Origin of the sequence: Rhizobium sp. N731 (genome assembly GCF_001664145.1) — a bacterium.
GTDB classification, from domain to species: domain Bacteria; phylum Pseudomonadota; class Alphaproteobacteria; order Rhizobiales; family Rhizobiaceae; genus Rhizobium; species Rhizobium esperanzae.
In genome coordinates this window covers 2,487,018-2,597,610 of record NZ_CP013601.1, presented here as the reverse complement: position 1 = coordinate 2,597,610, position 110,593 = coordinate 2,487,018, and the positions used below count along the sequence as shown (strand labels likewise).

116 protein-coding genes, 2 pseudogenes and 1 riboswitch (2 of these 119 only partly in view) are annotated in these 110,593 nt (G+C 61.2%); of the genes and pseudogenes, 72 read left to right on the top strand and 46 right to left on the bottom strand.

Annotated elements, in window-relative coordinates:
- From AMK02_RS12815 to AMK02_RS12795, 5 genes are all read left to right on the top strand, one after another.
- Positions 1–1,026 carry the 3' portion of an MFS transporter gene (locus AMK02_RS12815; protein ID WP_064803273.1) on the top strand. 420 nt of this gene lie to the left of the window's left edge, so only the last 1,026 of its 1,446 coding nucleotides appear in the window; the start codon falls outside the window, past its left edge; its stop codon occupies positions 1,024–1,026.
- 128 nt (positions 1,027–1,154) lie between these two features.
- Positions 1,155–2,219 carry a sensor histidine kinase gene (locus AMK02_RS12810; RefSeq protein WP_064803271.1) on the top strand — a complete coding sequence of 355 codons (1,065 nt, stop codon included), beginning with the start codon at positions 1,155–1,157 and terminating at the stop codon, positions 2,217–2,219.
- A gap of 260 nt (positions 2,220–2,479) precedes the next feature.
- Entirely contained in the window at positions 2,480–3,031 is a 552-nt protein-coding gene (locus AMK02_RS12805) for a DUF924 family protein (RefSeq protein WP_064803269.1), read from the top strand.
- A gap of 135 nt (positions 3,032–3,166) precedes the next feature.
- Complete coding sequence (locus AMK02_RS12800; RefSeq protein WP_064803268.1) at positions 3,167–5,689, top strand: mechanosensitive ion channel family protein; 2,523 nt, start codon at positions 3,167–3,169, stop codon at positions 5,687–5,689.
- 112 nt (positions 5,690–5,801) lie between these two features.
- Positions 5,802–6,068, top strand: coding sequence for a hypothetical protein (locus AMK02_RS12795; RefSeq protein WP_064803267.1), 267 nt, complete (start codon positions 5,802–5,804; stop codon positions 6,066–6,068).
- Positions 6,069–6,095: 27 nt separating this feature from the next.
- On the opposite strand, the gene arsC is transcribed toward AMK02_RS12795, so the two are convergent.
- The 4 genes from arsC to AMK02_RS12775 are packed head-to-tail and all read right to left on the bottom strand — an operon-like array spanning position 6,096 to position 8,093.
- Entirely contained in the window at positions 6,096–6,518 is a 423-nt protein-coding gene (gene arsC, locus AMK02_RS12790; protein WP_064803266.1) for an arsenate reductase (glutaredoxin), read from the bottom strand.
- Complete coding sequence (locus AMK02_RS12785; protein WP_064803265.1) at positions 6,515–7,210, bottom strand: MIP/aquaporin family protein; 696 nt, start codon at positions 7,208–7,210, stop codon at positions 6,515–6,517. Before AMK02_RS12785 ends, arsC begins: the two co-directional genes overlap by 4 nt.
- Entirely contained in the window at positions 7,210–7,740 is a 531-nt protein-coding gene (locus tag AMK02_RS12780) for an arsenate reductase ArsC (RefSeq protein WP_064803264.1), read from the bottom strand. The genes AMK02_RS12785 and AMK02_RS12780 overlap by 1 nt, the downstream gene beginning before the upstream one ends.
- On the bottom strand, positions 7,737–8,093 hold the full coding sequence (locus AMK02_RS12775; RefSeq protein ID WP_064803263.1) for an ArsR/SmtB family transcription factor: 357 nt from the start codon (positions 8,091–8,093) through the stop codon (positions 7,737–7,739). Before AMK02_RS12775 ends, AMK02_RS12780 begins: the two co-directional genes overlap by 4 nt.
- Before the next feature lie 42 nt (positions 8,094–8,135).
- On the opposite strand from AMK02_RS12775, the gene AMK02_RS12770 reads away from it, so the two are divergent.
- The 3 genes from AMK02_RS12770 to AMK02_RS12755 all read left to right on the top strand — a co-directional run bounded on the left by AMK02_RS12770 (position 8,136) and on the right by AMK02_RS12755 (position 11,946).
- Positions 8,136–8,660 carry a DUF6428 family protein gene (locus tag AMK02_RS12770; RefSeq protein ID WP_064803262.1) on the top strand — a complete coding sequence of 175 codons (525 nt, stop codon included), beginning with the start codon at positions 8,136–8,138 and terminating at the stop codon, positions 8,658–8,660.
- Positions 8,661–9,597: 937 nt separating this feature from the next.
- A complete protein-coding gene (locus AMK02_RS12760) occupies positions 9,598–10,428 on the top strand; it encodes a response regulator (protein WP_064803260.1) in 831 nt (276 codons plus the stop codon).
- A gap of 186 nt (positions 10,429–10,614) precedes the next feature.
- Positions 10,615–11,946 carry a GGDEF domain-containing response regulator gene (locus tag AMK02_RS12755; RefSeq protein WP_064803258.1) on the top strand — a complete coding sequence of 444 codons (1,332 nt, stop codon included), beginning with the start codon at positions 10,615–10,617 and terminating at the stop codon, positions 11,944–11,946.
- Positions 11,947–12,210: 264 nt separating this feature from the next.
- Here AMK02_RS12755 and AMK02_RS12750 read toward each other — a convergent pair whose 3' ends face one another.
- From AMK02_RS12750 to AMK02_RS12730, 4 genes are all read right to left on the bottom strand, one after another.
- Entirely contained in the window at positions 12,211–13,230 is a 1,020-nt protein-coding gene (locus AMK02_RS12750; RefSeq protein ID WP_041678677.1) for a GlxA family transcriptional regulator, read from the bottom strand.
- A gap of 282 nt (positions 13,231–13,512) precedes the next feature.
- Positions 13,513–13,713, bottom strand: a complete 201-nt coding sequence (locus AMK02_RS12740; protein WP_064803254.1) for a hypothetical protein — start codon at positions 13,711–13,713, stop codon at positions 13,513–13,515.
- A gap of 160 nt (positions 13,714–13,873) precedes the next feature.
- Positions 13,874–14,200: a hypothetical protein gene (locus AMK02_RS12735; protein WP_064803253.1), complete on the bottom strand. Its 327-nt coding sequence runs from the start codon at positions 14,198–14,200 to the stop codon at positions 13,874–13,876.
- Positions 14,193–14,405, bottom strand: a complete 213-nt coding sequence (locus AMK02_RS12730) for a hypothetical protein (protein ID WP_064803251.1) — start codon at positions 14,403–14,405, stop codon at positions 14,193–14,195. Before AMK02_RS12730 ends, AMK02_RS12735 begins: the two co-directional genes overlap by 8 nt.
- On the opposite strand from AMK02_RS12730, the pseudogene AMK02_RS32685 reads away from it, so the two are divergent.
- Positions 14,389–15,025 (top strand): annotated as a pseudogene (locus AMK02_RS32685) (nucleotidyltransferase family protein). The gene AMK02_RS12730 and the pseudogene AMK02_RS32685 sit on opposite strands and share 17 nt — an antisense overlap.
- Here AMK02_RS32685 and AMK02_RS12720 read toward each other — a convergent pair.
- The 4 genes from AMK02_RS12720 to AMK02_RS12710 form a co-directional block, all read right to left on the bottom strand.
- A complete protein-coding gene (locus tag AMK02_RS12720) occupies positions 15,022–15,669 on the bottom strand; it encodes a MarC family protein (RefSeq protein ID WP_064803249.1) in 648 nt (215 codons plus the stop codon). The pseudogene AMK02_RS32685 and the gene AMK02_RS12720 sit on opposite strands and share 4 nt — an antisense overlap.
- Before the next feature lie 98 nt (positions 15,670–15,767).
- Positions 15,768–16,178 (bottom strand): hypothetical protein, encoded by a 411-nt coding sequence (locus tag AMK02_RS32130; protein ID WP_082929663.1) that lies wholly within the window; start codon positions 16,176–16,178, stop codon positions 15,768–15,770.
- 46 nt (positions 16,179–16,224) lie between these two features.
- Positions 16,225–18,381: a mechanosensitive ion channel family protein gene (locus AMK02_RS12715; RefSeq protein ID WP_064803247.1), complete on the bottom strand. Its 2,157-nt coding sequence runs from the start codon at positions 18,379–18,381 to the stop codon at positions 16,225–16,227.
- A 227-nt stretch (positions 18,382–18,608) separates the two neighbouring features.
- Entirely contained in the window at positions 18,609–20,432 is a 1,824-nt protein-coding gene (locus AMK02_RS12710) for a hypothetical protein (RefSeq protein ID WP_064803246.1), read from the bottom strand.
- A gap of 146 nt (positions 20,433–20,578) precedes the next feature.
- Between AMK02_RS12710 and AMK02_RS12705 the strand changes: the two genes are divergently transcribed.
- From AMK02_RS12705 to AMK02_RS12685, 5 genes are all read left to right on the top strand, one after another.
- Positions 20,579–20,839 carry a hypothetical protein gene (locus AMK02_RS12705; protein WP_064803244.1) on the top strand — a complete coding sequence of 87 codons (261 nt, stop codon included), beginning with the start codon at positions 20,579–20,581 and terminating at the stop codon, positions 20,837–20,839.
- A 143-nt stretch (positions 20,840–20,982) separates the two neighbouring features.
- A complete protein-coding gene (locus tag AMK02_RS12700) occupies positions 20,983–22,089 on the top strand; it encodes an HlyD family secretion protein (protein ID WP_064803242.1) in 1,107 nt (368 codons plus the stop codon).
- Positions 22,079–23,119, top strand: a complete 1,041-nt coding sequence (locus AMK02_RS12695) for a DUF2955 domain-containing protein (RefSeq protein WP_064803240.1) — start codon at positions 22,079–22,081, stop codon at positions 23,117–23,119. The genes AMK02_RS12700 and AMK02_RS12695 overlap by 11 nt, the downstream gene beginning before the upstream one ends.
- A 105-nt stretch (positions 23,120–23,224) precedes the next feature.
- Entirely contained in the window at positions 23,225–23,458 is a 234-nt protein-coding gene (locus AMK02_RS12690) for a DUF2171 domain-containing protein (RefSeq protein ID WP_064803238.1), read from the top strand.
- Between the two features lie 80 nt (positions 23,459–23,538).
- The gene (locus AMK02_RS12685) at positions 23,539–23,724 is read left to right on the top strand and encodes a DUF3008 family protein (RefSeq protein WP_020921551.1); all 186 of its coding nucleotides are present in this window, start codon (positions 23,539–23,541) and stop codon (positions 23,722–23,724) included.
- Positions 23,725–23,745: 21 nt separating this feature from the next.
- Here AMK02_RS12685 and AMK02_RS12680 read toward each other — a convergent pair whose 3' ends face one another.
- Complete coding sequence (locus tag AMK02_RS12680; protein WP_064803236.1) at positions 23,746–24,465, bottom strand: MgtC/SapB family protein; 720 nt, start codon at positions 24,463–24,465, stop codon at positions 23,746–23,748.
- A gap of 242 nt (positions 24,466–24,707) precedes the next feature.
- Between AMK02_RS12680 and greA the strand changes: the two genes are divergently transcribed.
- Both greA and AMK02_RS12670 read left to right on the top strand, forming a co-directional pair.
- Positions 24,708–25,190 (top strand): transcription elongation factor GreA, encoded by a 483-nt coding sequence (gene greA, locus AMK02_RS12675; RefSeq protein WP_064803234.1) that lies wholly within the window; start codon positions 24,708–24,710, stop codon positions 25,188–25,190.
- A gap of 129 nt (positions 25,191–25,319) precedes the next feature.
- Positions 25,320–25,679, top strand: a complete 360-nt coding sequence (locus tag AMK02_RS12670) for a hypothetical protein (protein ID WP_064803232.1) — start codon at positions 25,320–25,322, stop codon at positions 25,677–25,679.
- A gap of 65 nt (positions 25,680–25,744) precedes the next feature.
- On the opposite strand, the gene AMK02_RS12665 is transcribed toward AMK02_RS12670, so the two are convergent.
- Positions 25,745–26,638 carry a LysR family transcriptional regulator ArgP gene (locus AMK02_RS12665; protein WP_064803230.1) on the bottom strand — a complete coding sequence of 298 codons (894 nt, stop codon included), beginning with the start codon at positions 26,636–26,638 and terminating at the stop codon, positions 25,745–25,747.
- A 100-nt stretch (positions 26,639–26,738) separates the two neighbouring features.
- Here AMK02_RS12665 and AMK02_RS12660 point away from each other — a divergent pair, with 100 nt between their 5' ends.
- Positions 26,739–27,347, top strand: coding sequence for a LysE/ArgO family amino acid transporter (locus AMK02_RS12660; protein WP_064803228.1), 609 nt, complete (start codon positions 26,739–26,741; stop codon positions 27,345–27,347).
- A 102-nt stretch (positions 27,348–27,449) separates the two neighbouring features.
- Here the strand turns inward: AMK02_RS12660 and AMK02_RS32125 are convergent, their stop codons facing one another.
- Positions 27,450–27,662 carry a hypothetical protein gene (locus tag AMK02_RS32125; RefSeq protein WP_064814742.1) on the bottom strand — a complete coding sequence of 71 codons (213 nt, stop codon included), beginning with the start codon at positions 27,660–27,662 and terminating at the stop codon, positions 27,450–27,452.
- 834 nt (positions 27,663–28,496) lie between these two features.
- Between AMK02_RS32125 and AMK02_RS12655 the strand changes: the two genes are divergently transcribed.
- The gene (locus tag AMK02_RS12655) at positions 28,497–29,396 is read left to right on the top strand and encodes a LysR family transcriptional regulator (RefSeq protein ID WP_064803226.1); all 900 of its coding nucleotides are present in this window, start codon (positions 28,497–28,499) and stop codon (positions 29,394–29,396) included.
- Between the two features lie 99 nt (positions 29,397–29,495).
- A complete protein-coding gene (locus tag AMK02_RS12650) occupies positions 29,496–29,651 on the top strand; it encodes an entericidin A/B family lipoprotein (protein ID WP_011425752.1) in 156 nt (51 codons plus the stop codon).
- 45 nt (positions 29,652–29,696) lie between these two features.
- On the opposite strand, the gene AMK02_RS12645 is transcribed toward AMK02_RS12650, so the two are convergent.
- Positions 29,697–30,044, bottom strand: coding sequence for a hypothetical protein (locus AMK02_RS12645; protein WP_064803224.1), 348 nt, complete (start codon positions 30,042–30,044; stop codon positions 29,697–29,699).
- Positions 30,045–30,076: 32 nt separating this feature from the next.
- Positions 30,077–31,075: a glycine betaine ABC transporter substrate-binding protein gene (locus tag AMK02_RS12640; protein ID WP_064806191.1), complete on the bottom strand. Its 999-nt coding sequence runs from the start codon at positions 31,073–31,075 to the stop codon at positions 30,077–30,079.
- A 647-nt stretch (positions 31,076–31,722) separates the two neighbouring features.
- Between AMK02_RS12640 and AMK02_RS12635 the strand changes: the two genes are divergently transcribed.
- Complete coding sequence (locus AMK02_RS12635) at positions 31,723–33,192, top strand: cobyric acid synthase (RefSeq protein WP_064803222.1); 1,470 nt, start codon at positions 31,723–31,725, stop codon at positions 33,190–33,192.
- 379 nt (positions 33,193–33,571) lie between these two features.
- On the top strand, positions 33,572–34,762 hold the full coding sequence (locus AMK02_RS12630) for an adenylate/guanylate cyclase domain-containing protein (protein WP_237358310.1): 1,191 nt from the start codon (positions 33,572–33,574) through the stop codon (positions 34,760–34,762).
- Between the two features lie 7 nt (positions 34,763–34,769).
- Here the strand turns inward: AMK02_RS12630 and AMK02_RS12625 are convergent, their stop codons facing one another.
- Positions 34,770–36,560, bottom strand: coding sequence for a chloride channel protein (locus AMK02_RS12625; protein WP_064803221.1), 1,791 nt, complete (start codon positions 36,558–36,560; stop codon positions 34,770–34,772).
- 226 nt (positions 36,561–36,786) lie between these two features.
- Positions 36,787–36,935, top strand: a riboswitch (cobalamin riboswitch).
- 439 nt (positions 36,936–37,374) lie between these two features.
- Between AMK02_RS12625 and cobU the strand changes: the two genes are divergently transcribed.
- Genes cobU through cobO form a run of 4 tightly spaced genes read left to right on the top strand, consistent with a single transcriptional unit; the run spans position 37,375 to position 43,688 of the window.
- Entirely contained in the window at positions 37,375–37,884 is a 510-nt protein-coding gene (gene cobU / locus AMK02_RS12620; protein WP_064803219.1) for a bifunctional adenosylcobinamide kinase/adenosylcobinamide-phosphate guanylyltransferase, read from the top strand.
- A 6-nt stretch (positions 37,885–37,890) separates the two neighbouring features.
- Positions 37,891–38,946: a cobalamin biosynthesis protein CobW gene (gene cobW / locus AMK02_RS12615; RefSeq protein ID WP_064803217.1), complete on the top strand. Its 1,056-nt coding sequence runs from the start codon at positions 37,891–37,893 to the stop codon at positions 38,944–38,946.
- A gap of 3 nt (positions 38,947–38,949) precedes the next feature.
- Entirely contained in the window at positions 38,950–43,053 is a 4,104-nt protein-coding gene (gene cobN / locus AMK02_RS12610; protein ID WP_064803215.1) for a cobaltochelatase subunit CobN, read from the top strand.
- On the top strand, positions 43,053–43,688 hold the full coding sequence (gene cobO / locus AMK02_RS12605) for a cob(I)yrinic acid a,c-diamide adenosyltransferase (RefSeq protein ID WP_064803214.1): 636 nt from the start codon (positions 43,053–43,055) through the stop codon (positions 43,686–43,688). Before cobN ends, cobO begins: the two co-directional genes overlap by 1 nt.
- 6 nt (positions 43,689–43,694) lie before the next feature.
- Here the strand turns inward: cobO and AMK02_RS12600 are convergent, their stop codons facing one another.
- Positions 43,695–44,480, bottom strand: coding sequence for a TSUP family transporter (locus tag AMK02_RS12600; RefSeq protein WP_064803212.1), 786 nt, complete (start codon positions 44,478–44,480; stop codon positions 43,695–43,697).
- Positions 44,481–44,579: 99 nt separating this feature from the next.
- Here AMK02_RS12600 and AMK02_RS12595 point away from each other — a divergent pair, with 99 nt between their 5' ends.
- The 8 genes from AMK02_RS12595 to AMK02_RS12560 all read left to right on the top strand — a co-directional run bounded on the left by AMK02_RS12595 (position 44,580) and on the right by AMK02_RS12560 (position 51,252).
- Positions 44,580–44,999, top strand: coding sequence for a cobalamin biosynthesis protein (locus tag AMK02_RS12595; protein WP_064803210.1), 420 nt, complete (start codon positions 44,580–44,582; stop codon positions 44,997–44,999).
- 70 nt (positions 45,000–45,069) lie between these two features.
- On the top strand, positions 45,070–46,020 hold the full coding sequence (locus AMK02_RS12590; RefSeq protein WP_064803208.1) for a nucleoside hydrolase: 951 nt from the start codon (positions 45,070–45,072) through the stop codon (positions 46,018–46,020).
- A 235-nt stretch (positions 46,021–46,255) separates the two neighbouring features.
- Positions 46,256–47,095, top strand: coding sequence for a uroporphyrinogen-III C-methyltransferase (gene cobA / locus AMK02_RS12585; RefSeq protein ID WP_064803206.1), 840 nt, complete (start codon positions 46,256–46,258; stop codon positions 47,093–47,095).
- Positions 47,092–48,399, top strand: coding sequence for a cobyrinate a,c-diamide synthase (locus AMK02_RS12580; protein WP_064803205.1), 1,308 nt, complete (start codon positions 47,092–47,094; stop codon positions 48,397–48,399). Before cobA ends, AMK02_RS12580 begins: the two co-directional genes overlap by 4 nt.
- On the top strand, positions 48,396–49,403 hold the full coding sequence (cobD, locus tag AMK02_RS12575) for a threonine-phosphate decarboxylase CobD (protein ID WP_064803203.1): 1,008 nt from the start codon (positions 48,396–48,398) through the stop codon (positions 49,401–49,403). Before AMK02_RS12580 ends, cobD begins: the two co-directional genes overlap by 4 nt.
- Entirely contained in the window at positions 49,400–50,380 is a 981-nt protein-coding gene (gene cbiB / locus AMK02_RS12570; protein ID WP_064803201.1) for an adenosylcobinamide-phosphate synthase CbiB, read from the top strand. Before cobD ends, cbiB begins: the two co-directional genes overlap by 4 nt.
- Positions 50,381–50,472: 92 nt before the next feature.
- Positions 50,473–50,673: an ECs_2282 family putative zinc-binding protein gene (locus AMK02_RS12565; RefSeq protein ID WP_064803200.1), complete on the top strand. Its 201-nt coding sequence runs from the start codon at positions 50,473–50,475 to the stop codon at positions 50,671–50,673.
- Between the two features lie 150 nt (positions 50,674–50,823).
- Positions 50,824–51,252 (top strand): L,D-transpeptidase, encoded by a 429-nt coding sequence (locus AMK02_RS12560; RefSeq protein WP_064803198.1) that lies wholly within the window; start codon positions 50,824–50,826, stop codon positions 51,250–51,252.
- Here AMK02_RS12560 and AMK02_RS12555 read toward each other — a convergent pair.
- Positions 51,242–51,961 carry a Crp/Fnr family transcriptional regulator gene (locus AMK02_RS12555; protein ID WP_064803196.1) on the bottom strand — a complete coding sequence of 240 codons (720 nt, stop codon included), beginning with the start codon at positions 51,959–51,961 and terminating at the stop codon, positions 51,242–51,244. The two genes, AMK02_RS12560 and AMK02_RS12555, sit on opposite strands and share 11 nt — an antisense overlap.
- Before the next feature lie 288 nt (positions 51,962–52,249).
- Between AMK02_RS12555 and AMK02_RS12550 the strand changes: the two genes are divergently transcribed.
- The 7 genes from AMK02_RS12550 to AMK02_RS12520 all read left to right on the top strand — a co-directional run bounded on the left by AMK02_RS12550 (position 52,250) and on the right by AMK02_RS12520 (position 58,742).
- A complete protein-coding gene (locus AMK02_RS12550; RefSeq protein WP_003540486.1) occupies positions 52,250–52,528 on the top strand; it encodes an acyl carrier protein in 279 nt (92 codons plus the stop codon).
- 116 nt (positions 52,529–52,644) lie between these two features.
- Complete coding sequence (locus tag AMK02_RS12545) at positions 52,645–53,127, top strand: 3-hydroxyacyl-ACP dehydratase FabZ family protein (RefSeq protein WP_064803194.1); 483 nt, start codon at positions 52,645–52,647, stop codon at positions 53,125–53,127.
- Positions 53,124–54,329, top strand: a complete 1,206-nt coding sequence (locus AMK02_RS12540; RefSeq protein WP_064803190.1) for a beta-ketoacyl-ACP synthase — start codon at positions 53,124–53,126, stop codon at positions 54,327–54,329. The genes AMK02_RS12545 and AMK02_RS12540 overlap by 4 nt, the downstream gene beginning before the upstream one ends.
- A gap of 10 nt (positions 54,330–54,339) precedes the next feature.
- Positions 54,340–55,626, top strand: a complete 1,287-nt coding sequence (locus tag AMK02_RS12535) for a beta-ketoacyl-ACP synthase (protein WP_064803188.1) — start codon at positions 54,340–54,342, stop codon at positions 55,624–55,626.
- A gap of 151 nt (positions 55,627–55,777) precedes the next feature.
- The gene (locus AMK02_RS12530; RefSeq protein ID WP_064803187.1) at positions 55,778–56,806 is read left to right on the top strand and encodes a zinc-binding dehydrogenase; all 1,029 of its coding nucleotides are present in this window, start codon (positions 55,778–55,780) and stop codon (positions 56,804–56,806) included.
- 6 nt (positions 56,807–56,812) lie between these two features.
- Positions 56,813–57,745, top strand: a complete 933-nt coding sequence (locus AMK02_RS12525) for a lipid A biosynthesis lauroyl acyltransferase (protein WP_064803185.1) — start codon at positions 56,813–56,815, stop codon at positions 57,743–57,745.
- A 304-nt stretch (positions 57,746–58,049) separates the two neighbouring features.
- Entirely contained in the window at positions 58,050–58,742 is a 693-nt protein-coding gene (locus AMK02_RS12520; protein WP_189636966.1) for a PAS domain-containing protein, read from the top strand.
- A 6-nt stretch (positions 58,743–58,748) separates the two neighbouring features.
- On the opposite strand, the gene AMK02_RS12515 is transcribed toward AMK02_RS12520, so the two are convergent.
- The 3 genes from AMK02_RS12515 to AMK02_RS12505 form a co-directional block, all read right to left on the bottom strand.
- On the bottom strand, positions 58,749–59,108 hold the full coding sequence (locus AMK02_RS12515; RefSeq protein ID WP_004669769.1) for a VOC family protein: 360 nt from the start codon (positions 59,106–59,108) through the stop codon (positions 58,749–58,751).
- The gene (locus tag AMK02_RS12510; RefSeq protein ID WP_004669768.1) at positions 59,109–59,507 is read right to left on the bottom strand and encodes a polyketide cyclase; all 399 of its coding nucleotides are present in this window, start codon (positions 59,505–59,507) and stop codon (positions 59,109–59,111) included. It abuts the gene before it with no gap.
- A 69-nt stretch (positions 59,508–59,576) separates the two neighbouring features.
- A complete protein-coding gene (locus AMK02_RS12505) occupies positions 59,577–60,368 on the bottom strand; it encodes a helix-turn-helix domain-containing protein (RefSeq protein WP_064803181.1) in 792 nt (263 codons plus the stop codon).
- A 209-nt stretch (positions 60,369–60,577) separates the two neighbouring features.
- On the opposite strand from AMK02_RS12505, the gene gndA reads away from it, so the two are divergent.
- Positions 60,578–62,029: an NADP-dependent phosphogluconate dehydrogenase gene (gene gndA / locus AMK02_RS12500; protein WP_189636965.1), complete on the top strand. Its 1,452-nt coding sequence runs from the start codon at positions 60,578–60,580 to the stop codon at positions 62,027–62,029.
- Between the two features lie 58 nt (positions 62,030–62,087).
- Here the strand turns inward: gndA and AMK02_RS12495 are convergent, their stop codons facing one another.
- Positions 62,088–63,467, bottom strand: coding sequence for an FAD-binding oxidoreductase (locus AMK02_RS12495; RefSeq protein WP_064803176.1), 1,380 nt, complete (start codon positions 63,465–63,467; stop codon positions 62,088–62,090).
- A 160-nt stretch (positions 63,468–63,627) separates the two neighbouring features.
- On the opposite strand from AMK02_RS12495, the gene AMK02_RS12490 reads away from it, so the two are divergent.
- Entirely contained in the window at positions 63,628–64,245 is a 618-nt protein-coding gene (locus AMK02_RS12490) for a class I SAM-dependent methyltransferase (protein WP_064803174.1), read from the top strand.
- An 18-nt stretch (positions 64,246–64,263) separates the two neighbouring features.
- On the opposite strand, the gene AMK02_RS12485 is transcribed toward AMK02_RS12490, so the two are convergent.
- The 4 genes from AMK02_RS12485 to AMK02_RS12470 form a co-directional block, all read right to left on the bottom strand.
- Positions 64,264–64,803, bottom strand: coding sequence for an AAA family ATPase (locus AMK02_RS12485; RefSeq protein WP_064803172.1), 540 nt, complete (start codon positions 64,801–64,803; stop codon positions 64,264–64,266).
- Positions 64,804–64,806: 3 nt separating this feature from the next.
- Positions 64,807–65,883: a D-alanine--D-alanine ligase family protein gene (locus tag AMK02_RS12480; protein ID WP_064803170.1), complete on the bottom strand. Its 1,077-nt coding sequence runs from the start codon at positions 65,881–65,883 to the stop codon at positions 64,807–64,809.
- 32 nt (positions 65,884–65,915) lie between these two features.
- On the bottom strand, positions 65,916–66,530 hold the full coding sequence (locus AMK02_RS12475) for a C39 family peptidase (protein WP_064803168.1): 615 nt from the start codon (positions 66,528–66,530) through the stop codon (positions 65,916–65,918).
- A gap of 359 nt (positions 66,531–66,889) precedes the next feature.
- Positions 66,890–67,933, bottom strand: a complete 1,044-nt coding sequence (locus AMK02_RS12470; RefSeq protein WP_020921520.1) for a LacI family transcriptional regulator — start codon at positions 67,931–67,933, stop codon at positions 66,890–66,892.
- A 455-nt stretch (positions 67,934–68,388) separates the two neighbouring features.
- Here AMK02_RS12470 and AMK02_RS12465 point away from each other — a divergent pair, with 455 nt between their 5' ends.
- From AMK02_RS12465 to AMK02_RS12405, 12 genes are all read left to right on the top strand, one after another.
- A complete protein-coding gene (locus AMK02_RS12465) occupies positions 68,389–69,621 on the top strand; it encodes an ABC transporter substrate-binding protein (protein ID WP_064803166.1) in 1,233 nt (410 codons plus the stop codon).
- Positions 69,622–69,773: 152 nt separating this feature from the next.
- Positions 69,774–70,679, top strand: a complete 906-nt coding sequence (locus tag AMK02_RS12460; RefSeq protein ID WP_011425716.1) for a carbohydrate ABC transporter permease — start codon at positions 69,774–69,776, stop codon at positions 70,677–70,679.
- A complete protein-coding gene (locus AMK02_RS12455) occupies positions 70,672–71,616 on the top strand; it encodes a carbohydrate ABC transporter permease (RefSeq protein ID WP_020921516.1) in 945 nt (314 codons plus the stop codon). Before AMK02_RS12460 ends, AMK02_RS12455 begins: the two co-directional genes overlap by 8 nt.
- 4 nt (positions 71,617–71,620) lie before the next feature.
- On the top strand, positions 71,621–72,727 hold the full coding sequence (locus AMK02_RS12450; RefSeq protein ID WP_037139833.1) for an ABC transporter ATP-binding protein: 1,107 nt from the start codon (positions 71,621–71,623) through the stop codon (positions 72,725–72,727).
- A 279-nt stretch (positions 72,728–73,006) separates the two neighbouring features.
- Positions 73,007–75,466 carry a beta-mannosidase gene (locus AMK02_RS12445; RefSeq protein ID WP_064803165.1) on the top strand — a complete coding sequence of 820 codons (2,460 nt, stop codon included), beginning with the start codon at positions 73,007–73,009 and terminating at the stop codon, positions 75,464–75,466.
- A 38-nt stretch (positions 75,467–75,504) separates the two neighbouring features.
- On the top strand, positions 75,505–76,266 hold the full coding sequence (locus AMK02_RS12440; RefSeq protein WP_010009560.1) for a sugar phosphate isomerase/epimerase family protein: 762 nt from the start codon (positions 75,505–75,507) through the stop codon (positions 76,264–76,266).
- An 8-nt stretch (positions 76,267–76,274) separates the two neighbouring features.
- Positions 76,275–77,408: a Gfo/Idh/MocA family protein gene (locus tag AMK02_RS12435; RefSeq protein WP_064803163.1), complete on the top strand. Its 1,134-nt coding sequence runs from the start codon at positions 76,275–76,277 to the stop codon at positions 77,406–77,408.
- A 287-nt stretch (positions 77,409–77,695) separates the two neighbouring features.
- Positions 77,696–78,727, top strand: a complete 1,032-nt coding sequence (gene mgrA / locus AMK02_RS12430; protein WP_064803161.1) for an L-glyceraldehyde 3-phosphate reductase — start codon at positions 77,696–77,698, stop codon at positions 78,725–78,727.
- A gap of 224 nt (positions 78,728–78,951) precedes the next feature.
- Positions 78,952–80,565, top strand: a complete 1,614-nt coding sequence (locus tag AMK02_RS12425; protein WP_064803159.1) for a glycoside hydrolase family 43 protein — start codon at positions 78,952–78,954, stop codon at positions 80,563–80,565.
- Positions 80,566–81,276: 711 nt separating this feature from the next.
- Positions 81,277–82,203 (top strand): ABC transporter ATP-binding protein, encoded by a 927-nt coding sequence (locus AMK02_RS12415; protein ID WP_064803155.1) that lies wholly within the window; start codon positions 81,277–81,279, stop codon positions 82,201–82,203.
- Entirely contained in the window at positions 82,200–82,961 is a 762-nt protein-coding gene (locus AMK02_RS12410) for an ABC transporter permease (RefSeq protein WP_064803152.1), read from the top strand. The genes AMK02_RS12415 and AMK02_RS12410 overlap by 4 nt, the downstream gene beginning before the upstream one ends.
- 117 nt (positions 82,962–83,078) lie before the next feature.
- Positions 83,079–83,807 carry an SDR family oxidoreductase gene (locus AMK02_RS12405; RefSeq protein ID WP_064803150.1) on the top strand — a complete coding sequence of 243 codons (729 nt, stop codon included), beginning with the start codon at positions 83,079–83,081 and terminating at the stop codon, positions 83,805–83,807.
- Here AMK02_RS12405 and AMK02_RS12400 read toward each other — a convergent pair.
- The gene (locus tag AMK02_RS12400; RefSeq protein WP_064806186.1) at positions 83,770–84,693 is read right to left on the bottom strand and encodes a LysR family transcriptional regulator; all 924 of its coding nucleotides are present in this window, start codon (positions 84,691–84,693) and stop codon (positions 83,770–83,772) included. The two genes, AMK02_RS12405 and AMK02_RS12400, sit on opposite strands and share 38 nt — an antisense overlap.
- 68 nt (positions 84,694–84,761) lie before the next feature.
- Positions 84,762–85,169 (bottom strand): hypothetical protein, encoded by a 408-nt coding sequence (locus AMK02_RS32120; RefSeq protein WP_237358359.1) that lies wholly within the window; start codon positions 85,167–85,169, stop codon positions 84,762–84,764.
- On the opposite strand from AMK02_RS32120, the gene AMK02_RS12395 reads away from it, so the two are divergent.
- Positions 85,168–86,451 (top strand): MFS transporter, encoded by a 1,284-nt coding sequence (locus AMK02_RS12395; protein ID WP_064803148.1) that lies wholly within the window; start codon positions 85,168–85,170, stop codon positions 86,449–86,451. The genes AMK02_RS32120 and AMK02_RS12395 overlap by 2 nt on opposite strands.
- 13 nt (positions 86,452–86,464) lie before the next feature.
- Here the strand turns inward: AMK02_RS12395 and AMK02_RS12390 are convergent, their stop codons facing one another.
- The 3 genes from AMK02_RS12390 to AMK02_RS12380 are packed head-to-tail and all read right to left on the bottom strand — an operon-like array spanning position 86,465 to position 88,173.
- On the bottom strand, positions 86,465–87,160 hold the full coding sequence (locus AMK02_RS12390; RefSeq protein ID WP_064803147.1) for a TIGR02281 family clan AA aspartic protease: 696 nt from the start codon (positions 87,158–87,160) through the stop codon (positions 86,465–86,467).
- Positions 87,157–87,372: a DUF1289 domain-containing protein gene (locus AMK02_RS12385; RefSeq protein WP_064803145.1), complete on the bottom strand. Its 216-nt coding sequence runs from the start codon at positions 87,370–87,372 to the stop codon at positions 87,157–87,159. The genes AMK02_RS12390 and AMK02_RS12385 overlap by 4 nt, the downstream gene beginning before the upstream one ends.
- Before the next feature lie 18 nt (positions 87,373–87,390).
- Positions 87,391–88,173: an adenosylcobinamide-GDP ribazoletransferase gene (locus tag AMK02_RS12380; RefSeq protein WP_064803143.1), complete on the bottom strand. Its 783-nt coding sequence runs from the start codon at positions 88,171–88,173 to the stop codon at positions 87,391–87,393.
- Between the two features lie 157 nt (positions 88,174–88,330).
- Between AMK02_RS12380 and cobT the strand changes: the two genes are divergently transcribed.
- Positions 88,331–89,347, top strand: coding sequence for a nicotinate-nucleotide--dimethylbenzimidazole phosphoribosyltransferase (gene cobT, locus AMK02_RS12375; RefSeq protein ID WP_064803141.1), 1,017 nt, complete (start codon positions 88,331–88,333; stop codon positions 89,345–89,347).
- Positions 89,348–89,462: 115 nt separating this feature from the next.
- The gene (locus AMK02_RS12370; RefSeq protein WP_064803139.1) at positions 89,463–89,846 is read left to right on the top strand and encodes a diacylglycerol kinase; all 384 of its coding nucleotides are present in this window, start codon (positions 89,463–89,465) and stop codon (positions 89,844–89,846) included.
- A gap of 103 nt (positions 89,847–89,949) precedes the next feature.
- On the opposite strand, the gene AMK02_RS12365 is transcribed toward AMK02_RS12370, so the two are convergent.
- On the bottom strand, positions 89,950–91,485 hold the full coding sequence (locus tag AMK02_RS12365) for a sensor histidine kinase (protein WP_064803138.1): 1,536 nt from the start codon (positions 91,483–91,485) through the stop codon (positions 89,950–89,952).
- Between the two features lie 106 nt (positions 91,486–91,591).
- Between AMK02_RS12365 and AMK02_RS12360 the strand changes: the two genes are divergently transcribed.
- The 6 genes from AMK02_RS12360 to AMK02_RS31155 all read left to right on the top strand — a co-directional run bounded on the left by AMK02_RS12360 (position 91,592) and on the right by AMK02_RS31155 (position 96,825).
- Positions 91,592–92,149 carry a thermonuclease family protein gene (locus tag AMK02_RS12360; RefSeq protein WP_064803136.1) on the top strand — a complete coding sequence of 186 codons (558 nt, stop codon included), beginning with the start codon at positions 91,592–91,594 and terminating at the stop codon, positions 92,147–92,149.
- 4 nt (positions 92,150–92,153) lie between these two features.
- Entirely contained in the window at positions 92,154–92,786 is a 633-nt protein-coding gene (locus tag AMK02_RS12355; protein WP_064803134.1) for a uracil-DNA glycosylase family protein, read from the top strand.
- 69 nt (positions 92,787–92,855) lie between these two features.
- Positions 92,856–93,344 (top strand): Lrp/AsnC family transcriptional regulator, encoded by a 489-nt coding sequence (locus tag AMK02_RS12350; RefSeq protein WP_004678404.1) that lies wholly within the window; start codon positions 92,856–92,858, stop codon positions 93,342–93,344.
- A gap of 723 nt (positions 93,345–94,067) precedes the next feature.
- Entirely contained in the window at positions 94,068–95,090 is a 1,023-nt protein-coding gene (locus AMK02_RS12345) for a porin (RefSeq protein ID WP_064803132.1), read from the top strand.
- Positions 95,091–95,489: 399 nt separating this feature from the next.
- A complete protein-coding gene (locus AMK02_RS12340; protein WP_064803130.1) occupies positions 95,490–96,386 on the top strand; it encodes a LysR substrate-binding domain-containing protein in 897 nt (298 codons plus the stop codon).
- Positions 96,387–96,609: 223 nt separating this feature from the next.
- Positions 96,610–96,825, top strand: coding sequence for a hypothetical protein (locus AMK02_RS31155; protein WP_123876201.1), 216 nt, complete (start codon positions 96,610–96,612; stop codon positions 96,823–96,825).
- A gap of 175 nt (positions 96,826–97,000) precedes the next feature.
- Here AMK02_RS31155 and AMK02_RS12335 read toward each other — a convergent pair whose 3' ends face one another.
- From AMK02_RS12335 to AMK02_RS12315, 4 genes are all read right to left on the bottom strand, one after another.
- Positions 97,001–97,438, bottom strand: a complete 438-nt coding sequence (locus AMK02_RS12335) for a CBS domain-containing protein (RefSeq protein WP_064803128.1) — start codon at positions 97,436–97,438, stop codon at positions 97,001–97,003.
- Positions 97,439–98,013: 575 nt separating this feature from the next.
- Positions 98,014–98,298, bottom strand: coding sequence for a hypothetical protein (locus AMK02_RS12330; protein WP_237358309.1), 285 nt, complete (start codon positions 98,296–98,298; stop codon positions 98,014–98,016).
- Positions 98,299–98,588: 290 nt separating this feature from the next.
- Positions 98,589–99,272 carry a DNA alkylation repair protein gene (locus AMK02_RS12320; protein WP_064803124.1) on the bottom strand — a complete coding sequence of 228 codons (684 nt, stop codon included), beginning with the start codon at positions 99,270–99,272 and terminating at the stop codon, positions 98,589–98,591.
- Positions 99,269–100,138: an NAD(P)-dependent oxidoreductase gene (locus tag AMK02_RS12315; RefSeq protein ID WP_064803122.1), complete on the bottom strand. Its 870-nt coding sequence runs from the start codon at positions 100,136–100,138 to the stop codon at positions 99,269–99,271. Before AMK02_RS12315 ends, AMK02_RS12320 begins: the two co-directional genes overlap by 4 nt.
- A 161-nt stretch (positions 100,139–100,299) precedes the next feature.
- On the opposite strand from AMK02_RS12315, the gene AMK02_RS12310 reads away from it, so the two are divergent.
- The 7 genes and pseudogenes from AMK02_RS12310 (at position 100,300) to AMK02_RS12280 (ending at position 103,103) form a co-directional block, all read left to right on the top strand.
- Entirely contained in the window at positions 100,300–100,671 is a 372-nt protein-coding gene (locus AMK02_RS12310) for a hypothetical protein (protein ID WP_064803120.1), read from the top strand.
- 6 nt (positions 100,672–100,677) lie between these two features.
- Positions 100,678–100,875, top strand: a pseudogene (locus AMK02_RS12305) (alkanesulfonate monooxygenase); the annotation flags it as partial.
- A gap of 264 nt (positions 100,876–101,139) precedes the next feature.
- Positions 101,140–101,463: an ArsR/SmtB family transcription factor gene (locus AMK02_RS12300; protein WP_011425688.1), complete on the top strand. Its 324-nt coding sequence runs from the start codon at positions 101,140–101,142 to the stop codon at positions 101,461–101,463.
- Entirely contained in the window at positions 101,460–101,870 is a 411-nt protein-coding gene (locus AMK02_RS12295; protein WP_064803116.1) for an SRPBCC family protein, read from the top strand. The genes AMK02_RS12300 and AMK02_RS12295 overlap by 4 nt, the downstream gene beginning before the upstream one ends.
- A gap of 39 nt (positions 101,871–101,909) precedes the next feature.
- Positions 101,910–102,131, top strand: a complete 222-nt coding sequence (locus AMK02_RS12290; RefSeq protein WP_064803114.1) for a hypothetical protein — start codon at positions 101,910–101,912, stop codon at positions 102,129–102,131.
- A 10-nt stretch (positions 102,132–102,141) separates the two neighbouring features.
- On the top strand, positions 102,142–102,612 hold the full coding sequence (locus AMK02_RS12285) for a DUF1801 domain-containing protein (protein ID WP_064803112.1): 471 nt from the start codon (positions 102,142–102,144) through the stop codon (positions 102,610–102,612).
- Between the two features lie 35 nt (positions 102,613–102,647).
- On the top strand, positions 102,648–103,103 hold the full coding sequence (locus AMK02_RS12280; RefSeq protein WP_064803109.1) for a DUF1801 domain-containing protein: 456 nt from the start codon (positions 102,648–102,650) through the stop codon (positions 103,101–103,103).
- Positions 103,104–103,120: 17 nt separating this feature from the next.
- On the opposite strand, the gene AMK02_RS12275 is transcribed toward AMK02_RS12280, so the two are convergent.
- From AMK02_RS12275 to AMK02_RS12260, 4 genes are all read right to left on the bottom strand, one after another.
- Positions 103,121–103,597 carry an SRPBCC family protein gene (locus tag AMK02_RS12275; protein WP_064803107.1) on the bottom strand — a complete coding sequence of 159 codons (477 nt, stop codon included), beginning with the start codon at positions 103,595–103,597 and terminating at the stop codon, positions 103,121–103,123.
- Positions 103,594–103,935: an ArsR/SmtB family transcription factor gene (locus AMK02_RS12270; RefSeq protein ID WP_064803105.1), complete on the bottom strand. Its 342-nt coding sequence runs from the start codon at positions 103,933–103,935 to the stop codon at positions 103,594–103,596. The genes AMK02_RS12275 and AMK02_RS12270 overlap by 4 nt, the downstream gene beginning before the upstream one ends.
- Positions 103,932–104,618: a glutathione S-transferase family protein gene (locus AMK02_RS12265; RefSeq protein WP_064803104.1), complete on the bottom strand. Its 687-nt coding sequence runs from the start codon at positions 104,616–104,618 to the stop codon at positions 103,932–103,934. The genes AMK02_RS12270 and AMK02_RS12265 overlap by 4 nt, the downstream gene beginning before the upstream one ends.
- 102 nt (positions 104,619–104,720) lie before the next feature.
- Positions 104,721–105,539 (bottom strand): methyltransferase, encoded by an 819-nt coding sequence (locus tag AMK02_RS12260; protein WP_064803102.1) that lies wholly within the window; start codon positions 105,537–105,539, stop codon positions 104,721–104,723.
- A gap of 113 nt (positions 105,540–105,652) precedes the next feature.
- Between AMK02_RS12260 and AMK02_RS12255 the strand changes: the two genes are divergently transcribed.
- Complete coding sequence (locus tag AMK02_RS12255; protein ID WP_064803101.1) at positions 105,653–106,378, top strand: DUF2270 domain-containing protein; 726 nt, start codon at positions 105,653–105,655, stop codon at positions 106,376–106,378.
- On the opposite strand, the gene AMK02_RS12250 is transcribed toward AMK02_RS12255, so the two are convergent.
- From AMK02_RS12250 to AMK02_RS12235, 4 genes are all read right to left on the bottom strand, one after another.
- Positions 106,379–106,645, bottom strand: a complete 267-nt coding sequence (locus AMK02_RS12250) for an usg protein (protein WP_064803099.1) — start codon at positions 106,643–106,645, stop codon at positions 106,379–106,381.
- A gap of 190 nt (positions 106,646–106,835) precedes the next feature.
- Complete coding sequence (locus tag AMK02_RS12245) at positions 106,836–107,666, bottom strand: ABC transporter permease (RefSeq protein ID WP_064803097.1); 831 nt, start codon at positions 107,664–107,666, stop codon at positions 106,836–106,838.
- Positions 107,663–108,469: an ABC transporter permease gene (locus tag AMK02_RS12240; protein WP_064803095.1), complete on the bottom strand. Its 807-nt coding sequence runs from the start codon at positions 108,467–108,469 to the stop codon at positions 107,663–107,665. The genes AMK02_RS12245 and AMK02_RS12240 overlap by 4 nt, the downstream gene beginning before the upstream one ends.
- 113 nt (positions 108,470–108,582) lie before the next feature.
- On the bottom strand, positions 108,583–109,356 hold the full coding sequence (locus AMK02_RS12235; protein ID WP_011425675.1) for a transporter substrate-binding domain-containing protein: 774 nt from the start codon (positions 109,354–109,356) through the stop codon (positions 108,583–108,585).
- A gap of 332 nt (positions 109,357–109,688) precedes the next feature.
- Between AMK02_RS12235 and AMK02_RS12230 the strand changes: the two genes are divergently transcribed.
- Positions 109,689–110,593: the 5' portion of an OmpA family protein gene (locus AMK02_RS12230; protein WP_064803093.1), read on the top strand. It continues 1,276 nt past the right edge of the window; 905 of the gene's 2,181 nt are visible here — the first part of the coding sequence; its start codon is at positions 109,689–109,691; its stop codon lies beyond the right edge, outside the window.

Sequence of the window (110,593 nt, the reverse complement as noted above, 5' to 3'; positions counted from 1 at the left end):
TCCGAACTCGTCCAGGCGATTGCGCTCATCACCTGGCCGGCGCTGACGGCGCCCGTGGTCGGCCCTGTGCTCGGCGGTTTCATCACCACCTATGCCAGCTGGCATTGGAACTTCCTGATCAACATTCCGATCGGCATCGTCGGCATGGGGCTGGTGCTGCGTTTTGTGCCCGAACAGCGCGAGGCTGATCCCGGTCGGCTGGATATTCGCGGCTTTATCCTGAGCGCGGCCGGATTGACCCTGCTGCTCGCGGCCTTGGAGCTTTCAGCCAAATGGGAGGGCGGGCTTTGGCCGGTCATCTCAATGCTCGCGGCCGGCATCGTCCTATCGGTCATGGCGACGCGGCATTTCCTTGCCGCCGACAATCCGCTGCTGGATCTTTCGGCTTTCCGCGTCCAGACATTTTCGATGTCGACGCTCTCGGCGGGCACGGCTTGCCGAACGGCCATCAACGCGACGCCTTTCCTTCTGCCTCTCTTGTTCCAGCTCGGCTTCGGGCTGAGCTCGATTGCCGCAGGCACCTATCTGCTCGTCTATTTTCTCGGCAATTTCAGCATGAAGGCGGTGACGACGCCGCTCTTACGCTTCTTCGGCTTCCGTACCGTTCTCGGGCTCAACGGGCTGATTGCAGCCCTGTCGATCGTTGCCTGCGGTTTCCTGACGCCTGACACGCCGCCGTTTTTCATCCATGCGCTGCTCTTTCTCGCCGGCCTGTCGCGATCGATGGAGTTCACGGCGCTGAACACGCTCGCCTTTGCCGATATCGGCCCGGCGCAGCGAAGCTCGGCCTCGACGCTGTCGAGCATGTTGCAGCAGATGTCCATGCTGCTCGGCGTTGCGGTGGCCGCCGCCGCGCTCAACATTTCCTCGGCTCTCAGAGGCGCCGACAATCCCGTTCTGGCCGACTTCCGATGGGCCTTCGTCGTGGTCGGAGCGATCGGCATCGTCTCGTCGCTGCGCTTCCTGCAATTGCCGAAGGAGGCGGGCGCCGAAGTCTCCGGCCATCGGAAATTCCAGAAGAGCTAGCGTCGCCTGCGACAAGAGCGAGGGACGAGCGATGTTTACCTCAGGCGGGCAATGCAATACGACAGTGCCCATGCTGACGACTCGGACCTTGCGGCCGTCGTTGCTTAGAGAGAACGCCGGGAGACGGAATGAGCAATTCTAGCGGCGATGCGGATGCCTTGATCCACATCCTCTATATCGACGACGACGAGGGGCTCGCTCTCCTGATGCAGAAGAACCTTGCGCGGCGCGGCTTTTCGGTCGAGTGGGCGCAGAATGGTTCTGCCGGCCTTGCGCGGATCGCCGAGGGCGGCATCGACGCCGTCGTGCTCGATCATCTCCTGAGCGGCGAGACTGGACTCGATATTCTGCCCTGCATCACGTCCGTGCCGGATCATCCGCCGGTCATTTATGCAACGGGGTCGGACGACACTAGCATCGCGGTCGCGGCGCTAAAGGCGGGTGCCGATGACTACATGCTGAAGGGGATTTCGGCCGATTATTTCGACCTGCTCGCCGCCGCTCTCGAACAGGCGCTGGAGCGGGCGCGCTTCCGCCGCGAGACGGCGCAGGCGCAGGAGGTGATCCGTCAGCAGCGCGATCATGCCGAGTTGCTGCTGGCCGAAGTCAATCACCGCATCGCCAACAGCCTCGGCCTTGTCGGCGCGCTGATCCGCATGCAATCTTCCATGACCAAGGACCAGGTGGCGATCGACGCGCTGCACGAGACGCAGATGCGTATCAACGCGATCGCGAGCGTGCATCGCCGGCTCTACACCAACCGGCAGATCGGTTCGGTGCAGGTCGATGAATATCTGAACAGTCTGCTAACCGAGCTTGAAGCTTCGATGCGCGACGACAAGCGGCCGCACCGTATCGTGCTGACCGCAAAGCCGGTCAATCTGGCGACCGACAAGGTGATCACGCTCGGGCTGATCGTCAGCGAGCTCGTCACCAATGCTTTCAAATATGCCTATCCCGACAGCGTCTCGGGCGAGATCCGCGTTTTTGTCGACCAGACGGACGGGCAATTGCGCGTCATCGTCGAGGATGATGGAGCGGGGTTTGATCCAGAGGGCGCGGCCAGGGGGACGGGGCTCGGCACACGGATTTTGACGGCGATGGCCGCGAGCTTGAAGTCGGATTTCGCTTATGATCCCGGGCATGACGGGACGAGGGCGATGCTGGTATTTTCGTTGCATGAGGACAAATAGGTAGAGGCGAGGACATCATGAAGGGAGTGGCCCCCTCATCCGGCTGCCGCCACCGACCGGGGTCGAGCCACGGTCTCGACCCGTCCTTCGGACCCCCGCTGGGGAGAAGGGATTCGCGGCAATGTCTCGATCCCCTCTTCTCCCCGGCGGGGAGAAGGTGCCCGTAGGGCGGATGAGGAGGCCACACGGCACACCTTGTCCTATTTCTACAAGAGCTTGCCGGCACAACATCATCAAACCTAACGCTACGGGAGGAAGGCATGACGGCGATCCGCACACCCCGGGAGGTCTACGATTTCTGGTTCGTTCGATGCGGCCGCGAGCTATGGTTTCGTCCGCCGCCGGAACTCGATGCCGAGATCCGTGATGTTTTCCGCGATACGCATCTGGCGCTTGCCGCGGGCGTCGGCGATGAATGGCGGGCCGATCCGGTGAGCCGGCTGGCGGCCGTCATCGTGCTCGATCAGTTTCCCCGCAACATCTATCGCGGCACGGGGCTTGCCGTTGCTACCGACGGGCTGGCGCTTCGGGAAGCCAAGCTCGCGCTCGCGGCCGGCGCCGACCAGGCGGTGGAACATGCTTGCCGAACCTTCTTCTACCTGCCGTTCGAACACGCCGAGAACCTCGACGAGCAGGACCGTTCGGTGGCCCTGTTCACCGCGCTCGGCGACGAGGAATATCTCGATTATGCGATCCGACACCGTGAGATAATCGCCGCCTACGGGCGCTTTCCTCACCGCAATGCCATGCTCGGGCGGGAATCGACGGCAGCAGAACTCGACTATCTCTCCAAGCCCGGCGCGGGGTTCTGAGCTGTTTGGACGAACGTGCGCTGCATGGACAAGCTCGGTGCAGGGCGCTTTAGGCATCTCCCGCCTTTCTGTCGCCTTTCTTTGCGATGAAAAGCGAGCATTCAATTTCGATGACAACCTTTCCGGAGGCCTTTTTTGCGGCTGAGATCCATCCTGCTTCGCACCATTTTTCTTGTGACGCTGGCGCTCGCCGGTGCGCATTTCGAGAGCGCAGCAGCCTTCGCGCAGGAACCGCAGCCGCAGGCGGCAGCAGAGGCGCCGCTTGTCGATACGCCTTCGGCCCAGGCGGCGAAGGAGATCGAGAAGGCGAAGGTCCAGCTTGGCTCGCTTCAGGACAGCGTCAAGGAGAACGCCGATAATGACGATGCGCTGGTCGGGCTTGCGACCAAGGCCGATGAGCTCAGCCGCGCCGTCATCACCATATCGGTCAACCTGAGACCGCGTTTCGACCAGATCAAGAACCGGCTGACCGAGATCGGCGAGCCGCCGAAGGATGGGCAGCCGCCCGAGGCGCAGATCGTCACCGACGAGCGTAACGCGCTTGCCGCCGAGCGCGCGCAGATCAATGCGGTGACCGGTGACGCCGAAAACCTGTCGATCGCCGTGACGAAGCTCATGAACGAGATCATCGAGATGCGGCGGCAGCTTTTCGCCGATACGCTTTTCAGGCGCACGGAAATCTCCATCTCGGTGCTTGACGATGCCGCGAGCGCCTTCGTGCACGAGATCAGCGAATTCTCACAGGCTTTGGCGAGCTGGGCCTCATTCGTCTGGAAGTTCAAGCGATTCCCACTGTTCGCCGCCATCTTCCTGTCGCTCGCCTCAGCACTCATCCTGCTTTCCGGCAGCTACCGGCTGTTCGGCTCCTATTTGCGCCGCGATGAGGCGGTCGAGAACCCCTCCTATATCGGCAGGCTGTCGATCGCCTTCTGGTCGACGCTGATCCGAACGCTGGCGCTGGCGGTCCTGCTTGTTACCTCCTTTTTCTTCCTTAACAGTTTCAATGTTTTGCGGCCGGATATTGCGCCTGTTATCGGCGCGCTGTTCGGCACGATCGGTCTCGTCTATTTCGTCGGCCGCTTCGTCAACGCCATTTTCGCGCCGAGCGAACCGCACTGGCGGCTGGTGAAGCTTTCCAATCTCGGCGCCCGCTCGATCGGCTACTGTCTCTCGGCGATGGCTGTCGTCAACGGGCTCGACTACCTCTTCGGCACGGTCAGCGAGGCGATGGGCTCACCGCTGGTGCTGACCGTCGTTCGGAGCCTGATCGCTGCCCTGATCATCGGCATCATCCTGATCGCCGTCTCCTTCAGCAAGCCGATGCTGGCGAGAAGCGGCGATCCCGACGCGCCTGGCAGACATTGGCCGCGGGGCATGGCAATCATCCTGCGTGTCGTCGGTGCCGCTTTGATCGTTACGGCGCTTGCCGGCTATGTCGGACTTGCCCGCTTTGTCGCTACGCAGCTCATCATCACCGGCGCGGTCGTCGCCACCATGTATGTCGGCCTGCTCTCGGGCAAGGCGATCTCGCGGCAGGAGAGCTTCGGCGATACCTTCTTCGCCCGCTTCCTGGCGCGGCGCTTCAACCTCGGGCCGGTGGCGATAGACCAGGTCGGCCTGCTCGTTGGCCTTGCCATGTATGCGGTGGCGCTGCTCGTCGGCATTCCGTTGATCCTGCTGCTCTGGGGCTTCCATGTACAGGATCTGCAGCTTATCGCCTTCCGGCTGTTCACCGAGGTCAAGCTCGGCGGCATCAGCATCTCGCTGCTCGGAATCTGCACCGGCATCCTGCTCTTTGCCGGCGTCTATCTGCTGACGCGCTGGCTGCAGCGCTGGCTCGACGGCAATGTCATGGCGCGAAGCCATGTCGATCTCGGCGTGCGAAACTCGGTCAAGACGGGCATCGGCTATCTCGGCGTCGGCATCGCCGCGATCATCGGCGTCTCCGCCGCCGGCATCGATCTGTCGAGCTTCGCGCTTGTCGCCTCGGCGCTTTCGGTCGGTATCGGTTTCGGCCTGCAGAACATCGTCTCCAACTTCGTGTCAGGCCTGATCCTGCTGGTCGAGCGGCCGTTCAAGGTCGGCGATCACGTCGTCTCCGGCACGGCCGAAGGTATCGTCAAGCGGATCTCGGTGCGCGCTACCGAGATCGAGACTTTCCGCAAGCAGGCGATCATCGTGCCGAATTCGGAACTGATCAACGGCCTCGTCGGCAACTGGACGCATCGCAACAAGATCGGTCGCTCGGAAATCCCGGTTTCCGTCAGCTACGACGCCGATCCGCAACAGGTGATGGATATTCTCTTGGAGTTGACGGCGAAGATACCGCTCGTCATGCGCAATCCCGAGCCGCATGTCGAATTCCTGCGCTTCGGCCCCTATTCGCTCGATTTCGAGCTTCGCTTCTTCCTCGCCGACATGGGCGACGGTCTGACGGTGCGCAACAATTTGAGGATCGAGATCCTCAAGCGCTTCAAGGCGGAAGGCATAGAAATCCCGCTGCCACAGAGCGACCTTACCATCCATCGAGAGGCTGCCCTCGTCCTTCCCAATGCGGTTAAGGAGCATGCTGACGGCCATGAGAATTCCAAGGATAGACCGGTGGAGGAAGAAGAGCGGCCGGTGCGCCAGCTGCGCGGGCGGGCAGCGGAGAGCTGAACAGCGTATTCAGCCATCATTCACAGGTCTATGTGCATGATCCCTTCCATCGGGATCGCTGCCGAGGGCAGCACCGATCTTTCGAGGGGAGGGCGCGTCAGCGCCGCCGCACATGATGGCAAGATTTGCCGCCTTTTTGCTTGTCCCGCTGCTTGCTGCGCCGGCGGTCAACGCCGCATCCATCACCAACACCGATCCCGCAGCCGTGGTGCTCGTCATCACCGAGGGCGCACAGCGCGTCGAAGTTGTGGTCGATGCCGGCGCTTCCGAAAGCCTCTGCTCCTCCGGCTGCTTCATGACGACACCCGACGGCGACCGGATCGGGCTCGATGGCGGCGAGACGATCGACATCGTCAAAGGCTCGGCGGTCGTCAAGTAGGATTGCGGACCTGTCAGGCTGGGCGGTTCAGATGATGCGCTTGCCTCCCGCATCCAGTACCTTCTCGCCGTCTTCCTTGGTGAAGGCGCCCTTATGCGTTTCCGGCAGGATTTCCAGGACCACCTCGGAAGGCCGCGACAGGCGGGTGCCGAGCGGTGTGACGACGAAGGGCCGGTTGATCAGGATCGGCTGCGCCAGCATGGCGTCGAGAAGCTGATCGTCGGTCAGATCAGGACTGTCGAGGCCGAGCTCGGCATAGGGCGTATCTTTATCGCGAAGTGCCTGGCGCACGGTAAGACCGGCGTCGGCGATCATTCTCGCCAGCTCCTTACGCGATGGCGGGTTCTTCACATAGTCGATGATATCAGGCTCGATGCCGGCGTTGCGGATCATCGCCAGCGTATTGCGCGACGTGCCGCATGCCGGATTGTGGTAGATGGTGACGTTCATAGTTTTGCCTCTGACGATAGCGTTGACGAAGTGCCGGGCTGTAACAGCCAGGTGAACAGGAGAAGGGCTGCGACAGCACCGGATATTTCAGCAAGCCAGAAACCCGGAAGGTCGACCGGACGAATGCCGGAGAAAGTGTCGGTCAGGGAGCGGGCGAAAGCCACGGCCGGATTGGCGAACGAGGTCGATGCGGTGAACCAATAGGCGGCGGTGATATAGAGCCCGACCAGCCAAGGGACGGCCTTTTGTTCGAAGCGGATGCCGGCGAGAATGACCGCTACGAGGCCGAAGGTCGCGATACCCTCGGAAAACCATTGCGCGCCGCCGGTGCGGATCTTGCTCGACAGGTCCAGGAGCGGCAGGTTGAACATCAGATGGGCGCAGATCGTTCCGGCTACGCCACCGGCAAACTGCGCCAGCACATAGAAACCGAGATCGCGTTTGGGCAGTGAACCCGACATTGCGAAGATCAACGAGACGGCCGGGTTGAAATGGGCGCCGGAAATCGGCCCCAGCACGGTGATCAGCACGACGAGGATTGCGCCGGTCGCGAGTGTATTGCCGAGCAGGGCAAGACCGACATCCCCGGTGAGCGATGCCGCCATGATGCCCGAACCGACCACGGTTGCGACCAGCATGGCGGTGCCGAGGGTCTCTGCGACCAGTCGGCGCGATAGATCGTAGGAAGCCATCAGCCGGCACCTGCCGGTTTTGCGGTCGTGCCTTCCATCGCGCCGATCTGGCGCAGGTGCTGCTCCAGGGCCAGTTTGTCGATCGAGGATAAAGGCAGGCTTAGGAAGGCCATAATCCTGTTTTTCAGAAAACGGGCGGCCTGTGCGAACGCACGGCCTTTCTCGACCTCGCTGCCCTCGACGGCGGCCGGATCCTCGACGCCCCAGTGGGCGGTCATCGGGTGACCGATCCAGACCGGGCAGGCTTCGCCATGGGCGGTATCGCAGACGGTGAAGATGAAATCCATCTCCGGCGCGTCGGGCTTGGCGAACTCGTCCCAGCTCTTCGAGCGAAAGCCGGTTGCGGGATAACCGAGCGCCTGCAACTCCTTCAGCGCCAGAGGATTGACCTCGCCCTTCGGCTGGCTGCCGGCGGAGTAGGCCTTGAACCGGCCCTTGCCCTCGGTCTCGAGGATCGATTCCGCCAGGATCGAGCGCGAAGAATTGGCGGTGCAGAGAAAGAGAACATTGTAAACGCGGTCCGTGGTCATTGCAGTTCCTCCTTGGTTGCAGGTGCACAGCATGCGGCAACGGCGGCGGCGGGGGCGCAGATCTCGGCATTCCCGCCGCCGCAATCCTCCATCAGGAAACGGATCAGGCCGCCAAGCGCTTCGTAATTAGCCGTGTAGATGATCGAGCGGGATTCTCGCTGCTGAGTGATTAGCCCAGCTCGTTCCAGCTCCTTCAGATGAAAAGAGACGTTAGAAGGGGAAACCTCCGCCTTGTCGGCAATGGAGCCCGCCGCCATTCCGTCAGGACCCGAGACGACAAGCATGCGGATGATGTGAAGGCGCGTTTCCTGCGATAGTGCGCCGAATGCGGCGAGGGCTTGACGTTGATCCATATTTCAATAATCCTTGAATCGTTGAAACGAGGATTAGCGCAGATGAATGCGATCGACAACAATAAAATTCAGGCGGAGGAGATCAGCCTCGGCCTGCTGTTTGATGCGCTCTCCGGCGACAAGGACGCGCCGCTGGTTTTCCACTATGACGGCCGGCCGGTGAAGCCGGGCTATCATATCACCGAGGTCAAGGCGGCCCAGTTCTCGGCGCTTGATTGCGGTGCCAATCCGGAAGCATGGACGGAGATATTCATCCAGCTCTGGGACATCGAGGAGGGCGAGCGCACGCATATGGCGGCCGGAAAATTCCATGCGATCATCCGCAAGGTGACGGAGCATGTGCAGCTCGACGGTTCGGCCAAACTTACCTTCGAAGTGAGCGACGGCGTGCGGCCGATGCAGCTTTATTGTGCCGCGGCGCCGGTTCTGCGCGCCGGCGCAGTGCATGTCGAGCTGTCGCCACGGCCGGCAAGCTGTAAGCCGCGCGATCGCTGGCTGGCGGAAGAAAGCAAGAAAGCGGCAGCTTGCTGCGGACCGGCGGCGGCAAGGAGCGGTTGCTGCGCGTAGAATGCATGAGGCTACGTGAGTGCTATGTGAAGATCATTGACTGACCGCCGGTCGTGTAGATGGAACATCGCCGAGCTAATGTCGGCGCCGTCCGCTTCACCGTCTGATGCGTGCGGAATTGCTGCACAAGATCGAGGCGCATTTCCGGCGCTCGCTGAGTTTGCCGTCAGTGTCTGATTAATGCCTGCGTATCCCACCATCTGAGCACCCGCATCGCCCGCAGCGTGACGGCAACCAGTTTGGACCACGCTCGTTTAGCGACGCTCGGCGGGCCTAAATCGCCGCCCATCGAATTCAACTAAGACGACGCCACGGAAGGGAAGCCCAGCCACCACCAACTTGGAGGTTAGGCCATTGTCACAAACTGCCAATTTTCGCTGATCATCAAAATCGCAAGACACTTCGGTTTGACCAGGAACCCGGTACCTAAACTTTTCACCCTTGAATGAAATTGTTGCGCCATCATCTGAAAATACCGGCGGCATTCTGGCGCAACCAGATAGCAGTCCCGCTGCCAAGACTGGCAGCACGCTAAGCAGGCCTCGGGTTCTGACAACAGCATAGGCTATTGATCTGGTTTCCAGCATCGGACGTCTCATGTGGTATTCGTCAACGACGCATAACATGAATGTCTGGAAATTACTCTAGTGCGACAAACGCGGAGAGATCGAATGATCTGGACACCCGCTACCAGGCGTCAACATAGAAGCAGCATGCGATACGTTCATCCAGGCTGCAATGATCAAGCTCATGACACGAAGGCTGGTCCGCTATCTCGCTTTCTCAATCAGACTCTTAATCATATCTGCAAAGAAATCGCAGGCGCACCATTGCGCCGCGTGTTCATTTCGCAGCGGCAGATGCTGATTAATAATTATTCAAATCAATTGATGTATCGAATTGGCTCGGGGAAAGAATTTACATCAAAGGTTTGCTTATGGCGTTTCTAGGTATTTCGGGGATGCAATATTCCGGGGAAATGTTTGCCGGTGCGCGGATTATTGTCGCGGAAGATTCGAACGTATTCACCTCCATGATCAGCAAACGCCTGAAGGAGCTGTTCGACATCGATGTCGAGATCTGCCGGAGCTTCGAGGATCTGCAGTTTTCCTACGACAAGTCTTCCGATCCGATCACGCTGGCGATCTCGAACATCAACCTGCCCGGCGCCGAAAACGGCGAGGCGCTGGAATATCTGGTCGATCTCTCCATACCGACCATCGTCTTTACCGGCACCTTTCACGAAGGCATGCGCGACAAGCTGATCGCTAAGGACATCGTCGACTATATCCTCAAGGACAATATTTTCGCCGTCGACCTTCTGGCGGAATCGATCTGCCGGTTCCTGACCAATCATCGCCATCACGTGCTGATCGTCGACGACAGCGCGACGGCGCGCGCGCTGCTGTCGAGCCGGCTGAAGCGCTATAATTTCCGAGTGAGCACCGCCGAAAACGGCGCCAAGGCGCTGGAGACCCTGAAGGTCAATCGCGATATCGGCCTGATGATTACCGATTACAATATGCCCGATATCGACGGATTTGAACTGACGCGGCGCATCCGGGCCCATATCGGCTCGCACGAATTGCGCATCATCGGTGTTTCCTCGTCCTCGAACCGGCTGCTTTCGGCGCGGTTTCTGAAGGCCGGCGGCAACGATTTCATGCTGCGTCCCTTCATCGACGAGGAGTTCTACTGCCGCGTCAACCAGAATCTCGACACGCTGCTGCAGATCCAGTCCATGCGCAAGGAGCGGGCGGTTGCCTGACGGCTCTTCCGGGATCTTGATCGCGAGGAAGCCGGGGGCGATCGGCGCTGCCGAGCGCTGGATTTTTGCAATTACAGGTAATCTGAATATTTGTCCCCTTCACGCGGATGAGCCTCTCGGTTATCGTCCGCCGCGCCGGGGGGAGGGCCGAGTCGAGCCCGTAAGGCGCAGGGGGGAATAGCGGCTGTGGCTTTTCAGGCGGATTTTCAGCGGGATGGGCTCGGGCTGCGTTCCGGCGGGCTCAAGATACTTCTGGTTGAAGATTCCCGAATGTTTTCCGCCGTGCTTTGCCATCGGTTCCAGACGGAACTTGGCCTTGCCGTCAAATCCTGCTCGTCGCTGAAAGCGCTTCGCAGGGAACTTGCCGAAGATGGTCACGGCTACACCATGGCAGTCGTCGATCTCAACCTGCCGGATTCGCCTTATGGCGAGGCGCTCGACTGCACGATCGAGCACGATATTCCAGCAATCGTCTTCACCGCCACGTTCGATCTCAATACGCGCAACAAGATCATGGAGCGCAATGTCATCGATTACGTGCTGAAGGACAATGAGTTCGCGCTCGACAATCTGGTCGCCACCGTCCGCCGGGCGATCTCCAACCGCAAGACGCGGGTGCTCGTCGTCGATGATGTCGTCTCGGTACGCCAGGTTCTCGTCGATCTCCTGAAGGCACAGCAATATCTGGTCGTCGAGGCAAGCTCCGGGCTCGAGGCGCTGGCGGCGCTCGAAGCCTATAGCGATATCGAACTCGTCGTCACCGATCATCACATGCCCGATATGAGCGGCTACGAGCTGACGCGGCGCATCCGCCATCGCTTCGGTTCGGACCGGTTGCGCGTCATCGGCGTCTCCTCCTCCAACGATCGTATGCTGTCCGCGAGTTTCCTCAAAGCCGGCGCCAGCGACTTCGTCTATCGGCCCTTCGTCGCCGAGGAGCTGCAATGCCGCATCGCCAACAATGCGGAAACACTGGCGCAGATGCGCCAGTTGAGGGCCGCTGCAGCCTGCGACTATCTCACCGGCCTCTATAACCGCCGCTATTTCTACGACAATGGCCCGAAGCTGGTGAACGAGTGCTTGCGGTTGAAAGTGCCGAGCTCGGTCGCCATTCTCGATATTGACCACTTCAAGCGGCTGAACGACACATACGGCCACGAGATCGGCGACAAGGTGTTGAAGGCGGTTGCAAACAGGCTGTTCACGATCTTCGAGGGCAGTGACAACCTGCTCTCCCGCCTCGGCGGCGAGGAGTTCGCTATCCTCTTCCCGCAGATGGATTCGGCCGCCGCCACCAAGCTCTGCGACGAGATCCGCTCGGATATTTCGCGGCTGAAGGTAACGGCCGACGACGAGGAACTCGGCGTCACCATCTCGATCGGGATTGCCGAAATCGGCAGTTACGAAACCTTCGAGAATTATCTCAACGCCGCCGACCAGTTTCTCTATATGGCCAAACACCGCGGCCGTAACCAGGTCTATTCCGACGCCAGGATGACGGAGGAGGTGGCGCAGTAGGGCTGCTTTCAGTCTCTCGCCACCGCCGTCCGGTTTGCGCCAATGGCCGCCCCTCACACTAACCCTCTCCCCGTTTAAACGGGGCGAAGGGACATTCCAAATGCAACGTTGAGGTTGAGGAAGCCGGTGCGGCATATCCCCTTTGCCCCGCAAGCGGGGGTCCGAAGGACGGGTCGAGACCAGTGGCTCGACCCCGGTCGGTGCCGGCAGGCGGATGCAAGGGGGCGGCACCCCCTTAGTATCATTCGGCGACCTTCCGATGCCTCAAGCCGCAACCGCCTGCCTTGCCGTCGCCATGGTCATCTTGCGCTCGGCGCGTTCCTGCTGCGGCGAGCGATGGTAGAGTTCGCGATAACACTTGGAGAAATGCGAGGCCGAGACGAAGCCGCAGGCGACGGCGACCTCGACGACGGGCATCGAGGACTGAACCAGCAGGTGGCGCGCGCGGTCAAGGCGAATTTCCAGATAGTAGCGGGCCGGCGAACGGCCCATCTCCTGGCGGAACAGCCGTTCGATCTGGCGGCGGGAGAGGCCGGCGCCATCGGCGATCTCGATCAGCGACAGCGGCTCGGCGAGATTGCCTTCCATCAGCTCGATGATCGACAGAACCTTGGCGTTCTGCACGCCGAGGCGAGCGCGCAGCGGCAGGCGTTGGCGGTCGTGCGGATTGCGCACGCGGTCAGTCAGGTGCTGTTCGCAGATACGGTTGACGAGGCTTTCGCCGAAATCCTCGCCGATCAGGTTCAGCATCATATCGAGTGAGGCGGTGCCGCCAGCGCAGGTATAGAGGTTGCCGTCAACCTCGTAGAGATCGGCATAGACCTCCGCCTGCGGGAAGGCTTCGGAAAAGCCGGGCAGGTTCTCCCAGTGGATGGCGCAGCGCTTGCCGTTCAGAAGACCGGCCTGCGCAAGCACATGCGCGCCCGTACAGAGGCTGCCGACGGCGACGCCGCGATTGTAGCATTCACGCAGCCAGGCATTGACGGATTTGTTGTTGAACTCCTCGATATCGATGCCGGAACAGACGAGCACCATGCCGGGACGGTTTTCGCCGCCGAGATGCCGGCGCTCCTCGGCGAGCGAGGAATTCGCCTCGATGCCGATGCCGCAGGAGGAATAGACCTTCTCTCCGTCGACCGAGGCGAGCCGCCAGGTATAGGCCTGATAGCCGAGCATGCGGTTGGCGATGCGCAAGGTGTCCACCGCTGCCGAAAAGGGCAGCATGGTGAATTGCGGTACCATAAAGAAGACCAGTGAGCGCTTCTTGATCTGCATCCTGTTCATAGCGAAATCCATGCTCGAGGGGCGATGACATATTCGTTGCGCGGAATGCGTCGCGCCGATGTCCTAAAAGCGACAGTGGCATGGAAAAATGCGGCCGAGAAGAGCAAATATGCGACATTGATCGGAATTTGACCGGTCATATCGCCGGTTGGGGCAGAAAACAGGCTTATAGGCGGCTGAAATTCGGGACTGAAGACGGCTGGGAACGGCACGGCGGGCACGAAAAAGGCGGCGTTGCGCGAGGCAGACGCCGCCCTCATCTCAGGAGGAATGTCGCATTCATTACATGGTCCGGTGTTTGCTGTCGTCGGTGCTCGGCCAGCCGATATCCTTGCGGACGTCAAACGGCATGGCTTCAATTTCACGGGCGGTCCGCCAGCGCGTCCAAGCAAGCACGAGCTTATGGGCGTAGTGGCCCAGATCGAAGCGGCCTTCGCCGGAGGTGAGGGTCTTGCCACCACCCCGATAGGTGAGCGTGGTCATTATCCAGTTCCTTTCCTGGGTCAGGGGCATGGTCGTCGATGGGAGCTCGTCCATGTCCACGCTGTTAATATGGGCGTCGCAAACCCATCATTCAAACGAATAGAGCTTATGGATAGCATCAACGATATTGAACGATCTCAGCGGGTCCCGATAGTGAGCGCTAGTCAAAAGTGGCGAACTGCTGATCGCCCCTGCTGAATGCGAATGCAGCATGGATGTCGCTCTCTACCACGCGTCCGCGTGACAAGTCTGGAAGCTTGTCAGGCGGAAAGAAACCAACGTCAGTTGTTTCCAGGCCCGCCTGCCGAGCCATCTCGTCCTGGCGCTTGCAAAGAAAAAACAGCTTGTAAAAATCCCTTGCATCCGGATCGTACGGTTGCTTCGCCTTGTGTCGGACGCTGTAAAGGCCGGTAGCGGATACCCGGATACCCATGACGGCATCGTAGACCATTGTGCTTGGTATGGCCGACCCACCCTGATCAACCATTCGCCAACACCTGTTTGATCTGCAATATTGCAGCGCGATCCGTATCAGTTAGACGCGGCAGCAGAGTTTTCAGGTGAGCAAGGATAAAAGCGCCCATCGGCTTTTTCGGGCCGACGAGGGATGCAAAGTTCGCTGGCCCTGTCGGTGCTTGCCGATGTCGCTGCCAGCCGCTTGTCGGCATACGGCTGATGGCTACCGGGATCATTCCAGTTTTCCAGGTTGCCGTCGTTATCCTGGCGGCAGGGAGATCAAGTCGAATGGGCAAAGGAGAGGATCACAAACTCCTTGCGACTTTCGACGGCGTCCCTCTGGTTCGAAAGTCGGTCCTCAACGCGTTGGCCTGCCAGTGTTCCCACGGTTACGTCGTCACCGGCTACAGGCATGACGACGTGCTTCAGGCGATCGGTGATCTGCCGGTCGAGGTGGTACGCAACGAGGACTACGCATCGGGCATGGCGGCATCCTTGCGGCTCGGAGCGGCGCGGGCGCAAAAGGATAGGCCCGACGGCATCATGATAATGCTTGCCGACATGCCTGCGATAAGCAATCGACATGCTCATCGAGGCTTTTCGTAAGAGCGGCGGCGCTCATGTGGTGCGCGCCGTTGCGAATGGATCGCCGGGCAACCCGGTGATCCTTCCCCGTCTTTTGCTGGATGCCATTCAGGGTCTCGAAGGTGATGTCGGCGCGCGCCGCTTGATTGACGGTCATGACGTACCCCGCGTCGAGGTGGAAATCGGCGAGGCGGCTCTCATCGACGTCGACACCGTCGAGGAGTTGCATGCCGCGGGAGGGGTTCTCCCGATCTGGACCGTCTGCATCTAATGCGCTGCCGGCGGGTTGATGATGCCGAGGTTGCCGAGCCCAACGACGATCAGTTGGACGGCGACTGCGGTCAGCAGAATACCGAAGACGACCTCTGAGACGATCATGCTGGCCGGCTTCATGTGCTTGGCGAGCTTTTCGGTGTTGGTGAATACCAGATAGTCGAACGCACCGACGATCAGGATCAGAGCGGTGACGAGCATGGCGCTGGCGATCGAGATGACTTCGCCCGAGGCGATGACGATAATCGTGATGCCGACAGGATTGAGCAGGTAAGGGACCGCGAGCGGAAATACGGCGAGTTTGTCCGGGTCGACGGGGGCTGCAACGTCGTCGTGCGGCTTATCCGTTGGTCCCGACGCCATCTTGATCGCGATCAGCGCGAGGATGATGCCGCCGGCGACCGCGACGGCTCCGCCCGTAATGTGGAGAAGCCGCATCAGCAAAGCGCCGGTCGCGAACAGGATCAGGGCCGTGACAACGGCGATCAGAACCATCCGGCGGCCGATGCGTACCTTGGTCTCGGTGTCGAAGGTGTGGGTCTTTTCCAGGAACGGCACCAGGGCGATCTTCGGCCCCAAACCGATCAGAAGCAGCAGGAGAAGTTTTCCAACAAGTGCGGCGTCGATGACTGTGAAGTCCATGAACCTTCCCTCTAAAATTTATGACGCGAAAGTAGGGTCTCCCCCATGAGGGAGGGCCAGCAGGGAGCAGAAGACTTGCGGGTCCTTTTTGAGCTCGTTCAGCGGGGACATACGTCCCAGAACCCTGTGGTTTTGGCGGGTGTGGTGTAGTACCAGCATTGTCCGGATTGAGGTGGCGTACCCGCCAATGAAACGGCGGCAGCGCCCGCAACGAAACCGATGGCGGCGCCTGCGGCGACGGCCGCACCAGGACGCCAGTAGCGGCGAGGGGTGATGACCACGACGCCGCGACGCACGGGCGGTCGAACCGCGGGACGATAGGCCGGGCGGGTGCGTCCGACCGCAGCGCATCCGCGCGGACCGCAGGCGGCCGCACCGCAGCCTCTCGGACCGCATGCCGCCACGCCTCGACGAGCTTCGGCAGTCGCCGGAACGAGGAGGGGCGTGCAAACCATCATAAGCACGGCCAGCGTGGAAAGCATGTGTGTCAGGATGACCAGGAGCTTCATTTCGTTTCCTCCTATTGGTTCCGTTTGGTTCCGTGTTCGCGCCCGTTCAGGCCGGCCCCGCGGCGATCGCCGCATTGTGCGCCGCGATCGTCTGTTGGGCGGCGGCGCCGACGGCGTCGTCGTTTCCACCGGAGACCTGAACGGTCGGCACGGCGAGCTTGATGCCGTTCTCGTGGAACGCCTCATGGATCATTCGGAGTGCCCGCCGCTTCAGCGTGAACTGCTGGCCCGGAAGGGTCATGACCTTCATCCGCAGGAGCAGACCGGAGTCACCGAGGCTGTCGATCCCCTGCATTTTCAGCGGCTCGATGGTGGTGGCTTTGAACTCCGGATCCTCGAACAGTTCGAGGCCGATCTTCTTGATGATCTTGCGGGCCTTCTCGATGTCGGAATCGTAGGTGACGGTGATCGTCATCTTCTCGATCACCCAATCGCGGCTCAGGTTCTGAATCGCTCCGAGCTCGCTGAAAGGGACGATGAAGACTGCGCCGCGGTGGTGCCGGAGCTTGACGGATCGCAAGCTGAACGACTCGACAGTGCCCTTGTAGCTGCCGCTCTGGATGTATTCGCCCACCCTGAAGGCATCATCGAGCAGGTAGAACACCCCGCTGATGACGTCCTTGACCACGGTCTGCGCCCCGAAGCCGACTGCGACACCGACCACGCCTGCGCCTGCGATCAACGGACCGATTTCAACGCCGAGCGATGACAAGGCCATCATGATCGCGATTGCGACGAAGAGGATCATCAGGAAATTGCGCAGGATCGGCAGAAGGGTCCTGATGCGCATACGCCGCCGTTCCCGATCGCTTCCGGCTTCAAGGACCGCCTCGGTGGCGCCGAGCTTGCGATCGATCAGGACTCTCACGAGGTTCCACGCCAAATCGACGACCATGAGAATGATCCCGGCGCTGAGGAGGCCACGCACGAGTCGCAGGAGCGGGGAATCCTGCATCGTCATCTCAGTCAACCGAACGTCGAGCGCCTGTGCAAGCAGGATGATGGCTGCGACGATCAGTGCGGCCCTGATCCCGCGTTCGACGATCACCGAGACGACGGTGCTTCGCTTGTGACCGTCCTCCTCGGCTGCGGAAGACCGCAGGATATTGTCGACCGAGGCCTTGGTCAGGGCGATGGCGGCAGGCAGGACGGCACCGACCACGACAATCCAGAACAGCCGCATGGCGCCGACCACCCACAGCAGCCAGACGGCAAAGAAATAGGCTGTCCAGAGCCAGTTGCGCGCCCGCATGCCGATGCGGCTGGTTTGGCTGGACGATGATCGGGACGGACGTCTCCACACGGCTTCAATGCCGATCAAGAGAAGTATGAGGCCAAGGCAATAGGCGGCGAGCTGCCGAGCCGGGAGGGAAAAACCTAACGTGCCGAACAGGCGGATGGTGACCCATCCGAAGGCATACCAGCCGACGAGATAACCCAGCCGTTTCGCCCAGTGGCGCGCGGCATCCCCAGCGAGCGGAACGACTCGAAACCCGCCCTCTTCTTCGGCCCGCGGCAGCAGGAAAACATCAAGAAGTGCGTTCCCCAGACGGAAGATGACGATTGCCAGGAGATATCCGACGACGATCTCCCTTATGACGGGCGGCCATTGGAACAGCAGGAAAAAGCCGATGCTGCCCAAGCCGAAGGAAAGAACGTAACATCCCGCCCACAGAAGCCTTGCCGCCAATGCGACAACTCTCCCCGATACCGTCGCATACGATGCGTGCGACATCCATGTGCGCCAGCCGGCGCTGACCCACCAGAACAGCCATTGTGCGGCCAGCCCGGCGGCAACGAAGGCGGCGATCAGGAAGATCGGCCGCGTCCCGCCGTTTGCTTCGATGTCCGTTTCGACCATGGCCCAGGCCCGGGTCGCCTCCAGGGGGAAGGAATTCACCGCGCCGAGAAGGCCGGAACCGTGGGCGCGGAACCGCATCGCGAATTCGGAGAAAGAGGGGTCGCGGTTCGGCGCTTCCGGCGTCGGTTCCGGCACATGCCTGGCGGCCTGCGACTGCTGCTGCAGGAAGTGCTGGACGTCAGGATCCGAGAACATTCCGATGAAGCGCTGGACGCTTTCAGGCTGCGGGTCCGCAGGCGTCGCGCTCTGCGCCATTGCAATCGAGGCGCAGAGTAGCAGAGAAGCCAGAGCGGCCCCTGCGGAAAACGGCACTATCGTGCGGATGCTAGACAGCACAACCATCGTCCATCCCGATTTGGCGAACCGTTTCCAAGCCGTTGGCGGAAGGGATCAGGCTCGCCGCGTCACCTGCCGCCGCCACTTGCCTGTGCCGGTCAGGAGCTTGTTCCCAAAGCCCGTGCAGGTCGCCCCAATGGGCCGCGGCGGTCACCGCGGCCCTTAGGTCAGACTATGCGAAGATGAGATGGCTTTCCCGTATGATCTGGTAGGTTACAGTCCAGGAGACAGTATCAGCGGGGCTGCAGCTCGGAGATGCCGGCGGCGGTCGATGCCAATTTGTCGGGATCGGGGACCGCCAGCCCTGCCTTGCGAAGTCCGCGGATCAGACGGTCCCGGTCTTCAGGCTGGATGTTGCGCATCGCAAGTTCCGTTGCAATGTTCGGCAGGAAGTCAGGCCGCATCCTGACGAAAACCTCTCCCTCCCGCCGCGCTTCCTCCATCATGCCGGCCTCGGCATAGATGATGGCAGCCACGGCATGGAAGAGCGGGAACTTCTGCATGTTCGCCTGTCTGATTTCCAGCACGGCGGTATGGTTGTCGCGGAGCATGTATGCGGCCAGTGCCCGTGTTCCGTGGTAGAAGCCGCCGCCACCGGGATTGAGTGCGATGGCCTCATCGAGCAGGGCTGCTCCGCGCCGCCATTGGCCACCCATTGCCAACCGCGTTCCGAACTCGCCCATCAATTCGGTGTCGTTGGGGTTCGTGGCGAGGGCCTGTTCTCCCACGCGCAATGACTCGGCGAGCTGTCCGTCGAAGAACAGCGTCGTCATCAGCGCCTGAAGGCCTCGCGTATTGCTCGGATCGATCTGTGTCGCGCGCCTGGCAGCATCGAGCGCATGCTCTACGGCTGCCTCCTTGTTTCGCGTCGGATTGAATCTGTACCTGTCCTCGTCGAGGTAGACGATCGACAGCATCGCCCAGGCGGTCGCATAGTTGGGAAATCGAGCTATCGCGCTCTCAAGGCAATTGCGCACGCGCGAATGCGCCTCGGCGCTGAGCTCCGAACGGTAGGCATAGAAGCGCAGCGTGCACTCATACGCACCGATGTCGTCCGGCGGCGGACTGGCGGCGTCGACCTGTGCCATGACCCCATACGGCTGGGCGATGGCGGTCGCGACCTTTCTGGCGACGTCCGTCTGGATCGCAAACAGGTCTCCCGACGCAAGGTCCTTGTCGTAGTTTTCCGACCAGAGGATCTCGCCGTCCGATGTGTCGAGCAACCTGGCCGTTACGCGAAGACGCTGGCCCGAAGTCCGTACACCGCCGGTCAGCAGATAGCGCGCGCCGAATTCCGCCCGGATTTCCGATGCCCGCACATCCGCTGGAAGAGATCGGGAGGTCTCGCGGCCGAAGACTTTGATCTCCTTGAACCGCGGCAGGACGGTCATCAGTTCCTCCGTCAGACCGGCACTGTAGAGCCGCGCCTCGGGCCCTTCGCCGAGATTGGCAAAGGGGGCCACCACCAAGGCCGGACGATCGGGCGACAGGCTTGCAGCCCTTTGGAGCGAATGTGCTGCAGGCAGTGCTGCCAGCCAATAGAGCGAAACAGCAAGCAGGGCGAAGGCAACAGCGCCGGGCAACACAATCCGCCCTGTCCGCCACCAGTGTTCAGGGCGGGCCGGAGGGGGCAGCGCTTCCACAGTCTTTTCGTTGCGCGTGTCAGCCGAGGCTGGGCAGGACCAGGTGAAGGTCGGGATATAGCCTCCTTTGGGAATGTCGATCCGGATCGGATCATCCTGGCCGGCAACCAGATAATAGCGCTCGAGCGATCGTCGCAAGCGTCCTGCCTCGATCCTGACCACCGGATCGTCCTGGGTGAAGCCGGCATCCCGGCCAAATACTTCGACCGCAATGGAATAGGCTTTGATCCGGTTGCCTCGACCGGCGAGGGTCTCGGAGACGACATAGCGGAGAAAAGCTGCGGCGCGGCCAACGCCAGGAAATTCGGGACTGGATATAACGCGTTCCAGTTGTGTCGTGATATCGTGCGCTTGAGGTCCCGACTCCGAAGGAAAGGACGCCGCGGACCCTTCTGGCGGCATAGACGTCAGCATGTCTGTCCCCAATCCCCCGTTGAGTCACATCACTGCCAGACTGTATGTAACAGTAACATACTCCTCGAACCGGTCGCCGTCCATGAAGATCGGGAGCTGGCACACGCTGCAGTGGCGGCGTCAGCTATGCCGTCAGGGAGCAAACCATGGAGGAGGGCGTGACAGCAGTCCGTCGGCATTTTCCGGCCAGAGCCAGGACGATCGATGATCTTGTCGCCCGCAGTGAAGACTTTCGGGAAATCTGCAGGGACTTTGCCGACGCCGGACTGGCGATGGAAAGATGGAGCGTCTCGGCCGATCCGAAGCGTGCCGAACGCGTTGCCGAATACCGGGAACTGATCGCGGAGCTTCTCAAGGAGATAGAGGGCGCGCTCGACAAGGCTTCGGCGCCGCCTTCCGCTGACTGATCGATGCGGTCGATACGGGGGCCAGCCACCGCAAGGCGTATGTTACGGTTACTTACTTGCGCTCTACCCTTTCGGCCACGACCATCGCGAGAGACAGCCGGCGCTGAAACTCCGGGCTTCACAACGCTTTCGAGGGTACTGTCGTGGTTTCCGAAAATTTGGACGAACCTGTCATTTCCTCGACACCCCGGAATCCATTGCGCAACATAGCTCTCACGGTCGTCCTGCTGGCGCTGGCTCTGTTCGTCCTCTCCATTTTTATGGAGCGGCGCACGCCGTCGACCTCTCAAGCGCAGGTCCAGGCCTATATTGTCGGCATCGCGCCCGAGGTCACCGGCCGGGTCGTGGAGGTCGGGGTCGCTGACAATTCGCGCGTCGAGGCTGACCAGGTTCTCTTCCGGATCGATCCGGAGCGTTATCAGCTCGCGGTCAATGAGGCCGAAGCCGCGCTTGCAAGCGTCGGCCAGTCGATCGGGGCATCGACCGCGGCCGTCGATGCGGCACAGGCCAAGCTCGTTCAGATCGAGGCTGACCGGGACAATCTGCGCGACCAGTATGCCCGGGCGACCGAGCTGGTGAAGCGTGGGGTCTTTTCCAGGGCCCGGTTCGATGCGGCCAAGTCTGCCTATGATCAGGCCGAGGCTTCCGTGTCGGGGGCGCAAGCCGACCTCGCCAAGGCCAAGGAGCAACTCGGCCCGTCCGGCAACGACAATCCGCAGCTGCGTGCAGCCCTTGCCGGATTGGAAAAGGCCCGGCTCGATCTGGTGCGGACGACCGTTCTGGCACCGTCAGACGGTGTCGTCACCAATCTTCAACTCACCATCGGCAAGGTCGTTTCGGCCGGCCAGCCGGCGATGACCTTCATCGATGCCGGCACCATCTGGATCAACGCGGCATTCAAGGAAAACAGCCTGGAAAAGGTCGCCGTCGGCAACAGAGCGGACATCCTCTTCGACGCGCTTCCCGGCCGGCTGTTTCCTGCAACGGTCGAGAGCGTCGGGTTCGGCGTATCGCAAGGCAGCACCGACCCGAGTACCGGGTTGCCGACGATTCGCAATGATAGTGGCTGGGTCCAGGAGCCGCAGCGGTTTCCTGTCCGGCTGAATATCGAGGAGGGGCAGCGGCCGAAAGGCGGGGTACGCTACGGCTCTCAGGCGACCGTCGTCATCTATACGGGTGACAACCCGGTCACCAATGCCTGGGGATCGCTGTGGATCCGCATCATGTCGGTGCTGACCTATGTCAGCTGACGGGGAGCAGAAACGCAAAGGGTTGCGGGTCGCCTTCGCCGTCTCGACAGGCTTCACCCTGGCAGTCCATGCCGGTGCTGTCCTGCCCTTCCTCGGTCCGCTCTTTGCCTCGCAGTTTCTCCTTGGAAGTTCGCGGCCCATGCCGCCTGGCAAGACCATCGGTGCGGCGATGATCATTCTCTTTGCCGGTATGGCGATGATGGCCTTGACCGACCTGCTCGGCGAGCGTCCGGTACCTTTCCTGCTGATCCTTGGGCTCACCTATTTTGCGTGCTTCGCGCTACAGTCGGCGGGACAGGGAGGGCCAGCTGTTTTCCTCGTGCTCGTCGTATCGATCATCGTGCCTCTCCTCGGCATCCTGAACAAGGAACTCGCGAGTTCGATCCTGTCGATCCTGGTTGTAGGGGTTTTGTCGGGCACGGTTCTGATGTGGCTCGCCTATGCGATCTTTCCCGAACCGGTCTCTCCGGGGAGCGAAGCGGCCGCGGTCGAAGAGCGGCCGCCGGCCTTGCTTCGGGCTCTGGCAAACGCTTTCATCCTTCTGACGTCCGTCGTCATCTGTCTGACGAGCGACAATCTGAGCGCTGCGGCAGTCATTCCCATAACCGTGGCGTCGCTGCTCGGGCAGCTCAACGTTGCCGCAAGCGCGCGGGCGGCGATCGGAATGGTGTTCGTCAATTTCCTCGGCGGCGTGCTGGCCTCCGTTGCTTATGCCGCGCTATCGCTGCGCCCAAGCCTTCTCTCGATTTTCCTGATCCTGCTGTTCGTCGCTCTGCTCATCGGAGGGCGCGCTGCCGCTCGCTCGAAGGATGCTCGCGTGTTCGCGGGCGTCCTGACGATATTCCTTATTCTGTTCGGTCTCGGGGTATCACCGCTGCCGGGCAGCGCCGCGGAATCCTTCGCGAGCCGTATTGCCTATGTCGCGGCAGCCTCGATCTATGCGCTGCTCCTGTCGGCGATTCTGTGGCCGCCGGCAGAAGGAAGCCGGCTGCATCAGGCCGCTCTTAAGCCGGATGTCGATGGCCCATAGCGAGCCGTCGTCATGTCCGTGAGCGTGCGGCAAAAAGCTTTGGAACCATGTCCCTCCCACGCCGTTGCCGCTTGGTAACTGGCAATGATGCAAAAGGAGGAAACGATGATTTCCGCAGATCAGATCCGTGAACATATGGAAGTGCGGGCTGCCGATGGCGCTCACGTCGGAACGGTGGATCAGCTTGACGGGCCGACCCGCATCAAGCTGACGAAAACCGACTCGGAGGACGGCAAACATCATCTGATTCCGCTCGATTGGGTCGATCACGTCGACGCCCATGTTCATCTGTCGAAGAGTGCCCGGGATGTCCGCAGCCAGTGGGCCACCATCAATTAAGGAGTGAGAGGCTGCGGCTCAGGCTGCGGCCTCGTCCTGCAAGGGGGCCTCATTCCTCGTCCGGACGAGAGGAGATCGAAATGCCAGCCAAATCCAAAGCCCAGCAGAAGGCGGCAGGTGCCGCACTTTCAGCCAAACGCGGAGAGACGCCCAAGAAGGAACTCAGAGGCGCTTCGAAGCAGATGGAAGAATCCATGAGCGAAAAACAGCTTGAGGAATTCGCGTCGACCAAGACCAAGGGCAAACCCGAGCATGTCTCGAAATGATCGTTCAAGAGCCCACGAGACCTATGTCGAGGTCGAAAGCATGGAAAATCCCGCGACATGATAGGCCTCTGAAAGGGCGTCGAAAATCGCGCGGGCGGAGCCGTCACGGTCTTTAGCCATCCAGCGCAGTTCGAACGTGACACCAGGGCGGCCCTCGCTGGTCTGCCCAAAAGAAACGAAGTGGGCAGTGCAACCCAGCGGTCCAAGCACCTCAGACAGTTCCGGCAACTCGGCTTCGGTGCCGTGAATGACGAGTGTTGCCTTCTGTTCGCAACGCAGCCATAGATCCAGCTGCTTCATCGGCGACAAGACGATGAAGGCGACGGCGGTCGCCACCGTCCCCGTCAGGATCTGGCCGCCGCCGAAGCAGAGACCGACGACGGTCATGAACCACATAGTCGCGGCCGTGGTGACGCCGGTCATCGTGTCGCCACGTCTCAGAATCGCGCCGCCGCCGATGAAGCCGACGCCCGTCAGCACGCCGAGGGGAAAGCGCAGCACGTCCATCTGCGTGAAATAACTAAAGGTCTTTCCGTAGGTCGATAGAAGGAGGTTTGCCTGGATCATCGCCAGGCAGGCGGCAAGAGCCACCAGGATCGTGGTCCTGAATCCCGCCGGGTGACCGCCGCGCTCGCGGTCGAGGCCGATGAGACCGCCCGCGACCACCGTCAGTACGATCCGTAAGGCGATCTCCCACCAGCTTGGCGTCAGCGGCATCGCATCTGTCAGGAATGAAGGCATGATCTGATCCTGACTGTGTTGCCGCTCTTTCGCTGCCGGCCGAGCATTCGTTCCTCCTGCGCTACAGTGCATCCGGATGAGATAAACGCAATGTCGGCCCGGACGTTCCGGAGCCTCGGGCTGCAGACGTTTGCAACAGGGCAAGATTGGCGGTTTGTCGGCGGTCGGTGTATGTATGGTTTCGGACTGGGACAATCCCCACTGACCATAAGAGCTCGTAGCGTCTAAAACGGAGTCATTGATTGGCCGTTGCCTTCACCAAGGAAGAGAGTTTCGAAACCGCTTCGGAAACCCTGTTGCCGGACCGGCCAATTTCGCCGCATCCCAACCTCGTCACGGAAGCGGGATTGAGGGCTCTCGAACTGCAGTTTCAGCAGGCGCGCGCGGCCTATGATGCGACGAGCACCATCGAAGACGTAAACGAACGGCGGCGCCAGGCTGCCAATCCTTTACGTGATCTCCGATACTTATCGGCCAGACTTCGCACGGCCCAGCTCATGCCTGACCCACCGTCAGCCGACGTGGTTGCCTTTGGTAATACGGTCACTTTCAGCCGCGACGACGGGCGCGTGCAGACTTATCGGCTCGTCGGAGAAGACGAAGCAGATCCCAAGGCGGGATCGATTTCCTACGTCTCTCCCGTGGCGCTGCTGCTGATGGGCAAGGCTGTCGGCGATGTGGTGGAGACAGGCGGCCAGGAGCTGGAGGTTATCGCCATTTCCTAGAGAAGATCGTCAAAATATGCCGAGTTCGGAACGCTGAGATTATTATCATGAAAATGGTACCGGATGGTACTTTATTTATCGGATGTTTACGCCCCTGGGCTAGACGGTGACATTCCGTCATCGAAGGTCATGTTCATGGTCAGCCCAATTTCCAGTTCTGCATCCACCATCTTGAGTTCAGCCGCTTCGACCTCGTCTTCCGGTTCATCTGATCAGCTTGTCTCTCTTGAGGCGCAACTTGCCGAAAAGCAGGCAGCCCTATCGCAGACGCAAGACCAGCAGGAAAAGGCGACGATCGAAAAATCGATCGAGACGCTGGAAGCCAAGATTGCCAAGCTCGAATCTCGCGAGAGCAGCCAAACTCAGTCGTCTGCCGCATCAAAGCCCGTCGGCGAAGCTCCGAAAGAGCTTTCGGGCGAAAGCCAGCGTATCGGCACCAAGAATTTTGACGAGACCAGCGGGTTCGGCAGCCGCACGGCCTATGTGTGATCGCTCCAACCGACTAAATCCGTCTGCCGGGGCGGAGCCTGGAGAAGCGGCATGCCTGACGGCAATTAAAGACGGCGCTTCGCCACGGCGACGACTTCGCGCGTCAACTCCGCTAGGCGCTCGGCGCCGAGGCGGTTTATCTGCCAGTAGAGTGGGACGTCCAGTGGCGTGTCGGCAACAAGTTCGACGAGCCGCCCCGATGCGAGATGAGCGCGGGTAAGCTGGGTCGGGTTCATTCCCCATCCCATGCCGGAAAGAGTGGCTTCGACGAAGCTTTGCGGCGAGGGCAGCCAATGTGTGGGGTAGTCCAGATCTTGGCCAAAGGTTTGCCTTACCCAACTGCTCTGAAGCCTGTCCTTTTGATTGAAGGTCAGGGCCGGAGCGTTGCGGATCGCCTCCGATGTCACGCCGTCCGGGAAGTGGCGGGCGACAAAATCGGGTGTCGCGGTGGCGTTGTAACGGAGAGTTCCAAGGGCGAAGCGCCGGCATCCCCGGATCGGCTTCTCCAGACTGGTGACGGCTGCGATCACCCGTCCGCGCTGCAGCCATTCGGCGGTGTGATCCTGGTCGTCGACGGCGACATTCAACAGATAGGACGAGGTTTTGGAGAAATTCGACATGGCCTCCACGAACCATGTGCCGAGGCTGTCGGCGTTGGTCGCGATCTGTAGCGTGACCCTTTGGCGTGGCTCGTCGGGATTGACGAGAGCCGGAAGCTGCCCGAAAAGCTCGGCCTCCAGCATGCCGACATTCTCGACGTGACGACAGAGCCATTCTCCCTTTTCGGTCGCCGTACAGGGGGTGCCTCTGGTGATCAGGATGACGCCGAGGCGTTCTTCGAGCTGCTTCACCCGTTGCGAGACAGCCGACGGTGTCACGTTCAACACGGTCGCCGCCCTTTCGAAGCTGCCGGTCTGGACGACGGTTGCAACGGCGCGCAGAGCGGGATAATCGAGCATGGATTAGTTTCGCTTAATCAAGATAAGACAGACTAATTAGACTAAGCCAATTTCAGGCGATACCGCAACTGCATCGAAGCTGAGAGCGGTTGCCGAAACGATGAATATTTCGATTTATGTCACGGGCCTGCTGATGGGCCTCAGCCTGATCGTCGCAATCGGCGCGCAGAACGCTTTCATCCTTCGCCAGGGCCTGCGCAATGAACACGTCCTCGCCGTCTGCCTCACCTGCGCCCTGTCCGATGCCGTACTGATTTTGCTCGGCGTGACCAGCCTCCGGCAGATTGCCGGATTGCTGCCTTGGCTCGATCCGGTCATGCGTTACGGGGGAGCCGCGTTTCTGGCCTGGTACGGAGCCAACAGCCTCTATTCCGCCTTACGGTCGTCCGCTGTGCTCACAGCAGCGGAAGCCGAAACGGCAAGCTTTTCCCGGACGCTTGCGACCTGCCTCGCGCTGACTTGGCTTAATCCGCATGTCTATCTCGACACGGTCGTGCTGCTCGGCACGATATCGACGCGCTATCCGGGACAGCAGGCTTCCTTTGCCGCAGGCGCCGTGACCGGCTCCTTCCTGTTCTTCTTTGCGCTCGGATATGGCGCAACATGGCTGCGGCCGATCTTTTCCAGGCCGGCCTCCTGGCGGATGCTCGAGACGCTCGTCGCGGCGACGATGTGGATTATCGCCTTCAAGCTGATAGGCGGGATGTGAGCCGATCGCCCGTATGAGGCCATCGGCCCGTGCCGTATCGCCGAGTTCGAGCGGCAATGTCTGCAGAGGGCCCAGTGTTCTGATCCGAGCCAAAGATCCGCGTTATGCACGCGATTCCACGATCCTCAGACCCCGCTTCGGTCGAGCGGCCGCGTTGAGGAGCGGCAACTCGATTTCACGCTGGCAATCAGCCAGCAGGTGCGACGGAAATCGCTTCAACTCCCGCAGCGCATGTTCGTGGTTCGCATCCCTGCGCCGACGCGATTTGAATGCGGAAAGGGCCTGTAGGATAGTCCAGGTGCTTTTGTGCGCCACGTCGAGTCTCCTTTGCTGTTTCCGATAAGAAGACTATGGGATGCGCTTGATGTTCAATCAAATGAAATGAAATGGCATTATAAATCAGAAAAATTGAATGGCGCGGAGAGGAGTGCGGTCAGACATTTTTTATTCCGGCGGATTTCCATCCGTCGTAAACGATCCTGTGAATAGGCGACCGTCCTCTGTTTTTCCCGAGCATCTTACACTGACGGGATGGGGGCTTCTGATATCTTCGTAGGTGCAATAGCCTTTGGCATGCGAGAGGCTCGCTATTGACCAGGAATATATCGATATTGGTCAGATACACCCCTCCGAGTGGAGTGGTGTGATGAATGCCAGAAAATGCGAAGGCTCTTTCGTCCTTTGTTTGAAAATAAAAACCACGCCTGCCGCTCGGGTAGGAAGTCATGACCAGGGTTTCTGTGCATAAACTTGTGAAATTCTCATCGCCAACAACCAGCGCGTCGCAATTGCCTGTTAAGACAGATGTTTCGATACCGTTGATCTCAATGGAAAATGCGTGCGCATAACAAACTAACATCAAGACGCCCGCAGACGCGGGCAATTTGAGAGTATTCATGGGGGACCGCAGCTATCCAGGCGTGAAGTAACATCGTTCTTCAGTCTGCTACAAAGACAGATCCGGTGCAAATTTGATATATGGGTTTAGCTGGCGATACTGCAAATTCGAGTCCGTCAGCCGACCGTTTTAATGGCGGATACGGGGACCGAGCATTATGCAGAGACCGCCGGGCCTTGGGCGGTTTGATTGACATTCAGCCAAATAAAATGATATGCGGTTAAAGATCAGAAAAATTGAAAGATGCGACGATGAGCCTTCCCTTTCGCCGTCCCATTCCTTTGCTTGACAACGATGTGCTGCGCACCTTCGTCGCCATTGCCGAGACGGGCAATTTTTCCACCGCCGCCGAAGCGGTGTTCCGCACGCCTTCGGCGGTTTCCATGCAGATCAAGAAGCTCGAGGAGCAGCTCGGCGCGACGCTGTTTTTACGCGATGCCCGCTCGGTGACGCTGACGCGCCATGGCGAAATGCTGCTTTCCTACGCCCGCAACATTCTGGCGCTGTCGAACGAGGCGGTGTCGCGCTTCATCATGCCGGAATTGACCGGTGTCGTCAGGCTCGGTGCGCCGGAGGATATCGGCGAGCGGCTGCTGCCGAGGATCCTCAAGAGCTTTGCCGAAAGCTACCCCGGCATCATGGTCGACGTGACGATCGACATGAGCGTCGGGCTGAAGAAGCGCATGGAGGAGCAGAGGCTCGACCTGGCGCTGATCAACTGCGCGACTCGGCCGTTTCCGACCGGTGGCGAAGTGGTGTTCCGCGAGCGGCTGGTCTGGGCCGGCGCAAGGTGCGGTTCGGCGCATCGGCGCGATCCCCTGCCGATTTCGATCTGGGAGGATGGCTGCATCTGGCGGCAGGAGGCACTTGCCCAGCTCGAACGCAACAAACGGCCTTATCGCGTCGCCTATCTCAGCGGCCATACGATGGCGCAACGCGCCGCCGTGCTCTCCGATCTCGCCGTCGCGCCGCTGCCGCTCTCCTATGTCAGCGAGGACATGACCATCCTCGGCCTGCAGGAAGGACTGCCGGAGCTCGGCTCCTTCGATATCCGCCTGCTGACCGCCTCGCAAATGTCCGGACCGATCGAGACGGTAGCCGACAGCATCCGCAGTGCTTTTGCCGAAAGAGCGAAGGCCGTCGCCGCTTGAGGACGTCTTTCTCCCGCTGAACCTTTTGTTCCCTTGTGCGTTATCGGCGCGGATGGCATGAGTGCCGTTCGGGGTTGATTTCAAACAAGGATATTCGAAATGACGACAACGGCCAAAATTGCCGCAGCCTTCATGGTTCTTCTTGCTCTTTCCTCCTGCGGCAACACAATCCGCGGCATGGGAAAAGACACGGCGAACGCCGTCAACGCCACCCAGGATGCCGGCCGCTCGGTCGACCGGGCTGCGAGGAAGTAATCGGCCGGCCGCTTTGCCGGATTGAACAGGCTATCCGAGGCCGGATCAAGGCACCGCAGGATATGCCTTTTCGAGACCGCCGGATCGGCTCAGACCGGTCCGGAAGGCTTGGTAGGCGGGATGCTGGCTCGATCGGGCGGTTTCCGTCAGCCGTATCTGCAGGCGATGCGGCGCTTGGGTCCCGAGCCACAGTCCGAGATTTTCGAGCTTCAGCGAGTTCAGGAAGCGCGATTCCGCGGCATGATCGAGATGGCGTCGCAGGCCGTCGAGCAGGTTGTCGTCCTGGGCGGCGTTCTCCATGAGCAAGGCCAGATATGACTTGTCCGCTTCCGACAGCGCGGCGAGCTTTTCCGCAACGGTATCGCGGTCGGGGAAGGGAACGTTGCCTGTCATTCGAATCGTCCGGTCGTTGGTATCATCTGCCGTTATAAGCTCGCTTTGACTTTTTCGGCTACATCGGCCGGCACCCATTTCATCCATAGGTTCTCGTAATTGCGAAGAAAATAGATAGCGGCATCCTCGTTGCTTTCGCGATTTTCATCCTGCCAGGCGAGCACCTGGTTGATCGTCTCATTGTCCCATTTTCGGGTCCTGAGATAGGTCGTGACAGGTCCGGCGCGGCTGGCGAAGGACCTGGTCATCAGCGTGAAGGCGCGCGAGACCGGATAGGAATTGAGCTCAGGCCTGATACAGCCGACAACCGCAGTGCAGCGGTCCCATTCGGCCTTGTTGTGACTGACGCCGAAGCTCAGCCGCGTCATGTCGTATTTGCCGAGGATAGCGGTCGGCGCCCAGTAATAACCGAGCCAGCCGATCTTGTTGTCGAAAGCCCGGGCGATCGAGGCGTCGAGCCGCTGGGGACTGCCGGTCTCGACGAGTTCGAAGCCTTTTTTGTCGGCGGCGAGGGCCTTGAAGAGGTTGGTGGTCGATACCTGGCAGCTCCAGTCGGCGGGACAGTTGTAAACCGCGCCTTTCGACGGATCATCCTCGGCTGGAAAGAGCTCGGGGTGCTTCAGCGCGTCCTCGACCGAGCGAATATCGGGATTGGCGTCGGCAATGAATTTCGGGATAAACCAACCCTCGACCGCGCCATCGGCGAGTATCTCGGCGCCCTGCACCAGGCGGCCGGTGTTGACGGCCTGATCGAGCAGCGCCCTGACGGAATTGATCCAGTATTCCGAAGCGATATCGGGGGTGCCTTTCTCATTCATCGAGGCGAAGGTCGGAAGGGTGTCACCGTCGACGATGGTGACGGAGCAGCCATAGCCCTTTTCTAGGATGATCTTGTCGAAGTTTGCGGCAATGCCGGCCGAGGCCCATTTCATCTCGGCGATCGAAGCTTTGCCGCATTCGGCGGCTTCGGCCGGCGCGGTCGCGCTAAAAAGAGCCGCGGCAAAGACGGCAGAAATCAAAAGCGTCTTCATCGTCTTCCCCGAATTGTTCTTAGGCAACGTGCTGCCGGGATTCACCTGGCGGCGATGCCGCAACTGGCTTTTCCCGTTCACGGGCGCCGTCCTACCGGCTCCGGCAACTCGTCGCAGACCAAATTTGGCAATGGCGTATTTTTTTGAAGCCTACGCGTTCGCTCGCAGAAATCAACCGTCTTCCGCTCGTGGTTGCGGTACTAAATTATTGAATTCGAAGAATATAGTTCGTAGCTGAAATTTCCCCGGATCGAAAATGGACGCTGTTTGCGAACGCCGGCGCAATGGTGGCGGAAATTCCGCCGGGCAGATCAAAAAAAGTCGAAATTAACATTTGCGTAAGCCTTCAATAACTCTCCGGTAAGAATGTGCCGTTATCTGTTGGGGCGTGGCGGCAATGACCGCTGCTTCTCCGGTTCAGGTAGTGCGTACCGGAGAAAGCGAGCTTCGCCGCGTAGGGGCGAAGACGCCTGAGTTTTCGGCAAACCGCGCAGAGCCAAGGCCATGCGCGGTTTTCGCGCTTTCACGAGAGTATCCGAAGTCTTGACCCGGGATCGGCGGCCATTGTAGGCCTCCGGCTAATGCATCGGCCCGAAAAATCCGAACCGATTTTCGGACGCGCGATGCCCTGAGGAAAGGCGGCCGCCATGGCAAGAGCGATCATGCTGCAGGGAACCGGCTCGGATGTCGGCAAGACGGTGTTGGTGGCTGGTCTCTGCCGGCTGGCGGCCAATGCCGGGCTGACCGTGCGGCCGTTCAAGCCGCAGAATATGTCGAACAACGCGGCGGTCGCCGATGACGGCGGCGAGTTCGGCCGGGCGCAATGGCTGCAGTCGCTCGCCGCCCGAACGCCGTCCTCGGTTCATATGAACCCGGTGCTGCTCAAGCCGCAATCGGAAAGCGGCAGCCAGATCATCGTGCAGGGCAGGGTGTTCGGACAGGCGAAGGGGCGGGATTATCAGCGGCTGAAGCCGCAACTGCTCGGCGCCGTACTCGAAAGCTTCGAAAAGGTGTCTGCCGGCGCTGACCTCATCATCGTCGAGGGTGCCGGCTCGCCGGCAGAAATCAATCTCAGGGCCGGCGACATCGCCAATATGGGCTTTGCGACGAAAGCGGGCGTGCCCGTCGTGCTCGTCGGCGATATCGACCGGGGCGGCGTCATCGCCTCGCTGGTCGGCACGAAGGCGATCCTCGACGAGGGCGATCGAGCGATGATCGCGGGCTATCTCATCAACAAATTTCGCGGCGACATCTCGCTGTTCGACGACGGTATCCGCGCCATCGAAGGCTTCACCGGCTGGCCCTGCTTCGGCGTCGTGCCGTGGCTGCAGGCTGCCGCGCGTCTGCCGGCCGAAGATTCGGTCGTGCTCGAGCGGCTGGCGAGGGGCGGTACCGGGGCGCTGAAGATCGCCGTGCCGGTGCTGCCGCGCATCGCCAATTTCGACGACCTCGATCCGCTGAGGGCGGAGGCGGATGTCGAGCTGGTCTTCGTGCGCTCAGGCGAGCGGCTGCCTGCCGATGCGAGCCTCGTCATTCTTCCAGGGTCGAAATCGACGATAGCGGACCTCGCCGATTTCAGAGTTCAATGCTGGGACCGCGATCTTGCGGCACATGTCCGGCGCGGCGGGCGGGTGATCGGCATCTGCGGCGGCTATCAAATGCTCGGTCGCATGGTGCATGACCCGCGCGGCATCGAGGGCGGCACGAACGAGACGCCGGGGCTCGGGCTTCTCGACGTCGAAACCGAGATGGCGCCTGAGAAGACCGTGCGCAACAGCCATGCCCGCTCGACCGAATATGACGCGCCGCTTTCCGGCTACCAGATCCATCTCGGCATCACCCGCGGCCCGGATTGTGTCAGGCCTTCCGCGATCGTCGACGGCGCGCCCGATGGAGCGGTTTCGGCGGATGGGCGGATCATGGGCACCTATCTACACGGGCTCTTCGGGAGCGATGCCTATCGCGCCCGGCTGCTGGAAAGCTTCGGGCTTTCCGGCGGACAGGGGAACTACCGTGAGAGCGTGGAGCGGGCGCTTGATGAGGTTGCCGGGGAACTGGAGCGCTGCCTGGATGCGCGGTGGTTGGGTGAATTGCTGGAGGTCGGGAGAATTTACTGAGCGCAAGGGCAGTGAAGAGTGAGCCGTATGGCCCCCCTCATCCGACCCTTCGGGCCACCCTTCTCCCCGCCGGGGTCTGCCGGGGCGAAGAGGGGAGCAAGCCGCCGACCATCGTTTTCCTACCGTAATGGTCTCAAATGGGAGCGAGGCGCTGCCCCGAGTCCCTTCTCCCCGGCGGGGAGAAGATGCCGGCAGGCAGATGAGGGGGCCACACGGCGCATACCTATCTGTATTCTCTATCACATAATTCGCGCGGGAGTAGTATCACAATGCGAAGCGGGCTAATAAGTAGTGTGCGCGGCTAGGCCCTTTCGGCGCCTGTCCTGTTGTTCCCGGCACCGGCCTCGATGGTGACGCCCATTCCAGGTTTCCCATCCTCATGCGGAGGTTTTCCAAAATTAAAGATCATATCCAGTGGGTTATAGAGCAGGGAATCACCAGCGAGCATATCGGCGATCTCGTCGCCGGCCTGTGTGAACGGCTGATCGCGGACGGGTTTCCGATCTGGCGCGCAAGCATCCGCATGCCGTCCCTACATCCGATGTATCGCGGCATCGCCGCCAATTTCATGCGGGGCGGTGAGACTGTTCTCGAGAATGCGGAGCACGGCAGCGAGACCGAGCGCAACTTTGAGAAGACGCCGATATTCTATCTTCTGAACCGCGGCGAGAAGACGGGGCGGTGGAACCTGGCGAAAGGCGAGGGTCTCCACTATGGCGAGCTCTACGAATTTGCGCTTGCCGGTGGCACGGACCATGTGGTCAATCTTTTCGAGTTCCCGAAGGAAGTCGCGCTGCGCGGGCTCGGTTTCTCTCTAACGAGCGATTCTCCGGGCGGATTTTCAGATGATCAGCTGGCGATCATCGATGAACTGTTCCCAGCGCTGGGGCTTGCCGCTTACCGTGTCGCGGTTTCCAAGACCGCGACCGATATCCTCGCCGTCTATACCGGCGCCAGGACGAGCGCGCGCATCCTTGCTGGTGAAACCCGCAGGGGAATGGGCGGCTCCATCGATGCCGCCATCCTGCTTGCCGACCTTCGCAACTTCACGGCGCTGACCGAGGCCTATCAGCCGGGGGAGATCGTCGGCTTTCTCAACGAGCACTTCGAACTGATCGACCGGCACGTCGAGGAAAATTCCGGCGAGATCCTCAAGTTCATGGGCGATAGCGTGCTGGCAATCTTTCCGACGGACACCGAGGATCCGCAAATGGCTTGCAAAGCCGCATTGGCTTCGGCGCAGAACCTGCTGAGGGCAAACGAGGAGCTCAATCGCGAACGGACGCTGAATGGTGGCCCCGATATCGGGATTGATGTCGTCTTGCATCTCGGCGAGGTTTTTTACGGAAATGTCGGTGCCCAAGGCCGGCTGGACTTCACCGTGATCGGCAGGGCCGTCAACGAGGCTTCGCGGCTTGAAAAGCTGTGCGGAGCGCTTGAGCAGCCGCTGCTGCTGTCGGAGAGCTTCGCAGCGACCTGCGCCGTGCCCTGCGACTATCTCGGGTCTTTCGAGCTGCGTGGCGTTTCCAAGAGAGTCGACATCTTCAGGCTTGCCGGCGCCGCTTCTTAAGGCTCGCTCAAATCTCGCCCGACACCTCGCGGCGGCGGCGGTCGAGTTCTTCGCTGTAGCGGCGCAGCGTGTGGCTTTCGCTGAGCTGTCCCACCACCTTGCGCTCGATCAGATTGTTGACGACGGCGAGCGCTTCGCTTTCGCTCTTGTCGAAGATCGCCGCCGCCTGCTTGGCATTCATCTGCGGCTGCAGGAAATCATTGCGGTAGCGGACGAAATCGGCAAGCGTCTGGCTCTCGTCCTGGGCGTCGGTCGGGTTGGCGTAAATCTCAGGCACCAGCACGAGACCGGCATATTTGTCGTTCTCCTCGACGAGAATGACGCGTTGGGTTGAGCCGATCGGGAAGGTGTTCTTGAACTCCTCCAGCGAGATATCGGCCCTTGCCGTTTTCACGTCGGCGCGCATCAGCTTGTTCACCGTCAGATTGCGGATCCAGCCAACGTCGTGGGCGCTGCGGATGCTTTCGCCGCGCAGGTGGAAGCGCCATGTGGCAAAGGAGTAGCCGAACGTCGAGCGCACGACGAGCGAGGAGGTGATGACGGCGGCAAGAACCAGTGCCGTGATCGGAAAATCACCGGTGATTTCGAGCGCCAGGAAGGTCATCGTCAGCGGCCCGCCAATGACGGCGACCGACAGGGAACTCATCCCGACCACGGCATAAATGACCGGCGTCAATGTCGCATCGGCGAAATAGGGAGCGCAATAAGCAAAGAGCTTGCCGAGCAGGGCGCCCATGAACAGCGAGGCGAAAAACAGTCCGCCCCTGAAACCGGAGCCGATCGAGATCGCCGAGGCAAGGGATTTCAGGAGGAAGAGACCGATCAGCGCCGGGATCGCCACGTCGCGGGACAAGTTGAGATGCAGCGCGCCGTGGCCGGCCGAAAGAACCTGGGGGGAGATCATGGCAAGAAGCCCGACGATGATGCCGCCGAGCGCCGGGCGAAAGGGCGGGGCGATCGAGCTTTTGCGCGCCACCTCCTCGATGAAGGCTACGCCCTGCATGAGGAGAATGCCAACGCCGGCGCAGAAGACGCCGAGCAGCAGCGCCGGGATATAATCGGCCGGCACGACCGAGCCGAAGCTGCCGATATCGATGGTGAAATCGCCCTGGACAAGCAACCTTGCGATGAGGGTTGAAACGAGGGCGGAGACGACGACCGGGGTCAACGACACGATGGTATAGGTGCCGATGATCAGCTCGAAGGCGTAGAAGGCGCCCGTCAGCGGCGCGTTGAAGGCGGCGGCGATGGCGCCGGCCGCGCCGCAACCGACGAGGATGCGCAGGTCCGAGCGGCGTAGCTGCAGCTTCAGGCCGAATTTGGAGGCGATGCCGGCGGCGAGCTGGGTATAGCCGGCCTCCAGGCCGACGGAGGCGCCGAAGCCGTTGGAGATCAGGTTCTGTACGGCAACGATGATGCTATCGGTCAGGGAGAGGCGGCCGCCATGCAGTGCGTTCGCCTCGATCGGGTCGACCATTGGTTTCTTGCGCCGTTTGGCGAGGACCAGGAGCAGTAGGCCGAGCAGGGCGCCACCGATGACGGGGGCGGTGAGCAGCAGCATCTTGTCCTCGATGGCAGACGCGCTCAGCCTGTCGCTGTCGGCGATGCCGAAAACAAGCTGGTGCAGTTGGTTGGAGACATAGCTCATGCCGGTCACGGCAAGGCCCGAAGCGATGCCGACGATGGCGCCTGTCAGCGACAGGCCAACTTCGCTGCGGCGCGTCAGCGCACGCAGCCGCCCCGGATCGAAGAAAACACGCAGCGTGCGCAGGCGGCGCCGATCCAATTTCATAAGCATGGCTAGACAACTAGGCGAGGAGAGGCCGGGTCAAGGGCGGAGGTGCGGTTGCCTTGCAACGCAATTGCGGCGAAAAGCCGACCGGCGGGTCAAATATTTATGACGTAAGCATCTGATAAAAGACGATATTTCCGGTAGAGTCAGCGGTGTTGGCTGGCCTTTCGCGCAACGTTGCGGGAAGGTGTTTGCGAAGGTCGGTTGACTTCACCCGCCGGCTTGCCTAACCATCCGAGGAATAACGGATGGTTCCGGATCGGCATTTCGCTTTCCGGATGAAAAGGGAATGTGACGGGGCGGACCCACATCGGGCGCCTTCATCACAGCCGACCCCGCGACTGTAGAGCGGTCAGGGTCTTCCATCCGGCATCGAACCCTTTCGGCTGGCGGGCTGCAATCGTGCAGGCGGGTGGGATGGGCGACATGCCGGAAAAGCCACTGGAAATGCATGGTGATCAACCGGGGTCGGACGCCTCTATCTCTACGAATCGTCCACCTTTTCATCGAGGCAGCCGGGAAGGCGAGGCAGATCCGCTGGCACGATCAGGGGCGACCGGGCTTCCGGTTCGCCCCGATCGCCGCCGATAACCGCGAGCCAGGAGACCTGCCTTCCGTGCCGGGCGAAAAGCCCAACCCTGGGCAAGAGACCCGCTGCCAGCACGGAGGTTGTTTTGGCTGAACGAACGAATTCAGTGCCGCCTGCGGTGGTGCGATACAGTGGCGGCGGTGCGGTGATTTCGGACGCTTATGTCGAGTATGCGGGTGTCACAGCCTCGACGGCTAACGGCCACATCTTCTCTCCGAAGGCCGCTTCAGTATGACCACCACCCTCATCCTCGGCGGCGCACGCTCCGGCAAATCCCGTTTTGCCGAAAATCTCGTTATGGCAAGCGGCCTCGAGCGCCACTACCTCGCCACCGGCCGTGCCTGGGACGAGGAGATGCGGACGCGTATTGCCCAGCACAAGGCCGATCGCGGCCCCTCCTGGACGACGCATGAGGAGCCCCTCGATCTCGTCGAGAAGCTTACCGCCATCGACCGCGAGAGGCGCATTGTGCTGATCGACTGCCTGACGCTCTGGGTGACCAATCTGATAATGGAGGAGCGAGATATCCCAGCGGAGTTTACGGCGCTAGCCGATTTCCTGCCTAGCGCCAGGGCGCGGATCGTCGTTGTTTCCAACGAGGTTGGCCTCGGCATCGTGCCTGACAATCGAATGGCGCGCGATTTTCGCGATCATGCCGGACGGCTGCACCAAATAATCGCGGCGAAGGCCGACGAAGTCTATTTCATCGCGGCCGGTCTGCCGTTGAAAATGAAGGGTTGAAGTTCCATGAACCAGCAGAAAATCCCCGCAACCGTCATCACCGGCTTCCTCGGCGCCGGCAAGACGACGATGATCCGCAACCTGCTCACCAATGCCGGCGGCAAAAAGATTGCGCTTATCATCAACGAGTTCGGCGATCTCGGTGTCGATGGCGAGGTGCTGAAGGGCTGCGGCGCGGAGAATTGCAGCGAGGACGATATCATCGAACTCACCAATGGCTGCATCTGCTGCACCGTCGCCGACGATTTCATCCCAACGATGACGAAGCTTCTGGAGCGCGAACAGCGGCCCGACCATATCGTCATCGAAACCTCCGGCCTCGCCCTGCCGCAGCCGCTGGTCGCCGCCTTTAACTGGCCTGATATCCGCACCCAGGTGACCGTCGACGGCGTCATTACGGTGGTCGACAGCGCGGCCGTTGCCGCCGGTCGTTTCGCCGACGACCATGATGCGGTCGAGGCGGCGCGTAGCGAAGACGACTCGCTCGATCATGAGAGCCCGATCGAGGAGCTGTTCGAAGACCAGCTCACATGCGCCGATCTCATCGTGCTCAACAAGACCGACCTGATCGATGGCGATGGCCTGGGCCGCGTGAAGAGCGAAGTTGCCTCCCGCGTCGCCCGCAAGCCGGTCATGATCGAGGCCAGGAATGGCGAGGTGCCGGCCGGCGTGTTGCTCGGCCTCGGCATCGGCACGGAAGACGATATCGCCAACCGCAAGTCCCATCACGAGCTGGAGCACGAGGAAGGGACGCCGCACGACCACGACGAATTCGACAGCTTCGTTGTCGAACTCGGCGCCGTTTCCGATCCGACAGGCTTTGTCGAGAAGCTGAAGGGCATCATCGCTGAGCATGACGTGCTGCGCCTCAAGGGCTTCATCGACGTTTCGAACAAGCCAATGCGCCTGCAGTTGCAGGCCGTCGGCAGCCGCATCGACCAGTATTTCGACCGCGCCTGGGCAGCGGGCGAGGCGCGCCGCACGCGCCTTGTCGTCATCGGCTGGCACGAAATGAACCAGGACGCGGTGCGCAAGGCGATCGAAGCGCTCATTCAGGGATAATCGATGCATCTGCTTCTGGCCCAGCAGGGAACGATCAGCGACGGCGAGGAGGCGATCGACCTCGGCCAGTCGCCGGGCGATATCCTGTTCCTGTCGGCTGCCGACACCGAGCTTGCCGCGATCGCGGCCGCCTATCGCGAGTGTGAGGGGATGTCGCATTCGCTGAGGCTCGCGAACCTGATGAACCTCAAGCATCCGATGTCGGTCGATACCTATGTCGAGCGAACGGCCCGGCATGCCAAGCTGATCGTCGTGCGTGCGCTCGGCGGCGCCAGCTATTTCCATTATACGCTGGAGGCGCTGCACGCCGTTGCCGCCCGCAACGGGGCACTGATTGCGGTATTGCCTGGCGATGCCAAGCCGGATGCCGGGCTGGTTCCTTTCTCCAATGTTGACCTCGACGATCTCAACGCGCTCTGGGCCTATCTGATCGAAGGCGGCGACGCCAATGCGCGGGATTTTCTCACTTATGCATCGGCGATGCTGTCAGGGGCGGAGAAGCCGGCGCCGGCCGCGCCTTTGATGAAGGCTGGCATCTGGTGGCCGGGGCGGGGGCTGGTTGGAACTGAGGAGTGGAAGAGGCTGGTTTCTGGCACTTCTGCGGAAACACCCCCCTCTGCCCTGCCGGAGACCTCCCCCACAGGGGGGGAGATCGGCAAGGAGCGAGACCGTCGCCCTGCATCAGTTGTTTGGAGAAGCCCTGTCGGCGACTCGATCTCCCCCCTTGTGGGGGAGATGCCCGGCAGGGCAGAGGGGGGTACCGCACGCGCGGACGAAGATAAGGGCGAACATTCGACGGAAAAGGTGGATACCGAACTTACGATCCGCTCTATCGTCGCCATCGCGTTCTACCGCGCCCTCGTCCAAAGTGGAGAAACCCGACCCATCGAAGCCCTGATCGAGGCGTTGCAAGCGCAGGGCCTGCACCCGCTGCCGGTCTTCGCCTATAGCCTCAAAGACCCCGTCTCCAAAGGAATCCTCGAATCCATCTTCGCCGACCTCAAGCCCCATGTCGTCATCAACACCACAGGCTTTGCCGTCTCCGCCCCTGGTGCCGATCGCGAGCCGACCGTGCTTGAGGTCAATGACGCCATCGTGCTGCAGGCAATCCTGTCGGCCTCGTCGCGGGACGCCTGGGAGGCTTCGTCTCAAGGTCTATCGGCGCGCGATCTCGGCATGAATGTGGCGCTGCCCGAAGTCGACGGGCGCGTATTGGCGCGGGCGGTGTCCTTCAAGACGGCGGCGCGTTACGACGCGGCTATCGAGGCGAACATCGTCGCCAGCGTGCCCGATGCCGGCCGGGTCCGCTATACGGCGGAGCTCGCCGCCAGTTGGGCGCGGCTGCGCCGGTCGCCCGCTAATAGGAGGCGCATCGCCCTCGTTATGGCGAATTATCCGAACCGCGACGGCCGGCTCGGCAACGGCGTCGGGCTCGACACGCCGGCCGGCAGCATCGAGGTGCTTCGGGCGATGGCGGGTGCGAATTATCCGGTCGCCGATGTTCCGGCCGACGGCGACGCGCTGATCCGCCATCTGATGGAGGGGCCTACCAATTCCGGGCATGACGACCGGGTCATCCGCGAGGCTCTTTCGCTCAGTCGCTACAAAAACTTCCTGGAATCTCTTCCCAAAAAGATTCAGGATGAGGTGAGGGCGCGCTGGGGTGAGCCGGAGAACGACCCCTATTTTCGCGACGGCGTCTTCGCCCTGCCTTTCGCCCGCTTCGGCAGCGTCCTGGTCGGCATCCAGCCGGCGCGCGGCTACAATATCGATCCGAAGGAGAGCTATCATTCGCCGGATCTCGTGCCGCCGCATGGCTATATTGCCTTTTATGCTTTCCTGCGGCGCGAATTTGGCGCCGACGCCGTTATCCACATGGGCAAGCACGGCAATCTCGAATGGCTGCCGGGCAAGGCGCTGGCGCTGTCGGAGACGTGTTATCCGGAAGCGATCCTCGGGCCGTTGCCGCATCTCTACCCCTTCATCGTCAATGATCCGGGCGAGGGCACGCAGGCCAAGCGCCGCACCGCCGCCGTCATCATCGACCACCTGACGCCGCCGTTGACGCGGGCCGAAAGCTACGGGCCGCTCAAGGATCTGGAGGCGCTAGTCGACGAATATTACCAGGCCGCTGGCGGCGACCCTCGCCGTATCCGGCTGCTCAGCCGCCAGATCCTCGATCTCGTCACCGATATCGGGCTGGATCGGGATGCGGGGATTGCGAAAGGCGAGAGCGAAGGTGATGCGCTGAAGAAGCTTGATGCCTATCTCTGCGATCTGAAGGAGATGCAGATCCGTGATGGGCTGCACGTGTTCGGCGTGTCGCCGGAGGGGCGGCTGCTGACGGACTTGACCGTGGCGCTGGCGCGGGTGCCGCGCGGGCTCGGCGAGGGTGGGGATGCAAGTCTGCAGCGGGCGATTGCTGGGGATGCTGTGAGAAACCCCTTCCCAACCCCTCCCCACAAGGGGGAGGGACTTACCGCTGCGCCCGCGGCAATCTCTGCGCTCAAAGATGATGTGGAGGCGGTGCGTCCAGCAAGCCCCTCCCACCTGTGGGGAGGGGTTGGGGAGGGGTCTGTCTTCGACCCACTCGACTGCGACATGGCTGCCCCTTGGGTCGGGCCACGCCCGGCTGTCCTCGCAGATATCCTCGACGCCCCCTGGCGCAGCAACGGTGACACCGTCGAGCGCATTGAACTGCTCGCCGCCAAGCTCGTTTCCGGTGAAATGGGGTGCCCAACCCTCTGGTCCCAAACCAGATCGGTGCTCTCCGAGATTGAAACTCATCTCAAACCCTCCATCCTCGCCTGCGGCCGCGCCGAGATCGATGGGCTGCTCAAAGGCCTCGACGGTCGCTTCGTCGCCCCCGGACCCTCCGGCGCCCCGACTCGCGGCCGGCCCGACGTGCTGCCGACAGGCCGCAATTTCTATTCGGTCGACAGCCGCGCCGTGCCGACGCCGGCCGCCTACGAACTGGGCAAGAAGTCGGCCGAACTACTGGTGCGCCGCTATGTTCAGGATCACGGCGAGTGGCCGGTCTCTTTCGGGCTGACGGCCTGGGGCACGTCGAACATGCGCACCGGCGGTGACGATCTCGCTCAGGCGCTAGCGCTGATCGGCGTCAAGCCGCTCTGGGACATGAGTTCGCGCCGCGTCACCGGGTATGAGATCATATCGCAAGCAGTGCTCGGGCGGCCGCGCGTCGATGTGACGCTCCGGATTTCCGGCTTCTTCCGCGACGCCTTTCCCGAGCAGATCGCCCTGTTCGACAAGGCGATCCGGGCAGTCGGCGCGCTGGAAGAGGATGCGGCTGACAATCCGATTGCCGGGCGTATGCGCGGCGAGACGGCGCGGCTCGCTGCGGCTGGGCTCGATGAGAAGACGGCGGCGAAGCGGGCGGGCTATCGCATCTTCGGCTCGAAGCCTGGCGCCTACGGCGCGGGCCTGCAGGCACTGATCGATGAAAAGGGCTGGGAGCGGCGTGCCGATCTTGCCGAGGCCTATCTCGTCTGGGGAAGTTATGTCTATGGCGCCGGCGGGGAAGGCAGGGCCGAACGCGGCCTTTTCGAGGAGCGGCTGCGCTCGGTGCAGGCCGTCATTCAGAACCAGGACAATCGCGAGCATGACCTGCTCGACAGTGACGACTACTACCAGTTCGAGGGCGGCATGGCGGCGGCGGCCGAGCAGCTCGCCGGTACACGCCCCGCGATCTATCATAACGATCATTCCAGGCCCGAACGACCTTTGATTCGCTCGCTCGAGGAGGAAATCGGCCGCGTCGTGCGCGGGCGCGCGGTCAATCCGAAATGGATATCGGGCGTCATGCGCCATGGCTACAAGGGTGCGGCCGAGATCGCCGCCACCGTCGATTATCTCTTCGCCTTCGCGGCGACTACGGGCGCGGTCGGCGCGCATCATTTCGAGGCGGTCTATCGGGCCTTCGTCGCTGATCCGGGCGTGCGTGGCTTCATGATCGAGAAGAACCCGGCGGCATTCGATGAGATGAGAGAGCGACTGCGCGAGGCGATCGATCGCGGGCTCTGGACGCCGCGCAGCAATTCGGCCCGGTTCGACCTGGCCGCTACGCAACTGAATGAGGTGCCCTGATGAGCGACGAGATCCCAGAAAACGAATCGGCCAAGGATGATGCGCGCCACGCCGAGAAGATGGCGAAGAAGAAGGCTGCGCGCGACAAGATCATGGCGACCAAGACGGACGGCAAGGGCCTGATCATCGTCCACACCGGCAAGGGCAAGGGCAAATCGTCGGCTGCCTTCGGCATGATCTTCCGTCACATCGCCCACGGCAAGCCGTCGGCCGTCGTGCAGTTCATCAAGGGCGCGATGTGGACCGGCGAGCGTGATCTGATCGAAAAACATTTTTCCGATCTCTGCCAGTTCCACACGATGGGCGAGGGCTTCACCTGGGAAACGCAGGACCGGGCCCGCGACATCGCCGCCGCCTCGGCGGCCTGGGAAAAGGCCAAGGAGCTGATCCGCGACGAACGCAATTCCATGGTGCTGCTCGACGAGATCAACATTGCGCTCCGCTACGATTATCTCGATGTCAACGACGTCGTCGCCTTCCTGAAGAATGAGAAGCCCGCCATGACGCATGTCGTGCTGACAGGGCGCAACGCCAGGGAAGAGCTGATCGAGATCGCCGATCTGGTGACGGAGATGGAACTCGTCAAACATCCCTTCCGCTCCGGCATCAAAGGGCAGCCGGGTGTGGAGTTCTAATTGCGGCTAAACGCCGAGCCAGAGCCGCAGCGGATTTGCGGGATCGGCGAGCAGCTTAACCGCCAAGGCGACGCAGACGATCACGAGCAGCGGCTTGATCAGCTTTGCGCCGATGCGCATTGCAAGCCGTGAGCCCACCTGTGCGCCGAGGAATTGGCAGACGCCCATCAGCAGGCCGATTTTCCAGAGGATCGCGCCAAAGCTTGCAAAGACGATCAGTGCGCCGAAATTCGAGCCGAAATTCAAAAGTTTGGTGTGGGCCGTCGCCTTCAGCACGCCGAAGCCGGCGAGGGTGACGAAGGCGAGCATGAAGAAAGAGCCGGTGCCAGGGCCGAAGACGCCGTCGTAGAAGCCGATGGCCGGCACAAGCGTTAAGCCGAAGGCGAAGGGCGTGATGAGACGGTGTCTGTCGAGGTCGTTGAGATTAGGCTTGACGGCAAAGAAGATCGCGATTGCCAGCAGCAGCACAGGCATGATCGCTTGAAGCACCTGTCCTGGTACGATCGTCGCAAGGGCGGCGCCGAGTGCCCCGCCCATGAGCGCCATCAGCGCCATCGGCAGCTGTTCGGAAAGCTCCACATGGCCCTTGCGGGCGTAGGCGAGCGTCGCGGAAGCGGCACCGAAGATCGATTGCACCTTGTTGGTTCCGAGCGTCTGCAGCGGCGGGATGCCGGCGATCAACATGGCGGGAACGGTGATGAGACCGCCGCCGCCGGCAATGGCATCGACGAAACCGGCAAAGAAGGCAGCCGCGCAGAGCAGCAGAAGCAGATGGAGGGCAATGTCAGGCAAGATGCTATTCCAGAAAGGCTTTCAGCCGGTCTTGTTGCATTTCCCTCTCCAAGCTGCAATGGCTGCAAGGACACAGCAAGGGCACATTCGGCTGCTTCCATGAGCGACATTTCTTTCACTCCGGCACGGCGCCATGTGCTCGGTCTTGGCTGCGAGCGCGGGACGCAGCCTGCGGAGGTGTTGGCGCTCGCCGTCGAGGCGCTCAAGGCCGCCGGTATCGTCGCGGATGAACTCGCCGCCATTGCTTCTATCGATAGCCGCCGGCAGGAGGCGGCAATCCTCGCAGTTGCCAGGCATCTTGCCGTGCCGGCCCTATTTTTCGACGCTCCGCGGCTGGAACGGGAAACGCCGCGGCTTAAAAATCCCTCGGCCGTCGTCTTTGCTCGCGTCGGCTGCCATGGCGTTGCGGAATCGGCAGCACTTGCGGCGATCGGTGACAATGCCGAACTGGTGCTTGGCAAAATCAAATCGGCGCAAGCGACGGCGGCGGTCGCCCGCGGCGGGTTGCAGAAAGCCTGATGGTCGTTATGGTGGCGGCAATTCGCGGCGCCAACCGGCAGCTTCGCGATTCACATTTAGAGGACATATCATGCACAAGGTCATTTACGACACTGACCCGGGCGTTGACGACGCCATGGCGCTTCTCTTCCTGCATCGCCATCCAGAAATCGATCTGATCGGTATCACCACGGTTTTTGGCAATGCATCGGTCGAGACGACGACGCGCAATGCGCTCTTCCTCAAGCGCGAATGGAATATTCCCGCGCCCGTCGCCAAGGGCGCCAGCGTCACCATCGATGCCTCACGAGCGGAGCGGGAATGGCCTTCCATGGTGCATGGCGACAACGGTCTCGGCGATATCGAGGTGCCGGCAGCGATCGACCTGCCGCTCGATCCGCGCCCGGCGCACCGCTTCATCATCGACACCGTGCGTGCCAATCCTGGCGAGGTGCGCTTGGTCGCGGTCGGGCGAATGACCAATCTGGCGCGGGCGTTGAAGGAAGACCCGGAGATCGCGACCCTGGTCAAGGACGTCGTCATCATGGGCGGCAATTTCTATGTGCCCGGCAATGTCTCGCCGGTCGCCGAGGCCAATATTCACGGCGATCCCGAGGCCGCCGACATCGTCATGACCGCGCCCTGGAAAGTCGCAGTCATCGGCCTCGACGTCACCTCGATCACCACGATGAGCCGCAGTTATCTCGGCAGGATGGCGGCCGAGGGGGATGGCGCCGTGAAATTGCTCGATGCACTCTCGCAGTCTTACATCGACTTCTACAAGCATGCGGTCGAGGACGGCATGATGGTGCATGACAGCTGCGCCGCAGTCTACGTCGTGGCGCCGGAACTGTTCTCGTCGATATCGGGCGCGGTGCGTGTCGTCTGCGGCGGCATTGCCGACGGGCAGACGATCGTCAAGCCGGATGGCCGCCGCTTCCCGCCCGGCGATTGGGACGATCGGCCGAGCCAGATCGTCACCACAGGGATCGAGTCGGAAAAGGTCCTGAAACTGATCCGCGATACGCTGCTTCGCGGCTGAGCGCCTTGAAGGCCGATTGCATTGTGTTTCGCCGCAGCAGGCGCCGACTTTGGCAACAATCTGTGCCATGGTCGGTCGCTAGGGGTACTATCATAGTGTATTCATATTGCTGCGGAGCTTTCCTGCGATCTCGAATCCGGCTGTTCGCAAAGTGATTCATCGTCATCTCAGCAACTTCAAGTAAGGTGGTGCGAGCGGCGTTGACCTTGGCTCCTGCTGGGCCTAGATCAACAAAATGTTGAATAGCATAGTCTCCCATTTGCCGGCGTTGGAGCCGGGCAGCGTCTGGCTCGTCGGGGCCGGTCCGGGTGATCCGGGCCTGCTGACGCTCTTGGCCGTCAGGGGGCTCGCCGAGGCCGATGTGATCGTCCATGACGCGCTGGTCAATGAGGACTGTCTGAGGCTCGCGCACCCCGGTGCCGAACTCGAATATGCCGGCAAACGCGGCGGCAAACCCTCGGCCAAGCAGCGGGATATTTCGTTGCGCCTGGTGGAACTGGCGCGCGCCGGCAAGCGGGTGCTTCGGCTGAAGGGGGGCGATCCTTTCGTCTTCGGGCGCGGCGGCGAGGAGGCGCTGACGCTGGTCGAGCACAATATCCCGTTCCGCATCGTGCCGGGGATCACCGCCGGTATCGGCGGGCTTGCCTATGCCGGCATTCCCGTGACGCATCGCGAGATCAATCATGCGGTGACGTTTCTCACCGGCCATGATTCCTCCGGCATCGTGCCCGACAGGATCAACTGGGAAGCGATCGGCAAGGGTTCGCCCGTGATCGTCATGTACATGGCGATGAAGCATATCGCCCAGATCAGCGCCAACCTCATTGCGGCTGGCCGCTCGCCATCCGAGCCCGTGGCTTTCGTCTGCAATGCGGCGACCGGCGCGCAGCAGGTGCTGGAGACGACGCTTGGGCAGGCGACCGAGGCTGTCGCCGCCTCCGGGCTCGAGCCGCCAGCGGTGGTCGTCGTCGGCGAGGTGGTGCGGCTCCGAGTCTCGCTCGATTGGCTCGGCGCTCTCGCCGGACGACGCCTGCAGCCCGATCCGTTCCGCCAGTCCGGCCAGGTGCCGGCATGAGCGGCCTCCTGATCGCAGCTCCTTCTTCCGGTGCCGGCAAGACGACGGTGACGCTCGGCCTGCTCAGAGCCTTGCGTCGGCGCGGCATCGCGATCGCGCCCGGCAAGGCCGGCCCCGACTATATCGATCCCGCCTTCCATGCCGCCGCGAGCGGCACGCTGTGCCTGAATTTCGATCCCTGGGCGATGCGGCCGGAGCTGATCTCGGCCAATGCGACGCTGCACCGCTCCGGCGATCGCATTCTCGTCGTCGAGGCGATGATGGGTCTGTTCGACGGGGCGGCCGACGGCAAAGGGACGGCAGCGGATCTGGCCGCCCAGCTCGGCCTTTCCGTGGTGCTGGTCGTCGACGCCTCACGCATGTCGCAATCGGTCGCGCCGCTGGTGGCCGGATTTGCCGGTTTCCGCGCCGATGTCCGCGTTGCGGGCGTCATCCTCAACAAGGTCGGCAGCGAACGGCACGAGGCGATGCTGCGTCAGGCGCTCGAGGCGATCCGCATGCCCGTGATCGCCGTGATCGGCAGCGACAAGGCGCTTGCCCTGCCGGATCGCCATCTCGGGCTTGTTCAGGCCGGTGAACATGCGAGCCTTGAAGGTTTCATCGAGCATGCGGCGGATGCCGTCTCCGAGGAATGCAATTTCGAGTTTCTGCTGCGCATCGCCAGGCAGGGCCTCAATCGGCCGTCGGCCGCCAATATCGATCGTCTGCCGCCGCTCGGCAGTCGCATTGCGGTGGCCCGCGATATCGCCTTTGCCTTTTCCTATGAGCACATGCTGCTTGGCTGGCGGCGGCGGGGAGCTGCGATTTCCTTCTTCTCGCCGCTCGCCGACGAGGTGCCGGCTGCCGATGCCGATGCGATCTATCTGCCCGGGGGGTATCCCGAACTGCATGCCGGAAAGCTCTCCCAGGCGCGGAATTTCCGCGCTGCCCTCCTCGATGCGGTGGCGCGCGGCATCCGGATCTATGGCGAGTGCGGCGGCTACATGGTGCTCGGCGAAGGGCTGATCGACGCAGAGGGGAAGCGTCACGAGATGCTTGGTCTGCTGCCCGTCGTCACCAGCTATGCCGCGCGCAAACGCCATCTCGGTTATCGCCACGTCATGCCGCTCGATCATGCGATCTTTCAGCGGGCGATGACGGCGCATGAATTCCACTATTCCACCCTCATTTCCGAAGGCGAGGGCGAGCGGCTGTTTCAGGTGCGGGATGCGCTCGGAACCGATCTCGGCCCGGCGGGGCTCCGGCGCGGGCAGGTGGCGGGTTCCTACATGCATCTGATCGATCTCGCCGGGATCACCGCGTGAGCGCGCCGATCGTCCATGGTGGCGGAGTCACTGCCGCTGCTGCCGCCTTTGGCGGCAGGCCGGAGGACTGGCTCGACCTTTCCACCGGGATCAATCCGTGCCCGGCTGCTCTGCCGGAAATCCCAACAAGGGCCTGGCACCGCCTCCCGGACAGCCATCTGGTCGATGAGGCAAGGCGGACGGCGCGCGATTACTACGGGAGCGGGGAGATCCTGCCGCTGCCGGTGCCCGGCACGCAATCGGTGATCCAGCTTCTGCCGCGGTTGCTGATAAAAGGTGAGGGCGCCAAGGTCGCCGTCGTGGCGCCGACCTATGGCGAGTATGCGCGCGCTTTTATTTCGGCCGGTTTTGCCGTCGATACCGTCGATCATGTCGCGGCGATCGGAACCGAGCATCGGCTTGCCGTCGTCGTCAATCCGAACAATCCCGATGGGCTGACATGGCCTGTGGAAACGCTGATTGGCGTGCATGACAGGATGAAGGCGGTCAACGGACTTCTGGTTGTCGACGAAGCCTTCGGCGATGCCGATCCGACGCTCAGTCTCGCGGGCCACGCGCAGACGCTTTCCAATCTGGTGATCTTCCGCTCCTTCGGCAAGTTTTTCGGGCTCGCCGGTCTGCGGCTCGGCTTTGCGATTGCGCCTGACGATATTCTCAAGCGTTTCGAGGAGTGGCTCGGACCCTGGGCGGTTTCCGGACCGGCCCTTTCGATAGCGGGCTCGCTGCTGCGTTCGGACGTTTCCCCCATCCGCCGGCGCATCGATGAACGCCGCGCCGGGCTTCATGCGGTGCTGACCGGGCTCGGGCTGCAGATTACAGGGGGAACGGCGTTGTTTACCCTTGTCGACGATGCCAGGGCGAGCGACATTTACACGCATCTCTGCCGCCATCATATTCTCGTCCGCAAGTTCGACTATGCGCCCGCTTGGCTCCGTTTCGGGCTGACGCCCGATCCGGCGGCGGACCGGCGGCTTGGCGAAGTCCTTCAGAGATTTGAGCGATGACGATCGATCTAAACCTTCTCGTGCTGCTTCTGGCGCTGCTGCTCGACCGGATACTCGGCGATCCGCAATGGCTCTGGTCACGCGTGCCGCATCCCGTTGCGATTTTCGGAGCGGTGATCTCCTATGCCGACCAGCAGCTCAATCCTTCAAGCCTCACGGGGCATCAACGGCGGATGAACGGCGTTGCCGCCATCCTGGCGCTGCTGTTGCTGGCTGTGGCGGCAGGCTTCGTGTTCAACCGGTTTTTCGCGCTGTTCGGCCTCGGCGGCATCCTGCTGGAGACCGGGCTGGTGGCGATCTTTCTGGCGCAGAAGAGCCTTGCCGACCACGTCGCTGCCGTTGCCGTCGCCCTGCGTGAGGAGGGGCTTGCCGGTGGGCGGGCCGCCGTCGCCCGCATTGTCGGGCGCGACCCCGAGACGCTGGATGAGCCGGCCGTCTGCCGCGCGGCGATCGAAAGCCTTGCCGAGAACTTCTCCGATGGCGTCGTCGCGCCGGCGATTTGGTACGCTATCTTCGGCCTGCCAGGGCTTTTTGCCTACAAGATGCTGAACACGGCGGATTCGATGATCGGCCATAGATCGGAAAAATACATCGATTTCGGCTGGGCGGCCGCCCGGCTCGACGATGTCGCCAACTGGCCGGCCGCGCGCCTTTCCATCCTGCTGATTGCTGCCGGCGCCTGGATCCGGCGCGGCACCAGCGCCTGCCGCGAGGCGATCCGGGTGGCGATGCGCGACGGCGGTCTGCACCGTTCGCCGAATTCCGGCCGGCCGGAAGCGGCAATGGCTGGCGCGCTGAATGTCCAGCTCGCAGGACCGCGCATCTATGGCGGCGTGCTCGTTACCGAACCGATGATCAACAATCCTGGGCGCGATGTCGCGACATCCGGCGACATCGAAGACGGAGTTTCCGTGTATCAGGCGAGCTGCATGGTGCTTGCCGGCGTGACGTTCGGATTGTTTTTGTGCTTTCTGTGAGGGACTTGCGGCACAGCTCACGCCCCAGTGGACAGTCCTGCCGTAAAGCTTTATGCGAAACGCCTCATATCCATCAGACCGGAAGCAGAACGATGACAGTTCAGGTTGAACTACCGTGCCCGAAGTGCAAAAGCACCAAGATGAAATTCGAGCGTCCGGAGATCCGGGAGACGGACATCATAAGCTGCGCGGCCTGCGGCCATAATCTCGGCACCATGGCCTCCATCCGCGAAAGGATGAACAAGGCCTATCAGCAGCTCAAGCAAAGGCCGGCGGCGCGCAAGCTTCAGTGAGACAGAGCGGCCGTCCTGCGGCGCTTAAACCCGTCATTGCCCTGTTAGAATTGTGATTACCATTCGGGTTAAAGCTATATAATCAAGTATCGTCGTAGTCTCTCTGTCGTGAGGGCGCAATCAAATGCGCGGGTGCGAAGAGGGGTTATCATGAAGACGATTTTTGCCGCCGCGGCGGCAAGCTTATTGCTGCAGTTTTCTCCGGTTGCGGCTGAAGCAGCGACGCTGGTTGCCAATATCAGTATCGGCAAACAGACGATGACCGTCACAGAGGACGGCTTCGTCAAATATCGCTGGAAGGTTTCGACCGCGCGCAATGGTTATGTCACGCCCACCGGCTCCTGGAGCGCCAAATGGCTGTCGCGCGATCACCGTTCGCGCAAATACGACAATGCGCCGATGCCGTATGCTGTATTTTTCAACGGCGGTTACGCCGTTCACGCCACTTTCGATCTGAAGCGACTCGGCACACCGGCCTCGCATGGCTGCGTTCGCCTGCATCCTGACAATGCGGCCGAGTTCTTCTCACTGGCGCGGCAGGCGGGTCTTGCCAATACCCGCGTCGTCATCACGCGCTGATCCTTTCCAGCTCATCCAGATCGGGAACGACGATATGTCTGGAGTTCTCGATCAGGATAACACCCCGCTTGCGCAGCCTTGTCATGTGCCGGCTGACGGTTTCGATCGTCAGCCCGAGAAAATCGGCGATCTCGGCGCGCGATAACGGCAAATCGAAGGCCGTGCTGATGGCGGTTTGCGGCTCGGCATGGGTTGCGATGAGGTGGAGCAGGCTTGCAACCTTCTCCTCCGCCGTGCGGCGGCCGAGCGTCAGCATCCAGTCGCGCGCGGCGTCCAGCTCGTTGAGCGCCTGATCGTGCAGCCTGCGCTGCAGCTCCGGCGTCTCCGCGATCATGCGGTCGAGCAGGTTGCGCGGGAAGACACAAATTTCGGCGTCGGTTGCCGCCTCCGCTGATAGTGTGCTTTCGCGGACGAAGGGCCTGCCGACGAAATCGGGAGCGAACTGCAGGCCGACGATCTGCTGGCGTCCGTCCGGCATCATCTTGCAGAGCTTCACCACGCCGCGCATGATGTTCGAATAAAACGAACTTTCCGATCCTTGCGCAACGATCTCCGAGCCGGCCTCGATCTTGCGGCGCAGGGAGTGGCGGTTGAGCTCCTTCAACTGAGCGTTCGACAGGGCGCCGCAGACGACGCCGTGCCGCGCCTGACAGGAACGACATGCGACGGGCGTGCCTGTCTCGAAAATCTCGCTGCTGGCAACGTCCATCGTCGTGATCCTTCAAAAAGCCGGACATGCTGGAACGCGATCGCAATTCCTTCCAGCGCAGCTTGATGATTATCAAATGCCAGCGCGCATAATTTGATCCAGATCAAAGACTGGTGCGGATGGTGGACAGCCGCATCCTGTTTTCGGCGCCTGCATTCGCCGGCGTTCCATTGCTGTTTAGGCAACACCTTATTGTCAATTTGCCGTAACGCCCGGACGAAAGCATTGGCTTTTGAAAAGGATTTGCCTATGAGGGGGTTTAAATCGTCATTTCATGAGGTACAGCGCGTGACCGCTACATTCGATAAAGTTGCCGACATTATTGCAGAAACCAGCGAGATCGATCGTGCCACGATCACGCCGGAGAGCCATACGATCGACGACCTCGGTATCGACAGCCTCGATTTCCTCGACATCGTCTTTGCGATCGACAAGGAATTCGGCATCAAGATTCCGCTCGAAAAGTGGACGCAGGAAGTCAATGAGGGCAAGGTTTCCACCGAAGAGTATTTCGTGCTGAAGAACCTGTGCGCCAAGATCGACGAGCTCAAAGCAGCCAAGGCCTGAGCGACATATCAGTCTTTTTTGAACGCCCTGCCGCCTGACTATGGCGGCCGGGCGGTTTCGTTCCTAAGTAGGCGTCACCGGTGGGCGGATCTTGCCCGTCGGGCCGGAGGATCCGAATGCTGCTGGAATATTTCCAGATGATTGACCGCGTCGAAGCGGTGGACCTGAAGAAGGGCACGCTTGCGGCGCGATCCGTCGTGCCGGCCAAAAGCCCCGTCTTCGAGGGCCATTTTCCCGGCATGCCGCTCGTTCCCGGCGTGTTGCTGATAGAGACCATGGCGCAGGCCTCCGGCATGCTGGTGCTTGCCGCAACCGATTTCGCCGCCATGCCCTTCCTGATGTCGGTCGACGGCGCCAAGATGCGCACCTTCGTCGAGCCGGAGGCCGTGCTCGACATCGAGGCGGTGCTGGAGCACGACGGTTCGGGCTTCGCGGTCACTAAGGCCAAGATCACCAGCGGCGGCAAGAAGGTCTGCGACGCGCAGCTGAAACTGCGCACCATGCCCTTCAGCGAGGTTCCGCTCGGCGATATCGTGAAAAAACGCGCCGGCGAGGTCGGGCTTCTCGAGGCGATCGCAGCGCAGGGAGTGATTGGATGAGCAAGGCCGCAAACGACGTCGTCATTTCGGGCGTCGGCATCGTCACCTGTCAAGGCGTCGGCAAGGACGCGCATATCGCGCTGCTTTCGGCCGAAAGCGCGCCGAAGGCGATCGTCGAGACCGAGAAGTTCAAACCCTATCCGGTGCATCCGCTGCCCGAGATCGACTGGTCGCAGCAGATCGCCAAGCGTGGCGACCAGCGCCAGATGGAAAACTGGCAGCGCATCGGCGTCTTCGCTGCAGGGCTCGCGCTCGACGATGCCGGCTTCAAGGACAATATCGAGGCCTGCGGCACGATGGACATGATCGTGGCGGCCGGCGGCGGAGAGCGCGACATCAACGTCGATACGCTGATCGTCGACGAGGGCCTGAAGCGCAACGATCGCGAGCTGCTGCTGAACGAAAAGCTGACGACGGAGCTGAGGCCAACGCTGTTCCTGGCGCAGCTTTCCAACCTGCTTGCCGGCAACATCTCCATCGTTCACAAGGTCACCGGCTCTTCGCGCACCTTCATGGGCGAAGAAGCCTCCGGCGTTTCTGCCGTCGAGACGGCGTTCTGGCGCATCCGTTCGGGTGAATCCACCCATGCGCTTGTCGGCGGCGCCTTTGCTGCCGAACGTCCCGACATGATCCTGCTTACTGAAGCGATCGGCGCGCATACGCGCGACGAATGGGCGCCGCTCTGGTCGCGCTCCGGCCTCGAGGGCGGCGGCATGATCACCGGTTCGGCCGGCGCCTTCCTGGTGCTGGAATCGCGCAAGCATGCGGAAGAGCGCGGCGCGCATATCTGTGCGACGATCAGCGCCGTCGAAGGCGATCGCGGCAATCGCAGCGCCGGCAATTTCGAGGTGCGCATGGAGCGGCTGCTAAAGCCTGCCGCCGAGCTGCCACCGGAGGCGACGGCGATCTTCTCCGGCTCGACCGGCATGCATGAGATCGCAGCCCGCGAAAAGGCGGTGCTGGAGCATCAGCTTCCCGGCGCTGCCATCCGCGGCTTCGGCGGTGTGTCCGGTCACACGATCGAGGCGCAGTTCCCGCTGGGGCTGGCGCTCGCAGCCCTTGCCATCGATGCCAATGCCAAGGTCCCGCCGTTCGATGCCGCCCATGAAGCGCCAATGAAGGCAGGCACGAAGGCTGCTGTCGTCACGACAGTCGGTCACCAGCGCGGCGAGGGCGTCGCCGTTCTTTCTGCTGAGGCGTGAGGAGACAGATATGACGGATTCTGCTTACAAGGATCATCTCGGCCGGCCGATCGTCGCAGTGACCGGCATGGGTATCATCACCTCGCTCGGCCAGGGCCTGAAGGACAATTGGGCAGCCCTTTCCTCCGGCACCTCGGGCATCCACGCAATCAACCGTTTTCCCACAGAAGGCCTGTCCACACGGATCGCCGGCACCGTCGATTTTATCGACATTCCGGTGCCGAACGCCGTCGAGCGCTCCTATGCCTTCGCGCGCGAGACGACCATCGAGGCATTGGCCGACGCCGGTCTCTCAGGCGATTTCAACGGCCCGCTGTTCCTTGCCGCGCCGCCGATCGAGCCCGAATGGAGCGCCCGTTTCGAACTTGCCGACCGTTCGCCGGCGGCCGACCATCCGGGTGACGCCTACGAGCGCTTCTTGACGGCGCTGCGCCAACGGCCGGACCCGGCGTTCCACGAAGCGGCCCTGTTCGGCGCGATTTCCGAGCGCCTCGCAGACCGGTTCGGCACGCGCGGCCTTCCCGTGACCTTGTCGACGGCCTGCGCCTCCGGCGTCACTGCGATCCAGCTCGGCATCGAAGCGATCCGCCAGGGTCGCACCGACCGCGCGCTGACCGTCGCGACGGACGGATCGCTGAGCGCCGAAGCGCTGATCCGCTTCTCGCTGCTGTCTGCCCTTTCGACGCAGAACGATCCGCCGACCAAGGCCTCCAAGCCGTTCAGCAAGGACCGCGACGGCTTCGTCATCGCGGAGGGTGCCGCGACGCTGGTGCTGGAATCGTTGGAATCGGCGGTTGCCCGCGGGGCCAAGGTGCTCGGCATCATGAAGGGCGCTGGCGACAAGGCCGACAGCTTCCACCGCACCCGGTCGTCGCCCGACGGCGGTCCGGCCATCGCGACGATCCGCGCGGCGCTTGCTGATGCTGGCATCGACGAGAGCGGCATCGGCTATATCAACGCGCATGGCACCTCGACTCCTGAAAACGACAAGATGGAATATGGCTCGATGTCCGCCGTCTTCGGCGAGAAGCTTGTCGGCATTCCGGTGTCGTCCAACAAGTCGATGATCGGCCATACGCTGACGGCTGCAGGCGCGGTCGAGGCGGTGTTCTCGCTGCAGACGATGCTGAGGGGTACGCTGCCGCCGACGATCAACTACAATAATCCGGATCCGTCCATCGTGCTCGATGTCGTGCCGAACAAGAAGCGGGAGGCCCAGGTTTCGGCCGTGCTTTCCAACTCCTTCGGCTTCGGCGGGCAGAATGCCAGCCTTGTCATGGCGCTCGAACCGGCTTAGAGACCCTCCTTGATTTTGGGACGAAGTGGTTTTTGACGTCATCCTCGGGCTTGTCCCGAGGATCTACTTGCGTCACTCAATGACCGCTGGCAGATGCTCGGGACAAGCCCGAGCATGACGACGATCCACGTAGAAGAAAGAACTATATATTATGCGAGCGCTGCAACTGATCGATGACCGCAAGCTTGAGATCACCGACCTGCCGGAACCGGACGCGCCTGCCGCCGGCGAGGTGACGCTGCGCGTCAAGGCCGTGGCGCTCAACCATATCGACGTCTGGGGCTGGCGCGGCATGGCGTTTGCCAAGCGCAAGATGCCGCTCGTCATCGGCGCGGAAGCCTCCGGCGTCGTCGAGGCGATCGGGCCCGGTGTCGCCAGCGTGCTGCCGGGTCAGCTGGTCTCGATCTATGGCGCGCGTACCTGCGGGCTCTGCCGCCCCTGCCACGAAGGCCGCGATAATCTCTGCGAACACGTTTCCGGCGTGCACGGCTTCCATCTCGACGGCTTCGCGCAGGAGAAGGTCAATCTGCCGGCGCGCCTGCTCGTTCCGGCTCCTCCCGGAGTCGATGCGATCGGCGCAGCACTCGCGCCCGTTACCTTCGGCACGGTCGAACACATGCTGTTCGACAATGCCAAGCTCGAACCCGGCGAAACGATCCTCGTCCATGCCGGCGGCTCCGGCATCGGCACGGCGGCGATCCAGCTTGCCAAGAAGATCGGCTGCACCGTCATCACCACCGTCGGCTCCGACGACAAGATCGAGAAGGCCAAGGCGCTCGGCGCCGATCACGTCATCAACTACCGCACCGACCGCTTTGAGGGCGTGGTGCGCAAGCTCACCAAGAAGAAGGGCGTCGACGTCGTTTTCGAACATGTCGGGAAGGATACCTGGGCGGGTTCGATGCTCTGCATGAAGCGGGGCGGACGTCTCGTCACCTGCGGCTCGACCTCGGGCGTTTCCACCGAGATGAACCTGATGATGCTGTTCCAGCAGCAATTGAAGCTGCTCGGCTCCTTCGGCTGCCGCATGGAAAACATGGCCGACGCCATGCAGAAAATGGGCCGCGGGCTCGTGCATCCCGTCATCGATACCGAAGTCGGCTTCGACGATATCGACCGGGCGCTGGAGCGGATGGAATCGCGCCAGATCTTCGGCAAGATCATTCTGAAGATGGACTGACCTCACGTGAAGCTGTTCATTACCCGGGTCGTTCTGGCGCTCAGTAATTTCCAGCAATGGCTGGTGGCGCAGGCGATGTTCGGCTTCCTGAACCTGCTGAAGCTGTTTCCGGCCGATGGCGCGATCCGCTTTGCCGACAGGGTGATGCGCCGCCTCGGCCGGCGGACCCGCCGCCACAAGCTGATGCTCACCAATCTGCGCAACGCCTTTCCCGAGAAGAGCGAGGCCGAGATCGAGAAGATCGCGCTCGCCAGCTGGGGCAATATGGGAAGGCTTGCGGCTGAATATGTCTTCCTCGACCAGCTGTTCGACTATGATCCCGAAAAATCGGAACCGGGCAGGGTGGAGGTCTCGGGCATTCCGATCTTCCTCGACCTGCGCGACAATCCACGCCCCTTCATCGTGTTCACCGGCCATACCGCCAATTTCGAGCTGCTGCCGGTGGCGGGTGCTGCCTTCGGGCTGACGGTGACCGTGCTCTTCCGGCCGCCGAATAACCCTTACGTCGCCAAGAAGGTGTTCGACTTCCGCAGCGCCCGCATGGGCAAGCTGGTGCCGTCGCATGCCGGTTCCTCCTTCGCGCTCGCGCGTCAGCTCGAAGCGGGCCAGGGGGTGGGGGTACTCGTCGACCAGAAATTCGGCAAAGGGCTGAAGGGCACCTTCTTCGGGCGCGAGGTAAAGACCAATCCGCTGCTGCCGAAGCTGGTGCGCCAGTTCGATTGCGAGGTCTATCCGGCGCGCTGCATTCGCCTGCCGGGAAACCGCTACCGCCTGGAAATCGAGCCGCGGCTGGAGATGCCGCGCGACGAAAGAGGCAATCTCGACCTGCCGGCAGCGGCCCAGCTGCTCAACGACAAGGTCGAGAGCTGGGTACGGGAATATCCGGAACAGTGGCTCTGGTATCACGACCGCTGGCAGATCAAGAAGACGCTCGCTTAGAGCCTTTCCTGGTTAGATTGAAGCATTCTGTTGGCTCAAACGGAGTCGGATGGTCGCCAATCGCCTCTGCCCTGACGAAAACCTGCTCCGGCAGAATGCTTCAATCTAACTAGGAAAGGCTCTAAGAAGGTCCACCCCCCATTTATCAGCGGTGAAAAGCGGCAGGTGCTCTCGAATTGAAACCGAGTACACTTCATGTTACCCGTCACCACCAGGGCGTGAGTAAAATCTACCGCAAGGCGCATTTTCGTGCATGCAGCCTTATCGGTTATTGGGCGCTTGGACAATGGGAGTGGGAGGCGTCTTGCAGGAGCTTTTTCGAGCCTTTTCTTTGCGTTGCGCGCAAATAGAGGAAGCCATACGCCTCGGCGACGATCAGCGCGTCATGTCGCTCGACCGGCATGTCGAGCCGCTGGTCGAGGCGATCCTGGCATGCCGGGCAGCGAATCTGCTGGAAGTGTACATGCAACTGCAGTTCGTCAGCCATCTCATCGCCCGGGATGCCGACGACAGCGCCAGCGTCCGAGAACACACGACGGTGCTTTCCTACCTGCTCGACTGCTATTTCGGCACGCATGGGCCGGACTGGCGGGTGCCTTCGCCGCAGGATGTGCGAATCGAGCCGCCCGCAGCCTATGTGCCCGACACCGACAACGGCCAGTTTCTCAATGCGGCGATCCTCGAAAGCCTGCCCGATCGGGTAGCGGTGCTGACGAGGGACTATCGCTATCTCTATTCCAATGCGGCCAACAGCGCCCATCTCGACAGGAGGCCGATTGAGCTCGTCGGCCGCCACGTTTCCGAATTCATCGGCGAAGAACGCTTTGCGGGATGCGCCAGGCATAAACTGGATGCCTGCTTTGCCGGCGAGCAGATCGACTACACCTATGAGCGGGCGACCGGCGCTGGATCATCGCGGCAGGTGCGCTGTCGCATGTCGCCGCTGCGCGATGCCGGCGGCACGGTGATCGGTGCTCTGATCGTGATGGATCGGTGATCGAACTTATGCAGTCGCCCAGACGGCGAGCTCGTAACCGTCTCGATCGAGGAAATGGAAGCGGCGGCCGCCGGGAAAATCGGTGATCGGCCGGCAGATCGTGCCGCCGGCCCTTTCGACCGACGTTAGCACCTCCTCCAGATCATTGGCGTAGACGACAACAAGCGGCCCTCCTGGCCGCACAGGTCCGAAATCGGTAAAGCCGCCCTTCAAACGGCCATCGTCGAATTCGCAGTAGTTCGGCCCGTAATCGGTGAAACGCCAGCCGAAGGCCGAGCCATAAAAGGCCTTGGCGGCAGCGATGTCGGCGACGTTGAACTCGACATAATCGATGCGGCGGTCGTGGTTTTCTGACTTATCGGCCATCTATCTCTCCATCAGGGCTTTCAGCATGGCGAGGTCCTTCTCGACATGGGCGGCATCGGCGGAAAACTGCGCGTCGGTCATGCCGGGCAGGCGCAGCAGCGTAAACATGATCTCGCAACCATCGCCGTTCGGCACGATGCGCAATGCATTATAGACCCGAAGACCGGATTCGATCGTCACCGTATGGTCGATCACGCCGAATTCATTGGCGGGCACGAAGCTGACTTTGATGGTGCCGAGAGGGCCATGGGCGATCCAATCGGCGCCATTGGGCTCGAGACCGGTCGCAAGGCCGGAGGCCCAGAGCGGCATGTTCTCCGGCTTGCCGGCGAAGTCGTAGACGTCGCGCCAGTCACGCTCGATCGATCGGTGGATGATTCTTGCGGGCATAGTCGACATGGCTTGCAGGTCCTTGATCTTGGTCGAGCGAGAATAACAGCCCGATCCGCAGCGTCTTGAACAAAACGGTCAGTCCGGCATTCCCCGTGCGTTGAGTTGATCGAGAATGACGCCAGGCGTCAGGCATGAAAGTTCGCCGACCTCGCGCGTCATGTGGGCTTGATCGGCAAAGCCCGCTTCCAGCGCAAGATGGGCCAGCGGCATCGCGTGCGATCTGCGACAGAGGTCGAGGAAACGCTGGAATCGGCGGATGCGTTCCAGCGTCTTGGCGCCGTAGCCGAAATGCTGGTGGCAGCGGCGGCGCAGCTGTCTTTCGCTGATGTCGAGCCGGTGGCGCAGCCTGGATGCCGGGCAGCCGCTGTCGGCGGCGGCAAAGATCACCGCGGCGTCCGCGGCGGGCTCCTCCTCCTCGCGCGCGGCCTCTTCGAGCAGTCGGGCGAACAACGTCATCGCGTCCGCAGCGGCGGGACAATCTTGCAGCCGCGCCTCAAAATCGGCCGTGTCCTTCCAGCCGATATCGCTAAGCCGCACCGAGCAGCCGACCAGCGCCGAGAGCGGCGTTTTCAGCCAGGGTGCGGCGGCGCCCGGTGCAAACCGCGCACCAATGACGGTCGTGCCCGGCCGGATGAGGGGAAAGGCCGCCGTCCTGTCAGGCCCGGCAACGACCAGCCGACCGCCGATCCAAAGCAGATCGCAGTAGCCGTCCGGGACGATCGCCACCGTTGCCGGCGGTCCATCGTGAAGCGAATGCGACCAGAGCCGGCTGAAATGGCGCCGCAGCGCCGGCGGCGGCGCATATTCGCGATAGCGGCCGGCGCGGGCCGCCAGGAGAATTCCACAGTTTCGTTTTTCCGTTGCCACGCGACATCTCCCGAACGGCCTATGATACCATGAGATAGGACATTACAGATGCGCCAAGGGCAGGTCACACCACATCGCTGCCTGCCGATCAGATGGCAGCTTGTCGGACAAGCCGGCATTGGAAGCTTCATTTCATTGGCTTTTGCGAACCGATTAGACCCTTGGCAGACTTGCCGTTTGAGCAAGACAGTGCCACAACACCGGTCCAAATGACACATCGGAGGTTTGTCGTGGAAAAGGCAGAAATCGGACTGATCGGCCTTGCGGTCATGGGCTCCAACCTGGCGCTCAACATCGCGGAGAAAGGCAATAAAATCGCGGTCTTCAACCGCACGCCTGAGAAAACCGATGAATTCTACGAAAGCGCCGGCGATCTGAAGAAGCAGATCATTCCCTGCAAGACCATCGAAGAGTTCGTCGATGCGATCCGGCCGCCGCGTCCGATCATCATCATGATCAAGGCCGGTGAGGCCGTCGACCAGCAGATGGAGGCGCTGCGCCCGCATCTCTCCAAGGGCGACATCATGATCGATGCCGGCAACGCCAATTTCCGCGACACCGTCGCCCGCTTCGACCGCCTCAAAAACACCGATCTCACCTTCATCGGCATGGGTGTTTCCGGCGGCGAAGAGGGTGCGCGCCACGGACCGTCGATCATGGTCGGCGGCACCGAAGAATCCTGGAAGCGCGTCGAGAAGGTACTGACCTCGATTGCCGCCCGCTACAATGACGAGCCCTGCGTCGCCTGGCTCGGCAATGACGGCGCCGGCCATTTCGTCAAGACTATCCATAACGGTATCGAATATGCCGACATGCAGATGATCGGGGAAATCTACGGCATCCTGCGCGACGGCCTCGGGAAGAGCGCCTCCGACATCTCCGGCATCTTCGGCGAGTGGAACAAGGGCCGGCTGAACTCCTACCTGATCGAGATCTCCGAAAAGGTGCTTGCGGCGACCGATCCGGTTTCCGGCGGCCCGATGGTCGACATGATCCTCGACAAGGCAGGCCAGAAGGGCACCGGCAAATGGTCGGCCATCGAAGCGCAGAACATGGGCATTCCGGCAACGGCGATCGAAGCCGCGGTCGCCGCCCGCAGCCTTTCCTCGATGAAATCGCAGCGCGAAGCCGCCGAAAAGATTTTCGGCACGCAGGCCGTATCCTTCCCGATCGCCTACGGTCCCGAACTCAACAAGGATCTGGAACTGGCGCTGTTTGCCGCCAAGATCGGCGCCTATGCGCAAGGCTTCGCCGTGATGGCGGAAGCTTCCAAGGAGTTCAACTGGTCGCTGCCGATGCCTGTTATCGCGAAGATCTGGCGCGCCGGCTGCATCATCCGCTCGCAGTTCCTCGACGAGATCACCAAGGCTTTCACCGATGCGCCCGATGCGGCGAACCTCATCGTCACGCCGGCCTTCTCGTCCATGGTCAGGGAATCGATCCCGGCGCTTCGCCGCGTCGTGATCGCCGCTCTCGCCGCCGGTCTGCCGGTGCCGGCGCTGACCTCGGCGCTCACCTATTTCGACGCCTACCGCCAGGGCAGGGGAACGGCCAACCTCATCCAGGCCCAGCGCGACTTCTTCGGCGCCCACGGCTTCGACCGCCTCGATGGCAAGGATTTCCACCACGGCCCCTGGGGCAGCGGTGCCGCGACCTTCTGAGATTTGCCAAAATGATTGAGGAAAAGCCCGGCCGTCGCGCCGGGCTTTTCAATGATGGCTACGCTGTCGGTTTGATGTTCTGGTTCAGACAGAACATATTCATCGGGTCGTATTTGTTTTTGAGTTCAACAAGCCGCTGATAATTTGGCCCGTAGGCTGCCTTGATCCGCTCCTGGCCTTCTTCGCCGAGATTGTTGACATAGACGGCGCCCGTCGAGTGCGGCGTGATCGCCGCCCAGGCCTCGCGAACCCAGCTGATGTTCTCCTGGTCCTTGGCAGGGTCGTCCCATATGGCAATTGGAAAGCAGTCGAATTCGGCGTTCCTGCACGCATAGGCCGCCTCTGACACCGGGATGCGAGAGATCGCACCGCCGACCTGCTGGAAAACGAGCAGTGCGTTCTCATTCGGCGCCCTCCGGTAGACATCCAACAAAACGTCGATCGCATCCTCGGTCAATTCGCGCATGAACTGCGCTTTCCAGGAATAACGGCGCCCTGTCCTGAAAACGGCGTCTCCGGCTGACTGTACCTGCAGGTACGGGACTCTAGCGAGGCGCACGTCCGCCGCAGTGCCTTCGGCATAGTCGAGCAGCGGCGCCAGTATCTGCTCCGCTTTGCCGGACGGGCCGGAATAAAAAATCGCGATGCTGAACAGACGTTCGCCTGCCGATGTAACGAAAGCTGCATCGAGGCTGAGCTGATCCGGCGCCGCTGTCGCGAAGCTATCATAGAATCTCAGCGCTTCGCGCGCACGGGGTTCCGGAAAAGTAACCGCCCCGGCAAGGACCTCTGTCCCAATCTCGTGAAGCCGATACTCGAATCTGGTGACGACGCCGAAATTGCCGCCGCCGCCCCGCAGTCCCCAGAAAAGATCGGGATTTTCGCTCGCGCTCGCCTGCAGGACACGGCCGTCCGCGGTGACGATTTCCGCCGACAACAGATTGTCGCAGGCCAACCCGTAACGACGACCGAGCTTGCCGAAGCCGCCTCCAAGGGTCAGCCCGGCAATACCGGTATCGCCATTGACGCCCATGGTTGTCGCCAAACCGAAGGCCTGCGTCGCGCTGTCGAATTCCGCCAGCGTCAGGCCTGCTTCCACGGCAGCGACGCGCCTGGTGTCGTCAACCAGCCTGCTCTTCATTCGAGACAGGTCGATGACCAGTCCGCCTTCGCACACAGAATTGCCGGCAACATTGTGCCCGCCGCTGCGCACCGACAGCGGCACATTATTTTCTCGCGCGAGGGATATGGCTGCAACAACGTCATCGACCCCGGTGCAATAGGCGATTGCAGCAGGGCGCTTGTCGACGAGGCCGTTCCATACGCGCCGGGCTTGTTCGAAGCCGGGAACGCCCGGCAGCACAAGCTCTCCACGAAGCAGGCGACCAAGGCCGGCCAAATTTTGAGGTAGACCGCTGGTGGTTGCAACGGGCGTCATGGCATCGACCGCATTTCATTGCTCCCCTGTCGACCGGCTACAGCCTCTCATGAAGTCACCAGCCTCGCAACTCGAAGAAAACAGTTGATTGCCGGGGACGTCTCAATCCTTACATGTTGATCGGTCAGGATGGGGTTCAGCGAGCGATGAGGATGTCGAAATGGCTGATGCAAAGCGGGAGCATTGGGACGAGGTCTACCGCACGAAAGCCGCAGACTGCGTCAGCTGGTATCAGCCGACACCGGAGCCCTCGCTGCGCGCGCTTGACGAACTGCAGCTGCCGGTCAAGGCCTCGTTGATCGATGTCGGCGGCGGCGCCTCGAGTCTTGTCGATCGTCTCGTCGAGCGCGGGTGGTCCGATCTGACCGTTCTCGATATCGCCGCATCGGGACTCGATGTCGCGAAGGCGCGGTTGCGGGATGAGGCCATCAAGGTTGTCTGGGTGGTGGCCGATGTCACCGAATGGAGACCGGATCGCCAATACGACGTATGGCACGACCGCGCCGTTTTTCACTTCCTCACCGAGGCGGAACAGCGGCTTGCCTACCACCAAGCGCTCGAAGCCGGCACAGTGCCGGGCAGCGCGGTGATCATCGCGACCTTCGCGCCGGACGGGCCGGAACGATGCAGCGGCTTGCCGGTCCGGCGTTATGACGCGGCAGCGCTGGCGGCGGAGTTCTCGCCCGCCTTCATACTGGAGCGCGACTGGCGCGAGGAGCATGCGACGCCCGGCGGCGGCCGGCAGTCTTTCCAATGGTGTGTTCTTCACAGGCGCTGAGATGCGGGCGAGAAGCAGCTAATTCGCTTCCCGAGACAGGCGGTCGAGCACGAAATCGGCCCGATCGGCGACCGGCCTCTTCGGCAGTATGATGACCTCGTAGCCGAGCGTCGGATAGATCGCGGCCAGCCGGTCATATTCGGCGACAGCCTCGTCGAAGCCATGGCGCCGCTCGGGATCGCTCACGTAGATCTCCGCCCATGGCGGCGTGAGAAAAACGCGTCTGTCGTAAGGGTAGGCGGCGCTCAACCTTTCCAGGATCGGTTCTCCGGTCAGGTGCTGAAGCGCTGCCGCGGCGTCGATCAACCCACGATCGAAGAACGTCCAGCCCGGCTGCCGTGCGACGGCCGCGTGGTCGGCAATCGCCATTTCGATCGCACGACGGGCGAAGGCCGCCATGTCGACCCAAGGCAAGGCAGCGCCATCGCCATCGAGCTCCTGCTTGACGATCCGCCGGCCGGGCTCTTCGACGATCCTGTGACCGCGGCGGCCAAGCTCCGCAAGCAGCGTCGATTTTCCGCCGCCGGAACATCCGGAAATCAGAATCGACCTGTTCATGATCTAGCCTGCCCTGCGGGCGCGCGCCATGCCGTGGCCCACCAGACGGTCGATGATCTCGGCATAGCTTACGCCGCTTGCCGCCATCGCCTTGGAATACATACTGATATCGGTAAAGCCGGGAATGGTGTTGAGCTCGTTGATGACGAAGCGCATGTCCGATGTCAGGAAGAAATCGACGCGCGCCATGCCGTCGCAGCCGACGGCTCGGAAAGCCCTTGCGGCCATGTCGCGCATGGCGGCCTCGATCTCCGCCGGCAGGTCGGCCGGCACTTTCAAGGCAGCGCCGTTCTCATCGATATATTTAGCGTTGTAATTGTAGAAGCCGTGGCTTTCGGCCGGCACGATCTCGCCCGGGCGGGAGACGAAGAGCTTGCCGTCGGTATCCTCCAGCACGCTGAATTCGATCTCGCGTCCGGCGACGAATTCCTCGGCAAGCAGGATGCGGTCATGGCGGAAGGCCTGCTCGAGCGCTGCGGCGAATTCCTGGCTGGCATGGACCTTGGCGACGCCGACCGACGATCCCTGCCGTGCCGGCTTAATAAAGAGTGGCAGGCCGAGTTCGCCTTCGAGCGCGGAGAGTGAAGGGGCAGCACCCTCGTGGATCGTCACGGCGCGGGCGACCGGCAGGCCCGCCGCCCGCAGCAGGCGCTTGGCGATATCCTTGTCGAGGGCCGTGGCCGAACCGAGGATGCCGCAGCCGGCGAGCGGCACGCGCGCCACTTCAGCTGCGCCCTGCACCGATCCGTCCTCACCATGCGGGCCGTGCAGCACAGGAAACAGGATGTCGATCCTTGGCAATTCATGTGGCGCGCCGTGGGCTGACATCGCCAGCATGCGCCCGCGGCCGCCCGGCACGAGGCAGATTTCCGTGCCTGACGAGGGTGTCGCCAGCCGGCCGTCCTCGAAGCTGCTCAGCAGCCATTGTCCCTCGCGGGTGACGAAGACGGGAAGGGCGTCATATTTCTCGGGCTCCAGGGCAGCCATGACGTTGGTCGCCGAGAGGATGGAAACTTCGTGCTCAGCCGAACGGCCGCCGAAGAGCACGGCAATGCGCAGCCTGTTGGGGGAAGGGGTCATGAAAGCCTCCGAAGCGATAGGATGCGGAAAGATCAGGCTTCGACCGATATGCCGCGATTGGCAAAGAAACGATCGAAGACGGCAAGCGGCAGCGTGACATCCGCTTGGCTTGCCGCGTCATGGCCGGACGGATTGTGGAAGCGGATCGTCTCCTGCGAAGCTGATGTCACCAGCACGAGATGTCCGCCCTTTGCCGGCGGCTCGCGCTCCGGCCAGCGGATGGCCGAATGCACCGAGGCGATGAAGAAGCAGCGTTTCGACAGAAGTTCCGGGATGGCCGACGTCTCGACGTTGGTCATCGTCTCGGCGCCGAGCCCGAAACGCTCGCTCACAAAGCGGACGAAGGGAGCGTAGATCAGCCCCTTGATCGAAGCGTCGATCTCGTTGATGACATAACCGCCATATCTAGTGCAGGCGCGGGCAAGCTCGAGAGTCGGATGGATTTCGCCGCGCGCGGCGAGAATCATCTTCAAGCAGGCCATGCCGCAGACATTCACCGCCCAGCGCGCATATTCCTCAATGGTCGCGGCTCCCGATTGGCGCCAGAGCGGATCGCTGAGCAGCGCCTGCGACCCCTCAGCAAGCACCGGCAGCGTCATGCCGGGCGTTTCCCATTGGCTGAAATAAGGCACGCTGCTCTGCTGCATCCTGTCGACATCCCCGCGGTTCGTTTCGTGAGATGGCGGCCAATCTTGGCTTTTTTCAAGCCGATGCCCACTTGCGAATCCGACGGTAGGGCGCGTTTTTCTTCGACGCAACTTAAAATAATGAGAGCCTCATCCTGATGCGCCCCGTAGGGGTCTCGAAGGACGGGGCGGGTGCTCGGCATGGCGGGAAATTGATGGAAGGAGGAGCGCTGCGGCGTGCCCTTCGAGGCTCCGCCCTGCGGGCTGCGCGTCTCCAGGATGAGGGATGTTGGAGAATGCCGCGCTCACGGGGCGTTATATCGTATATGTTTTCGATGTTGGCATTGTTTCGCTAGTTGTCATCCCGCTCCGCCATCACCCTACCTGTCACCCTCCGGCCAGATCGGCTGACTGATGCTCTGCAGCAGTTCCGGTTCGACGCCGTCGATGCGGGCGATGACGGCTTTGGCCATTTCGCGGCCGGCTTGGCGCACATCCTCCTGGGCGGTGATGATCTCGGGACGGATCCAGTTCAGGATCGGCACCGACTGCTTGGACACCATGTCGAGATCGCGCCCCAGCGCCTTGCCGGCGGCCTCGATGCCGGCATTGACGGCGATCGCCGCACTGCCGGCCGAACAGACGATGCCGTCCGGGGCGTTCGCCGAGCGCATCATCACCTCGACGACGTCGCGGATATCGGCAAGCGGCGCGTCGGTGTTGATGCGCAGGGGAACTTCCTCGGCGCCGTAATCGTGGAGGCCGGTCTGAAAGCCGATCCGAATATGGGCGTAATAGGTGAGCTTGCTCGGCGGCTGCAGCAGGGCGATGCGCCGCCGACCTCGTTTGACGAGGCGTTCCACCGCCTGATGGGCGAAGGCCTCGTTGTCGAAATCGTGGAAGGGGTGGACGAGACCTGCATCGGTGCGCCCGTGCGTTGCAAAGGGCATGCCGCGTTCCGACAGGAGCCGCACGCGCGGGTCGTCCGGCTCGATACGCGAGATGATGACGCCGTCGGCCGAGCCAGTCTCGAGGATATAGCGCACCGGCAGCATCGGGTCCTTGCTGTGGGAATGCGGTGTCACGACGATATGATAAGGAGTGCCGGACAGAACTTCCGATATGCCGAAGACCATCTGGCTCGAGAAGCCCATGATCTCTTCATCGATGCTGAGGACGAGGGCGATGACGTTGGTCTTGCCGGTGCGCAGGCGTACGCCCGCCCGGTTCGGCTGGTAACCGAGCTGGCGGGCGACCATGCGCACCCGCTCCTTGGTTTCGGCACCGATATCCGGCGCGTCCTTCAGCGCACGCGATACCGTCGTCACACCGAGGCCGGTCATGAAGGCGATCGTCTTCAATGTCGGGCGCTCGCGCGTCACCGCCGTCGATGTCGCCTGTCCGAAATTTCCCTTGTTTTCCATCCCTGTAGGCCGCCTTGCGCGAATTGGTCTCGCTTATAGAGGCTTTTTTCAGGCGCCCGTAAGCCCGCCGCCTGCCAAAATCGCACCTCCCTGAGGAGTTCAATCTGTAACGATACAGTAGAAAAGTCGAGTGGTTTTTCTTGTGTGCGCCGCAATATCATTCGCATAGGTTGAATTGGTGATTCTTGCAGAATTTTTCTGCAGCTGCGAAAAAGGTAGTGCGGGGCTCGAAACTGAAACTTGAAAATTATCACCAAATTTCATTGTGATGGCCAGACGCAGCGCCTGCGGAAAAGTGTGTCAGGCTGCCGATTCAGCGGGTGTGTGGAGGTCTTCCGAAACAGTCAGAAGTGGTAATCAGGATCTTTAAAGAAAAATTTACGGGCGGGCAGTTGCGTGGGGAAATCGATTGATCTAAGTTTTTCCGGCAACGTTTCAGTGAGGGAGGAGAACTCATGAAAATTCGTATGATGGCGGCCATGCTTGCCGCTTCTGCCGCGCTTCCGATCAGCGCCGGCGCCACCGATCTCGAAGTCACCCATTGGTGGACGTCTGGCGGCGAATCCGCTGCTGTCGCCGAGTTGGCAAAGGCATTCGACGCCACCGGCAACCACTGGGTCGACGGCGCTATCGCCGGTTCCGGCGGTACGGCGCGCCCGATCATGATCAGCCGCATCACCGGCGGCGACCCGATGGGCGCCACCCAGTTCAACCACGGCCGCCAGGCTGAGGAACTGGTTCAGGCTGGCCTGATGCGCGACCTGACCGATGTCGCGACCGCGGAGCATTGGAAGGACATTATTCGTCCGTCGAGCCTGCTCGATTCCTGCACGATCGACGGCAAGATCTACTGCGCTCCGGTGAACATCCATTCCTGGCAGTGGCTGTGGCTTTCGAACGCTGCCTTCAAGAAGGCCGGCGTCGAAGTTCCGAAGAACTGGGACGAATTCGTCGCTGCCGCTCCGGCTCTCGAAAAGGCCGGTATCATTCCGCTCGCTGTCGGCGGTCAGCCATGGCAGGCGACAGGCGCCTTCGACGTGCTGATGGTCGCGGTCGCCGGCAAGGACGTCTTCAACAAGGTGTTCAAGGACAAGGATGCAGAGGTCGCCGCCGGACCCGAGATCGCCAAGGTCTTCAAGGCTGCCGACGACGCCCGCCGCATGTCCAAGGGCAGTAACGTCCAGGATTGGAACCAGGCGACAAACCTCGTCATCACGGGCAAGGCCGGCGGCCAGATCATGGGTGACTGGGCGCAGGGCGAATTCGCGCTCGCCGGTCAGAAGGCCGGCACCGACTACACCTGCCTGCCGGGTCTCGGCGTCAACGAAATCATCTCGACGGGCGGTGACGCCTTCTATTTCCCGCTGCTGAAGGATGAGGAAAAGTCCAAGGCGCAGGCCGTGCTCGCCAAAACCCTGCTGGATCCCAAGACCCAGGTTGCCTTCAACCTGAAGAAGGGCTCGCTGCCGGTTCGCGGCGACGTCGATCTTGCCGCCGCCAACGACTGCATGAAGAAGGGCCTCGACATCCTGGCCAAAGGCAATGTGATCGAAGGCACTGACCAGCTGCTTTCGGCCGACAGCCAGAAGCAGAAGGAAGACCTCTTCTCCGAATTCTTCGCCAACCCGTCGATGACGCCGGAAGACGCTCAAAAGCGTTTCGCCGGCATCATCGCTTCGGCCGACTGATCGGCAGGTTCGCTGCCCTTGCGATCCGGCTCCCCGGAGCCGGATCCTCCCGCATAGTTTCGACGGTCTTGCCGGCCCTTCCGGCGGACCCCGCGGGCAGGGGTGAGAGACGGCCGTCACCGGCCGCAGCTGCGGTTTGAGGAGAAGTGTTCATGACGGGTCAAGCGCAAGCAGGCCGGCCAATCAAGCTACTGCGCAATCTGAATGCCAAGATTGCGTCCATTCCGATGATCCTGACAGCGCTGGTGATCTTTGTCGGCGGCACGTTCTGGACGGTCTTTTATTCCTTCACCAATTCCAAGCTCCTCCCGCGGTTGAGCTTCGTCGGCTTCGACCAGTATCACCGTCTCTGGGCGGCACCCCGCTGGGTTACTGCGATCGAAAATCTGGCGCTCTACGGCGTCCTCTCGCTGATCTTCAGCCTGGTCATCGGATTTGTGCTCGCCGCGCTCATGGATCAGAAGATCCGTTTCGAAAACACTTTTCGCACCATCTTTCTCTACCCCTTCGCGCTGTCCTTCATCGTGACGGGTCTCGTCTGGCAGTGGGTTCTGAACCCGGATTTCGGCGTCCAGTCGGTAGTGCGTTCGCTCGGCTGGACAAGCTTCACCTTCAATCCGCTCTACACGCCCGAAATCGTCATCTACGGGATTCTGATCGCGGCGCTTTGGCAGGGAACGGGCCTCGTCATGTGCCTGATGCTTGCCGGCCTGCGCGGCATCGACGAGGATATCTGGAAAGCGGCCCGCGTCGACGGCATCCCGATGTGGAAGACCTACCTGCTCGTCGTCATTCCGATGATGCGGCCCGTGTTCATCACGACGATCGTCATCATCGCCTCCGGCATCGTCAAGGTCTACGACCTCGTGGTGGCGCAGACTTCGGGCGGTCCCGGCATATCATCGGAAGTGCCGGCCAAATACGTCTACGATTACATGTTCCAGGCGCAGAATCTGGGTCAGGGCTTCGCCGCATCGACGATGATGCTGGTCACAGTCGCGATCATCATCGTTCCGTGGGCCTATCTGGAGTTCGGAGGAGGGCGCAAGCGTGGCTGATATCGAAACTCTCAACACCACGGCTGCCGGCCTCGACGCCGTCTCACAGAGGCTCGGCGACGGTCCGAGCGGTCCGAAGCCGCGCCCGACGCTGTCAGCGCGCAACATCATGCTCTACGGAACGCTGACGGTTGCAGCGCTCTATTATCTGCTGCCGCTCTATGTGATGGTCGTGACGTCACTGAAGGGCATGCCGGAAATCCGTCTCGGCAACATCTTCTCACCGCCGATGGAGATCACCTTCGAACCCTGGGTCAAGGCCTGGGCGGAGGCCTGCACGGGCCTGAACTGCGACGGCCTGTCGCGCGGTTTCTGGAATTCGGTGCGCATCACCGTGCCGTCGGTGATCATCTCGATCGCCATCGCCTCGGTGAACGGCTATGCGCTGGCAAACTGGCGGTTCAAAGGTTCCGAGCTGTTCTTCTCGATCCTCATCATCGGGGCCTTCATTCCCTATCAGGTGATGATCTATCCGATCGTCATCATCCTCCGCGAAATCGGCATCTACGGCACGCTGACCGGCCTTGTCATCGTGCACTCGATCTTCGGCATGCCAATCCTGACGCTGCTCTTCCGCAACTACTTCGTGTCGCTGCCGGAGGAACTGTTCAAGGCAGCGCGCGTCGACGGGGCAGGCTTCTGGCAGATCTTCCTGAAGATCATGCTGCCGATGTCGCTGCCGATCTTCGTCGTCGCCATGATCCTGCAGGTCACAGGCATCTGGAACGACTTCCTGTTCGGTGTCGTCTTCACCCGGCCGGATACCTATCCGATGACCGTGCAACTCAACAACATCGTCAATTCTGTCCAGGGCGTGAAGGAATACAACGTCAACATGGCAGCGACGATCCTCACCGGCCTGGTGCCGCTGATCGTCTATTTCGTCTCCGGACGGCTTTTCGTTCGCGGCATCGCCGCCGGCGCAGTGAAGGGGTGATCACATGAACATGAATTCAACTGTCTCCAATTCGAGCGTCTCGATCAAGGATCTGTCGCTGAACTTCGGATCGGTCAGCGTGCTGAAGGATCTCAACCTCGACATCAATGACGGCGAATTCCTGGTGCTGCTTGGATCGTCGGGCTGCGGCAAGTCGACCTTGCTGAATTGCATCGCCGGCCTGCTCGATGCTTCGGAAGGCCAGATCTTCATCAAGGGCAAGAACGTCACCTGGGAAGAGCCGAAGGATCGCGGCATCGGCATGGTTTTCCAGTCCTATGCGCTCTATCCTCAGATGACCGTGGAGAAGAACCTCTCCTTCGGCCTTCGCGTCGCCAAGGTGCCGCAGGCCGAGATCGACAAGCGCGTGGCGCGTGCGGCCGAGATCCTGCAGATCCAGCCGCTCCTGAAGCGCAAGCCGGCAGAGCTTTCCGGCGGTCAGCGCCAGCGCGTGGCGATCGGCCGGGCGCTGGTGCGCGATGTCGACGTCTTCCTGTTCGACGAACCGCTGTCCAACCTTGACGCCAAGCTGCGTTCAGAACTGCGTGTCGAAATCAAGCGCCTGCACCAGTCGCTGCAGAATACGATGATCTATGTGACGCACGACCAGATCGAGGCGCTGACGCTGGCTGATCGCATCGCCATCATGAAGAGCGGCATCATCCAGCAGCTCGACGATCCGACGACGATCTACAACCGGCCGCGCAATCTCTTCGTCGCCGGCTTCATCGGCTCGCCCTCGATGAATTTCCTGCGTGGCGAGTTGGTCAAATCAGGCGATGGCATCGCCTTTACCGCCAACGGTGTCATCTTCTCGCTGGCGGCTTACGACGCCAATGAAGTGCTGCAGCCCGGCCGCAAGGTGGTGCTCGGCGTTCGCCCCGAGCATATCAAGGTCAACGAAAACACCGGCGGCGAGGAACATGACGCGACAGTCGATATCGAGGAGCCGATGGGCGCGGACAATCTCCTGTGGCTGAAACATGCCGGCCACACGATGTCGGTCCGCGTCAACGGCGCGCGCCGCTTCAATGTCGGAGCCAAGGTGAAGCTGAGCTTCGACATGACGCTGGCTTCGGTGTTCGACGCCGAGAGCGAGCTGCGGCTTTAGCGGAGATTTGTGGATTGAGGCCACTACCCCCGGGCGAGTTTGACGAAAAGGCCAATCCCGCCCTCCGTCATCCTCGGGCTTGACCCGAGGATCCATGCCGTTGCTGCTGGTGGATACGGTGTAGGTCCTCGGGTCAAGCCCGGGGATGACGGAGAGCGGAGTGGGCGGATGAGGACAAAAACGACACGTCTCTGACGAACGAATAGGTGAAAGCCGCCGAACAGCGACATTTGCCCTTCCTTCAAGAACACAACCCTTTTCGAAATCGGAAATGAAATCGTGACGCAACAACCGCCTCCCTCCAGCATCGACCTTTCCGGTTCGTGGCAGCTGAGCTCCGTTGATGGTGAGATCAAAAGCGTCATCGCGCTGCCGGGCGACGTGCATACGGCGCTTCACCGGGCCGGTCTGATCCCCGACCCCTATTTCGGGCGCAACGAGCAGAAGGTGCAGTGGGTCGCCCAGCGTGAGTGGGCGGTCGAGCGCAGCTTTGCACTGCAGGAGGTCGACGGCGACTGGTATCTCGATGTCGATTATCTCGACACGGTCGCCAGCGTCTACGTCAACGGCTTCCTGGCGCTCGAAGCCGACAACAGCTTCCGCCGCTACCGGCCTGATGTCTCAAGCATGCTGAAATCCGGCGACAACGTCATCCGCATCGTGTTTGCCTCCAATCCCGCCGTTGGTGCCGAGCGGCAGAAGCAGCAGCCCTTTTACATTCCCTACAGTACCGGCAACTCGCCGATCCCCGACGGCAACATGCTGCGCAAGCCGCAATGCCATTTCGGCTGGGACTGGAATATCGCCATTGCACCCTTCGGCCTCTACGGCACGATCGCGCTGAAGAAGCTCGAAACGGCGCGCATCGAGCATGTCGTCACCCGCCAGAGCCACAACAATGACGGCTCTGTCGATCTCACGGTGACGGCGAGCCTCTATGCCAAGCATGCCGGCATCGCCCAGGTCTATTTCGATCTCGACGGAGAGCGCGTGCGCCTCGATGTCGGCGTCAAGGGCGAGACTGATGTCAATTACCTCTTCCATATCGACAGGCCGCGCCTCTGGTGGCCGTCCGGCAGCGGTGAGCAGGCGCTTTACACGCTCTCCGTCGAGCTGTCCGATGAGGTGGTGACGAAGCAGATCGGTCTTCGTACCATCGAGCTGATCACCACGCCGGATGCATCAGGCAGCCGCTTTGCGTTCAAGGTCAACGGCAGAGAGGTCTTCTGCCGCGGCGCCAACTGGATTCCGGCCGACGCGCTCTATTCGCTCTCGTCGCCTGAAAAGACTGAGGATTTGCTGCAGTCGGCGAAAGCCGCCAATATGAACATGGTCCGCGTCTGGGGTGGCGGCTTCTATGAGCAGGATCATTTCTACGATCTCTGCGACCGGCTGGGCCTCCTGGTCTGGCAGGACTTCATGTTCGCCTGCAATCTCTATCCCTCGACAGAGGACTTTCTCGAGAATGTGGCGATCGAAGTCGATTACCAGGTCCGCCGGCTCTCCTCTCATCCCTCGATCGCGCTCTGGTGCGGCGACAACGAACTTGTCGGCGCGCTGACCTGGTTCGAGGAGTCGCGGAAGGACCGCGACCGTTATCTCGTCTCCTACGACCGGCTCAACCGAACGATCGAGCAGGCGGTGAAGAAAGCGTTGCCCGGCGCGCTCTGGTGGCCGTCGAGCCCGGCCTCCGGCTATCTCGATTTCGGCGATGCCTGGCATGCCGACGGCTCCGGCGACATGCATTACTGGTCGGTCTGGCACGAGAACAAGTCATTCGACAATTATCGTTCGGTGCGGCCGCGCTTCTGCTCGGAATTCGGCTTCCAGTCCTATACCTCGCTGCCCGTCATCAAGACCTATGCCGACGAGAAGGACATGAACGTCGCTTCCCCGGTCATGGAACTGCATCAGAAGAATGCCGGCGGCAACGAGCGCATCGCCGGCACGATGTTCCGTTATTTCCGCTTCCCCAAGGATTTCCCGAACTTCGTCTATCTCTCGCAGATCCAGCAGGGCCTGGCGATCAAGACGGCGGTGGAATACTGGCGGTCGCTGAAACCCCATTGCATGGGCACGATCTACTGGCAGCTCAACGACACCTGGCCGGTCGCTTCCTGGTCGAGCCTCGATTATGGCGGGCGCTGGAAGGCGATGCATTATCTCGTCAAGCGCTTCTTCCAACCGGTGGCAGTCGCGGCCATTCCTTCCGAGGACGGCAAGACGATCCGTTTCTCGCTGGTCAACGACACGCTTGCCGATGTCAGTGTCGATCTTTCAATTTCTGTTCTGACGATGAACGGCGAGCGGAAGCACCTGAAAGATGTGCAGGCGGTCTGCTCGCCGGATGCGGCGGTGACGGCTGCGACCATCGACGTCGCCGAGATCGGCGAGGGAACGCTGCTTGCCTGGCAATTCACAGCCTCGAATGGCATGGGCGGCGAGGGGCATTATGTCAACGGCACCTATAAGGCGCTGGAGCTCGAAGCCTCAGGGCTGACGGTCACCCATGAATATGTCGAGGCGAGTGGCGCCATCGACATCAACGTCACCGCGAAGGGACTTGCGCTCTTCGTGATGATCGAAAGCGAGACGGACGGCAAATATTCCGACAACGCCTTCGATCTCGCGGCCGGCGAAAGCCGCCGCATCACCTTCACCCCGGCACATCAGCTCGAACGCGGCAAGCTGCCGGACTTCCGGTTCTACGACCTGCATTCCTGCCAATCGGCGGATTGATCTTCCCAAGCATGGGCACGAGGCCCAAGGAGAACATGATGACGAAACTAAGCTACCAGCTCTATAGCGCGCGCAACTTCCAGCCCTATTCGGCGATTTTCGAGAAGCTCGGCAAGGCAGGTTATGCCGAAGTCGAAGGCTTCGGCGGCATCTACGCCGATCTCGACGATGCCGGCCTGAAAAGCCTTCGCGCCGAGCTCGACAAGAATGGCCTGGTCATGGCGAGTGGCCATTTCAGCCCCGATTTCCTGGAGAAGGAAGTTCAGAAGTCGCTCAATATTGCCAAGATTCTCGGCATGGACTCGATCTATGCGCCGCACCTGGCGGCCGAACAGCGCCCCTCGGATGCCGCCGGCTGGACCGCCTTCGGCAAGCGGCTGCAGGAGATGAGCAAGCCTTACAAAGAAGCCGGCTACGAATTCGGCTGGCACAACCATGATTTCGAGTTCGTCAAGCTGGCCGACGGCTCGCTGCCGATCGAGCGCATCTTCGAAGGCGCGCCCGACATTTCCTGGGAAGCCGATATCGCCTGGGTCATCCGCGGCGGCGCCGATCCCTTCGCCTGGATCGAGAAACTCGGCTCTCGCATCACTTCGGTCCACGTCAAGGATATCGCGCCGGCAGGCGAGGCGAAGGATGAGGACGGCTGGGCCGATGTCGGCCATGGCAAGGTTGAATGGGCCAAGCTGATAGCGGCGCTTCGCGGCACCAAGGCCAAGCACTTCGTCGTCGAACATGACAATCCCAAAGACATCGACCGCAATATCAGCCGTTCGATCGCATCCTTCAAGACTTATTGAGGCACATCATGACCAGGGAACTTGGCGTCGGCATCATCGGATGCGGCAACATCTCCACCACCTACTTCTCGCTCGCACCGCTCTTCAAGGGGCTGAAGGTGCTGGCCTGCGCCGATATCAACCTGCAGGCCGCCGAGGCCCGCGCCAAGGAATATGGCGTGAAGGCACAGACGATCGACGCGCTGCTCGCCAATGACGAGATCGACGTCGTCGTCAATCTGACCATTCCGGATGCGCATTTTCCGGTATCGAAGGCGATCCTCGAGGCCGGCAAACACGTCTATTCGGAAAAGCCGCTGGTGCTTACGCTTGAGCAGGGCGAGGAGCTTCGCCGCATCGCCAAAGCAAAAAACCTAGCCGTCGGCTGCGCGCCGGACACTTTCCTCGGCGGCGCGCATCAGCTTGCCCGCAAGTTCATCGACGACGGCGGCATCGGCCGGGTCACTTCGGGCGCCTGCTATGTCATGAGCCCCGGCATGGAGATGTGGCATCCGAATCCGGATTTCTTCTTCCTGCCGGGCGGCGGTCCGATCCTCGATCTCGGCCCCTATTATATCGCCAATCTGATCAACCTGATCGGCCCTGTGAAGCGCGTCGGCGCCATGACCTCGATGGCATCGGCGACCCGGACGATCACCAGCCAGCCGCGCCATGGCGAGATCATCCCGGTTAAGACGCCGACGACGATCCAGGCGCTGCTCGAATTCGTCAGCGGCGCTACCGTGACGCTGTCGGCGAGCTGGGATGTGTGGTCGCACCGCCATGCCAATATGGAGCTCTACGGCACCGACGGCTCGCTTTACGTGCCGGACCCGAACTTCTTCGGCGGCACCGTCGAGGCCAGCGGCCGCGACAAGGACATCAAGCCGCTGGAAGACTGGGATCATCCCTTCGGCAAGATCAACCAGGAAAACCCGACCGGGGCGCGCGCCAACTACCGCACGGCCGGCCTTGCCGATATGGCGATGGCGCTGATCGAGGGACGCGACGCGCGCTGCTCGCTCGACCGCACGCTGCACGGCGTCGACGTCATGACCTCGATCCTGAAATCGGGCGAGGAGGGCCGATTCATCGATCTCACGACGACCTGCACCCAGCCGGCCGCGCTTGGCATCGAAGAGGCGCAGGCGCTGTTGAGGTGATAACGTATCGCCTGAGGTCTGCTGATCGCCAAGTGCGCACTCCGAACGTCATCCTCGGCCTTGTGCCGAGGATCTGCAAACCAGGCGGCGAATGCTCGGCATCGATTGGTCGCGGGCACTCTTGAAGCCGTAGGAACTCGCGCGTTCGCTTGCCGTATCCAGCGCGCTTGTTCCAATAGTTCTCGCGCGCTCGGGCTTGTCCCGAGGATCTATCGAGAGCACGGCAGATGCTCGGCACAAGGCCGAGCATGACGATCATAGAGATATTTTGTCAAGGAGACATTCAGATGAGCTGGCAACCGGCCGCAGACCGTTATTCGAAGATGAAATATAACCGCACGGGCCGTTCCGGCCTGAAACTGCCGGCCGTCTCCCTCGGCCTCTGGCACAATTTCGGCGGTGACACGCCGCATGACCGCAAGATCGACATGTGCCGCACGGCCTTCGATCTCGGCATCACCCATTTCGATCTCGCCAACAATTACGGCCCGCCTCCCGGCAGCGCCGAGACCGCTTTCGGCGAAATTCTGCGCACGGAATTTTCCAGGCTTCGCGACGAGCTGATCATTTCCTCGAAAGCCGGCTACGATATGTGGCCGGGTCCCTATGGCGAGTGGGGCAGCCGCAAATACCTGATCGCCTCCTGCGATCAAAGCCTGAAGCGCATGGGTCTCGATTATGTCGACATTTTCTATTCCCACCGCTTCGATCCGGAGACGCCGCTCGAGGAAACCTGTGGCGCGCTCGACCATATCGTCCGCTCCGGCCGGGCGCTCTATGTTGGCATCTCCTCCTATAATTCGCAGCGCACCCGCGAAGCAGCCGCCATCCTCAAGGACCTCGGCACGCCCTGCCTGATCCATCAGCCGAGCTATTCAATGCTCAACCGCTGGGTCGAGGACGACAGGCTGCTCGATACGCTCGACGACGTCGGCATGGGTTCGATAGTGTTCTCGCCGCTCGCCCAGGGCATGCTGACGACGAAGTATCTTGGCGGTATTCCGGCCGACAGCCGGGCGGCGCAGAATCATTTCCTGAAGCGCGATTTCATCCGCCCTTCGATCATCGACAATATCAGGAAGCTCAACGATATCGCCGAACGGCGTGGCCAGACGCTGGCGCAGATGGCGATTGCCTGGGTACTGCGGGGTGGGCGGGTGACCTCGGCGCTGATCGGCGCCAGCCGGTCCTCGCAGATCGTCGATTGCGTCAAGGCGCTGGATAATATCGAGTTTTCGGCTGAGGAGCTGAAGGAGATCGATGTGTATGCCCGTGAGGCTGATATCAATCTCTGGGCGAGGTCGGCCGAGCGGGATTAGGCAAGGCAACCGGAGGATGTGGCAGTAGTTGCCACACGTCCTCATTCCTGTGCTTGTCACAGGAATCCAGCCACCGCGCGTGCGCGCGGTGAAAAGGGGTCTTTCCGGCCCAAAGACTTGGTTCGGCTGGATCTCTGTGACAAGCACAGAGATGAGGGTGGAGAGGCTAGCTAAACCGCACCTATCTGACGTACGTACCGCAATAATCTAGGAGGAGGCCGTTCATGATCCGCAATCCCATCCTGCCCGGGTTCAATCCCGATCCGTCGATCTGCCGCGTCGGCGACGATTATTACATCGCCACCTCCACCTTCGAATGGTATCCGGGTGTGCAGATCCATCATTCTCGCGATCTTGTAAACTGGACGCTGGTGCGCCGGCCCCTAGAGCGTGCCTCGCAGCTCGACATGCGCGGCAATCCCGATAGCTGCGGCATCTGGGCGCCGTGTCTTTCCTATGCTGATGGGCAGTTCTGGCTTGTTTATACCGACGTCAAGCGTTTCGACGGCAATTTCAAGGATGCGCATAATTACATCGTGACGTCTCCTTCCATCGAGGGCGAATGGTCCGAGCCGGTCTATGTCAATTCCTCCGGCTTCGATCCCTCGCTCTTCCACGACGACGATGGCCGCAAATGGTTCGTCAACATGCAGTGGAACCACCGAACCCAGAGCTTCGGCGGCTCGCCGAAATCGCCCGCCTTCGACGGCATCCTGCTGCAGGAATGGGATCCCGCGACCAAGGCGCTGAAGGGGCCGATCAAAAACATCTTCGCCGGCAGCCCGCTCGGCCTCGTCGAAGGACCGCATCTCTTCAAGAAGAACGGCTGGTATTATCTGACGACCGCCGAGGGCGGCACCGGCTACGACCACGCCGTCACCATGGCGCGCTCGCGCCGCATCGACGGGCCGTATGAGATGCATCCGAACATGCATCTGATCACCTCGAAGGATCATCCGGGCGCGGTGCTGCAGCGGGCCGGGCACGGCCAATATGTCGAGACACCGGAGGGGCAGGCCTATCACACTCATCTCTGCGGCCGGCCGCTGCCGCCGAAACGGCGATGCACGCTGGGGCGCGAAACGTCCCTGCAGAAATGCGTCTGGCGCGACGATGATTGGCTCTATCTGGAAAACGGCACCTCAGTGCCCGATGTCGATGTGTCGGTTCCTTTCAGCGCTGCGCCGGTGGAGAAGCCGATGCGCAGCGAGTACAGTTTCGATGGGCGCGCGCTACCGGCCGATTTCCAGTGGCTGCGCACGCCCGAACCCCAGCGCATCTTCAATCTGACGGACCGTCCCGGCCATCTCAGGCTGATCGGTCGCGAAAGCATCGGCTCCTGGTTCGAGCAGTCGCTGGTCGCGCGCCGGCAGGAGCATCATAGTTTCCGCGCCGAAACCGTGATCGAATTTTCGCCTGACACGTATCAGCAGGTCGCGGGGCTGACGCATTATTACAACCGCCACAAGTTCCACGCGATCGCCGTGACGCTGCACGAAACGCTCGGCCGCTGCGTGACCATCCTCTCCTGCAACGGCGACTACCCGAACAGCCGCCTCAGCTTTCCCGCCGAAAGTGGTGTCGCGATCCCGGCCGAGGGCCGTGTCCAGCTTGCCATGGAAATCCGCGAGAATGACCTTCAATTCTCCTGGCAGACGGAGGGCAAGGGCGCCTGGCAACGGATCGGTCCCGTCCTCGACGCCGGCGTGATTTCCGACGAGGGCGGGCGCGGGGAGCACGGCTCCTTCACCGGCGCCTTTGCCGGCGTGTTTGCCTTCGATACGTCTGGGCGAGGGAAGGCGGCGGATTTCGACTGGTTCAATTATGATGAATTGTGAGGGGTAGCACCTACTGCCTCCCAGCCGCCCTCGTCCTTCGAGGCTTCGGCCTTTGGCCTATGCACCTCAGGATAAGGGCTGGTCGTTGTGCCATTTGGCTGCGGACCAGATCGGCATGCTTGGTTGCGCCAAATCCGTTGTTGCCAAGCTCGCTGCTATGTCTTGCGACACGGCCGCGACCTCTGTCCGACCTCATCCTGGAGGTGGCCCGCAGGGGCCTCGAAGGACGAGGTCGGCCGCTGCAACGACGCACGCACAAAAGAAAAGCCGGCGCAGAGGCCGGCTGAGACGAACGCGGCTGCACAGGGATACTGGCCGGTTCCAAACGCTTGGTGACTGAACAATAACTTTCATTACATGCCGAGACAGCGGAAAAGGGCGCAACGAGAACGCCGGTAAGACGGCTCCGCAAAGGAATGGGCGGCGGGGCGGATGCCGGTGCTTGCCTCGGCTCTCTTATCGAGCATGAATATCACCGGATGATGACATCCGGAGCCGACCGCTGCCTTTCTTTCAGAGAGAATTGGCGGCGGGCGACGGCAATCGGAAGCCGGCTATCGCAGGCCCGTCACCAATGGGTGATCGGCTTGACGAAAGGCGACGGTGTTGGCGAGGCGTGAATGCAGTGTTCATGTTCCCGAAGGATGTCAAAGCGCCACAGAGGGACTATATAGCGGGCCGAAATACTTCGAGCATCTGCAAGAGTCCTGCATGACCCCCATTATTTCCGTTCAGAACCTGACGAAGACTTATGCCAACGGGTTCGAGGCCCTGAAGGGCATCAACCTCGATGTCGAGAAGGGCGAGATCCTGGCGCTGCTCGGGCCGAACGGCGCCGGCAAGACGACCCTGATCTCGATCATCTGCGGCATCGCCAATCCGAGCGGCGGCCGCGTGCTGGTGGCCGGCAACGACGTAGTAAAGGATTTCCGCGCGACCCGCTCGATGATCGGCCTGGTGCCGCAGGAGCTGACGACTGACCAGTTCGAGACGGTGTTCAACACGGTGAGCTTTTCGCGCGGGCTGCATGGCAAGAAGGCCAATCCAGCGCATATCGAGAAGGTGCTGCGGGCGCTCTCGCTTTGGGACAAGAAGGATAATATGCTGCGTCAGCTCTCCGGCGGCATGAAACGACGGGTTCTGATCGCCAAGGCGCTTTCCCATGAGCCGGATATTCTTTTCCTTGACGAGCCGACCGCTGGCGTCGACGTGACGCTGCGCAAGGACATGTGGCACGTCGTCGAAGAACTCCGGGCTTCGGGCGTCACCATCATCCTGACGACCCATTATATCGAAGAGGCCGAGGAAATCGCCGACCGCGTCGGCGTCATCAATGGCGGCGAGCTGCTGCTCGTCGAGGAAAAGGCCGCGTTGATGGCCAAGCTCGGCCGCAAGCAGCTCATCCTCGATTTGGCGGAACCGCTGAGCCGGCTGCCAGACTGTTTTGCCGGCAATGGCCTCACTCTCGAAGCGGACGGAAGCCGCCTGACTTATGATTTCGACGCCGATAACGAGCAGGAAAGCATCGCGACGCTGCTGACCCGGCTCGGCGAGAACAATATCCATTTCAAGGATCTGTCGACGCGGCAGAGTTCGCTCGAAGATATCTTCGTGGCGCTGGTGGGAGCGAGCAAATGAACTTCGAAGCGGTCAAATCGATCTATTTCTTCGAAATGGCGCGCACGCGCCGCACGCTGCTGCAAAGCGTCATCTCGCCTGTCATCTCGACCTCGCTTTATTTCATCGTCTTCGGGGCGGCAGTCGGTTCGCGCATCCAGGAAGTGGAAGGCGTGTCCTACGGTGCTTTCATCACGCCGGGCCTCATCATGCTGACGCTGCTCGGCCAGTGCATCAGCAACGGCTCCTTCGGAATCTACTTCCCGAAATTCACCGGCACGATCTATGAGGTGCTGTCGGCGCCCGTGGCGATGACGGAGATACTGCTCGGTTATGTCGGGGCGGCGGCCACCAAGGGCCTGATCATCGGCGTCATCATTCTTTTAACCGCCAATCTCTTCGTCGACGTCAGGATCGAACATCCTTTCATGATGATCCTGTTCTTCCTGCTGACTGCGATCACTTTCAGCCTGTTCGGCTTCATGATCGGCATCTGGGCCGGCAATTTCGAGCAGCTGAACCTCATTCCCATGCTTGTCGTGCCGCCGCTGACCTTCCTCGGTGGCAGTTTCTATTCTGTCAGCATGCTGCCGCCCTTCTGGCAGGCGGTCAGCCACTTCAACCCGGTGCTCTACCTCGTCAGCGGCTTCCGCTGGAGTTTTTACGGGATCGCCGATGTCAACCCGGCGATCAGCCTGGCGATGATCACCGTGTTCCTGGCGATCTGCCTGGGAACGCTCGGCTGGATCTTCAAGACCGGATACCGGCTGCGCAACTGACCGCTTGAACGTCGATGATCGGAGAAGCCGATAGTGCTATCGGCTTCTTCCGTTTTTCTTTTGCGTCCGGTGGAGGCATCTGCTGTCTCATCCCAATGGAGAGGCGAGACAGCTGTTATGAGCATCGAAGGTCAGAAGGTGATAATTGTCGGCGGCAGTTCCGGTATGGGGCTGGCACTTGCCGGGCGTCTGCTCGACGAGGGGGCGTCGGTGACGATTGCCGGGCGCGGTCAGGAGAAGCTTGCGGCAGTTTGCCGTCATCTCGGCGACCACCCGAAACTTCGAACCCATGTCGTCGATATAGGCCGGGAGGAGGAGGTCGCGGCGCTGTTTCGGGAGTGCGGACCGGTCGATCATATCGTCAGCACGGCGGCGGAAATCGAAGGAGCCTATCAGCTGCTGTCGTCGCTCGAACTGGCGGCGGCAGAAAAGGTGGTCCAGAGCAAGTTCTACGGCCCGCTACTGCTGGCGAAATATGGCGCCTCCCGACTGCCGTCGTCTGGTTCGATCACCTACACCTCGGGTATTGCGGCCTATCGGCCGCTCGCGCGCGGATCGGTGGTCGCGGCCGTCAACGCGGCACTCGAAGGCCTCGTCAGGGCGCTTGCCGTCGAACTGGCGCCGATCCGCGTCAACGCGGTTTCGCCCGGCTGGGTGGACACGCCGATCTGGAGCTTCGTTGCCGGTGACGCCAAGCAGGCGAGGCTGGATGCGATGGCGCAGCGCCTGCCGGTTGGGCGGGTTGGGCAGCCCGAGGATATCGCCGATGCGATGCGTTTCCTGATCGGCAACGGCTTCACCACGGGCACTACCCTGCATGTCGAAGGCGGGCATCGGCTGGTCTGACCGGCGAAAGATTTTCGCTGGCCGATTGCAGAAGGAAAGCGATGTGCGACGGCTGGACGCGCCGGCGTCTCCACATCATCACCAGCGAGGCTGCCAGCGGCCGGCCGGGCCAGGGCAGTTCGACGACATCGCCGCGCGCAATGGACGGCCCCACCGCCAGACTCGGGACCAGGCCGTAGCCGGCGCCTGATGCCACGAGCCGGATGATCGTTGCGATGCTGTCGGCTTCCGCCGCAACGGCCGGCGCAGCTAAACCCGCTTCGGCAAAGGCGGTATCGAGCAGGTGGCGATAGACGCAGCCGGCCGCGGTGGCGATGAACGGGGCGGTGCGCAGGGCTGCGAGGCTTTCCGGCGGCGGGATTTGCGCGCTGCCGGCGGCAATCAGCACCAGCGGCTCGCTGGCGACGCGGCGTGTCACGAAGCGCTCGTCCTGCTGACCGCGATCGAAGGTGAAGACGATATCAACCGAGCCATGCTGCAATTTCGCATGCAACTCGCCACTGCCGCCGACCTTGAGTTTGAGACCGAGATCGGGATTTTGCCTGCGGAGGAGGGAGAGCCAGGGCGCCAGCCTTTCAGCGGCAATGGTTTCCAGCGTGCCCAGGGTGATAGAGGCTTCGGAAATGCCGGCGGCAATGCGGACGGCGGTCTGCGCCTCATCGTTCAGCGCCAATATCTCTTCCGCATAGGCCTTCAATGCCATGCCTGCCGGTGTGGGAGCGACGCCCTGCCGGGAGCGGAGGAAGAGTTCAACGCCCATCTCCTCTTCCAGCGCCTGGATTTGATCACTGAGGCTCGACTGCGCGAGATTGACCTCGGCGGCGGCGCGCGTGAGGTTTCCATGGCGGATGACGGCAAGGAAGGTCTTCAATTGTCGTGGGGTCATGTTGAGCTCCGGCATTTGCGCGATGGCAGGATATCAACAAAGACGATCCAGCCGCAATTCGGGGGCTGTCAGGCACTGCTGACGAGCAGGGCGCCCAGCAGGATGAAAAGGGTGCCGGCTGCGAGCCGCGCCATGTTAAGCTCGGAGGCTTCGCCGAGAAAGACTGCGCGACGGTGCCAGATCCGCCTGGCGCCGTAAAGCTGCATCGCGCACGGCACGGTTCGTCGACTTGCATTTTCTGCGAGCATTGAAACCGCACGTTGACGAGATGGAAATTTCTGTCTAGCTGTACCGTCATGAAGATCGCAATGGTTCTTGTCGTGGTGATAGCGCGCATGGGCAGGATGGTGTAACCATCCGGCGATCAGCCCCATGCGCGATAAAACAAGCTCCTGACGGGGCTTTTTTTGTGCCCTGAATTTGCGCTGCGCCTCGTCAGATTCCCACAATCTCCCTGACACACCGGACAAAGCCATGTCACGCGACAATTCTGCGCAGACTTCCGGCAACCGCCTGACCGAGAAGGCGGCTGCGACTTCGACTGCGGCGCCGCGGCGCACGATCCTTCTCCTGCTGACGGCGCTCTCGGTGTTGCCGGTCAACATATATCTGCCGGCGCTGCCAAATATCGCCGCGACTTTTCAGGCTGATTTCGCGCTCGTCAATCTCTCGGTTGCGGGTTATGCGATCATCAACGCCCTGACGGAAATTGTCGCCGGCGCGATGTCGGATCGTTATGGGCGCCGGCCGATCGCGCTGATCGCCGTTTCCATTTTCATCGTCGCGTCGATCGGCTGCGCGCTGGCGCCCAATATCGGCATCTTTCTGTTGTTTCGCGTGATGCAGGCGTCGATCGCCGCCTGCTTCTGCATCGCACTCGTCGCCATCAAGGAGACGGCGGGCGAGCGCGGGGCCGCCAACAGGATCGGCTACGCCGCCATGGGATGGGCTATCGCGCCGATGCTCGGCCCGAGCGTCGGCGGCATTCTCGACGAAACGTTCGGATGGCGGGCGATCTTCGTCGCTCTTGCGCTGATAGGCGCAGCCATCCTCGCCATTTCCATGCGCGAGCTGAAGGAAACAGCCGGCCCAGCGTCGAGACTGAAAGGAGATTACTTTGCTTCCTACCGGCAGCTTCTCGGTTCGGCGCGGTTCTGGGCCTATACGCTGTGCATGGCCTGCTCGACCGGCACTCTCTATATCTTCCTCGGAGGCGCATCCTTGGCAGTCAGTTCTTCGCTCGGAGGATCGAGCGCGAAACTGGGCTTCTTCATGGGAATGGTTCCCGCGGGATTCATTCTGGGCAGTTATCTCGCTGCCCGATTGACGAGGAAATCGCTCAGCACCACGCTCGTCATTGCGCGTTTATTGACGTGCATGGGTCTGCTCTTGGGGCTGATCTTGTCGATCTCGGGCGTCACGCATGTCCTGGCATTTTTCGGACCCTGTATGTTCATCGGCATCGGCAATGGCTTGACCTTTCCGGCCGCCAATCTGGGCGTGATGTCGGTTCGCGCCCATCTCGCCGGCACCGCTGCAGGCCTTGCCGCCGCCATGTCGATCGCCGGCGCCGCGCTGATTGCTTCGATCGCCGGGTTGTTTCTCCGGGAGGCAGGCGCAGTGTCGACGCTGTTCGCGATGTTGCTGACATCGGCCTCACTTGCCTTGTCGGCAGCGTTTTTTGCAGCTTTTGTCGACCGGCGAGTTGCGGTCCGTATTCCCAATGGAGAGTCGGCCGAGAGCGGATCGAGGGCATGATTGTTCTGCCGGATCAATCCCGCATTCGCAATTCGTCCGTCTGCATTTGCAAGGAGCCCAGCGTTTCCAGGAAGCTCATGCCGAGCAGGCTCTGGTCAAGCCGGCCGTCCTCGGCGACGCTGGCTGCGACATTGTTGCGGACGATCGGACCGATCGCTACCTGGTCGAGCGTAATGGGGGCCGCGCGGCTGCGGCCGTTGGCGGTCATGACCGTCATCGAGTAGGTGAGGCCCGTGAGATCGATGCCGATGCGTTCAGCATCCTCGTGTGAGAGCGCGACCATGCTGGAGCCGGTGTCGACGAGCATCTCGACGGTCCGGCCATTCACATTGACGTCCGCTTCGAAATGGCCGTTCAACAGCTTGTGCAGGATGATTTCCGCGCCACCTTCGCTCGTCGTGACGACGACAGCGCGGCCAGGAATGAGACCGGCGAGTACCCGATTGCCGACGCCGATCGCTTCCTGACGATAGAGATAGACGGTCACGAGCGCCAGGATGATGACCAGCCAGATCATCATCTGGCGCATGGTTTCACCGACGCTGCGCGCCCAAATCCCGGCCGATAGCATCAGTGCGATCGGCAGCAGGTAAACGAAGCGGCCGAACTCGTCACTTTGCAAGCCGAGAATGCGGCCGCTGTCGCCGTTGAGGATCAGCACGGCAAGACCGATGCCGATCACGACGAGAATGACGGTGAAACGGATCATGAAGGCCGCCCCGGCGGCTCGGCGAGGCTTGTTTTCATTCGGCTGGTCGCCGCGGCGGTTGCGAGCCTCGCCGGCAGCTGCGCCATGATCCCGCGCCGTTCGGCATCGGTATAGTTCATCCAGCCACCGATTTCCTGAAGAGTGCGGCCGCAACCGGCGCAAAATCCGGTGGCTGGAACCATGGAACAGACGTGAATGCAGGGTGTTTGCATGGCTGATATATCGGAGTTTCAAAGAGTGGTGGCAAGGGCGCAAAGGGTGGCGATTTCGCAAATCTGCTGCGTGGCGCCCAGCGTGTCGCCGGTGTGGCCGGCAAGCTTGCGACGGATGAGAGTCGTGAAGACAAATCCGGCAACGCCGGCGGCGAGGAGGCTGGCGACGAGCGGCCGCAGGCCGAATGCCGGCCAGATCAGAAGTGCTGCGAGCAGACCGGCTGAGACGAGCGCAAAATGCATCGCCGCCTCATTCGGCTGGCCGGTCGAGGCGGCCACGCCATCGGCCTTTGCGGCCGGCAGCCGTTGCCAATGCCAGGCGATGGCGCCACGGCTGAGTGCTGCGACGGCGGGAACGGCAAGGGCTGCGGCGAGCGGCGAGGATTGGCGGACAATGGCGGCGAGTGCGGCCGCACGGATCGCGAAGGAGAGGATCAGCGCTATCGCGCCATAGGTGCCGATCCGGCTGTCCTTCATGATGATGAGGCTCTGGTCGCGGTTCTTGCCGCCGCCGATGCCGTCGGCCGTGTCGGCCAAGCCGTCTTCGTGCAGTGCGCCAGTGGCGAGAGCCTGGACGGAAAGCGCGATCAGGGCCGCCACCAGTGGATCGGCGCGCAGGCCCGAAAGAAGGAGGAGGGCGAGCGCCGGCACGAAGCCGATGATAAGACCGGCGAGGGGAAAGGCGCGCACCAGGCGGCCGAGCCTGCCGTCATAGCCTTCGAACAGCGCCGGCGGCATCGGAAGACGGCTCAAAAAGGCGACGGCGCGGGCGGTATCGACCGCATAGTCCTTGATCTTCATTCTGTTTCGTTCTGCCGGAGGGGCTGCGGCGCTTTTGATGTTGTTCGCTTCGTCCGCCGGCTTTAAGAGAGAGCCACCGCAAAGAAGCTGATTTGCTCGACGCAAACAAGTGGTTTGCGTGAAAACAAGAATAGCCGATTCATAGGAATACGCACCGATGAGCGTTTCAGGCCTGCCCTTCGACGATTTCCGTACCCTGCTCCGGGACCTGCCCGGACCGGATGCCCGCGCACTGGTGGCCGCACGCGAACGCGACGCGCAGCTGACCAAGCCGCCGGGCGCGCTCGGGCGGCTCGAGGAGATTGCCTTCTGGCTTGCCGCCTGGACGGGCCGCCAACCGGCCGTCAACCGGCCGCTGGTGGCGATCTTCGCCGGCAATCACGGTGTCACCAGACAGGGCATCACACCCTTTCCGCCCGCGGTGACGCAGCAGATGGTCGAGAATTTTGCAGCCGGTGGAGCTGCGATCAACCAAATCTGTGTCGCTTATGATCTCGGGCTGAAAGTCTTCGATCTGGCGCTTGATTACCCCACGGGCGACATTACCGAGGAAGCCGCGCTTTCCGAGCGCGACTGCGCCGCGACCATGGCCTTTGGCATGGAGGCGATCGCCGGCGGCACCGACCTGCTCTGCATCGGCGAGATGGGCATCGGCAACACGACGATTGCGGCGGCGATCAACTATGCGCTCTACGGCGGTTCGGCGCGCGACTGGGTCGGACCCGGCACCGGTTCGGAAGGCGAGATGCTCGAGCGCAAGATCGCGGCGGTGGAAAAGGCGGTGGAGCTGCATAGCGACCATCTCGACGATCCCCTGGAGATCATGCGGCGGCTTGGCGGCCGCGAGATCGCGGCGATGGCCGGCGCCATCCTTGCCGCCCGGATGGAGCGCATACCGGTGCTGATCGACGGCTATGTCGCGACTGCCGCGGCGGCGATCCTGAAAGCCGCCAATCCTTCCGCGCTCGATCATTGCCTGATCGGCCATGTCTCCAGCGAGCCCGGTCATCTGCGCGCGATCGAGATGCTCGGCAAGACGCCGCTTCTGGCGCTCGGCATGCGGCTTGGCGAAGGCACTGGTGCGGCGCTTGCCGCCGGCATCGTCAAGGCCGCCGCTGCCTGCCATTCCGGCATGGCGACGTTTGCCCAGGCAGGCGTGAGCAATAAGCATTAAAGCGCGTCGCGATCTTTCAGATTCGCTTGGCCCGCGTTTTAATTCCTTGTTTTGCGCATGTCGTTATCGCAAAACCGCTGCACACTTTTGCGCGACATGCTCTGGGGGATCAATCTTGACGAAGCCCGCGGTGACGAAGCAGACCGGATTTCGACATTTCATCGCCGCGGCCAGCTATTCCTGGGCAGGTTTCCTGCGCGTGCTGAAAGAGGCGGCCTTCCGCCAGGAGCTCGGTTTCTTCCTCATTTCGCTGGCGGGGCTGGCGCTGGTGGGGGCCACTTTCGGTGAGATCGTCATTGCGGTGCTGCTGTTCCTCGGGCTGTTTTCGATGGAGGCGATGAATACCGCTGTCGAGGAAGTGATCGACCGGATTTCACCGGAGATTTCGATCGTCGGCAAACATGCCAAGGATCTCGGTTCCTTCGCGGTGACTTGTATGATCGCCGCCTGCTGCCTCTATCTCGGATTCGTGCTCGGCAAGCATCTGTTTTTCAGTTGAACTAAAGCGTCGCATGAAACCTGATTCGTGCGACGCGCTTTAGCTCCTTGTTTTTATGCATGTCGTTATCCGGGAACCGCCGGACACTTCCGGGCGACATGCATTAGGCAAAACTCTTGCGCTTGCGCGCGACAGCCTGAGCCTCTTCGACAGCCGGCAGGCTCTGGAGCACGCGCTTGGCGGGCAGGATTGCGATGACCTCGGTGCCTTCACGCAGCTTCGATTTCAGCAGGAACTGTCCGTCATGCTTGGCAAGGATCGCCTGAACGATCGGCAGGCCGAGGCCGGTGCCTTGTTCGGCGCTCTTGATGGCGATCGAGCCCTGGCCGAAGGCCGAGAGGACGACGGGAATCTCTTCTTCCGGAATGCCGGGGCCGTTGTCCTTGATCGAGATGTACTGACCGCCACCGGCCGTCCAGCCGACCTTGACGTGGATTTCGCCGCCTTGCGGCGTGAACTTGACCGCATTGGAGAGAAGGTTGAGCACCACCTGGCGCATCGACTTCTCGTCCGCCCAGATGGCCGGCAGCTGACGCTCGAACTGATCCGAAATGGCGATATTCTTGGCCCGGGCGCGCAGCTGCACCATGCCGATGCAATCCTCGGTAATATCGAGCAACGAGATCGCTTCTTCGCTCAGTTCGTATTTGCCGGCCTCGATGCGCGACAGGTCGAGGATTTCATTGATGAGATCGAGCAGATGCTGGCCGGAGCGATGAATGTCGCCGGCATATTCTTTATAGGTCGGATTGGCGAGCGGTCCCATGACTTCGGCCGACATCACCTCGGAGAAGCCGAGGATGGCGTTGAGCGGCGTCCTGAGCTCGTGCGACATGGAGGCAAGGAAACGGGACTTGGCGAGGTTTGCCTCTTCGGCGCGGCGGCGCGCCTCGTCCGACATCGATTTCGCCACTTCCAGCTCGGCGATCAGGTCGTCCTTCTCCGACTGGTAGGAGAGGATCCTGAGGTTGGATTTGAAGAGCCGGTCGCTGATATAGTTGAAGAAGACGAGGGTGGTGGTGAAGAGCCCGGTCAGGCTGATTTCGAGGAGGTCGCGTGACAGGCCGCTCTTGGCGCCAAGCGCCAGGACCGCCGGCGCGAAGGCGACCAGCACGGCTGGCGTCAGCATGAAGTTCGACATCGCCGTGACGGAAAGCGCAATCAGCAATGTTGCGCCCTTATAGAGAATGAAGCTGGACGGCTCGCAGGTGTCGCACCCCTGCAGTGCGAAGACGGCCCAGCAGCAGCCGACCAGGAATTGGCCGGCGAGCAGCAGGCGGCGCCATTTGCGGGCGCTCTCGGAGGTGATCTCCTGTCGGCGCGCGCGCCGGGCGAGCAGGATGTTGCCGGTGTGACAGGTGAGTGTCAGCAGCGCCCAGAAGAGCAATTGGGTATCTTGAGTGAAATAGACGCCGAGGGCGGTAATGATGACGACGAAGAGCGGCATGATCGTAGCGCCCTGCATCATCGATGCTATATACATCTTGAGTACGTCACGGTCGAAGGCGGAATTGGACGCATGACCGGTCTGAAGACGTTCGCGCGTCTGCCGCACGGCCTTGGAAACGGCCTTGTTGCGGTGGCTGCGCGACCTGTCGACGATAATCTTGTCGGTCGATGTGCTTACGCCGGTACTCATGTGCACGTTGAAACTTCATCCCAGGGTGGATAAGAGCTTAACCGGCAATTCTTAAGAAGATGTTTGCCATCTTTGCCAAGGATTTGTTTTTTAAGGAGGCGAAAGCGTGACACGGGGCCCGCGCCTGATTCGCGACGGCGTGACCGCTTTTGCCCTGCTTGTGCTGCTGGCGCTGATTGCCGCCAAGATCAACGATCGAGCAACAATCAAGCGTGCCGGCGCCTTTCATGCTGCCGATGGCGACAGTCTGACATTGGGCGGGGAGCGCTTCCGCCTCGAAGGCATTGACGCGCCCGAGTTTAATCAGAGCTGTGAACGGGCGGGAAAGGCCTGGGCTTGCGGGCGCGTGGCGCGGGAGGCGCTGCAGGAGATGGTGCTGGCATCGGGAACGCTTTGCCAAGGCGACCGGCGCGACCGCTACGACAGGCTGCTTGTCGTCTGTCGTAGCGCGACGGGCGGCGACATCAATGCCGGCATGGTACGCCGAGGCATGGCCGTCTCCTATGGTGGCTACGGCAAGGAGGAGGCCGAGGCGAGAGGGGCGAAAGCGGGGCTGTGGGCCGGGACTTTCGAGCGGCCGCGCGATGTGCGCGACCGTGCCCGTCACGAATCCGGTTACGGCGACGCGCTGCGCTTCGTCAGGCGGATCGTCGGATGGGAGTAAGGTGATGACCGATGAAGCCAAGCTGGAAACGCTGCGGCGGGAAATTGCCGGCTGTCGCATCTGTCGCGACGCTCCGGCAAGCGGACCTCAGCACCGGCTGCCGCACGAGCCGCGGCCGGTGGCGGTGATTTCGTCAAGCGCTCGTATTCTGATTGCGGGGCAGGCGCCCGGCCTTCGGGTGCATGAGAGCGGTCTGCCGTTTGACGATGCCTCGGGCGACCGGCTGCGGTCATGGCTCGGCGTTGACAGAACAAGCTTTTACGACCGCAACCGATTCGCCATCGTGCCGATGGGCTTCTGCTTTCCTGGCTACGACGACAAGGGCGCGGACCTGCCGCCGCGCCGTGAATGCGCTCCGGTCTGGCGGCAAAGGGTGATCGCGGCAATGCCGCAGATCAAGCTGGTGCTGGTCATCGGCCAATATGCGCAGGCCTGGCATATGGCTGACGAGAGGCGAGGCAATATGACCGAGACGGTGCGGGCTTGGCGTGACAGCCTGCTGTCCGGCCGGTCGCCGACGGTGCTGCCGCTGCCGCATCCGAGCTGGCGCAACAGCGGCTGGCTGAAACGCAATTCCTGGTTCGAGCAAGAATTGCTTCCTGTGTTGCAGGAGCGGGTGAAAACACTGCTTTCCTGAAACAAAATTCTTTTCCTCGCGCGGAATCGGGTTATACAAAGAAAATAATTCGAAAGGACTGACGTGCGCATGGACCGCCTCGACCGAAAAATACTGCGTCTGCTGCAAGAAGATTCGACCCTTGCCGTTGCCGACCTCGCCAAGAAGGTGGGGCTGTCGACGACGCCGTGCTGGCGGCGCATTCAGAAAATGGAGGAAGATGGCGTCATCAAGCGTCGGGTCGCCATCCTCGATCCGGAGAAGGTTAACACCAAGGTCACGGTTTTCGTATCGATTCGCACGGCCACCCATTCGATCGAGTGGCTGCGCCGCTTTTCCGAGGTGGTCGCCGAATTCCCCGAAGTGGTCGAATTCTACCGGATGAGCGGTGATGTCGATTATCTCCTGCGAGTCGTCGTGCCCGATATCGCCGCCTACGATGCCTTTTATAAGCGGATGATCGCCAAGATCGAGATTCGCGACGTCTCCTCCGCCTTTGCGATGGAGCAGATCAAGTATTCGACGCAGTTGCCGCTGGACTATATGATTCTCGAGAACGCCAAATCCAACGAGGATTGAGTCCGAGCGTGCGATCTGCGGCCGCCTGGAATGGCGGTCGATAATCGAAATATCGAGGCACGGTCTGCTACCGCAGAGGGTATCCTCCCCAAGAAATGGGCTTCGAGCGGCATTCTCATCATCCGTGAGAATGTCCGCAATGAGGCCGCAAGCAGGGCCGAGAGAGGGTTCTGACTGCAGAAAAGTCTCATAAATAGCGGAAAAGCGCTCGAATCGCGGCGAAATCCTGAAGAAATACATAGCCTAGTAACGATTAGGAGGCTATGGTGCGTACAACCAGTGGGCATCATGTCATCATTTTGACGCATTGGTATCGAATTCAGGACACTATGTTCTAAGTCGGCACCTTGTATGTGTTCATTGGCCGGCGGTAGAGTTTTATGAGCTTCACCATTATGTCCGACGAAGATCGGACGGTGGGGATTTTGATGAAAGAATATAGCGTTTGCGGCTTGCGATGGAGGGTTTCCGTCGCCGGGCCGTTTGTGCGTTTTTCTGCTGTAACCAATTGAAATTGTTGTATAAAAATCACGCTTTCGAGGAAAGTGCCTCGATCGGACCCCTCCCGCGTATATCGAGAATTGCTTGATAATGCCCGGTATGGGATGACGGTTTGGCGGTTCGATCGATCCGCACGCCGAGATGGCTGTTCAAACTGGGCCGGCTTCAAATTGACTACCCGATGAGACGTCAGCCCCGATCGACAAAGGAATGGATTGGTAAATGAACATCAGAATGGTTTTGCTCGCATCAGCAGCAGCATTTGCTGCATCGACGCCGGTTCTTGCAGCTGACGCTATTGTTGCTGCTGAGCCGGAACCGGTTGAATATGTTCGCGTCTGCGACGCTTACGGCACCGGCTACTTCTACATCCCCGGCACCGAAACCTGCCTCAAGATCGAAGGCTACATCCGTTTCCAGGTCGACGTTGGTGATCAGCCGCTCAATGGCTCGGCCAGCAACGATTCGGATTGGGATGCCAGGACCCGCGGTCAGGTTCAGTTCACGGCGAAGAGCGACACCGAGTATGGTCCGCTGACTGGCGTCATCGTCATGCAGTTCAATGCTGACAATGCCACCGACCAGGATGCCATCCTCGACTCTGCTTACCTCGACATCGCGGGCTTCCGCGCTGGTCTGTTCTACAGCTGGTGGGACGATGGTCTCTCGGGTGAAACCGACGACATCGGCTCTATCGTAACGCTGCACAACTCCATCCGCTATCAGTACGAAAGCGGCGACTTCTACGCTGGTCTCAGCGTCGACGAACTGGAAGACGGCTTCTACAAGACCGGCGAAGGCCCGAACAACGTAGGCGTTGCCTTCGGCGTTGGCGGCAAGGCTGGTGCCTTCAGCTACCAGGTCACCGGCGGCTGGGACTTCGACAACGAAGACGGCGCTGTCCGCGCAATGGGTACGGTTGACATCGGTCCCGGTACGCTCGGCCTCGCAGCCGTATATTCTTCCGGCCCGAACTCCTACTACTCCGCAGCCGAATGGGCTGTCGCTGCCGAATACGCAATCAAGGCAACCGACAAGCTCAAGATCACTCCCGGCGTCCAGTACTACGGCGACATCTACGAGGCTGGCGACGACTTCAGCGACGACGACGCTTGGAAGGTTGGTCTGACGGTCGATTACCAGATCGTCGACAACTTCTACGCCAAGGCTTCGGTTCAGTACTTCGATCCGGACAATGGCGACGACTCCACCTCGGGCTACTTCCGCCTGCAGCGTTCGTTCTAATCCACTTGGTGAGTGTCCCCGGTCTTCGGACCGGGGACACTTCAAATCAGTTTCTGATCCGAGTGACCTCCGATCAGCTACGGGGACGGGTCCGGTCTTCCCTGCCGGACCGTCCTTGCAGTGTTTTTGACACGCGCTGTTGTGGCTGTATTTTCGGAGCGCCATCCAGGTAAGCCGAACCGGCATGTTGTGTATCGCACGTCGGCATCCTGCAGGCCTTGATCGAGGCCATTCTTTTCTCAAGAGAGTTTTGGATTGACCGTTGGGCATTGGTTGGCTTTGCCGCGACGGGTCGCGTAAAGAAGATCCAATGCCGACAATGTGATTACAGCTTTGCTGGAGAGAGGATACAACCCTTTCGGGGCGGCATTCATTCCTACTCTCGGATAGCTTGTTCGCATGGACGATCTCAACGACTATTATTATTTTGCAGCCGTCGTCTCCAGCGGTGGTTTTGCTTCTGCCAGTCGCAATCTGAAAATACCGCGCTCAAAATTGAGCAGGCGGGTCAGCCGGCTCGAGGACGGGCTTGGTGCACGGCTGATAGAGCGTTCGACCCGTCACTTCCGGGTGACAGAGATCGGACAAGCTTTTTACGAAAGATGCCAGACCATCCTGCAGGAGGCCGATCGCGCCAAATCGATCGTCACCGAAGCCCAAGCAGACCCGCAGGGTGTGGTGCGGATGGGCTGCCCGCTTGGTCTGGTCGACATTTCCGTCGGCGGTATTCTGCCTGAATTCCTCGAACGCTACCCTAAGATCAAGCTGCAGATTATCGGCTCCGACCGGCGTGCCGACCTCATCAACGAACGGATCGATCTTGAGGTGAGGGCGACCAACGAGCCGGAGACACAGACGAGCCTGACGATGCGCAAGCTCGACCGGGCCCGGCGAATCCTGGTCGCAAGTCCGTCGCTCATCGAACGTATCGGCGGTTTAAATTGCGTCGACGAGCTCGCCGATCTTCCGACGCTGGCGATGACGCCGTGGGTGTCGTTCCATAGCTGGGAACTCATCGGTCCGAATGACGACAGACGGGTAATCCGGCATCAGCCGAGGCTGACCTGCCGCAGCATGACCGCCATTCTCGATGCAGCCCGGGCCGGCCTCGGCTTCGGGCTTCTGCTCGAAAGCGCGTGTGAGGCGGATCTGCGGGCCGGGAGGCTCGTGCGGGTGCTGCCGCAATGGCAGTCGGAGGAAAGCCAGTTTTATATCGTCTTCACGACCGCCAAGGGCATGCCGCCGGCGGTCAGAGTGCTGATCGATTTTCTGGTGGAAAAATCCAGGCATCATTGACGGCCAGGCGAAAGCCTCGGCCCTACAGGGATGCTTTACCAAAGATCTGGCCGTCGATCTAATCCTGGGGCTTCAGCCGGACATGGGGTAGCGCCCTCAGACGACCATGTCCTAGGTAGGCGGGAAAAAGCTCGAGCGGCGGCCTGTCATCGTTCAAGTCGGGCAGCTGGCACCGAAGCTGGCGGTTACTGCGGCACGGACAACCATGCGGTACGGACAATCAATGGAACGATCCGCCTCGACCAATGTTGAATCTTGGGTGGAGTCCCTGATGATGCGAATGCTGATGATCGTCATTATCGGAGCAATGATTGCTTCAATACTCGGTATCCTGGCGATCAAACCATTTGATCGCGGCAGCGACGCGCCACCACCGGTGATTCAACAACCGGAGCCGAATAGTAGTTCAACCTCGGCTGAGGTGCCGAGGTCTCGGTAAAACAGAAGCAAACCAAGCTCGTTCCAATTGGCGCTCGATCCATAACAACGGAGCTGCGTAAAGCGTCCTGATGTGCCAATTGCAGAACTCTCGCGCCAAAGGCAATGGAGCGGGAGTTGAGAGTTGATGGGCAGATACCGCCGAACCCGTGGACAGTTTGGCGCGACGCGGACCGTCAGTGAGCCGTCTGTGAATGTGCACCGCCGCGTTGCGAAATGCCGCTTAGTGCTTTGCCTGTTTCCATGGTCTCGCCCTTCATGGCGAGATCGCCAAGCGAGATGATGCCGACCAGCCGCTTGCTTCGGTTCAGCACCGGCAAGCGCCGCACTTGAAGATCCCCCATGTTGTGAAGGACGTCTTCGACATCTTCGTCATCGAAGCAGTATTTGACATCGGTACTCATCACGTCGCGGACTTTTGCGTCGGGGCCTTTGCCCTCTGCCACGCCACGAATGGCAATGTCGCGATCGGTGATCATGCCGACCAGTCGGTCATTCTCGCCCACCGGGAGAACGCCGGCATCGAGACGCCCCATCATTAAGGCGACATCTCGCAATGTGTGCTCCGGATCGGTGATCTGCACGTCTGTGGTCATGCAATTGCTGACTTTCATGATAACCTCCCTGGGACTGCCCGCGCCTCTCGCACGGGATAAAAAGAGTGAACGCGCACCATTCGGAAACGTTCCTGCCAAGACCCGGTCGTCTGATTGCATGCCGGAGTGCTGTCGTCGAAATCGACTCGACGCGAACCGTGAAAATTGTGTGGGAGTCTATCTCTTCTTTCTCCTCGCTTATGTTCGGCGGTGCGACGCGTGATCTGCTGAATAACATTTCGATGCCGGTGTTGATGTCGCACTGAACGCAGCCTTGCGACTGGCCATCTGCTCGATTGGTGACATCGATTCCGATCCAAGCAGCGCTTCTGGATTCGGAACCTTCAGTGTGGGAGTCGATTCTTGTCGGTGAAGCCCGAGGAATTGGCTATGCCTAGAAAAGTTGCTGCCCCCGCCAAACGGATCGACCCGAAAGAGAAGCCTGTCCACCCTTCCGACGACCAGGTGGCGCCCGCAGACCCCGACGATCGCCAACATCCGCCACGAGATACAAGAGAGACGCCGGCACCGAACCCAAACGACAAAGGGCTCCCGAATAGGCCGCCGGAATAAGTCAGAGACCGAAGTCGGTCTCAAGGCGCGCGATCGGTAAGAGCGTCGGCTCCCTCCTGCTCGGCGCAATGCGCACAACAATAAATGATATCGCCCTGCTCGACGCCATGCCCGATGATTCGGACGCCGCAATGTGGGCAGGCGGGAGCGAGTTTCTGAATAGCGCATTCGAAGCTATCGAATGTGTAGATTTCATTCCCCAAATTTACTTGGAAGGCCTTGTCATAATCGTTCCCGCACTGGTCGCATTTGGCCATAGCTGAATCCTCCTGCTTATCAACCTCGCGCGCAGCGATAGGTTCCATTTTAGGCACCGGCTCAAGCCTAGTGCCCGACCATGTGGGCAACTTCCTCCAGCTTTTCCAGGCCAGGCTTTGCGCGAAATTGTTAGGACGTATGAGCTCTAGGGTTGCGCGTCAGAGTTGCGCCGGGAAGATGCTCTGCAGTACTTGCCAACATTCGTCAAGGCGCAAGCGCGAAGCTCGCGACCGTCTTTTATGCAGTGCAGACACTCGAGTTCATCGCGGGTACTACGAACATCACGAAGCTGGCCCTCAACATGCGCGACGGCCTCAAGATGAAGGGCTGCATCGCGCTATTTTAGCCGCGCCATAAGCTTTTCGCCGCTCAGCTCCCTGACCGCGTCCCTGCCGATCCAGCGCGCGGTTTTATCTGGACTTTCGGCTAAAAGCTTCGCCAGCCCGAGCGCCGGCCCATGGCAGGTGCGATTGCGCTTGCCGATGCTGCGCAATGCCCAATTGACCGCCTTGCGAACGAAGTTTCGGGAATCGCCGGAATGCTCCTCGATCAGCGGCAGCCAGGAGAGGATGGCCGTATCGGTCTCGCCCTTTCGATGGACGGTGGCGCCGGCGATCATGGCAAAAGCGGCGCGACGGATAAATTCGCGCTCGTCGGCAGCGAATTCCGGAATGAGCTCGTCCAGGCCCGCCTCGACGAAGAGATCGGCGGCGCAGTCAACGATCTCCCAGGAATTGAAATCATTGGCCCAGCTTCTGGCCTCTTCCGCCGTCAGCCGCTTCGGCTCAGCTGTGCAGAGAGCAAGCAGGCGGGCTTCGCGAATATCGCTTTGCCAGAGCTGCATTGCCCTGATGTGATCCCTCTTCGCCAATCTGGCGACAGCCCTGATGTCGGGATTGGAAATGCCGAGGGCGCGGTCGGTAACGATGCCGAATCGCGCCATTCCGGCGGCATTCTCCTCCGAGCGCAGTGTTTTGAGATGCGCGATCAGCTCAGCCGGATCGGAGGAGGGACCGATCATTTCTCAAGCCGGGCGAGCAGCGAAGATGTGTCCCAACGATTGCCGCCCATTGCCTGCACATCGGCATAGAATTGGTCCACGAGGGCGGTGACCGGCAGCTTGGCGCCGTTGCTGCGGGCTTCGGCGAGCACGATGCCAAGATCTTTGCGCATCCAGTCGACTGCGAAGCCGAAATCGTATTTGCCGGCACTCATGGTCTTGTGGCGGTTTTCCATCTGCCAGGAGCCCGCTGCACCCTTGGAAATCACCTCGATGACCTTTTCGATATCCAATCCGGCGCGCTTGCCAAAATGCAGTGCTTCGGAAAGCCCCTGGACAAGGCCAGCGATGCAGATCTGGTTGACCATCTTGGTAAGCTGTCCGGAACCGGCCGGCCCCATGAGGCCGACCATGCGCGCATAGGCGTCGATCACCGGCCGGGCTCTTTCGAAGACGGTCTCATCGCCGCCGCACATGACAGTCAGCACTCCGTTTTCGGCGCCAGCCTGGCCGCCGGAGACCGGAGCGTCGATGAAATCCACACCTTTTTCCTTTGCCGCGGCATAAAGCTCGCGGGCGACCTCGGCGCTGGCGGTGGTATTATCGATCAGCACCGAACCCGGCTTCATGCCGTGCAGAGCGCCGTTCTCGCCTGAGATCACTGAGCGGAGATCGTCATCATTGCCGACGCAGACGAAGACGAAATCGGCGCCGGCGGCAGCCTCGGCAGGGGTGGGGGCGGATTTGCCGGAGAATTTCTCGGCCCAGGCAGCGGCTTTCTCGGCCGTGCGATTGTAGACGGTGACATCGTGGCCGCCCTTCGTCTTCAAATGACCGGCCATGGGGAAGCCCATGACGCCGAGACCGATGAACGCGACTTTTGCCATATGTCCTATCCTTATCCTGAGTGAGAGGCCTTGAGGATTAACCGAAACGGCGCAAGCAGAAAAGCCGTGAAGACGGACTTCCTTCCGGTTGGCGCATATGAGGCTGGTCGCCATTCGGCCGAGCCCTAGATGGGAACGAGGATAATGTTTCCGGGGGCGACATGAACGAAATTCCAACGATCGAGCCGCGCCGCAAAGGCCGCAGCGGCACGCAGGCGATGCTTATTCCGTCGCGGCAGATGATCGAAGAGCAGATTCGATTGGCGCCTGAAGGTGTTCTCACCGAGACCGGCGTCCTGCGCCGCCGTCTCGCTGCCCAATACGGAGCGGATGCCTGCTGCCCGGTGACAGTGCAGCGGCATTTGCGTGCGATCGCCGAACTATCCTTCGGCGCGATGGAGAAGGGCGAACCGGTTTCGGTGGTGACGCCATATTGGCGCATGGTGGATCCGGCGAGCTTGCTTGCGAAACGTCTTGCCGGCGGTCCCGCCTTCATTCGCGAGCGATTGGCCGCCGAAAACCGAGAGAGATAGCGAGGCAGGCGAGAGGAGGTGACTTTCGGCATCCGCCTGCATCTCATTGTGCGGGAAATCGACGAAGAAGCCTGGCAGGCGGCCGAGCGGCTGATCCGCCATCTCGATGACAATACGATCCGCGAGGCGCAGGAATGCTTCGTCCACCAATCCGATTCGGTCGGACAGAAGCGCATGGCCGCTCTTCACGGCGGCCGCCGCGACTCCTGAGTTCAAACAAGATGCAGAGCATGTATCGCCGGAAGCCGTCTGCGCCTTCCGGCGTTTTTCTGATTGCCCCTGAGGCTGGCGGGTCGCAATTATGCATAGCCAATGGGCTATTATAGATGTGTCGTGGTCTTTTCGATAGTTGTATCCGCTGGCGAGTCTGCTATTGGTTTTCCCAATCAGTTTGTCGCCTTCTGGCTTGACATACGTATACCTCGATGGCTATAGGTTTATTCATAGCTTTATAGGTATGGGTCTTCAATGTCGAACGTTCAGGACGTCCTCTTCAGGACGCTTGCGGATCCCACCCGGCGCGCGCTTTTCGAGCGGCTGTGCCGGGAGGGGGAGAAGACGGTAGGGGCGTTGACGGCGCAGGCCGGGGTCTCACAGCCGGTCGTTTCGAAACATCTCGGGCTGCTGAAGCAAGCCGGCCTGGTGCGCGACCGTCATGAGGGGCGGCAGACGCATTATAGCGCGCAGCTCGGCGCGCTTGCGCCGCTCGTCGACTGGACGAGCGAGATGGCCGGCTTCTGGCAAAGCCGCTTCAATGCCCTCGAAGATTTGTTGAAGAGGATGGATCAATGACAGATATATCGACCGAAACACGTTCCGTCGTCATCGAGCGGGAGATGCCTTTTCCGGCGGAAAAGATCTGGCGGGCGCTGACCCAGCCGCACCTGATCCAGGAGTGGTTGATGAAAAGCGATTTCAAGGCGGTCGTCGACCATCGCTTCAACTTCAACGCCGATTGGGGCGCGGTGGAATGCCGAGTTCTGGAAGTCGAGCCACACAAGGCCCTTGCTTACAGCTGGGGCGCCTATGGCCTCGAAACCGTCGTGACCTGGACCCTCACGCCGACGGGCGCGGGTACGCATCTGCGCATGGAGCAGTCAGGTTTCCGGGCGGATCAGCGGCAGGCCTATGGCGGCGCCAGGAGCGGGTGGCCGCAGTTCTTCGACAAGCTGGAACAGGTGTTGGCGCGGGTTGACTGATCCGTCGCCGAGCGGGCGGCCAGTCGGGAGGAGGCTTCAATGAACTGGAACAACTGGTTTCGGCAGGTCCACGGTTGGCTGTCCATTGCCTTTACGCTGGCCGTCATCGTCAATATCATCGCCATGGTGCAGGAGAAGTCGGCGGTCTGGATTGGGCTCTTAGGGTTGCTGCCGCTCGGCCTGCTTCTCGTTACCGGTCTCATCTTGTTTGTGCTGCCCTATGCCACGAAACGGCGCGGCGTCGGAGGCATCGGCGGATAGGAGGAAATCTATGGCGGGCAGAACGTCGAAAGACGCGGAGAAGGTCACGAAAAACACCGCCGCCAAACCGGCGGGGGCGACACCGAAGCTTCTGTCGGGCGGCAACCCGCAAATTCCCAAGGGTTATGGCGATGCGCCCGTGCAAGCCTACATCGCCGCCATGCCGGACTGGAAAAGTGAGATCGGGCGTCGCCTCGATGCGCTGATCTCCAGAACCGTGCCGGGCGTCTGCAAGGCGGTCAAATGGAACTCGCCCTTTTACGGCGTGGAAGGGCAGGGTTGGTTCCTCGGAATCCATTGCTACGCCAGCTATGTCAAGGTGGCTTTCTTCAAGGGCGCGTCGCTGCATCCGCTGCCGCCAGGCGAGTCTAAGCAGAAAGAGGTGCGCTACCTCGACATCCGCGAAGACGATCCCTTCGACGAGGCGCAGATTGCCTCCTGGGTGGAGCAGGCGAGCCGGTTGCCCGGCGAACGGATGTGAGATTTTTGATGCGCGGCGACGGGAGAACGACAAATATGAAGAAGATGACGGCAACCATGAAAACGACCGATTCCGAAGAAAGAAGCGGGCAAGCCGCTCCCTCTCAATTGATCGATGCGAGGATTGAGGAGCTCAAGGATTGGCGCGGCGACATGCTCGCGCGGGTCCGCGCGCTCATCAAGCAAGCCGAACCCGAGGTGGTCGAGGAATGGAAGTGGCGAGGGGTTCCGGTGTGGGAGCGCGCCGGCATCATCTGCACCGGTGAGACCTATAAGAACGTGGTCAAGCTTACCTTCGCCAAAGGAGCGTCGCTTGAGGATCCGAACAGCCTTTTCAACTCCAGCCTCGACGGCAACACCCGGCGTGCCATTGACTTTCATGAAGGCGACGAGATCAACGAGGAGGCGTTGAAGGCGCTTATTCGAGCCGCGGCAGCGCTGAATACGTCGGTGCGGGCGGCCGGTTCGCGGAAGAAATCAAGCAGCGTGTGACAGGTCATCGGGCCGCGTTAGTGAATCGGGCTCGTCTCGCGTTCGAGAAAGAGTTCGAGATTGTCGAGGCCGATCTCGGTGCCCTGAAGGCGGGCGCCGTTGTCGGCGTAGCCGTCGAGGAAAACCACTTGCTCGGTGAAGACCATTCTGGTGCCGCTGGGTTCGACGTCGAAGGCGACGGTGACGAGCGAGGCTGAGATGCGGATTTGCCCGAGCTTCATCTCATATGCATAGATGATGCGGGTATCCGGCACGATATCAATGTAGTGGGCGTCATAGGCGTGCAGAAGCCCATCGGTGTCGGCGGTATAGTTCCTCTCTGTACCGCCCGGCCTGAAATCGAGCGCATATTCCAGCGGCACCCATTCGCCGTGGCAGGCAAACCATTGCCGCTTGGACTCCGGGGTCGACCAGGCGCGGAAGACCCGGGCGACGGGCGCCGTCAGGCGGCGCTCGATGACGAAGGTGGTATGTTCGGCAGAGCGTGTCGTCATTCGGGGAGGGTCTCCGGCTCATCGGCGAGAAATTGATCCAGCTTGTCGAAGGCAGCGGTCCAGCGGGTCTTTCGCTGTTCCACCCAGCGCTCGACAGCGACAAGCGCATCCTGCTGCAGGCGGTAGGTTCGCACCCGGCCGGATTTTTCGGATAGCACGAGACCGCTCTCCTCCAGCACCTGCAGATGTTTCATCACCGTCGGCAGGGCGACGGCGAGCGGTGCGGCCAGTTCGGTGACCGAAGCGGGGCCGCGGCCGAGGCGGTCGATCATGCCGCGGCGACTGCGATCGGAAAGGGCGTGAAACATGCGGTCGAGATCCGCCTGGCTTTCGATCATTCCGCCGCATCCCGAAAGCGGGCGGGCAGCCTGTCCTGATAGGGATAGAACTTGAAATAAGGGCGGGCCTCTTCCAGCGCCCTGGCGAAGGACGGGCGCGCCAGCAAACGATCGTAATAGGCGCCAAGTTTCGGCTGCTCCTGTGAAAACGGGACCAGCGTCTCGGCATAGAAGAGGGCGGGGGCTGCGGCGCAATCGGCCATGGTGAAGGCCTCGCCTGTTATCCAAGGACTTTCGCCCAGCTGCTTTTCGATCATCGCATAGGCAGTAGTGAGCGTCGCTTTGCAGGCGGCCATCTCTATTTCGTCTGCCGTGCCCTCGGGGCGCCGGCGATGGCTGACGAGCGTCTGCATCGGCACCTGGACATATTGGTCGAAGAAGCGGTCCCAGAGGCGGACCTGCAGCGCCCGATCGATCTCCAGCGGCAGCAGGCGCACGGGGCCGGGGTAGTAATGGTCGAGATATTCGATGATGATCGTGGTTTCGGGAATGGTGCTGTCGCGCGCCTCGTCCCTCAGTAGCGGCATCTTGCCGATCGGCCAGAAGCGGAAGAGATCGGCGCGCGAAGCCTCGTCGGACAGATCGACGAGGCGATTTTCGAAGGGTGTCGCGTTTTCATAAAGCGCGATCAGCACCTTGTGGCAGAAGGAGGCGAGCGGATGCCCATAGAGCACGAGCGACATGCGGCGACCTTTCTTATCCGGTAGAAAACTTTACCGAAAGACTAAGTATCAGGTCGAAACAGAATGCGCAACAAATAGTTCGCCAATTGTGAAACTATTCTCTCAACCGATATACCGCGCGATCACCAGGTGACCCGGTGTCGGCTGACCGTCTTCCATGCGGACGTTGATGTCCGATGCCTCGACGAGTTCGAAACCGGTGACCGTCAGACGTTCCCTGACATAGGCATCGGCATGGGCGAAGCGCTGATGCGGCCCGACCATATAGGCGCGGCCGGCAAGCGTCTCCTCGGGCAGGGTTTCGGAGGAGAAGATGAACAGGCCGCCCGGCGTCAGGTTTTCGGCGGCGCCGAAGAAGAGCGGCTCGAGCGCGCCGAGATAGGGCAGCACGTCTGTGGCGGTGATGAGGTCGAAAGCGTCCTCGTCATTGTCGTCGAGGAAATCCTCGACCTCGGCGACGAAGAGCGTCTCGTAAAGATCTTTTTCGTGGGCGATCTCGACCATCTTCTCCGATATGTCGATGCCGGTCATGTCCTCGCACAGGTCGCGTAGCGCGCCGCCGGTGAGACCGGTGCCGCAGCCGAGATCGAGCAGCCGCTTGAACGGCCCGAGCTTCAATGCCTGCAGGCGCTGGCGCACCAGCATCGGCACGTGATAGCCGAGTTGCTCGACGAGCACGTCCTCGAAGACCTCGGCATGCTGATCGAACAGGGTCTCGACATAGGCGTCGGGCGCCTTGACCGGGGTTTCGCCGCGGCCCATCGCGGCGATGCGCACGGCGGCTCCGCCGTGGTCCTCGGGATCGATCGCCAAAACGTGCTCATAGGCCGCCACGGCCGCATCGACATCACCGGATTTCTCCAGCGCAAGCGCGCGGTTATAGGCCTCGGCAAGGGCTTCTTCGTCGATCTTCTTTGCCATCGCGGTTCATGTCCTTCTGTTTTCAGGCATGGCTCTAAGGCGGCTTTCGATGTTTTGCAATGGCGCGGCAACAGGCGCAGAATGGCAAAAAAGAACACGACGGGAGGAATGCCATGAAAGCGGAGCAAGACAGGCTGCTGACGGCAAGGGAAGAAGAGGGTGAGCGCCCCTTGCTGCTGCCTACGACGCCGGGCGAGATCACCAATACGCTCAGCCATTATTACCGCGGCGAACTCGGGCGGATGACGAGCTGGCGCGACCGCATCGACCGCACGTCCAACTGGGCGATCACCGTGGTGGCGGCGCTGCTATCGGTGTCGTTGTCGACACCAAGCTCGCATCACGGCGTGCTTTTGTTCGGCGTGATGCTGATTACGCTGCTGCTGATAATCGAAGCGCGGCGGTATCGCTTCTTTGATATCTACCGCGCCCGAATCCGGCAGATCGAGCGCTGTTATTTCGCTCAGATCATGGCGCCGAACGCTTCGGCCGGCAGCGAATGGGCTGCGGTGATCGCCAACAGCCTGCGTCATCCGCGCTTTTTGCTGAGTTATGGGGAGGCAATGCATCGGCGGCTGAAACGCAATTACGGCTGGATGTATTTGATCCTGCTGCTCGCATGGTGCCTGAAGATTTCGACGCCGAAACTGCAGACGGAGGGCGCGCCGGCGTTGCAGGCGCAGTCGTGGACCTATGTCATAGACAATGCCGTTCTCGGGCCGCTCCCCGGCCTTGCGGTTATTTCCATCGTCGTCATATTTTATCTCGGCATGCTCTATTTCGCCCTGCGTCCGGATCGCGACGAGGGCGAATTCGGCCATGGCGAGGCGCATGTCTGATCAGTGCAGGATGAACTCACCCTTCAGCGCCCGCCACTCGGTTGCCGAAATCAGCTTGCGGTGGACGTAGCGCACGGAATGTAACGGCCCATCGAGTTTCTCCTGCCAAAATTTCAGGAAACCGCGCATCTCAGGAAAATCGGGGGCGAGGTCATAATCCTGCCAGACGTAAGTCTGCAGGATCGTCGGGTGATCCGGCAGGTGGTAGAGGATCTGCGCGGTCGTCAGACCGTAACCCTGCAGTTGCTTTTCCAGGTCCTTGTGCATCGTATTCAGCTTCGTCTCGTTCCCACTCAGCGCTTTATTAGCGCTACATGAAATGGAAGCATGCGAGTGGTTAACGCAAGCTTAACAGATGCGTTGCGAAGGAAGTATTCTTTTTTATTTTCAATGGTTTGGCAGCATAATGATGCGAGTGCTGCCAAGCTGCTTTAGCAATCCGTCATCCCCGTCATGCTCAGCGCCTGAGATGCCGCGTCAGTCGACGCTCGATCCAGGCCCAGAGATGGCGTAGCGCCTCGACGATGGTGAGGTAGAAGATCGCTGCCCAGAGATAGGTCTGGTAGTCGAAGGTTCGGGAGAAGGCGTAGCGGGTTTCGCCCATCAGATCGAGCACGGTGATGATGGCGACGACCGCCGAGCCTTTGATCAAAAGGATGATCTCGTTGCCGTAGGGGCGAAGCGCCACGATGAAGGCCTGCGGCAGGATGATCTTGCGGAACGCGATGCTCTTGTGGATGCCGAGGGCGGCCGCTGCTTCGCGCTGTCCGTGCGGTACGCTTTCGATTGCGCCGCGCAGAATTTCCGCCTGATAGGCCGCCGTATTGATCGTCATGGCAAAGAGGCCGCAATACCAGGCTTCGCGGAAAAACCACCAGATGCCGACGGCTTCCAGCTGTGGGCGGAAGACGCCGAGGCCGTAATAGACCAGGAACAACTGCGCCAGCAGCGGCGTGCCGCGGAAGAAATATATATAACCATAGGCGAACCAGTTAAGCGCCCGGTTCTTCGACAGCCGCGCCATGGCGAGCGGCAGGGACAGGATGGCGCCGCAAACGACGGAGATTGCAACCAGGCTGAGCGTCACCTCGAGACCGTGCAGATAACGCGGTCCGTAGCGGGTGAATTTGTCCGGATCCCAGCCATTGATGACGGTGAAGATCAGCAGCGCGGCGAACAGCGCCCAGACCGCAACGAAGACGTAGCCGCACAGGCGTGCCGCCGTAACCGGCTTTGCCACCTCGCGGGGTGCGGGCTGCGGCGGGATCAATGTCTCAGCATAGCTCATCGGCGGACCTCCGAACGTTTGGCCCAGCGGTCGACATAGACAAGCAGGAAGGAGGAGAGGATGGCGAGCACCAGATAGAGACAGCAGGCGATGCCATAGAAGAAGAACGGCTCCTTGGTCACCCGCACGGCGACGCTCGTCTGGCGCAGGATGTCGGCAAGGCTGATGATCGAGACGTAGGAGGTGTCCTTCAGGAGCACCATCCAGAGGTTCGTCAGACCGGGAAGGGCGATGCGAACTAGCTGCGGCAGGATGACGAGCCGCAGCGTGCGGCCGCGATGCAGGCCGAGCGCTTCTCCCGCCTCATATTGGCCCTTGGGAATGGCGCGGAAGGCCGAAAGCAACACTTCCGAGCAGTAGGCGGAGAAGACGACCGACAGAGCGATCACGCCGGCCAGGAAGGCGTTGATCTCGACAGGCGGCCCGACATAGCCGGCAAGCTCCAGGAGAGATTGGATGAGCATCTGCATGCCGTAATAGATGATGAAGAGCGTCAGAAGCTCCGGCAGACCGCGGAAGATCGTCGTGTAGATGCCGGCCGCCAGCCGCAGCGACCTTTCTTCCGACTGCTGGCCGAGAGCCACGAGGAAACCGATGACAAGGCCGATCGGCAGGGTAACGATCGCCACCGATACTGTGACCTGCAGACCAAGGGCGATTTCGTCGCCCCAGCCAGTATCGCCACAAGCAAGAATCGTCGACTGACCTAACCAGGTGAAGATGCCGACGGGTCCGCAAAGCGGATCGAAAATGTGCCCAATCCAGCTCCAGAAGGAGCCGAGCGCGGAAAACAATCCGCCCATGCGAGAATTCCCCTCACGGCTTTTGCCGTTTTGATCTTGCCACCTTTGTCAAACAAAAATGGCGGAAGAGCAAGCCTTCCGCCATTCGCTTGATCGGCCAGATACCGAATTTCTTATTCGCCGTAAACGTCGAAATCGAAGTACTTGTCCTGGATCTTCTTGTACTCACCGCTGGCGCGGATCGCAGCGATCGCGGTGTTGAGCTTTTCCTTCAGCGGATCGCCCTTGCGGATGGCGATACCGGCGCCGTTGCCGTTGATTTCCTTGTCGACCGGCAGGGTTGTCAGGATCTTGCAGCAGGCGCCGGCGTCGGACTTGACCCATTCGGAGAGAACGACAACGTCGTCGATGACCGCATCGACACGGCCGCTGGAAACGTCGAGCTTGTATTCGTCAGCGGTCGGATAGAGCTTCAGCTCGGTGTCGGCCAGGTGCTTCTCGGCGTAGTTGGCATGCGTCGTGGAAGTCTGTGCGCCGATCACCTTGCCCTTCAGGCCGGCAACGTCAGTGATCTTCGAATCCTTCGGTACGGCGATGGCCGGAGGGGTGTTGTAGTACTTGTTGGAGAAGTCGACGAGCTTCAGGCGCTCCGGCGTGATCGACATGGAGGAGACGATCATGTCGAACTTCTTGGCGTTCAGAGCCGGGATGATGCCATCCCAATCGGTGCTGACGAAGGAGCATTCGGCCTTCATCTCGGCACAGAGCGCCTTGGCGATATCGATGTCGAAGCCCTGGATGGTGCCGCTGGCATCGACGAATTCGAAGGGCGGATAGGTCGAATCGGTGCCGATCACGTATTTCTCGCCATCGGCCATGGCCGAACCGGCAAAGAGCGACATTGCCGCGATCGAGGCTGCCGCGAAGATACGGGTAGAGATATGCATGAGGATCCTCTCAGTTGGTAGCCGTCGCGCTTTTTTCTCTTGGGCTGACGGCTGCTGTTCAACGGTGACAGGCACCGCCTTGCGGCGATAATCAGACTTTTTTTCATGGAAATGCAACAGAAATTCCCGCTCGGTTTGCGGTGCAAACAACAGGCGAGATGAACGGCGGCAGACTGCAACATTCACCTGAGGTTAATCCCCAGCTTCCTAGAACCGGAACAAATCGGCGGTTTGGCGCTTAGCCATTTCGCCGTTTCGCCTCAATGCGACGCTAGGGGCGGAAGCAGGGCCTGTCGGCCTTCAGGAAGCTCAAACAGGATCGAGGAAACCCGATGGGCAAGAAATCAAGGTTATTCGCAAGCGCGGCTTTTCCGCTGCTTTCTCTCTCGCTGGCTCTGCAGCCGGTATCGGCAATGGCGGCCGCACGCGGCGCTACGACTGAGGCTGCGGCCGTGCGGCAGATCGAACAGGGCAGCTTCGAAGTGGCGCAGGACGCGCCCTCCGAAGAGGAGCTCTTGAAGAAGAAGCGCAAGCAGAAGCAGGAAGCCCCGGCCGAACAGGCGCCGGCCGCCGAGCAGCCGAAGGAGGCGCCTGCCGAGAAGCCGAAGGCCGAGCGCAAGGAGGCGCCTGCGCCGGAACCCAAGGCAGAGCCGGAACCGCCGAAGGCCGAAGCGCCTAAGGAGGAGCCGGCGCCCAAGGCTGAGAGCAAGCCGGAGCGGAAAGCCAAGCAGGCAGCCCAGCCGGAGGCCGAGCCGCAGCAGGAAGAACAGCAGCCGGTAACGCAGGAAAAGCCGAAAAAGCCGAAGAAGCAGCAGACTGAGCAGGCCGAGCCAGAGGCTCAGCCGGCGCCTGAACAGCAGCCGGCCGCAAAGCAAGCCCAGCCAGAAACGGAACAGGCCCAGCCCGAGGTCAAGCCGGAAGGTGGCAAGAAGGGTCAGGACAAAGCCCAGAGCCGAGATAAAGGCAAGGCTAAGACCGAGACCGCCGCTCCCGAGGCGGTGACGCCCACCGAGGAACAGGCCAAACCCGCAGTCGAGCCGGAGGCAAAACCCACTGCCGAAGCGCCAGCCAAGAAGCCGAAGAAAGGCGAGGCTGCAGCACCGGCGGTGAAGCCAGCCGAAGACAAGGCGGCCGCTCCTGAAGCTGCGCCCGCCGAAGTGCCGACGGAGGGCACAGCTGCAAAGCCTGCCGCCAAACAGCCCGCCGGTGAGCAACCCGTCGCCAAACAGCCCGCCGG

Coding starts and splice junctions, on each gene's coding strand:
- AMK02_RS12810 (WP_064803271.1), top strand. CDS start 1,155: ATGAGCAATTCTAGCGGCGATGCGGATGCCTTGATCCACATCCTCTAT.
- AMK02_RS12805 (WP_064803269.1), top strand. CDS start 2,480: ATGACGGCGATCCGCACACCCCGGGAGGTCTACGATTTCTGGTTCGTT.
- AMK02_RS12795 (WP_064803267.1), top strand. CDS start 5,802: ATGATGGCAAGATTTGCCGCCTTTTTGCTTGTCCCGCTGCTTGCTGCG.
- arsC (WP_064803266.1), bottom strand. CDS start 6,518: ATGAACGTCACCATCTACCACAATCCGGCATGCGGCACGTCGCGCAAT.
- AMK02_RS12785 (WP_064803265.1), bottom strand. CDS start 7,210: ATGGCTTCCTACGATCTATCGCGCCGACTGGTCGCAGAGACCCTCGGC.
- AMK02_RS12780 (WP_064803264.1), bottom strand. CDS start 7,740: ATGACCACGGACCGCGTTTACAATGTTCTCTTTCTCTGCACCGCCAAT.
- AMK02_RS12775 (WP_064803263.1), bottom strand. CDS start 8,093: ATGGATCAACGTCAAGCCCTCGCCGCATTCGGCGCACTATCGCAGGAA.
- AMK02_RS12770 (WP_064803262.1), top strand. CDS start 8,136: ATGAATGCGATCGACAACAATAAAATTCAGGCGGAGGAGATCAGCCTC.
- AMK02_RS12760 (WP_064803260.1), top strand. CDS start 9,598: ATGGCGTTTCTAGGTATTTCGGGGATGCAATATTCCGGGGAAATGTTT.
- AMK02_RS12750 (WP_041678677.1), bottom strand. CDS start 13,230: ATGAACAGGATGCAGATCAAGAAGCGCTCACTGGTCTTCTTTATGGTA.
- AMK02_RS12740 (WP_064803254.1), bottom strand. CDS start 13,713: ATGACCACGCTCACCTATCGGGGTGGTGGCAAGACCCTCACCTCCGGC.
- AMK02_RS12735 (WP_064803253.1), bottom strand. CDS start 14,200: ATGGTTGATCAGGGTGGGTCGGCCATACCAAGCACAATGGTCTACGAT.
- AMK02_RS12730 (WP_064803251.1), bottom strand. CDS start 14,405: ATGATCCCGGTAGCCATCAGCCGTATGCCGACAAGCGGCTGGCAGCGA.
- AMK02_RS12720 (WP_064803249.1), bottom strand. CDS start 15,669: ATGGACTTCACAGTCATCGACGCCGCACTTGTTGGAAAACTTCTCCTG.
- AMK02_RS32130 (WP_082929663.1), bottom strand. CDS start 16,178: ATGAAGCTCCTGGTCATCCTGACACACATGCTTTCCACGCTGGCCGTG.
- AMK02_RS12715 (WP_064803247.1), bottom strand. CDS start 18,381: ATGGTTGTGCTGTCTAGCATCCGCACGATAGTGCCGTTTTCCGCAGGG.
- AMK02_RS12710 (WP_064803246.1), bottom strand. CDS start 20,432: ATGCTGACGTCTATGCCGCCAGAAGGGTCCGCGGCGTCCTTTCCTTCG.
- AMK02_RS12705 (WP_064803244.1), top strand. CDS start 20,579: ATGGAGGAGGGCGTGACAGCAGTCCGTCGGCATTTTCCGGCCAGAGCC.
- AMK02_RS12695 (WP_064803240.1), top strand. CDS start 22,079: ATGTCAGCTGACGGGGAGCAGAAACGCAAAGGGTTGCGGGTCGCCTTC.
- AMK02_RS12690 (WP_064803238.1), top strand. CDS start 23,225: ATGATTTCCGCAGATCAGATCCGTGAACATATGGAAGTGCGGGCTGCC.
- AMK02_RS12685 (WP_020921551.1), top strand. CDS start 23,539: ATGCCAGCCAAATCCAAAGCCCAGCAGAAGGCGGCAGGTGCCGCACTT.
- AMK02_RS12680 (WP_064803236.1), bottom strand. CDS start 24,465: ATGCCTTCATTCCTGACAGATGCGATGCCGCTGACGCCAAGCTGGTGG.
- AMK02_RS12670 (WP_064803232.1), top strand. CDS start 25,320: ATGTTCATGGTCAGCCCAATTTCCAGTTCTGCATCCACCATCTTGAGT.
- AMK02_RS12665 (WP_064803230.1), bottom strand. CDS start 26,638: ATGCTCGATTATCCCGCTCTGCGCGCCGTTGCAACCGTCGTCCAGACC.
- AMK02_RS12660 (WP_064803228.1), top strand. CDS start 26,739: ATGAATATTTCGATTTATGTCACGGGCCTGCTGATGGGCCTCAGCCTG.
- AMK02_RS12655 (WP_064803226.1), top strand. CDS start 28,497: ATGAGCCTTCCCTTTCGCCGTCCCATTCCTTTGCTTGACAACGATGTG.
- AMK02_RS12650 (WP_011425752.1), top strand. CDS start 29,496: ATGACGACAACGGCCAAAATTGCCGCAGCCTTCATGGTTCTTCTTGCT.
- AMK02_RS12645 (WP_064803224.1), bottom strand. CDS start 30,044: ATGACAGGCAACGTTCCCTTCCCCGACCGCGATACCGTTGCGGAAAAG.
- AMK02_RS12640 (WP_064806191.1), bottom strand. CDS start 31,075: ATGAAGACGCTTTTGATTTCTGCCGTCTTTGCCGCGGCTCTTTTTAGC.
- AMK02_RS12635 (WP_064803222.1), top strand. CDS start 31,723: ATGGCAAGAGCGATCATGCTGCAGGGAACCGGCTCGGATGTCGGCAAG.
- AMK02_RS12630 (WP_237358310.1), top strand. CDS start 33,572: ATGCGGAGGTTTTCCAAAATTAAAGATCATATCCAGTGGGTTATAGAG.
- AMK02_RS12625 (WP_064803221.1), bottom strand. CDS start 36,560: ATGCTTATGAAATTGGATCGGCGCCGCCTGCGCACGCTGCGTGTTTTC.
- cobU (WP_064803219.1), top strand. CDS start 37,375: ATGACCACCACCCTCATCCTCGGCGGCGCACGCTCCGGCAAATCCCGT.
- cobW (WP_064803217.1), top strand. CDS start 37,891: ATGAACCAGCAGAAAATCCCCGCAACCGTCATCACCGGCTTCCTCGGC.
- cobN (WP_064803215.1), top strand. CDS start 38,950: ATGCATCTGCTTCTGGCCCAGCAGGGAACGATCAGCGACGGCGAGGAG.
- cobO (WP_064803214.1), top strand. CDS start 43,053: ATGAGCGACGAGATCCCAGAAAACGAATCGGCCAAGGATGATGCGCGC.
- AMK02_RS12595 (WP_064803210.1), top strand. CDS start 44,580: ATGAGCGACATTTCTTTCACTCCGGCACGGCGCCATGTGCTCGGTCTT.
- AMK02_RS12590 (WP_064803208.1), top strand. CDS start 45,070: ATGCACAAGGTCATTTACGACACTGACCCGGGCGTTGACGACGCCATG.
- cobA (WP_064803206.1), top strand. CDS start 46,256: ATGTTGAATAGCATAGTCTCCCATTTGCCGGCGTTGGAGCCGGGCAGC.
- AMK02_RS12580 (WP_064803205.1), top strand. CDS start 47,092: ATGAGCGGCCTCCTGATCGCAGCTCCTTCTTCCGGTGCCGGCAAGACG.
- cbiB (WP_064803201.1), top strand. CDS start 49,400: ATGACGATCGATCTAAACCTTCTCGTGCTGCTTCTGGCGCTGCTGCTC.
- AMK02_RS12565 (WP_064803200.1), top strand. CDS start 50,473: ATGACAGTTCAGGTTGAACTACCGTGCCCGAAGTGCAAAAGCACCAAG.
- AMK02_RS12560 (WP_064803198.1), top strand. CDS start 50,824: ATGAAGACGATTTTTGCCGCCGCGGCGGCAAGCTTATTGCTGCAGTTT.
- AMK02_RS12555 (WP_064803196.1), bottom strand. CDS start 51,961: ATGGACGTTGCCAGCAGCGAGATTTTCGAGACAGGCACGCCCGTCGCA.
- AMK02_RS12545 (WP_064803194.1), top strand. CDS start 52,645: ATGCTGCTGGAATATTTCCAGATGATTGACCGCGTCGAAGCGGTGGAC.
- AMK02_RS12540 (WP_064803190.1), top strand. CDS start 53,124: ATGAGCAAGGCCGCAAACGACGTCGTCATTTCGGGCGTCGGCATCGTC.
- AMK02_RS12535 (WP_064803188.1), top strand. CDS start 54,340: ATGACGGATTCTGCTTACAAGGATCATCTCGGCCGGCCGATCGTCGCA.
- AMK02_RS12530 (WP_064803187.1), top strand. CDS start 55,778: ATGCGAGCGCTGCAACTGATCGATGACCGCAAGCTTGAGATCACCGAC.
- AMK02_RS12515 (WP_004669769.1), bottom strand. CDS start 59,108: ATGGCCGATAAGTCAGAAAACCACGACCGCCGCATCGATTATGTCGAG.
- AMK02_RS12510 (WP_004669768.1), bottom strand. CDS start 59,507: ATGTCGACTATGCCCGCAAGAATCATCCACCGATCGATCGAGCGTGAC.
- gndA (WP_189636965.1), top strand. CDS start 60,578: ATGACACATCGGAGGTTTGTCGTGGAAAAGGCAGAAATCGGACTGATC.
- AMK02_RS12495 (WP_064803176.1), bottom strand. CDS start 63,467: ATGACGCCCGTTGCAACCACCAGCGGTCTACCTCAAAATTTGGCCGGC.
- AMK02_RS12490 (WP_064803174.1), top strand. CDS start 63,628: ATGGCTGATGCAAAGCGGGAGCATTGGGACGAGGTCTACCGCACGAAA.
- AMK02_RS12485 (WP_064803172.1), bottom strand. CDS start 64,803: ATGAACAGGTCGATTCTGATTTCCGGATGTTCCGGCGGCGGAAAATCG.
- AMK02_RS12480 (WP_064803170.1), bottom strand. CDS start 65,883: ATGACCCCTTCCCCCAACAGGCTGCGCATTGCCGTGCTCTTCGGCGGC.
- AMK02_RS12475 (WP_064803168.1), bottom strand. CDS start 66,530: ATGCAGCAGAGCAGCGTGCCTTATTTCAGCCAATGGGAAACGCCCGGC.
- AMK02_RS12470 (WP_020921520.1), bottom strand. CDS start 67,933: ATGGAAAACAAGGGAAATTTCGGACAGGCGACATCGACGGCGGTGACG.
- AMK02_RS12465 (WP_064803166.1), top strand. CDS start 68,389: ATGAAAATTCGTATGATGGCGGCCATGCTTGCCGCTTCTGCCGCGCTT.
- AMK02_RS12460 (WP_011425716.1), top strand. CDS start 69,774: ATGACGGGTCAAGCGCAAGCAGGCCGGCCAATCAAGCTACTGCGCAAT.
- AMK02_RS12450 (WP_037139833.1), top strand. CDS start 71,621: ATGAACATGAATTCAACTGTCTCCAATTCGAGCGTCTCGATCAAGGAT.
- AMK02_RS12440 (WP_010009560.1), top strand. CDS start 75,505: ATGACGAAACTAAGCTACCAGCTCTATAGCGCGCGCAACTTCCAGCCC.
- AMK02_RS12435 (WP_064803163.1), top strand. CDS start 76,275: ATGACCAGGGAACTTGGCGTCGGCATCATCGGATGCGGCAACATCTCC.
- mgrA (WP_064803161.1), top strand. CDS start 77,696: ATGAGCTGGCAACCGGCCGCAGACCGTTATTCGAAGATGAAATATAAC.
- AMK02_RS12425 (WP_064803159.1), top strand. CDS start 78,952: ATGATCCGCAATCCCATCCTGCCCGGGTTCAATCCCGATCCGTCGATC.
- AMK02_RS12415 (WP_064803155.1), top strand. CDS start 81,277: ATGACCCCCATTATTTCCGTTCAGAACCTGACGAAGACTTATGCCAAC.
- AMK02_RS12410 (WP_064803152.1), top strand. CDS start 82,200: ATGAACTTCGAAGCGGTCAAATCGATCTATTTCTTCGAAATGGCGCGC.
- AMK02_RS12405 (WP_064803150.1), top strand. CDS start 83,079: ATGAGCATCGAAGGTCAGAAGGTGATAATTGTCGGCGGCAGTTCCGGT.
- AMK02_RS12400 (WP_064806186.1), bottom strand. CDS start 84,693: ATGACCCCACGACAATTGAAGACCTTCCTTGCCGTCATCCGCCATGGA.
- AMK02_RS12395 (WP_064803148.1), top strand. CDS start 85,168: ATGTCACGCGACAATTCTGCGCAGACTTCCGGCAACCGCCTGACCGAG.
- AMK02_RS32120 (WP_237358359.1), bottom strand. CDS start 85,169: ATGGCTTTGTCCGGTGTGTCAGGGAGATTGTGGGAATCTGACGAGGCG.
- AMK02_RS12390 (WP_064803147.1), bottom strand. CDS start 87,160: ATGATCCGTTTCACCGTCATTCTCGTCGTGATCGGCATCGGTCTTGCC.
- AMK02_RS12385 (WP_064803145.1), bottom strand. CDS start 87,372: ATGCAAACACCCTGCATTCACGTCTGTTCCATGGTTCCAGCCACCGGA.
- AMK02_RS12380 (WP_064803143.1), bottom strand. CDS start 88,173: ATGAAGATCAAGGACTATGCGGTCGATACCGCCCGCGCCGTCGCCTTT.
- cobT (WP_064803141.1), top strand. CDS start 88,331: ATGAGCGTTTCAGGCCTGCCCTTCGACGATTTCCGTACCCTGCTCCGG.
- AMK02_RS12365 (WP_064803138.1), bottom strand. CDS start 91,485: ATGAGTACCGGCGTAAGCACATCGACCGACAAGATTATCGTCGACAGG.
- AMK02_RS12355 (WP_064803134.1), top strand. CDS start 92,154: ATGACCGATGAAGCCAAGCTGGAAACGCTGCGGCGGGAAATTGCCGGC.
- AMK02_RS12350 (WP_004678404.1), top strand. CDS start 92,856: ATGGACCGCCTCGACCGAAAAATACTGCGTCTGCTGCAAGAAGATTCG.
- AMK02_RS12345 (WP_064803132.1), top strand. CDS start 94,068: ATGAACATCAGAATGGTTTTGCTCGCATCAGCAGCAGCATTTGCTGCA.
- AMK02_RS12340 (WP_064803130.1), top strand. CDS start 95,490: ATGGACGATCTCAACGACTATTATTATTTTGCAGCCGTCGTCTCCAGC.
- AMK02_RS31155 (WP_123876201.1), top strand. CDS start 96,610: ATGGAACGATCCGCCTCGACCAATGTTGAATCTTGGGTGGAGTCCCTG.
- AMK02_RS12335 (WP_064803128.1), bottom strand. CDS start 97,438: ATGAAAGTCAGCAATTGCATGACCACAGACGTGCAGATCACCGATCCG.
- AMK02_RS12330 (WP_237358309.1), bottom strand. CDS start 98,298: ATGGAACCTATCGCTGCGCGCGAGGTTGATAAGCAGGAGGATTCAGCT.
- AMK02_RS12320 (WP_064803124.1), bottom strand. CDS start 99,272: ATGATCGGTCCCTCCTCCGATCCGGCTGAGCTGATCGCGCATCTCAAA.
- AMK02_RS12315 (WP_064803122.1), bottom strand. CDS start 100,138: ATGGCAAAAGTCGCGTTCATCGGTCTCGGCGTCATGGGCTTCCCCATG.
- AMK02_RS12310 (WP_064803120.1), top strand. CDS start 100,300: ATGAACGAAATTCCAACGATCGAGCCGCGCCGCAAAGGCCGCAGCGGC.
- AMK02_RS12300 (WP_011425688.1), top strand. CDS start 101,140: ATGTCGAACGTTCAGGACGTCCTCTTCAGGACGCTTGCGGATCCCACC.
- AMK02_RS12295 (WP_064803116.1), top strand. CDS start 101,460: ATGACAGATATATCGACCGAAACACGTTCCGTCGTCATCGAGCGGGAG.
- AMK02_RS12290 (WP_064803114.1), top strand. CDS start 101,910: ATGAACTGGAACAACTGGTTTCGGCAGGTCCACGGTTGGCTGTCCATT.
- AMK02_RS12285 (WP_064803112.1), top strand. CDS start 102,142: ATGGCGGGCAGAACGTCGAAAGACGCGGAGAAGGTCACGAAAAACACC.
- AMK02_RS12280 (WP_064803109.1), top strand. CDS start 102,648: ATGAAGAAGATGACGGCAACCATGAAAACGACCGATTCCGAAGAAAGA.
- AMK02_RS12275 (WP_064803107.1), bottom strand. CDS start 103,597: ATGACGACACGCTCTGCCGAACATACCACCTTCGTCATCGAGCGCCGC.
- AMK02_RS12270 (WP_064803105.1), bottom strand. CDS start 103,935: ATGATCGAAAGCCAGGCGGATCTCGACCGCATGTTTCACGCCCTTTCC.
- AMK02_RS12265 (WP_064803104.1), bottom strand. CDS start 104,618: ATGTCGCTCGTGCTCTATGGGCATCCGCTCGCCTCCTTCTGCCACAAG.
- AMK02_RS12260 (WP_064803102.1), bottom strand. CDS start 105,539: ATGGCAAAGAAGATCGACGAAGAAGCCCTTGCCGAGGCCTATAACCGC.
- AMK02_RS12255 (WP_064803101.1), top strand. CDS start 105,653: ATGAAAGCGGAGCAAGACAGGCTGCTGACGGCAAGGGAAGAAGAGGGT.
- AMK02_RS12250 (WP_064803099.1), bottom strand. CDS start 106,645: ATGCACAAGGACCTGGAAAAGCAACTGCAGGGTTACGGTCTGACGACC.
- AMK02_RS12245 (WP_064803097.1), bottom strand. CDS start 107,666: ATGAGCTATGCTGAGACATTGATCCCGCCGCAGCCCGCACCCCGCGAG.
- AMK02_RS12240 (WP_064803095.1), bottom strand. CDS start 108,469: ATGGGCGGATTGTTTTCCGCGCTCGGCTCCTTCTGGAGCTGGATTGGG.
- AMK02_RS12235 (WP_011425675.1), bottom strand. CDS start 109,356: ATGCATATCTCTACCCGTATCTTCGCGGCAGCCTCGATCGCGGCAATG.